Source organism: Azospirillum soli (assembly GCF_017876165.1).
Lineage (GTDB): Bacteria > Pseudomonadota > Alphaproteobacteria > Azospirillales > Azospirillaceae > Azospirillum > Azospirillum soli.
This window is the reverse complement of the sequence record NZ_JAGINQ010000008.1, coordinates 54934-170276: the sequence shown is the minus strand read 5'-3', so window position 1 is coordinate 170276 and position 115343 is coordinate 54934. Positions and strand designations below refer to the sequence as shown.

The window sequence follows — 115343 nt, the reverse complement described above, 5'->3', positions numbered from 1 at the left end:
CGTCGGCCGGATCGCCGCCGGCGCGGATCACGCTGACGCCGACCGCGCGGTAGAGCGCGCCGGTGTCCAGATGCGCGAAGCCGTAGGCGGCGGCGACGCGCTTGGACAGCGTGCCCTTGCCGCTGGCCGCCGGGCCGTCAATGGCGATCACCAGACCCATCGCGATCAAACCTCCGAAATCGCCGCGCCCAGCCCGTTCATCAGACCGACGAAGCAGGGGAAGCTGGTTTCGATGAAGGCGCCGTCGTCCACCTGAATTGGATCGGCCGACGCCATACCCAACACCAGGAAGCTCATCGCGATGCGGTGGTCCATCGCCGTGGCGACCGTGGCGCCGCCCTGCGGCGGCTTGCCGGTGCCGTGAACGGTCAGGCTGTCGTCAGCCCCGACCTCCACCTTCACGCCGCACTTGGTCAGGCCGTCGGCGACCATGGCCAGACGGTCGCTTTCCTTCACGCGCAGTTCCTTGAGGCCGAGCATGACGGTGGTGCCCTCGGCGCAGGCGGCGGCGGCGGCGAGGATCGGGTACTCGTCGATCATGCTGGGGGCGCGGTCGGCCGGAACCACGACGCCCTTGAGGGGGCCGTGCTTCACGCGCAGGTCGGCGACCGGCTCGCCCGCCTGGTCGCGGCGGTTCTCGAAGGCGATGTCGGCGCCCATTTCGATCAGCGTGTCGAACAGGCCGGTGCGGCGCGGGTTCATACCGACGTCGCGCAGGAACACCTCGGACCCCGGACGCAGCAGCGCCGCGACCGCCGGGAAGGCGGCGGAGCTGGGGTCGGCGGGGACGAAAATCTCGCGGCCGGTCAGTTCCGGCTGACCGACGACGGACACGGCCAGCGCGCCGTCGTCCATCCGTTCGGTCGTCACCGTGGCGCCGAAGTGGCGCAGCATCAGTTCGGTGTGGTCGCGGGTCGGCTCGGCCTCGATCACCGTGGTGGTGCCGGCGGTGTTCAGGCCACAGAGGATGATCGCCGATTTCACCTGGGCCGAGGCGACCGGCAGGCGGTAGGTGATCGGCACGGTCTGGTCGCTGCCGATGACGGTCAGCGGCAGGCGCCCGCCCGAGCGGCCGACGAAGCGCGCGCCCATCTGCTCCAGCGGCGCGGTCACGCGGGCCATCGGGCGCTTGTTCAGCGAGGCGTCGCCGGTGAAGACGCAATTGATCGGGTGCGACGCGACGAGGCCCATCAGCAGGCGCGCGGCCGTGCCGCTGTTGCCCATGTCGAGCACCTGCGCCGGCTCGCCCAGCCCGCCGAGGCCGACGCCGCGCACGCGCCACACGTTGTCGGCGCCGCGTTCCGCCTGCGCGCCCAGAAGGCGCATCGCGGCGGCGGTATTCAGGACGTCCTCGCCCTCCAGCAGGCCGTGGATGACGGTCTCACCCACGGCGATGGCGCCCAGCATCAGCGACCGGTGCGAAATGGACTTGTCGCCGGGCACGCGGATCGTGCCGGCAAGCGCGCCGGTGGAGGACGAGCGCAACGGCTTCGCCTGCGTCATGGGAACCAACCCTCGGATAGCTTGTGGACCGGCCGAAGTACCTAGCACAGAGGGCAAGCCGATGCGAGGGGGCGCGGCAAAAGGCGTTCCCCACCGGTCCAGAGACAAATGGACCACCAAAGAGCGGCCCGTCCCAAAAACAAATGGGCCGCCAAAGGCGGCCCGAGGTGCAGGGAGGAACCAAAATGGAGAAGTACACTGCGTGTGGGCTTTTTGTAGCCCGGTTATGGTTAACGCCGCGTAAACGCTGTTCCTGCCCGGACGGCATGCCCCTTCCTTGCCGGCGCCTCAATCACCCACGGCCACGCCTTCGCGACGGGTGTCGGCGCCGCCGGACAGGCCGTTGGCGGTGACGACGATGGCCTGGGTGCCGGAGGTCAGCTCCACCGCCTTGACCGTGTGCCCCCGGGCCTCCAGCGCAGACTTCCACGACTCGGCCTCGGTGCCCAGCTCCAGTTCGGTCGGGCCGTTGCGGCTGCCGAAGTTGGCGAGATCCACCGCCTGCTGCGGGTCGAGCCCCCAGTCGAGCAGGCCGATCAGCGTCTTGCCCACATAGTTGATGATGGCGCTGCCGCCGGGGGAGCCCACTGTGGCGACCAGGGAACCGTCGCGGTGGAAGACCAGCGTCGGCGCCATAGAGCTGCGCGGGCGCTTGCCGGGCTCGACGCGGTTGGCGACGGGCTTGTCGCCCTCGGTCGGGGTGAAGGCGAAGTCGGTCAGCTCGTTGTTCAGCAGGAAACCGCGCACCATGATGCGTGAGCCGAAGCCGTCCTCAATGGTGGTGGTCATGGCGACCGCGTTGCCCTGCCCGTCCACCACGGAGATGTGGCTTGTGCCGTGCTCCGCCGCGTCGGCGAGGCCCCAGGCGCGGGTTTCCTTGTAGGGCGGCTCGCCCGGCTGGGCCTTGCCCATGGAGGTCTCGCCGATCAGGGCGGCGCGGTTCATCAGATAGGCGCGGTCGAGCAGGCCCTTCACCGGCACCTTCACGAAGTCCGGATCGCCGAGGTAGAGCGCCCGGTCGGCGTAGGCGAGGCGCCCGGCCTCGGCGAACCAATGGACCACCTGGGCCGGGTCGTTGCGCTTGGCGCCGATGTCCTTGCGCTCCAGCATGGTCAGCATCTGCAACACCGCGACGCCGCCCGAGCTGGGCGGCCCCATGCCGCAGAGGGTGAAGACGCGGTAGCTGCCGCAGAGCGGGTCCCGCTCCTTGACCTGATAGGCCTTCAGGTCGGACTCGGTCAGGTCGCCGGGGTTGGTGGGGTGGCCGGTCACCGCCTTAGCGATGTCGGCGGCCATGGGTCCTTCGTAGAAGGCGGCCGAGCCCTTCTCCGCGATGGCGCGCAGCGTGGCGGCAAAGTCCGGGTTCTTCAGGACGTGGCCGACCGGCCAGGGCGTGCCGTCCGGCTGGTAGAAGTAGGCGCGCGCCGCCGGATCGGTCTTCAGGTGGGTTTCCTGCGCCAGCTGGCCGTTCAGGCGCGGGCTGACCGTGAAGCCGTTCTCGGCGAGGGCGATGGCGCGCTCGAACAGCTTGGGCCAGGGGAGCTTGCCATGCTGGCGGTGGGCGTGCTCCAGCAGCTTCAGCGTGCCGGGCACGCCGACCGAACGGCCGCCGACGATGGCGGCGCGGAGGTCCATCGGCTTGCCGTCGGGGCCGATGAAGCGGTCGGGCTTGGCCGCCGCCGGGGCAGTCTCGCGCCCGTCGTAGGAGGCGACCGCCTTGGTTCCCGCATCGTAATGCAGCAGGAAGGCGCCACCCCCGATGCCGGAGCTTTGCGGCTCCACGAGGTTCAGGACGAGCTGCACGGCGATGGCGGCGTCCACCGCGCTGCCGCCGGCGCGCAGGATCTCCCGCCCGGCTTCGGCGGCCAGCGGGTTGGCGGCGGCGACCATGTGCTTCGTCGCCACGTCCACGGTGCGCGTGGCGCGGCCGGTGCCCCGTTCCGGGGCGATGTCGGTGGGGGTGGCGGGGGCGGGGGTGGTGGGCGCGGTTTGCGCGGCGGCGGCCAGCGGCGACAGCGCGATCAGGCCGGCGCCCATCAGGGTGCGCCAGCGGGGGGATAGCGACAGCACGGGACCTCCCCTATCTTTATGGCCCGATCCAACGGTCGGACCGTATTCTTCGAAACCGGCGGCCGGTGATGCTGCCGGACACGCTTGAGCTTAGGAACAACGTTGAAAGCCTGCCAGGGCTGCGGCGAACTTTTTTTTGACAAGTTCACGCGGTCATGGCAAAGGGCGCGGCTTGAGATTCTTGACTGTGAATTCCCCAGGATTGTGACGGAGGACGAGGCGTGGCCAAACCCGAATGGGGCGTCAAGCGCATCTGCCCGAGCTGTGGCGCGCGCTACTACGATCTGCGCAAGGACCCGCCGGTGTGCCCGAGCTGCGGGGCGCAGTTCGATCCCGAGGCTTTGCTGAAGTCGCGCAAGGCGCGTCCGGCGCCGGTTGACGACGTCAAGAAGGCGCCCGTGGTCGCCGACACCGACGACGAGGTCGAGACCGAGGATGAGGAGGCCGCCGAACTCGACGAGGTCGAGGACGACGTCTCCGTCGAGGACATCGAGGAAGGCGACGACACCGCCGAGGACGAGGACGATGTCCTGATCGAGGACACCTCGGAACTGGGCGAAGACGACATGGACGAGGTCGTGGACGTCGAAGGCGAGGACGAGGAGGAGCGGTAATCCGCCCTTCCGGAGGAGCGGAAAAAAAGCGGTCGGGGGTCGAATTTTTCTCTTGCATCGGACCCCCGTCCTGACCAATATCCCGCTCCACCGACGCCGGCCGAAACGGCCAGCGACCCAGAGTTTCGGGGCCATAGCTCAGCTGGGAGAGCGCTACAATGGCATTGTAGAGGTCAGGAGTTCGATCCTCCTTGGCTCCACCAAAACAGACAAGGGCCTGCGCAGAGATGCGCGGGCCCTTCGTCTTTTCGGGCTTTGCCTTGGCCGGGTTTGAGTTCAGGGTTTGCATTGGCCGGGTTTGGCCATGCTTGACAGCCGTCAAGGAAGCCTCTTTGGTCGGGCCGCATCCTGCGCGCCATCACCAACTTTCTCGCTGGGATTTTTCATGAGCCTCGACCTCACCGCCGACACCAGCCTCGCCACGCTGACCGCCGGGGACCCGGCCGCGCTCGACCGGCTGACGCAGATCCATCCGGCTTTCGGTCCGGGTGTCGGCGTGCCGGATACGGCCAGCCTGGGCGACATGGCGAAGGCCACGGGCATCCCGCTGGACGTCATCCTGGCGACCGCGCGCGGCGCCATCCACGTCACCGCGCCGGCCGGCGGCTGCGGCTGCTCCTGCGGTGGCGGCGGGCACCAGCATCATTAAGTCTCGCCCATAGCCGAGTCCCACCCCACCTGTTTGGCGGAACAACGCTCGACGGGAGGGAAGCATGAGCGGACCGGCGACTCCGGACGGCTGGCTGGACGCGGTGATCGTGCCGCGCACCAGCGACATCGGCGGCTTCGAGGTGCGGCGCGCGCTGCCCTCGGCGCAAAAGCGCATGGTCGGGCCGTTCGTCTTCTTCGACCAGATGGGGCCGGCGATGCTGAAGGCCGGCAGCGGCATCGACGTGCGCCCGCACCCGCACATCGGGCTCGCCACCGTCACCTATCTGTTCGAAGGCGAGATCATGCACCGCGACAGCCTGGGCACGGAGTTGCCGATCCGGCCGGGCGAGGTGAACTGGATGACCGCCGGGCGCGGCATCGCCCATTCCGAACGCTCCGCGACCGACGAGCGCGGGCGGGACCGTTGGCTGTCCGGCATCCAATCCTGGGTCGCCCTGCCCAGGACGCATGAGGAGGTTGATCCGGCCTTCGTCCATCTGGGCGCCGACGAACTGCCGGTGGTCGAGGGCGAAGGCAAGCGCCTGCGCGTCGTCGCGGGCGCGGCGTACGGCGCGCGCTCCCCCATAAGCACGTTGTGGGAGACGCTGTACGTGGACGCCGCGCTGGCGGCCGGCTCGAAGCTGCCGGTGGATGCCGACCAGGAGGAGCGGGCGCTGTACATCGCCAGCGGCACGGTGACGGTCTTCGGCGACCGGTTCGAGGCCGGGCGGCTGCTGGTGCTGCGTCCCAGCGAGCCGGCGACGGTGGAGGCCGAGACCGACGCGCGGCTGATCCTGCTGGGCGGGGCCGCCATGGACGGGCCGCGCCACATCTGGTGGAACTTCGTCTCCAGCTCCCAGGACCGCATCGAGCAGGCCAAGGCCGACTGGAAGGCCGGGCGGTTCGACGTGGTGCCCGGCGAGACGGAGTTCATTCCGCTGCCGGAGCGGTGATCAGCGCACGAAGCCCAGCGCCTTCAGCTTTTCCCCGACCGTCCCGTCCTCCAGCGCCGCCAGGAAGCGCTGGACGGCGGGGCGGGTGCGGCGGTCGCGGGGGATGACGAAGTCGTAATGCTCCTCCTGCAAGGGCAGGAAGCCGAGGTCGTAGAGCTTCGCCACGCTGTCGATGGCCACGCCCCAGTCGGCGCGGCCCTGCGCCACGGCGGCGGCCACGGCGTTGTGCGACTTGGCCTGCGACCAGTAGCCGGCGGGGCGCGCCTCGCCCAGCAGGCGGTCGGTCAGGATGCGTGTGCCGCTGCCGGAATTGCGGTTGACCAGGATGCAGTCGGGGTCGGCGATGGCGAGCCGGGCCGCGTCCTCCACCGACTTGCCTTCGAAGCGCCGGTCGCCCTTGCGGAAGACGATGCCCTGAAGGCGGCGGTAGCCGGGCACGAGGTCGAGCGCGGGCGTCAGGAAGGGATGATTGTACTCGCCGGTCTTCGGATCCATCAGGTGGATGGCGGCGATGTCGCACTCCCCGCGCCGGGCGGCGGCGAGGCCGCCCATGGAGCCGACGTTCAGCGCCTTGACCGTCAGCCCCTCCCCGATCAGTTCGCCGAGGATGGCGTCGAGACCCACGCAATGGCTGCCGATCACGATCAGGTCGGCGGGCGCGGTGTCGCGGCCGATGCGCTGGACCGACACGGGCGTGCCGGCCTCCACCGCCTCGGCCTGCGGATCGATGGCGATGAAGCCGTCGGCGTGGCTGAAGGCGGTCACCGCGCCGGAACCCTTGGACAGCGGATAGGCCGCCAAGCCCCCATCCGAACCGCGCACCAGCGAGATCATGACGTATTCGGTGCGCCCGCGCTCCGACCCCAGCCGCAGGGGCAGCGTGGCGGGAACGGCCTCCTTCGCGGCGGGCGGCAGACCGGCCAAGGCGCGGATCACCGGGGCCACGAACTCGTGGAAGGTGAACATGGCCGAGGTCGGGAAGCCCGGCAGGATAACGACCGGCTTGCCCTGCGTGACCGCGAGGCATAGCGGCTTGCCGGGCTTCAGCGCCACGCCGTGGGCGACCACGCCGGGGTCGGTCAGGCGGCTCACGATGCGGTAGGACAGGTCCCCCGCCCCCTTCGACGTGCCGCCGGACAGCAGCAGCGCGTCGCACTCAAGCCCTTCCTCGACGAGGCGGGCGAGCGCGGCCTCGTCGTCGTGGGCGGCGCCGAGGCGGACAGGCTCCCCGCCCAATTCCTCGACAGCGGCGGCGAGGATGGCGCCGTTGGAGTCGTAGACTTGGCCGGCGCGGATCGGCTCGCCGGGGGCGACGATCTCGTCGCCGGTGGACAGGATGGCGACGCGCGGGCGGCGCACGACGGGCATCTCGGCCTTGCCGATGGCGGCCAGCACGCCGATCTCGCGCGAGGTCAGGACCTGGCCTTTGCGCAGCACCGTCTCGCCGCGCCCGATGTCGGAGCCGGCGGCGGCCACGAAGGCGCCGGGGACCACGGGTTTTCGGATTTCGACCAGCAACTCGTCGCCGGTGTCGCGGGATTCGGTGTGCTCCACCATCACCACGGCGTCGGCGCCGCGCGGGACCATGCCGCCGGTGGCGATCACCGTGGCGGTGCCGGGGGTGACGGTGATGGCGGGGGTGCGGCCGGCGGACAGCACCTCCTCGTTCAGGCGCAGGACGACGGGGGAGTCCTCGCTGGCGCCACGGGTCGCGGCGGCCAGCACGGCGAAGCCGTCCACGGAGGAGCGGTCGAAGCCCGGCACGTCCACCTCGGACAGCACGTCGGCGGCGAGCACGCGGCCGAGCGCCGCCGACAGCGGCACCGTTTCCGCCCCCTTGGGCCGCAGGTCGAGGTGGCGGCGGAAGCGCGCTTCGGCCTCGTCACGGCCGACGACCTCCAGGAACTGTTCCTGCCGCGCCGCCTGGGCGACGAATCGCCGGATGTCCTCGTTGGGCACGCCGATTGCTCCGAATGCTATGACTCTCCGGCGCGGATGGTAGCGTCAAATCCGTGCACGGTCACGGGAGAGCCGGCGGGGACGCCTTCGCTTTCCGCCGGGATCAGCACAAAGCCGTCGGCGCGCACCGCCCCCGACAAGCCGGGCACGGATGGGGAGGCCAATGGCTCCACCGTCCCGTCGTCGGTCAGGCGCACGCGGTAGAGGTCGGCGCAGCCGATCTCCGAGATCAGCTTGCGGGCGGTGACCGCCTCGCGCGTCGGGTGGGGCAGCGCCGCGTCGCGACCGGCCATGCGGCGGACGGCGCGGCCGGCCAGCAGCTCGTAGGCGGCGAGGCAGGCCATCGGTTCGCCGGGCAACAGCACGGCGAGGGCGCCCCCCGCGAAGCCAAGCCCGGCCGAATCGCCGGGCCGCATCGCCACACCGTGCACCACAAGCGAACCGGCGTCGGCCAGCGCCAGCGGCGCCACGTCGTCCTCCCCCACACCGGTGCGGCCGGCGGAGAGCAGGAGGTCGGCGCCGGGAGCGGCGTAAGCCTCGGTCAGGGCGGCGCGGTCGGCGAGCGGGCCGATCAGGTCGGGAAGGCCGCCGTCGCGGGTAACGAGGGCGGCGAGCATGGCCCCGAGCGCCTCCGGACCCGAGCGCGGGCCTCCGGCCAGGACGATGCGCACGTGCGGACGGGCAACGGCGGTGACGGTCTCGATGCCCAGCGCGGCGAGCAAGCCGATGTCCTGCGGGCGCAGGACGCGCCCGGCCGCCAGCAGCGGGGTGCCGGCGCGCACGCCCTCGCCCTGCCGCTCCACCCCTTCGCCGGGGGCGACGGAGCCCAGCGCCTCGATGAAGCCGGCGTCTTGCTGCATGGCCTCCACGGGCAGGACCGCGTCCGTACCGGGGGGCAGCGGCTCGCCGGCCGAGATCGGCATGGCGGACAGCAGCGGGATGGGGTTGTAGGAGCCGGCGCCGAAGGTGTCGGCCGAGGCCACCGCCACGCCGTCACGGGACGCGCGGTCGGCGGGCGGCCAGTCGGTATCGGCGGTGACCGCCCCGTGCAGGGTACAGCCGGCGGCCTCGGCCAGCGGAACGGGGCGCGGCTGCGGGCAAGTGGCGTGCTGGTCGATCCAGTGCTCCACGGCGTCCAGCGGGGCGCGGGTGGCGAAGCCCCGTCCGCGAACATCGGTTTTGGGGACATCGATGTTGGGTGTGCCGGGGACTGGCGGGAGGGAGCCGCTCTGCGTCATCGCGCTGCTCCCTCGGTCACGCCGGAACGTCGGCGGTGCCGCTGCACACGCGGTTGCGGCCGGCGCGCTTGGCCTCGTAAAGCAGCAGGTCGGCGGCCTGGTACAGGCTGTCGGACGGCGTTTCGGTCAACGGCCGGGCGGTGGCGGCGCCGAGGCTGATGGTGACGTGCCCGGCCACCGGCGACACGGCGTGCGGCAGGCGCTGCCGGGCGATGGCCTCGCGCAGACGTTCGGCCACAAGGAGGGCGCCCTCCCCGTCCGTTTCCGGCAGCAGGCAGACGAACTCCTCCCCGCCGTAACGGGCGACGAGGTCGCCAGGGCGCTTGGTCTGTTCGTCCAGAACGCCGGCGATGGCGCGCAGGCACTCGTCGCCGGCCTGATGACCGTAATGGTCGTTGTAGGCCTTGAAATGGTCCACATCGAGCATGACCAGCGACAGCGGCGTGTGCGACCGGGCGCAGCGCCGCCATTCGCGCAGCAGCGCTTCGTCGAAGCGGCGGCGGTTGGCGATGCCGGTCAGCCCGTCGAGAAAGGACAGCTGGCGCAGCAGGTCGGCCTGCCGCTTCAGCAGCAGATGGTTGCGCACGCGCGCCTTCACGATGGGCGGGCTGATCGGCTTGGTGATGAAGTCGATGGCGCCGACCTCCAGCCCGTGGGTCTCATCCTCCACCTCGCTTTTGGCGGAGATGAAGATGACCGGGATGTCGCGGGTGGCCGGATCGTCCTTGATGCGGGTGCACACCTCGTAGCCGTCCATGCCCGGCATCATGATGTCCAGCAGCACGAGATCCGGCAGGCGGGTCTGCACCAGCTCCAGCGCCTTGTCGCCGTCGGTCGCGAAGTAGATGTCGTAATCGTCCTTGAGGATGCGGCTCAGCACATGGACGTTGGACGGAATGTCGTCCACGACGAGGATTTTGGGGCGCGATTCGGTCATGGCGTTCACGAGGCCGGAAGGAAGAGGCCGAGATTGCGCGCAAGACGCTGCACGATCCCATAGGCCTTCGGGAAGTCGAGGCTGTCCACGGCGCCGGTCAGCGCCTTCATGGTGGCGGGGTCGATCGAGTCGCCCAGCACCGGGGCGAGGGTGGCGAACTCCTCCGCCGCCGCGAAGTTGCTGTCGCGCAACAGCTGGGCGAAGCGGTCGATCATCGGCGCCAGCCGGTCGCGGTCGATCGTCGGGGCGGGACGGGCCGGTTCCGCCGACGGCGCTTCCGACAGGCGAGAGGCAGATTCCAGCACGGCGGCCATCTCGGCGCGCAGGACGGGCAGCTGTTCCTCCGCCGCCGCCTGTTCCCCCCGGTAGGCGGCGATCTGCAGGGCGTCGGCGGCGGCCGAAAGGCGCCGCGCGCCGATGTTGCCGGCAAGGCTCTTCAGCTCATGGCCCAGCGCCTTGGCGCGCGGCAGGTCGCCCGCAGACAGCGCCACCGCGATCGATTCGGCCACCCCGGCGTAGGCGCGGGCGAAGTCGCCGACGAACTTGCGGAACAGGTCGGCGTCGCCGTCCAGCCGGCGCAGCGCGTCGTTCAGGTCGATGCCCGGCAGCTCATCCGGCAGACCGCCGGATGCGGGCACCGGGGCGGGGATGGGAAGCGGGGTGGCGGCCAGCATCGTGCGGCCGACCCAGCGGGCCAGCACCTCGAACAGCTGGTCAACGTCGATGGGCTTGGCGATGTGGTCGTCCATGCCGCCGTCCAGGCAACGCTGCTTGTCCGAGGGCAGCGCGCTGGCCGTCATGGCGATGATGGGCAGGCCACGCCCGACGGGCCGGTCGCGCAAGCGCCGCGTCGCCTCGAAGCCGTCCATCTCCGGCATCTGCACGTCCATCAGCACGGCGTCGAAGGGCGGGTCCGCCTCCTCCACCCGCGCGATGGCCTCGCGGCCGTTGCCGGCCGACGTGACGCGGGCGCCGGCACGCTCCAGGATCTCGCGCGCCACCTCCTGGCTGATGGCGTTGTCCTCGACCAGCAGCAGGCGGCGGCCCAGCAGCGGGCGGTTGGGGAGCGGCAGCGCCTTCAGCGGCAGCGGCGCGCACGGCCTGTCCCAGGGTCCCTCGCCCCCCATCGCGCGGGCGTAGGCGTCGGTCACGGCGTCGAGCAGGGCGGAGGCGGTGACCGGCTTCACCAGGAAACCGCCGAGGCCCAGATCTTCGGACAGGGCCCCCACCCGCTCGCGCCCGAAGGCGGTGACGACGATGATGACCGGCGCCTTGACCAGACCGTCGTCGCGGATGCGCCGCGTCGTCTCGATGCCGTCCATTCCCGGCATCTTCCAGTCCATCAGCACGAGGTCGTAGGCCGCGCCGGACGCCGTCGCACGTTCCAGCTCCGCAATGGCGGCGGGGCCGGAATCGCGGGTCTCCACCCGCCAGCCGAAGCTGCCGGCCAGTTCGGCCAGCACCTCCCGCGCGGTCGGGTTGTCGTCCACCACCAGCAGCGAGAGGTCGCGCGGTATCAGGCGGGTGCGCGCCGGGCGGGCCGCCGAACGGGTGCCGCGGCCGAACACGGCGGTGAAGTGGAAGTTGCTGCCCTTGCCCGGCTCGCTCTCCACGTCCATGGCGCCGCCCATCAGGGTGACCAGCCGGGTGCAGATGGCCAGCCCCAGCCCCGTGCCGCCGTAGCGCCGGGTGGTGGAGCTGTCCGCCTGGCTGAAGGCCTGGAACAGCCGCTCCCGCTGTTCGGGTTCGATGCCGATGCCGGTGTCGCGGATGGAGAAGACCAGGACGGCGCGGTCCTCCGTCACCTCCGTCGCGCGGACGGACACCACCACCTCGCCCGAGTCGGTGAACTTGATGGCGTTGCCGGCGAGGTTGATGAGCACCTGCTGAAGCCGCAGCGGATCGCCGATAAGGTCGAGCGGCACCTCCGGCCCGACCGAGAACAGCACCTCAATGTCCTTTTCCTGGGCGGCGGTGCCGACGATGACCGCGAGGTTCTGCAACAGGTCGTCGAGACGGAAGTCCACCCGCTCCAGGTCCAGCTTGCCGGCCTCGACCTTCGAGAAGTCCAGGATGTCGTTGAGGATGGCGAGCAGCGATTGCGCCGAGGTGCGGATCTTCTGCGCGTAGTCGCGCTGGCGCGTCGACAGCTCCGTCTGCTGGATGAGGTGGACGAGCCCGAGGATCGCGTTCATCGGCGTGCGGATCTCGTGGCTCATGTTGGCCAGGAACTCGCTCTTGGCGCGGCTCGCCGCCTCGGCGACGTCCATGGCCCGGCGCATCGCCTCCTCGGCGCGCTTGCGTTCGGCGATCTCGTGAAAGACGACCACCGCGCCCTCAACCCGGCCATCCTCCAGCATGGGGGAGACGGCGAACTCCACCGGAATGGCGGTGCCGTCCTTGTGCCAGTAGACGTCTTCCGCCCCGCCGCGCGCGTCGCCGGTGCGCAGCACGAAGAACACCGGGCAATCGATGATGGGATAGGGGCTGCCGTCGATGCGCGTGTGATGCAGCAGCGCGTGCAGGCTGCGGCCCAGCAGCTCCTCGTGGGAATAGCCGGTGATCGCGCAGGTGGCGGGGTTGGCGAAGGTGATGCGCCCGTCCCGGTCCACCCCGCAGATGCCGTCCGAGGCCGATTGCAGGATCAGGTTCAGCCGGCGGTTGGCCCCGGCGAAGGCGCGGTTGGCCTGTTCCAGGCTGCGCGCCGTGGCGTCGAGGTCGGCGTTGGCCTCGGCCAGCCGGCGGCGGCTGACCTCCTCCCGCGTCTGGCTGCGCGCGGCGGCCAGCGCCAGGGCGGCGCAGGCGACCACGGCCAGCAGGACCAGCAGGCCGCTGCGGACGGCGCGGTCCCGCCATTCCTCCAGGACCTCGTCCCTGGCGACGCTGACCTGCGCCACCAGAGGGAAGGAGGGCACCCGGTTGAAGGAGACGATCCGCTCCACCCCGTCGATGGCCGACACCCCCTCGAACGTGCCGGTGGGCGCCGACCGGGCGCGCTCGACCACGTCGAAGCCGTCGCTCCGGCCCGACTCGACCTCCGGGAAGCGGACCACCAGCGTGCCGTCCTCGCGGTGGAGCGCGATGGTGCCCAGCCGGCCGATGTCCAGGCTTTCGAAGATGCTGCGGAAATAGTCGATGTCCACGGCGACGTGGGTGATGCCGAGGAAATGCCCGTTCAAGGCAATTCGCCGGCTGACGGTGAAGGAGGGCCGGCCCGACAGGCGGCCCTGGATCAGTTCGCCGACGTGGAAGTCGGCGCCGTCGCGGTGGGCCTGGAAATAGGGGCGGTCGGCGGAGTTGGTCGCCGGGGCCGGGTACTGCCGGGTGCTGAGCAGGCCGGCGCCCTGCTCGTCGAGGATCCAGATGGCGCCGACCTCCGGGATGGCGTCGGTCATCTCGCGCATTTCCTGCCACAGGGCGCGGTCGCGGTTGATGCCGTCCATCCCGCGCTGCCTCACGCGGTCGAGCACCCGCTGAAGGACAAGATCGCTGGTGGCGACGGTGCGGCGGACGTGCTCCTGCAACAGGCGCGACGCGCTGCGCGTCTGTTCCTGGGCGTGGCGGAGCGTTTCCTCGCGGTCGGCCCAGGTGACCGCCCCCCAGAAGCCGATGCCGAACAGGGCGATGAAGCCGACGATGGCCAGCAGCAACGGCCGAAGCCGAGAGGGCGGGGGCGCCTGAGGCTCCGCCGCTGTCGGGATCGTGGGATCCATTGCCAATATCCGCCAGGCCCGGCACACGCCGGAGGTGAGAAAGTTCATACGCTTTCCGGATTATGAGGCTCCGGCCCCAGCAACGGCAAGTGACTTCATCGGCGCGGGCGGAACCACCCTCACGCCACCGGAATCGAGGCGCGCAGAAGATCGCCTCCTGCCGCAGCTGCCGCGATACGGTCCAGCCGCGCGTCGTCCACCGCCTCGCCCGCCCGCACCGCCGCGCACAGGGCCCGGCAGGCGGCCGACAGGTCCATCAGGCCGACGTTGCCGGCCAGCGAGACGAGGGCGTGCGCCTCGAAGGCCATGCGGGCGGCATCGCCGCGGGCGGCCAGCAGGCGTTCCACACGGCGCGGCAGTTCGTCGAGGAAGCCGCCCACGAGGTCGGCGCAGCGCTCCACCCCCAACTCGCGGGCCATGGCGTGGACGGCGGACGGGTCGAAGACCGGCGGGGCGGCCGGGCGCGCGGGTGCGGGCAAGGGTGCGGGTGCGGGCGGCGAAACGGCGGTCCGCCCGTCCAGGCTTCGGTCGATGGCGTCCAGCAGGCCCGCGCGCTCGAAGGGTTTGGGGACATGGCCGTCCATGCCGACCGCGCGGCAGCGCGCGACCTCCGCCAGCAGGGCGCTGGCGCTCATCGCCAGGATCGGGATGCGGCCGAGCGGCGGGGGCAGCGCGCGGATGGCCTCCGTCGCGGCGTGTCCGTCCATGACCGGCATCTGCACGTCCATCAGGACGAGGTCGTAGCCGCCGCGCCGGACCGCCTCCACCGCCTTCGCGCCGTTGTCCACCGTGTCCACGGCGTGGCCGGAGGCGGTCAGCATGGTGACGGCCAGCTCCCGGTTCATCGCCAGATCCTCGGCCAGCAGGATGCGCGCCGAACGCCGCGCCTTCGACCGCTCCGGGGCGCAGGGGGCGCCGTCCCGGCCGGGCGCCGCCGCTTCGGGCAGGACCAGGGAGAACCAGAAGGTGGAACCGGCGCCCGGGCGGCTGCGCACCCCGACCTCCCCGCCCATCAGCTCGACCAGACGGCGGCTGATGGCGAGGCCGAGGCCGGTGCCCCCGCGCGAGCGGTCGATCTGGCTGAAGCGCCGGAACAGCGCGCCCTGCCGTTCCGCCGGGATGCCGATGCCGGTGTCGGCGACGCTGACCGTCAGGCGCGGCCCGTGGTCCGTGTCGTCCGTCCTGGTCACGGTCAGGGAGACGCCGCCGCGTTCGGTGAACTTCACGGCGTTGCCCAGCATGTTGAGCACCACCTGCCGCAGCCGGTCCGGGTCGCCGCGCAGCCAGCCCGGCACATCCGGCGCCACGGCGATGCGGAGCGCCAGCCCCTTCGCCTCGGCGGCCAGCCGGACCACCGCCTCGCAGCTGGCGGCCAGCTCGCGGATGGAGAAATCCACGTCGTGCAGCTCCAGCCGCCCGGCCTCGATGCGCGAGAAGTCCAGAACATCGTCGATGACCGTCAGCAGCGACCGCCCGGCGTCGCGCACGTGCGTGGCCTGCCGGCGCTGTTCGGGCGTCAGATCGCCGTCGAGGAGAAGCTGCGTGAAGCCCAGGATGCCGTTCATCGGCGTGCGGATCTCGTGGCTCATGGTCGCCAGGAATTCCGCCTTGGCGCGGTCGGCCGCTTCGGCCTCGATCCGGGCCTGGATCAGCGCCTGCTCGTTCCGCTTGGTTCCGGTGATGTCGTCGAAGACCCAGACGAAGGCCTCCAGCCGGCCGTCCGCGCCGTGCACCGGGCTGACGTTCAGGTTGGCCCACAGAGGCTCGCCGCCTTTGCGGTGGCAGAGGATCTCCGCGCGCGCCGGCTGCCCGGCCGCCATCGCCTCGCGCAGGCGGGCCACGGCCTCGGCGTCGGTGTCCGGCCCCTGGAGGAAGGGCATGTCGCGGCCCAGAACCTCCGGCGGGAAATAGCCGGTGATGGCCGTGGCCGCCGGGTTGAGGAAGACGACCGGATTGCCGGCGCGCTGCGGGTCGGTGATGAGCACGCCGGCCCCCGTCGCCTCCACCGCCTTGGCGAAACGGGCGTTCAGGCGGCTGGCGCGCTCCGCCGTTTCCTTGGCCCGGTGGAGCTGCCACTCCTCCGCCTTGCGGTCGGTGATGTCGAAGATGATGCCGTCCCACACGACCTCGCCCGTGTCGCGGCGGGCGGCATGGCTGATGGCGCGAATCCAGCGCGTGGCTCCGTCGCTGAGGCGGGTGACGCGGAATTCCTGCGTCCAGGACCCCAGCGTCTCGGCCGAGGCGCGGATTGAGGCGATCAGCGCCGTCCGGTCGTCGGGGTGGATGTTGGCGCTCAACCCGTCCAGCGTGATGGGGGTCGATTCGGAAAGCCCCAGGATGCGGAAGAAACCGGGGCTGCAATAGGGGAACAGAAGGCGCCCGTCGGCCGTCAGGACGCGCTGGTACACCCCGCCCGGCGTGTTGGCGGCGACGGCCGCGAAACGGCGCTGGCTCTCGGCAAGCGCCTGGGTCAGGTCGTGCCGCTCCTCCTCCTTGTGCAGCAGCATGCCGAGGAACAGCACCCCGAAGAGGTTGCCGAGCGACATCGGCACCAGGGCCGTCTCCATCATGCGCCGGGCGAGCTCCGGCGGCAGCAGGACGAAGCCGAGCGGCGCCGCGATGGTGACCGCCACGGCCAGCGCCACCACGTAAGCGCCGCCGAAGCCCCGCCCCCGCCGGCGCGCGTGCCAGGAAAAGCCGATGCCCAGCAAAGCCGCGACGGTGATGGAGAGAACGCCCGCCGCCGCCCCGCCGCCGCCCATCCACAGGCGGTAGCCGCCGGTCACCAGCGCCGCCGTGACCGCGCCCAGCGGGCCGCCGAACGGGCCGGCGAGCGCCATCATCACGTTGCGGGCGTCCACGAACAGGCCGGGCGCCACCCGCACCGGGTCGATCATGCCGAGGATCGCGATGCCGCCGAACAGCAGGCCGACGAGGATCCGCGACAACGGGGCGGGAATGGCCGGACCGCGCCAGCGGATTTGCAGGAAGACGACGACCACCACGGCGAACAGGCCGATGTTCTGCGCGAGGTCGAGGAGGAATTCCTTGGAGAGCGTTTCCATCGTGCCACCTCCGGCGGGGGACCGCCTCTCCCTGTCTCATTATGCGGTACGCGAACGACCCGTTTCGCATCGCGCGTCGCATTTTCGGAAAAACCCGACGCACCGCACCGGCCGCGTCGGATCATGTCTCCTTCGTCGCAAGCGCCGTGCCGCGCAGGGTCGCCTGCTGGGCCTCGGCGGCGGCCAGCGCGGCGGTGCCGGCGGCCCGGTAGCGGGCGATCAGGGCGGAGGCGTCGGCGGGGCGCGGGTCGCTTGAGGCCGCCTGCATCAGCGCCCGGCTCGCCTCGGTCAGCTCCATGAAACCGAGATTGCCGCCCAGCGAGGCGGCGGTGTGCGCGTCCTTCGCCAGCCGGGTCCAGTCGGGCGTCCCCTCCCCTTCACAGACCGCCGAAGCCGCCGCGAGACGGTCCGGCAGCGCCGCCAGGAACATGTCGAGGAGGGAGCACAGCGTCTCCGGCCCCAGATCGCGGAGAAGACGCTGCATGACGGCGTCCGGCCCGGTTGGAGAAGGCGTAGCGACGGGCCCCCTTCCTCCCCCCATGCTGCGCACGGGGGCAGGTTTTATTCCCTCCCCCGCCGAAGGTGGGGGAGGGTTAGGGTGGGGGCCTGCATCCAGGATAGTCCCGCCGGGGCGCAGCCAGCGCTGCACGCAGGCCAGCAGGGCCTCGCGCTCCACCGGCTTGGCCAGATGGGCGTCCATGCCGGCGGTGCGGCAACGCTCGACCTCCGCCGGCAGGACCGTGGCGGTCAGCGCCACGATGGGAACGCGCGCCGCCTCGCCGTCCAGCGCGCGGATGGTCTCGGTCGCCCGCAGCCCGTCCATCACGGGCATCTGGAGGTCCATCAGCACGAGGTCGTAGCGCCGCCCGCGCACCGCCGCCACGGCCTCCTGCCCGTCGGAGGCGAGATCCACCGTGTGGCCGGCGTTGGTCAGCATCCTGGCGATCAGTTCCTGGTTCATGCCTAGGTCCTCGACCACCAGGATGTGGCCCCGGCGGAAAACCTCGTCCGAACAGTCGGCCGCGCCCTCCGCGTCGGCGAGGCCGGCGGGGTCGGGCACCGGCAGGGTCAGGGTGACGTAGAAGGTGCTGCCCACACCGGCGGCGCTGTGGAAGCCGATGGTGCCGCCCATCGCCTCCACCAGCCGCTTGGAGATGGCGAGGCCGAGGCCGCTGCCGCCGTACTGACGGGCGACGGTGCGGTCGATCTGGCTGAACTTCTGGAACAGCAGCGTCTGCTTGTCCTCGGGGATGCCGATGCCGGTGTCGCTGACCACGAAGTTCAGCGTCACCGCGTCCGGCCGGCGGTCCACCACCACGACCGACATGCCGACCCCGCCGCTCGGGGTGAACTTCACCGCGTTGGACAGCAGGTTCAGCAACACCTGCCGCAACCGCACCGGATCGCCGGTGACGAAGGCCGGCGCGTCCGCCGCCCGGTCCACCCGCAGGTCCAGGCGCTTTTCCCGCGCGGCCGGCTGCACCAGCGAGACGACGTGGTCGATGGCCTCGTTCAGGTTGAAGGGGATGTGGTCGATATCGACCTTCCCGGCCTCGATCTTCGACAGGTCGAGCACGTCGTTGATGATCGCCAGCAGCGACTTGCAGGCCTGCTTCAGCTGGCGCGCGTAATGGCGTTGATCGTTTTGGCGCTGCTTTTCATCCCGGACGGCGCCGTCCTGGGCCAGATCCTCCAGAAAGGTGGCATAGCCGAGGATGCCGTTCATTGGCGTGCGGATCTCGTGGCTCATGGCCGCCAGGAAGTCGGCCTTGGCGCGGGCGCCGGCCTCCGCCTGCTCCTTGGCCTCGGCGAGGGAGGCGAGGAGGCGCTCGCGGTCGGTCACGTCGCGCGCGTTGCCGAGGATGCGCGTCACCCGCCCGTCCGCGTCCATCAGCGGCACCAGCACGGTGTCCCAGTTGCGAAGCCCTTCCGCCGTTTCCAGCGTTTCCTCGAAGCGCAGGGTGGAGCGTTCGGCGACGCACCGGGCGTACAGGTCGCAAATCTTCGCGGCGAATTGCGGCGGGAACAGCGCGTCGGGCCGGATGCCCGGCCGCACGGCCGAGACGCCCAGCGCGCGCGCCGACGCCGGGTTCAGAGACTGGTAGGTGAAGCCGCCGTCCTCCCCCACGGCGACGACGAACAGGCAGTCCGTCGCCTCAGCGTAGAGGGCGCGGTAGAAGGCCTCGCTGTCGGCCACGGCCGCTTCGGCGGCACGGCGGCGCTCCTCCAAACGCAGCAGCGTGCCGAGGAAGGCCGCGCCGACCACGTTGGAGATGACCAGCGGCAGGGCCACGCGGCTCATCACCGCGACCGCCTGGTCCAGCGTCGGCAGGAGCAGAACGGACAGCAGGCTGGCCACGGCGGCGGTCAAGCCGAGCGCGCCATGGCGCAGCAGGTCGCGGCGCCACCGGCGCCAGCGCATCAGCGCCGCGAAGCCGAGCGAGGTGGCGACCACGGACGCCAGCGCGACCACCGCCGCGGGCGTGGCGGCACCACCCAGCCACACCCGATAGGCGCCGGCCATGGCCCCGGTGATGACGCCGGCCAGCGGGCCGCCATAGAGCGTCGCCAGCGCCACCATCGTCATGCGCGCGTCCACGAACACGCCGGGCAGGACCAGCACCGCGTCGAACATGGCGAGCACGGCGCCGGTGCCGAAGAAGACGCCCAGCACCGCCTGCTGCCAATGGCGCCCGAACTGCTCCATGCGCGCCCGCACGAGGCTGTAGCCGACCACGGCGATGGCGAACAGGCCGATGTGCTGGAGGATGTCGAGGACGATGCGCGCGGTGTTGCCGGTCATGAACGGGCCCCTCTGACGGGGCTCTCCGGACGAGAACCCTCGGACGGGGACCTTCGTTCAGATCCCCTCGAATGGAATGGGAGCGGATGCGGGGCCGGACCGGCCGCACCGGCTCCCGATCATCGGGGACGGCGACTCGGACCGCCTCCGCGAGACGGGGCGGCCGAGCGCATGCCTCGCTGAGGTGCCACCATAGTAGGCATATTCACCGCGAATGCCTGTGAGATTTTATCGAACCGGATATGCGCTCCGCCCCATCACCGGAAGGGGCGTTCGAGCCGGAGTAGTACGGAATTCTGGTGAGGCAAAAGCGCCCCGCGCCTCGTTCCGAACACGGTATGCCGGCGGTACCGCGCCGGCGTCGTCCGTGGATGCGTCCCTTCGCCGGCCCTTCCAGCGCCAGGAGGCATCGCCGGAGGAGGACACGAGGGGAGAGGCACATGCAGAACGCCGTTGCCGGGGGTCCACGCCTGTCCGTGGTGGTCCCCTGCTACAACGAGGCCGAGGGAATCGGCGAACTGCACCGCCGTGTGACGGCGGCCTGCCGCGTGGAGGTGGGTGCGGAGTACGAACTGGTCCTGGTGGACGACGGATCGCGCGACGAGACCTGGGCGCGCATCGCGGCGCTGGCGCAGAGCGACCCGGCGGTCACCGGCGTGCGGCTGTCGCGCAACCACGGCCACCAGCTGGCGCTGACCGCCGGCCTGCACGTCTGCCGGGGCGAGCGCATCCTGATCATCGACGCCGACCTTCAGGACCCGCCGGAGCTGCTGGGCACCATGATGGAGCTGATGGACGGCGGCGCCGACGTGGTCTACGGCACGCGCACGGCGCGCGACGGCGAAACCTGGTTCAAGAAGGGCACGGCGGCGCTGTTCTACCGCCTGCTCGACCGGCTGGTGGACATCGACATCCCCAAGGACACCGGCGATTTCCGCCTGATGAGCCGCCGCGCGCTGGAGGTGCTGAACGCCATGCCGGAGCAGCACCGCTTCATCCGGGGCATGGTCAGCTGGATCGGGCTGCGGCAGGTGCCCCTGGCCTACGACCGGCAGGCGCGGGTGGCCGGCACGACCAAGTACCCGCTGAGCAAGATGATCCGCTTCGCGCTCGACGCCATCACCAGCTTTTCCATCAAGCCGCTGCGCGCCGCGTCCTACATCGGCTTCGGCTTCGCGCTGTGCGCCCTGCTGGCGCTGGCCTACGCGCTGTACAGCTGGGCGCAGCACCACGTCGTCCCCGGCTGGACCAGCGTGATGGTCGTGACCTTGGTGCTGGGCAGCACGCAGCTGCTGATCCTGGGCGTGCTGGGCGAGTATCTCGGGCGCCTCTACATGGAGACCAAGCAGCGCCCGCTGTTCGTGGTGGACAGCATCGCGCGGCATCCGCTGGCCGAAACGGTGCAGACTCCCGCGATCACGCCCGTGCCCACGGCGGCGATTGACGATCTGGGCACCGGCCTCGGCGCGGCGGCGGGGGCCTTCTCGCGGATCGAGGCGAAATGATGCCCCCCGTCCGCAGCGCGATTCCCTGGACGGCGATCCGCTTCGCGGTGGTGGGCCTCGCCAACACGGCGCTGGATTTCCTGGTGTTCCTGACGCTGATGACGGCGTTCGGCGCGCCGGTGCTGCTCGCCAACGCGGGCGGCTATGGGGTCGGCGTGGTGTCGAGCTTCCTGCTGAACCGCAGCTGGACCTTCCGCGTCCGCCGCGACGACGCCCCGCTGGCCCGCCGCCTGCCGGTGTTCCTGGCCTTCAATCTGGTGGGACTGGGCCTTTCCACGCTGGTGGTGGCGCTGCTGGTGCCGGCGGTGCACCCGCTGGCCGCCAAGGTCGCCGCCACGGGCGCGACCTTCGTCTGGAACTACTGGTCGAGCCGCCGTTTCGTCTTCACCACCGCCCCGACCACCGCCCCCCTTGCGTGACACGGGCGTTTTGCGGCCATGTATCAAAGCCCTTCTCCCCCGTGTGGGAGAAGGGTTGGGATGAGGGGGCGGCCAAAGGCCGGACCAGCGATTCACCACAGAGACACAGAGGGCAGTCATTCTCCGTGTCTCTGTGGTGATGTTCACCCCTCACCCCAACCCCTCTCCCACAAGGGGAGAGGGGCTTTTAAACAGAGGGGCGGTTGATGGATCGGGTGGACTGTGTCGTGGTGGGGGCCGGCGTCGTCGGCCTGGCGATCGCCCGGCGGCTGGCGCGCGAAGGCCGTGAGGTGGTAATCCTGGAGGCGGCGGACGCCATCGGCACCGGCACCAGCTCCCGCAACTCCGAGGTCATCCACGCCGGCATCTACTACCCCACGGGCAGTGTGCGGGCGCGGCTGTGCGTGGCCGGGCGCGACGCGCTTTACGCCTACTGCCGGGAGCATGGGGTCGAGCACAAGCGCATCGGCAAGCTGATCGTCGCCACGGACGAGAGCCAGCTCCCCCGGCTGGACGCCATCCGGCGGCAGGCGGCGGCCAACGGGGTGGACGACCTTTATGAAATCTCCGCCGCCGAGGCGATGGCGCTGGAGCCGAACCTGCGTTGCGTCGGGGCTCTGGTGTCGCCCTCCACCGGCATCATCGACAGCCACGGGCTGATGCTGGCCCTGCAAGGCGACGCGGAGGACGCCGGCGCCGTGCTGGCGCTGCTGAGTCCGCTGGAGCGCGCCCACCGGACGGGCGACGGCTTCGAGCTGGAGGTCGGCGGGGCGGAGCCGATGCGGCTGGCCTGCTCCACGCTGGTCAACGCGGCGGGGCTGGGCGCCTGGGCGGTGGCGCGGGGGCTGGAGGGCTTTCCGGCCGACCGGATTCCGCCGCGCGTGCTGGCCAAGGGCAACTACTACGCGCTGGCGCAGGGCCGCTCGCCCTTTGCGCGGCTGGTCTACCCGGTCCCGGTGGAAGGCGGCCTCGGCGTCCATCTGACGCTCGATCTGGCCGGGCAGGCGCGCTTTGGTCCCGATGTGGAATGGCTGTCCCCGGACGATTGCGACCGCATCGACTACGCCGTCGATCCGGCGCGGGCCGACGCCTTCTACGGGGAGGTGCGGCGCTATTGGCCGGGTCTGCCGGACGGCGCGCTGGTGCCGGCCTATTCCGGCGTGCGGCCGAAGCTGAGCGGCCCCGGCCAGCCGCAGGCCGATTTCCTGATCCAGGGACATGACGCGCACGGCATCCCCGGCCTCGTCCACCTGTTCGGGATGGAGTCGCCGGGCCTGACCTCCTGCCTCGCCATCGCCGACGAGGTGGCGGCCAAGCTCACGTAATGTCCCTTTGCCGCGCCGCAGTATCTTGACCGTGGCGCGCCATCCCCCAATCTATGGGAAGGCGGCGCCGAACAACCCTCGGGCCGCCAAGCCGCCGGGCGCCGGAAACGGGCCCAATGTGCAACTCGCTCGCCTCACGAGGAGGATGCGCCGTGACGACACGCCTTTCGCTCTTCAACAGCCCGCTGCTGCTCGGGTTCGACCAGTTCGAGCGCACGCTGGACCGCATCGCCAAGAATTCCGCCGAAGGTTACCCGCCCTACAACATCGAGCAGATCGGGGACGACGGGCTGCGCATCACGCTCGCCGTGGCCGGCTTCACGTCGGACGACCTGTCGGTGCAGATCGAGGACAACCAGCTGGTGATCCGAGGCCGGCAGACCGACGACAAGTCGCGCATCTATCTGCATCGCGGCATCGCCGCGCGCCAGTTCCAGCGCAGCTTCGTCTTGGCCGAGGGCATCGAGGTGGTCGGCGCGTCGCTGGACAACGGGTTGCTGCACATCGACCTGAAGCGCCCGATGCCCGAGCCGAAGGTGCGCACCATCAAGATCGAGCAGACGATGCCCGCCGCCGGCGGGGCCGTCGGACCGCAAACCATCGACGTCGCCCCGGAACGCGCCGAAAGCTGAGCGGGCCGAAAGCTGAACACGGGAAATTCCGACCGTTTCGTTAGAAAGGTCCATCCATCATGAACGCCACGAACAACAAAGCCACGACGATCCTGCGCCAGCTGTCGCCCCAGGATTTCGCCGCCTTCGGCGTCGATCACGTCGCCTACGTCCGCCCGGTGACCGTCAACGGCGTGGACGCCTTTTCGGTGCACGCCGCCGACGGCACGCCCCTGACCGTTCTGCCGAAGCTGGACGTGGCCTTCGCCGCGATCCGCCAGAACGACATGGAGCCGCTGAGCCTGCACTGACGCGGGACTTTATCGTGCGACACGGCGCTTTTCGAAAGGCTGGCCTGCCGACGCGGGCCGGCCCTTTCTGTTCGTACCTATGACAAACGTCGCGGGAAGCCGCGTCCAGACTTGCCACCACCGCCGGAAGAATTATCTTAGGCGATATCGAAAGGATTAGCCCTCTCGGTGGTGGGGATTTGGGAGAGACAGTTGGACGGCGGTCAAGAAGCGGGCGGTGACGCGTCCAAGCGCAAGATGTGGGAGGACGAGGCTCGGGATTCGCTCCACATCCTGCCGCTGTCGACCATTCCCCTGGAAACCCCCGGCCTGCAGCACGCGCGGCTGATCAAGAACGTGCGGCTGGAAACCGTCGTCGAGATGTTCCACGACGTCCAGACCGGCAGCGGGCAGGTTCTGCCCCGGAACGTCGTCGTCTATTTCGAATCCTACAAGGAGGAGGTCGAGCGCGATCTGGTGAAGATCGAGAAGATCGCCCGCGCCTCCAGCTTCGACGTCTATTCCTCGCGCATCGAGTTGCGCCGGCTGAACATCGACGTAAACAGCGTCGAATCGCTGACCCTGTCGGAGAGGAAGAAGGCGGAGCTGACCAACTACATGCGTGTCTTCACGCGCCCGTTGATGGAATACGTCTACGGGACCGAGGACATGCAGATCCAGGACGTCACCGACATCATCTCCATGTTCGCCAACCCCAACCGGGAGGAGGCGCTGCGCAACCTGCGCATGATGGCCGACCGGCTGGACATCGGCCTGACCGACATCCCCCAGTTCCTGGAGGAATACGGCGACATCTTCCTGTCGCTGGCCTATTTCAAGAAGTGCCTGGACGACATCGTCCCGGAGGTCCAGAAGTTCCTGACCTGGATGAGCGAGATCCGCAACTCCATCGAGGTCAAGCGCGACGCCCGGCAGATGAAGATGCTGGACGAGATCAACCGCGACCTGACGGACATCTCCACCTCCATCACCGGCCGGTTCGAGAGCTTCGACAACCGCTCCAAGGACTTCTGGAGCGACATCAACGCCGAGACTTTCCGGTCGATCCGCGAGCTGATCTCCTCGCACCACGTCACCATCGGCGGCGTGCTGTGCGGTCTGGCGGTGAAGATGGACCTGTGGAAGGGCCGCTTCGCGCGCGGCGGCGGCGGCCCGAACCGCCGGCTGGAGTTCATCAAGTCGGAAATCCTGCCGGGCCTGTCGCACATCAAGGCGCTGGAACAGTCCGCCCGCACGCACGTGTAGCGGCGGCTACTCGGTCATCTCGATCACGGTCGTGACGATGCCCGTCTTGTCCACCGCGACGGCGAGCGCGTCGAAATCCGGCGGGCCGAAGGCGCCGGCCTGAGCGGCGCGGCTGAAGCCGTAGGGTTCCGTCGGGACGCCCAGCATATTGGTGCCGAGCGTCCCGTCGCCGTTCACGTCCTGAAAGGCCGACAGGCCGTAGCGCCCCGGCGGCAAGCCGGCGAAGACCACCGTCAATTCCGGCCCCGACGCGTCCACGATCTGCCCGGCGAAACGGCGGTCGGCCTTGTACGGGTCGGCACCATCGTACAGGGCGACCCACACTTTGCCCTGTTGGGGCTTGACGTTCCGGATGGTTGCGCGAAGCTCCCCGGCGTCGGCGCTCACCGCCACCGTCGTCAATGCCGCCATCAGCAACGCCGGAATCAACCACAGTGCGGTACTCATTGGTCTCTCCTGCTCGGACGGGCATCGGTTTGGCCCCCTTCCCATGCCGGGAATCGGGCACGCCGCGCCACGCCCGTTGCGGGACCGGAGGGGACCGGCTTCGCGAAATGCAGGGCCATGCTGTCCACGATGCGTGAAATGCAGGAGCAGGAACGGACCGGACAGCCCCGGACGCCGTACCTGCGGCGGCTGTTCCGCCAGCGCCTGCCGATGGTGCTGGGCTCGGTCGCGGTGCTGGCCGTGATCGGCCCCTTCGGCACCTTCCAGGAACTGACCCTGCCGCAGCGGCTGGCCTATTGGGGCGGGATGATCGGTTTCGGTTTCCTGGCCTTCGAGCTGATCTCCCAGGCGGCCATCCGCCTGTTGCGGGAGCACGCAGGGGCGTGGCGGCCGATGCTGGCCGGCGTGCTGCTGGTCGTGACCATCGTGCAGACCGTCTTCGTCGCCCTGCTGGAGCGCGCCTCACGCGGCCACGACTTCCTGAGCCCGCTGGGCCTGATGGAACTCTACGTCTACGTCACGGTCATCACCGCGCTGGTGTCCGTCGCCCCGGTGCTGCTGGAACTCAAGGACCGTGGCCTGCTCGCCCCGCCCCTTGCGCCGCCCCCCGCACCAGCCCCCGAACCGGCGGCGGTTCCGGCGGAGGCCGAAGCTCCGCCCGCCCCGCGCGAGCCGGCCTTCCTCGCCCGCATCCCGGCGAAGCTTGGCCGCGACCTGCTGGCGCTGGAGATGGAGGACCATTACGTCCGCGTCCACACGCCCGAGGGCAGCGACCTGATCCTGATGCGGATGCGCGACGCGGTGGCCGAACTGACCGGGCTGGAAGGGTTGCAGGTCCATCGCTCCTACTGGGTCGCGGCGGCGGCCGTCACTGGCGTGGAGCGCAAGCCCGACGGCAAGATGACGCTGCGCTTGAGCAACGGCCTGCGCGTGCCGGTCAGCCGGAGCTACGCGGCCGACGTGCGCGCGGCGGGGTGGCCCTTGCATCCCCAGCGATCTGAGGCAAACTCTTAAGCTCGGGCATGGAAGGGGGGCTTTATGGCCAACGCCGCGCAGCCATCGACCCAGTGACCCTGGAAGAATTCGAGGCCATGCACTTCTTTGGCGGGGAATGGCGGCTGAAAAACTTTTACGGCGACCTGTAACGGGGTCCGGGGCCGCCGGCCCCGGCCGGAGGGTGCGCGAGGGAGGCGGCGCCTCCCTCGCTTGAAACCCTTACGCGGCTAGGTTCCGCAGCACGTAGTTCAGCACGCCGCCGTGCTTGTAGTAGTCCACCTCGTCCACCGTATCGATGCGGAGCAGCAGCGGCACCTCCCGTTTTTCGCCGTTGGCGCGGGTGATGGTGAGGGTCACGTCCTTCCTCGGCCGCAAATCCTGTTCGATGCCGACGATGTCGAAGGTCTCGGACCCATCCAGCTTCAGGTCGTTGCGGGTCAGGCCGTCCTTGAACTGCAAGGGCAGGATGCCCATCCCGACGAGGTTGGAGCGGTGGATGCGCTCGAAGCTTTCGGCGATCACCGCGCGGATGCCCAGCAGCTTGGTGCCCTTGGCCGCCCAGTCGCGGCTGGAGCCGGTGCCGTATTCCTTGCCGGCGATGACGACCAGCGGGACGCCCTCCTGGGCGTAGCGCATGGCCGCCGTGTAGATCGGCAGGCGGTCGCCGGAGGGATAGTGCTTGGTCTCGCCGCCTTCCACGCAGGGGATCAGCTCGTTCCGGATGCGGATGTTGGCGAAGGTACCACGCATCATCACTTCATGGTTGCCGCGCCGCGCGCCGTAGGAGTTGAAGTCCTGCGGACGCACTTGGTAGCTCAGCAGGTACTCGCCCGCCGGGGCGGTCTTCTTGATCGAGCCGGCCGGGGAGATGTGGTCGGTGGTGATGGAATCGCCCAGCACGGCCAGAACGCGGGCGCCCTTCACGTCCGACACCGGGGCGGGCGTCTTCGGCATGTCGGTGAAGAAGGGCGGCAGCTTCACGTAGGTGGAGCCCTCCTGCCATTGGTAGGTCTGGCCCTCCGCCGTGGCGATGGAGCGCCACTGCGCCGGCCCCTCGAACACGTTGCCGTAACGGCCACGGAACATGTCCGGCGAGAGGGAGGCGTTGATGGCGTCCTGAACCTCCTGGTTGGTCGGCCAGATGTCCTTCAGATAGACGGGCTGGCCGTCCTTGCCGGTCCCCAGCGGGTCCTTGGTCAGGTCGATCTTCATGTTGCCGGCCAGCGCGTAGGCGACGCACAGCGGCGGCGAAGCCAGATAATTGGCGCGCGTGTGCGGGTTCACGCGGCCTTCGAAGTTGCGGTTGCCCGACAGCACGGCGGCGACCACCAGATCACCCTCCTCCACCGCCGAGGCGATGGCGTCGGGCAGCGGGCCGCTGTTGCCGATGCAGGTGGTGCAGCCGTAGCCGACGATGTTGAAGCCCAGCTGGTCCAGGTAGGGCTGCAAACCGGCCTTGGCGAGATAGTCGGTCACGACCTGCGATCCGGGGGCGAGCGAGGTCTTCACCCACGGCTTGCTGGTCAGGCCCTTTTCCACCGCCTTGCGCGCCAGCAGCCCGGCGGCCACCAGCACCGCCGGGTTCGACGTGTTGGTGCAGGAGGTGATGGCCGCGATGACCACCGCGCCCTGGTCCAGCGTGTGGTCGGTGCCCCTGACGGGAACGGCCTTGTTCACGTCCTGCGCCTTAAAGGCCTCGGTCAGGTCCTTGCCGAAGCTCTGGGCGGCCTGGGACAGGGGAACGCGGTCCTGCGGGCGTTTCGGGCCGGCCAGCGACGGCTCGACCGTCGTCATGTCCAGTTCCAGCGTGTCGGTGAAGACCGGGTCCTGGGTGTCGGCGTCGCGCCACATGCCCTGGGCGCGGGCGTAGGCCTCGACCAGCGCGACGCGGTCGGGGTCGCGGCCGGTGAAGGTCAGGTACTTGATGGTCTCGGCGTCGATGGGGAAGATGCCGCAGGTGGCGCCGTATTCCGGGGCCATGTTGCCGATGGTCGCGCGGTCGGCCAGCGTCAGATGGTCCAGGCCGGGGCCGTAGAACTCCACGAACTTGCCGACCACGCCCTTCTTGCGCAGCATCTGCGTGACGGTCAGCACGAGGTCGGTCGCGGTGGTGCCTTCCTTCAGCCGGCCGGTCAGCTTGAAGCCGACGACCTCCGGGATCAGCATGGAAATGGGCTGGCCGAGCATGGCCGCCTCTGCCTCAATGCCGCCCACGCCCCAGCCGAGCACGCCCAGGCCGTTGACCATGGTGGTGTGGCTGTCGGTGCCGACCAGCGTGTCGGGATAGGCGACCAGCTTGCCCGCCGGGTCAGTGTCGGTCCACACGCCCTGCGCCAGATATTCGACGTTCACCTGGTGACAGATGCCGGTGCCCGGCGGCACGACGCGGAAGTTGTCGAACGCCTTCTGGCCCCAGCGCAGGAAGGCGTAGCGTTCCAGGTTGCGCTCGAACTCAAGCTCCACGTTCTTCTCGAAGGCGGAGGGGTTGCCGAAGTAATCGACCATCACCGAATGGTCGATGACGAGGTCCACCGGCACCAGCGGGTTGATCTTCTTCGGATCGCCGCCCAGCGCCGCCATCGCCTCGCGCATCGCGGCAAGGTCGCAGACGGCGGGGACGCCGGTGAAGTCCTGCATCAGCACGCGCGCCGGGCGGTAGGCGATCTCGCGGTCCGACCGCTTGTCCTGAAGCCACTTGGCCACCGCCTTCACGTCGTCCACGGAGACCGTGCGCCCATCCTCGAAGCGCAGCAGGTTCTCCAGCAGCACCTTCATGGAGTAAGGCAGGCGGGACAGGTCGCCGAGGCCACCGTCCTCCGCGGCCTTGATGCTGAAGTAATCGTAGCTCTTGCCCCCGACCGACAGGGAACGGCGGGTCTTCAGCGTGTCCTGACCGGTGAACGTCGTCACGGCTACCCCTCCTTTGGCTTGTTCTTGGCAAACGCTTGCGGGTTGATGTGGTGCCGCGTCGGCGCTCCTTCAAAGGGCCGGGGAACGGACAGGTGCGGGCGGCGCCCCTCCTGTACTAATGTTCGCGAAACGGCCGGTTGAGGGGACCATTATGACGACACGCCTGCGCGGCCTGATGGCTTTGGGAGCGGCCCTTCTGGGGTTGGCCGCGCCCGGAGGCGCGGCGGCGCAGCCGGCCGAGGCGCAATTCTTCCCGCATCTGGTCTACCGCACCGGCCCCTACGCGCCGAACGGCATTCCCTTCGCCGATGGGGTGGCGGATTACATCACGCTGATCAACCAGCGCGACGGCGGCGTGAACGGCGTCCCCATCGCGTACGAGGAATGCGACACCGGCTACAACACCGATCGGGGCATCGAGTGCTACGAGCGGCTGAAGGCCAGGGGTGCGACCGGTGCCGCCGCCTTCCTGCCGCTGTCCACCGGCATCACCTACGCGCTGATCGAGCGTAGCTACAACGACCGCATTCCGGTCTTTTCCTCGGGCTACGGGCGGGCGGACGCGTCGGACGGGAGGGTGTTTCCCTACACCTTCAACGCGCCGGCCAGCTATTGGACGGGCATCGACGCAGCGGTGACCTACATCGCCCAGCAGATGGGCGGACCGGACAAGCTGCGCGGGCGGAAGATCGCCTACATCTACCACGACAGCGCCTTCGGCAAGGAACCGCTGCCCATGCTGGAGGCGTTGCGCGGCCTGCTGGGCTTCGAGATGCGGACCTTCCCCATCGCCCCGCCGGGGCTGGACCAGAAGTCCGCCTGGATGCGGATCGGGCGTCAGTACCGGCCGGACTACACGATCCTGTGGGGCTGGGGCGTGCAGAACTCCACCGCCATCCGCGACGCGGCGGCGGTCGGCTATCCCATGGACCGGATGATCGGCGTCTGGTGGGCGGGGTCGGAGCAGGACGTGCTGCCGGCCGGCGAGGCGTCCAAGGGCTACAAGGCCATCGCCTTCCACGCGCCGGGGGCCGACTACCGCGTCATCCGCGACATCAAGGCCCATGTCCACGCCAAGGGGCTGGGCGCCGGCGATCCCGGCCAGATCGGAACGGTTCTCTACAACCGGGGCGTCTTCAACGCCGCCGTTCTGGTCGAGGCGATCCGCACCGCGCAGGAGAAGCACGGCCGCAAGCCCCTGACCGGTGAGCAGGTGGCCTGGGGCTTCGACCATCTGGACCTGACGGCCGACCGGCTGGCCGCGCTGGGGCTGGAGGGCTTCATGCAGCCCTTCCGCACCACCTGCGCGGATCACGAGGGCATGACGCCGGTGCGCGTGCAGCAGTGGGACGGCAAGCGCTGGGTGTTCGTGTCCGACTGGATCGAGCCCCGGCGCCAACTGATTCGGAAGATGGTCGAGGATTCCGCCCGCAAGTTCGCCACGGAACGGAAGATCAAGGCGCGGACCTGCTCGTAACCGCCGTTCTCACGCCACCGCGCGCTGTTCCGGGAACAGGCCCAGCAGGCCGTCGCGCGTGGCCGGGCAGACGCCACGCTCGGTCACCAGCCCCGTAACCAGACGCGCCGGGGTCACGTCGAAGCCGTAGTTGGCGGCCGGGCTGCCCGCCGGGGTGACGCGGATCGTCTCGATCCGGCCGTCCGCCGTGATGCCCGTCAGGTCGGTCACCTCGCGGCCGTCGCGCTCCTCAATCGGGATTTCCTTCACGCCGTCGGCCATGCCCCAGTCGATGGTCGGGGACGGCAGCGCGACATAGAAGGGCACGTTGTTGTCGTGGGCGGCCAGCGCCTTCAGGTAGGTGCCGATCTTGTTGCAGACGTCTCCGGTCGCGGTGGTGCGGTCGGTGCCGACGATGCACAGGTCCACCATGCCGTGCTGCATCAGGTGGCCGCCAACGTTGTCCACGATGACCGTGTGCGGCACGCCGTGGTGGTTCAGCTCCCACGCGGTCAGGCTGGCGCCCTGGTTGCGCGGGCGCGTCTCGTCCACCCAGACGTGGAGCTTGATGCCCTCCTCGAAGGCCACGTAGATCGGGGCCAGAGCCGTGCCCCAGTCCACGGTGGCGAGCCAGCCGGCGTTGCAATGGGTCAGGACGTTGACCGGCTCGCCGGGCTTCTTCGTCTTGGCGGCCTGACGGATCAGCGCGGCGCCGTGTTCACCGATGGCGCGGTTGATGGCGACGTCCTCGTCGCAGATCGCGGCGGCCTCGGCGTAGGCGGCGGCGACGCGCTGGCCCGACGGCAGAGCGGACAGGTGGCGGCGCATGCGCTCCAGCGCCCAGCGCAGGTTCACGGCGGTCGGGCGGGTGGCGAGCAGGACCGTGCAAGCCTTCTCCAGCGCCGCGTCGGAGGCATCCGCGCGCAGGGCCAGCGCCACGCCGTAGGCCGCCGTGGCGCCGATCAGCGGGGCGCCGCGCACCAGCATGGCGCGGATGGCATGGGCGGCCTCATCCAGGTCGGTCAGGCGCGCGACGGCGAAGTCGTGCGGCATCTTGGTCTGATCGATGATCTCAACCGACCAGCCGTCCTTCGCCAACCAGATGGTCCGATAGGCAACGCCGTCGATCTTCATAAGCCCTCTCCTCGCGCCCGATGTCCTTCTCGCCTGCGCGACAATAGGAGGTGGCGCGCCCTGGTTCAACGGGCGTACCCACGGAACCTTGCCGAACGGAAGGGTGTTGGCTCCGCCGGACCGTGTCCTATCATGGCGGCCCCATGCCCTTGCGCGCGCTGCGTTCCCACCCTTCCCCGCTCTACCGGCTGCCGGGCACGGCGCTGGTGCTGATCGCCTGCATTCTGGCGATGCTGCTGACCATCGGGCTGTCGTCCATCTTCGCGTGGCGCGACCGCGAGGCGACCTTCCGCCACGCCACGGACATCGCCGGCAACGTCGGCCTGCTGGTGGCCGAGCACGCCGCCCGGCTGGTGGAGACGAGCGACCTGATCCTGCGGCAGACGATCCAGCTGGCCGGACCGCCGGACGCCCCGCTGCCGACCGACCGCGCGACGTGGGAGCGCATCACGGCGCTGATCCCCACCACGCCCTATCTAACGTCGGTCTGGCTGATCGGCCCGGACGGCGGCGTGGCGATGAGCACGCGCCAGTTCCCGCCGCCAAACATCAACGTCGCCGACCGCGACTATTTCCAGGCGATCAAGGTCGGAGAGGAACGGGTCATCAGCGCGGTGGACGACAACCGCTACAGCGGCGGCCCGCTGATCGTGCTGCTGCGGCCGCTGCCCGCCCCGTCCGGCCAGTTCCGGGGAGCGGCGGCGGTGGCGGTCTCGCCGCGCTACGTCCGCGACATCTACCAGTCCTTCGACATCGGCTACGCCCGTTCCATCACCCTGCGCAAGGCCGACGGCACGATCCTGCTGCGCGAGACGGAAGGGACGGCCGGGGCCTCGGCGGACCGGGGGGACGGGACGGCCATCGCCGTGCAATGGCCGGTGGACGACACTGGCCTGTCGGCCGAGGTGGCGATCCCCAGGGCCAGCATCGTCGAGCACTGGCGGAAGCGGCTGTGGGCCTACGCCTCCTACAGCTTGGCGGCGGTGGCCATGGTGACCGTGATCGGCGCGCTGGCCATCCAGCGCGCGCGCCGCGAACGCGAGGCGGAGGACGCCCTTCAGCACGCCTACGACACGCTGGAGGAACGGGTGCACCGGCGCACCGCAGAATTGGAGCGGACGAACGCCCAGCTGGAGGCGGCGCTGACCGACAAAGAAGTGCTGCTGAAGGAGGTTCAGCACCGGGTGAAGAACAACCTTCAGGTCATCAGCAGCCTGCTGCGCCTGCAAGCCGCCCGCATCGACGAGAAGGCCCGGCGCGGATTCGACGAGAGCCTGCGCCGCATCCAGTCGATGAGCCTGCTGCACGAATTGCTCTACCGCTCCGACCAGCCGGCGCGCATCGACTTCGCGACCTACCTGCGCCAGCTCTGCGACGGGCTGGTGCGGTCGGGCAACCCGACCGGGGCGCGGCTGACCATCGAGACCCAGCCCTGGACGGTGGACGTGGATCAGGCGACCCCGCTGGCCCTGATCGCGAGCGAGCTGGTGTCCAATGCCCTGCTGCACGCCTTTCCGAACGGCCATCCGGGCACCGTGTCGGTGGAGCTGCTTCCGGACGCGGAGGGCATGCGCATGACCGTTCGGGACGACGGCGTCGGCCTGCCCCCCGGCGTGCCGAGCCCGCAGCGGCGCAGCGGCGGTCTGGGGCTGGTGCTGGTCCAGGCGCTGACCCAGCAGGCCGGCGCGACGCTGCACATCGATCGAGGAAGTGGGGAGCGTGGGAACGGCACGGCCTTCACCGTGAGCATCCCCGCGAACGGCGCGCGCCATTCCAAGGCGGCGTAGGCGCGATCACAATCCCGGCGGGTCGAGGCGCAGATACACCATCGCGGCGGCCAGCGCGTTGGCGTAGGCGTCGCCGCCCGCGCGCACCGGCAGGTCGAGGTCGCGCACGATGCTGTCCAGCCGCAGATCGACCGCGTTCTTGCCGGGGATCTTGGTCTTGCGGTCGTAGTAGAGGCTGGACACCTCGATCCGCTCGTTCGGCAGCGGAATGCCGATCATCGGCTGAACCACGCGGTCGATCATCGCCACCGTGAAGTCCAGGTAATAGCCGATCAGCGGCCGGTTGCCGATGTAGTGCAGCAGCCGCCCAATGGCCGGTTCCGCCGGCTCCGTCGGCCAGAAGGACAGGACGAGGTGCTGGCTGGTCAGGATGCGAGAGCCCCGGATGCGCACGGCGGCCACGGTGCGCAGATCGGCCTTGGACTGGTCGTAGGAGGTCGCCTCGCAATGGATCGCCACCCGCTCGCCCGTGTCCTCGTCGGACAGCAGGAAAGCGTAATCGGGATCGGTGAGCGCGTTACCCTTGATCGGCATCTCGTCGGCGCCTCAGTGGTTCAGGTGGAAGTGATAGGCGATGAACTCCTTGAACTTCTTGACCAGCGACAGGCAGTCCTTGAACTGGTCGCGGTCGAGCTTGCCCATCTCCTCCGACCGGACGAGGTTGTCGATCTGCGTGCCGGCGGTCGTGGTGTCCACCCGCGCCTTCAGCCGCAGCGTGGACAGGAAGGTGAAGGCCTCCGCCAGTTCGCCCGCGAAGGCGCGGTCCAGCACGCCCTTGTCGGCCAGCGCCCAGATGCGCTCGGTCGTGTTGGTCTCCGCCATGTGCTTTTCAAGCGCCAGGGCGCGGATGCCGTGCACGATGGGGAAGATGCCGGCCTTCTTGATGTCCACGGGCTCGCTGCGCTTGCGCTCGAACAGGCCGCCGAACAGGCTGGACGGCGTGTCGAAGGCCAGCGCCGGGCGGGCGAAGGCGGTGAAGAACATCTGGTTGTCCTGCAACCGGCCCAGCAGGTAGCCCTTCGCCTCCTCCAGCAACGACGGGTCGCCGGCCACCGCCGCCGCGTCGTAGAAGATGGCGAGGTTCATCTGCGCCGCCTCGTCCGGGCGGTGGATCCAGTGGAAGATCGCGTCCTTGTACGCGCTGAGCGGGCGCGTCCAGTCCGGGTTGGACACCATGATGTTGCCGGGGCACGGCGGGTAGCCGAAGTCCACCAGGGTGCGGGTGAAGGCGTCGGTCACTTGCCCCAGCGTCGGGCATTCGTAGCCGTCGCGCAGGATCAGGCCGTTGTCCTGGTCGGTCTTCAACAGCTGTTCGCCGCGCCCCTCGCTGCCCATGACGATCAGGCAGGAGTTCTCCACCAAGTCCGGCGGGGCCAGCAGTTCGAACAGCTTGCGGAAGATCTTGCGGTTCAGTTCGGTCACGAGGTCGGCGATGAAGGGCACCTTCACGCCCGTGCCGTGCAGCGTGCGGATCAGCCCGACGATGTCGTGGCTGGCCGATCGCAGATCCTCCGGAGCGGTGGCGCGGTCCACCTGAAGCGCGATCACCTGGGAATGGTTGGACAGAACGGCCAGCAGATCGATCTGCTCCAGCACGCCGACGACGGCCCCCTGCTCCTTAACCACCACGCGGCGGACGGAATGCTTGGTCATCATGATGAGCGCGTTGAACAGCAGGTCGTCCCGGTCGAGCGACAGCAGCTCGTAGCGGGCCAGCGGGCCGACCGGCGATTCGACCGGACGGCCGTCCAGCACGACGAGGTCGCGCAGATCCGTGCCGGTCAGGATGCCGATGCACCCGCCCCGCGCCGGATCGCCGTCACGGACGAGCACGCTGCTCGCTTGGTTCTGCTTCATCGCCGCCGCCGCGTCGCGCAAGGAGGCGGAGGCGTCCACGAAGACCGGCGGGTGCAGGTAGGCCTGCCGGATGCGCGCCATGGTCAGGGCGGCCATCTCGCGGTTCGACCGTTCGCTGGCCAGCGTGCGGAGCTTTTCCGCGAAGTCCTGATAGACGAATTCCCCGAAGGCCGGGTTGTCGCGGGCCAGCTCCGTCAGGATCTGGCGCGGGATCAGATGGCAGATGGTGTCCTCCGCCGCGACGAAGCTGCGCCCCTGCCGGTGTTGCTGGGCGACCCCGCCGAACAGCGCCTTCATGTCGAAGCTGTCGCGAGCGCCGTGGACCGCCGCCACGTCGCCCCCCTGCCGTTCGTGCACCAGCCCTTGCAGCACGACGAACAGGCAGTCGGCCGGTTCGTCCCGGTTCAGGATGACGCTGTCCTTGGCGTAGACGCCGATGTCCAGCGCCTGTTCAAGCCGCTGCTGTTCGGCCGGGGTCAGACGGTCGAAGGGGGGGATCGCGAAATCGAAGGCGTCGGACAAGGACCGCTCCGCTGGAACGAAAGACAAAGAAAAAGGCGCCCCAAGACAGAAGTCCTGGAGCGCCTGAAGATTACACCAGCTCCGCTAGGCGCGGAAGGCGGGTGCGACCATTCGCTTTGGTGGCCGCCTTAGTGAGCGGAGGCACCCTCGGCGCCGAGGCCGGTCTGCGAACGGATGTACTGGGCCTCGAACGAGCGGCGCTCGTCCTGGGCGGTCTGGCTGTTGTCGGTGATCGAGAAGAACCAGATCGCGATGAACGACAGCGGGATCGTGAAGGCGCCCGGGTTGTCGTACGGGAAGATGGCGGCCGGGTTGCCCAGCACCGACTTCCACACGGTCGGGCCCAGCACCAGCAGGGTGACCGACGAGATCAGGCCCAGCCAACCGCCCATGACAGCGCCACGGGTGGTCATCTTGCCCCAGAACATCGACATCAGCAGGATCGGGAAGTTCGCCGAGGCCGCGATGACGAAGGCGAGGCCGACCATGAAGGCCACGTTCTGGTTCTCGAACGCGATGCCGAGGAAGATCGAGACGATGCCGATGATCACGGTGGTGATCTTCGACACGCGGATCTCGTCACGCTCGGAAGCGCGGCCCTTGGCGATGACCGAGGCGTACAGGTCGTGCGACACGGCCGACGCGCCGGCCAGGGTCAGACCGGCGACCACCGCCAGAATGGTGGCGAAGGCCACGGCCGAGATGAAGCCGTAGAACAGGTTGCCGCCCACCGCGTGCGCGGTGTGGATGGCCGCCATATTCGAACCGCCGATGATGGTGGCCGGGTTGGCCAGCGCACCGGCCGCCGGAGCGGTCGTGAGGAACGGATAGGCGCCGGTGGCGTCCGGAGCCAGCAGGAGGACGATAGCGCCGAAGCCGATGATGAAGGTCAGGATGTAGAAGTAGCCGATGAAGCCGGTCGCGTAGAACACGGACTTGCGGGCTTCCTTGGCGTCCGACACCGTGAAGAAGCGCATCAGGATGTGCGGCAGGCCGGCGGTGCCGAACATCAGGGCCATGCCCAGCGAAATCGCCGAGATCGGGTCGCTGATGAGAGCGCCCGGAGCCATGATGGCCGTGGCCTTGGGGTGGACCGAGACGGCCTTGGAGAACATCGCCTCGGGGCTGAAGCCGAACTTGGCGAGCACGGCGAAGGCCATGAAAGACGCGCCCGACAGCAGCAGAACCGCCTTGATGATCTGCACCCAGGTGGTGGCGAGCATGCCGCCGAAGGTCACGTAGGCGATCATCAGCACGCCGACGATCACGACCGCCCACAGGTAGTCCATGCCGAACAGCAGCTGGATCAGCTTGCCGGCGCCGACCATCTGGGCGATCAGGTAGAAGGTCACCGTGGCCAGCGAGCCGCAGGCGGCCAGCGTGCGGATCGGGGTCTGCTGGAAGCGGTAGGACGCCACGTCGGCGAAGGTGTACTTGCCGAGGTTGCGCAGACGCTCCGCGATCAGGAACAGGATGATCGGCCAGCCGACCAGCCAGCCCACCGAGAAGATCAGGCCGTCGAAGCCCGACATGTACACCAGACCGGCGATACCCAGGAACGACGCGGCCGACATGTAGTCGCCGGCGATCGCGAGGCCGTTCTGGAAGCCGGTGATGCCACCGCCGGCAGCGTAGAAGTCCTTGGCCGACTTCGTGCGGCGGGCGGCCCAGAAGGTGATGCCCAGCGTCGCGAGCACGAAGATCATGAACATCACGATGGCTTCGATGTTCGTCGCCTGCTTCTGCACCGCGCCTTCGACGGCGGCGGCGTAGACGGAAGCCGGGACGAGCGCGCCGGCCGCGGCGGCAGCCGCGGAGAAACGGGTGACCAGCGAACGCATCACTTCGACTCCTCCATGATCTGGCGGTTCAGCTCATCGAACTCGCCATTCGCCCGCTGCACGTAGATGCCGGTCAGGATGAAGGCCGAGATGATGGTGAAGAGGCCGACAGGGATACCCCAGGTGGTCACGCCGGAACCGATCGGGGTGCCGAGGAACCCTTTGCCGAACGCGACGAGCAGGATGAAGCCGAAGTAGATGACGAGCATGGCGACCGAGAGCGTCCACGCGAACGCGCTGCGCTTTTGCACCAGCTCCTGAAATTTGGGATTCGCCAGAATCCTCTGAGCGTTTTCTTTCATAGTGCGTCCCCTCGCGAGTGCCGAGCGATTTTTGAAGGGTCATATTAGACACTCTGACCCTATGGTCTTTGTAACGTCCTGTCGCGTCAACATCTTTGATGCGGGCCGGGCGCTAAAAAGCGGCTTGACGAAACTCGGGGGAGTTGTTCCGAAGCTGTATACAAACAGTAGGACGCGCAGCAACCGCGTGGGGCTTTGGAAATTCCGTAACTCTTGCCCTCAAGAGTTCGTGCGTGGCAACCAAGGGATGCGATGAAAAGTCACACCCTCTTCGTGCAGTTCCTCCACGTCGGAAGCGGAAGCTTCACCATAGATTCCGCGTGGATCGGTCTCGCCATAATGGATCCGCCGCGCTTCCTCGGCGAAACGGTCGCCGACGTAGTCGCAGTTTTCCTCGACCGTGCGGCGCAGTTCGGTCAGATGGCGCATCATCTCGGCGGCAATGCGCTGGCGCGCCTCGTCGGACAATCCATGGGCCTGACCGGCAGCCGGAGCGGGCGTCATGGCGTGGGTGGCGGGGGCCTCCTCCTGCGCCGGAGCGGCGGGAGGGGCGACGTCCTTGCCAAGGCCCTTGGAGATGCGGGGCGCCATGGGGGCCTTCCCGATCCGGGTGTCGCCGCAGACCGGGCAGGAGATGGAGTGCGCGGCGGCCTGAGCCTCATAGGCGTCGCCGTTGCGGAACCAGACCTCGAATCGATGGTCGGCCGTGCATTTCAGAACGAAGAGGATCATGTCCCCGTCGAAGGCTCCAGGGTGTTGAAGGGCAATATGGTTGCCGCTAATTCAGCACGACAGGCCGCCACCGTCAAACATCCTGCCTCTTTTCGGGAGAGCCCCTCCGTGAACAGCGATACGCCGCACGCCGCCCTGCAAGCGCCCTCGCCCTGGGTAGCGCGGTTCGCCCCCCTGGTGCCGTCGGGGGGAACGGTCCTCGACCTCGCCTGCGGGTCGGGCCGGCATCTGCGCCTGTTCCACGCCATGGGACATCCGGTGGTCGGGCTCGACCGCGATCTGCGCGGGGTGGCCGACCTTGCCGGGATTGCTGGGGTGGAACTGGTCGAGACCGACCTGGAAAACGGCGAGCCCGAGCCGGCTCTGGGTGACAGACGGTTCGCCGCCATCGTCGTGACGAACTACCTGCACCGGCCGTTGTTTCCCGCCCTGATCGACGCTCTGGCGCCGGGCGGTGTGCTGATTTACGAGACCTTCGCGGTGGGCAACGCGCGCTTCGGCCGTCCGGCCTCCCCGGCCTTCCTGCTGCGCAGCGGCGAACTGCTGGAGGTGGCGCGGGGCCGCTTGCAGGTCGTCGCCTATGAACATGGCGAGGTCGCCTCGCCCAAGGCGGCGGTGGTCCAGCGGATCTGCGCGGTCAAGGATCTGGCAGCGGGCGAGGGCCTGGACGGCGATCCGGAACCTCGCCCGCTGCCGCGCTCATAACATTCCTCAGAAGCCTTCCCGGACGACCTCGAAGGCGCGGTCGTGGGTCAGGGCGGGAACCATGCGGCGGGCTTCCTCGACGCGCGCCATGTCCACATCGGCGATGCAGAAGCCGACCTCCTCACCCGCGTCCGCCAGCACCTCGCCCCAGGGCGCGATGATGAGGGAGTGCCCGTAGGTCTGGCGCCCTTCGTCGTGGGTGCCGACCTGCGCCGGAGCGATGACGAAGCAGCCCGTCTCGACGGCGCGGGCGCGCAGCAGCAGGTGCCAGTGGGCGCGTCCCGTCGGCACGGTGAAGGCCGCCGGCACGGTGATGATCTTCGCCCCCGCCTGGGCCAGCGCCCGGTGCAGGTAGGCGAAGCGCACGTCGTAGCAGACGGTCATCCCCAGCCCGCCCCACGGCGTGTTGGCGACGACGGCGCGCTCGCCCGGACGGAAGGTCGCGGATTCGCGGTAGCTCTCGCCGTCCTTCAGGTCCACGTCGAACATGTGGATCTTGTCGTAATGAGCGACGGCGCGGCCCTGGTCGTCGAACAGATAGCTGCGGTTCGCCACCCGCTTCTCATCCAGCAGGATGCCCAGCGTGCCGGCCAGCAGCCAAGCCCCCGTCTCCCGCGCCAGATCGGCGAAGAAGGGGACGCCCGGATGCTCGGATTCGGGCTTCACCCGCTCCATCACCTTGGCCCGGCCCTGGACGATCATGCTGACGTTCTCGGGCATGGCGATGAAGTCCGCCCCGGCGTCGCGCGCCCGGCGGACGAGGTCGCCCGCCGCCTGAAGGTTGGGGAGGATTTCCGTGCCCGCGTTCACCTGCACGCAGGCGGCCTTAAAGGTGGTGCTCATCCGGCGATTCCCAGCATGGGGTTCAGCTTGCCCGCGCGGTCCAGCGCGTGAATGTCATCGGAACCGCCGACCGGCGTGCCGTCAATGAAGATCTGCGGCACGGTCATGCGCCCCTCGGCCCGCTGCACCATCTCCTCGCGGCGGCCCGGCTGCATGTAGAGGTCGATTTCCTCATACGTCACGCCCTTGCTGTCCAAAAGCCGCTTGGCGCGGGAGCAATAGGGGCAAAAAGGCGTGGTGTAGATCACGACGTCGGCCATGCGGGGCTCCTCGGCTGTCTGGAACGGTTATAAGATCAACGGCTGAACCGCGCCAACCGTTACATCCTCACGACGCTCATGTCTTTACAACGCGGGCCAGGGTCAAGACGTCCACGCGCATGGCTCCCGCGCGCAGAAGCACCCGCGCGCATTCCGCCAGCGTCGCCCCGGTGGTCAGCACGTCGTCCACCAGAACGATGCGCTTGTCCTTCACCCGGCCGGCCGTGCCCTTTTTCAGCAGGAACGCGCCTTTGACGTTGCGCCGCCTCCCGCCACGGTCCAGCCCGCCCTGGCTGGGCGTGGCGCGGCGGCGGACCAGCAGGTCCGGCACCACCGGCACCTTGGCGCGCCGGCCCGCCGCCTGGGCCAGCAGGGCCGCCTGGTTGTAGCGGCGCTTGAACAGGCGCCAGCGGTGCAGCGGCACGGGGACCAGCAGGTCGGCCTCGGCCAGCAGGTCGGAACCGGCGCGCGCCAGCCATGCGCCGTAGGCGTCGGCGGCGTGGATGCGGTCGCCGTGCTTGAATCCCAACACCAGCGGCCGGCTGCCGTCGTCGTAGACCAGCACGGCGCGGGCGCGGGCGAAGGGCGGCGGTTCCGCCATGCAGGCGCCGCACAACACGTCGCCGGACGCGCCGAACCCGTTGGGGGCGAACTCGAAAGGCATGCCGCAACAGGCGCACAGCGGCGGAGCGATGAAGGTCAGCCCGCCCCAGCAGGCCGGGCACAGGCCGCCCTGCCGGTCCACCGACGCGCCGCAGGCCAGACAGCGCGGCGGCAGCAGAGCGTCCAAGATGGTCGTCGCGATGCGGGCCAGGGCGCTCACGTCACGATCCCTAATTCAGGGAGCCGATTCGCTCGAAGATGACCAGCGTGTAGTCACGCAACGCGATGTAGATCGCTGGTCCGGTGACGAACAGCACCGCCAGCGTCGCGAAGATCTTCAAATCCTGCTGCAACGTCTGCTCGTTGATCTGGGTCACCTGCTGGAAGATGGTCAGGATGAGACCCAGCACGGTGGTGATGACCAGCGCCGGCATGGTGATCTTGATGATGACGATCAGCGCCTCGTAACTGACGGCGATGGCTTCCTCGATGCCCATCCGATAGGCTCCCGCGACGTTTCGCGAAGCTTAGCACAAAGCACCGCCATTCGCCGACGGTTGTAGCCCCTCCGGGCTGGGCTATATTGCGGACATGACGACCTCCGACAGCATGACCGTTTTTGACCGCGCGCTCGTCCGCCGCCGCCGCGACCGCGCCGTCCCCGCCTTCGCCGAACACGCCTTCCTGTTCGAGGAGGTGGCCGACCGCCTCGCCGATCGGCTGGAGGACGTGGTCCGCCCCTTTCCCATGGCGCTCGACCTCGGCAGCCACGACGGCGTCATGGGGCGCATCCTGAAGGGCCGAAAGGGGATCGAGCGGTTGATCGCCTGCGACCTGTCGCCGGCCTTCGCCCGCCAAGCCGGCTCGCTGGCCGTCGCGGCGGACGAGGAATTCCTGCCCTTCGCGCCGGAGACCTTCGATCTGGTGGTCAGCAACCTCAGCCTCCACTGGGTCAACGATCTGCCGGGCGCGCTGGTGCAGGTGCGTCAGGCGCTGAAGCCGGACGGTTTCTTCTGCGCGGCCATGCTGGGCGGCGAGACGCTGCTGGAGCTGCGCCGCTGCCTGTACGAGGCGGAGATGGAGGTGTCCGGCGGCGTGTCGCCGCGCGTCTCGCCCTTCGCGGAGATCCGCGACATCGGCGGGCTGATGCAGCGCGCCGGCTTCGCCCTGCCGGTGGTGGACAGCGACGTGCTGACCGTCACCTATTCCGACGCCTTCAAGCTGATGCGCGACCTACGCGGCATGGGGGAGACGAACGCCGTGCTGGCCCGCCGCAAGGTACCGGCCACCCGCGCCCTGCTGTTCGAGGCGGCGCGCCGCTACGCCGAGCAGTACGCCGAGCCGGACGGGCGCATCCACGCCACCTTCCAGGTGCTGTATCTGGCCGGCTGGTCGCCGCACGAAAGCCAGCAGCAGCCGCTGAAGCCCGGCTGCGGTCAGATTCCGCTGGGCGAGGCCTTAAAGAGCGTCAAGTAACGATCATCCGCCACGCCATCCAGCCGAGCACCCCGGCGTTCACCACCATGATGGCCGGGGCTGCCCGCGCCACCGCCGTCCGCCACGTGCGGCCGGCAAGGTGGCCGGCGATGCCGACCGCCAGCAGGCTGGGGATGGTGCCCAGCGTGAAAGCCAACATGCCGAGCGCGCCGGTCAGCGCACTGCCGCTGGCCGCCGCCACCGCGACGGCGCCGTACAGCAGCCCGCAGGGAATGAAACCGAGCGCGAGACCGAGGCCGTAGCCGCGCCAGCCCGTGGGGTTGCCGAACAGCGGCCTCGCCCAGCGGGACACGCGCTCGCCCCACCAGCGCTGGAAGGCACCGTCAAATTTGGGCAGCCACGCCGACACGCCCTTGACCGCGTAGGCCAGGAAGAACAGCGCCGCGAAGGCCAGCAGCGCCACCGACACCCACTTCAACCCCGGCAGCGCCCCGACATGACCGGCCACCGACGCCGCGACCGCGCCGATCAGCGCGTAGGTCGTGCCGCGCCCGAGATGGTAGGGCAGCACGGCCGCCCCGGCGAGGCGATGAAACTCGCTCATCCGCGAGGCGGGGACCTGCTCAAGGCGCGCGGTGACCTGGGCCAGCACGAAGGGGCCGCACATCCCCGCGCAATGGGTGGTGCCGCCGACCAGCCCCGCCGTCAGCAGGGCCAACAGCAGCCCGCCGTCGCGGTCGATGACCACGGCGCACTGGTTCAGACCGGCTTCAAGCAGCGACAGGGCCGAATGGGCGTCCAAGGCGGCACTCCGGATGGAAGACCGCCCGTATATAGGACACCGCCGGGGATTCGCCTATGACCTGAGTCAAAGGGTGGGTCAAAGGGCCTTTCAGCCTCCGGACCCCGTCTGCTGCACCTCATGCACCTTGACCGGCTGGGCGGCGTGGCGGTTCATGATCTCCTGCGCCAGACGCTCGCGCTCGGCATCGGCGAGGTTCACCCACAGCAGAATGCCGCCCTTGTCCAGGTGCTGGAGCATCGGCTCGTTGCGCTTGTCGGTCAGCCATTGCGACATGACCGAGCCAAGGGCGCCGCCGCCCGCACCGGCCGCCGCGGCCGCCGCAGCAGCCGCCAGCGCGGTGCCTCCGGTCGCCAGCACGGCGCCGGTTGCCAGGATCGCGCCGACATAGGCGGGGAAACCGGCCGCCACGCCCTTGATGCTGCCCGTATCCTCCGGCGAGACGTAGGACTGGCGCGGCGCGTTGGGGTCGTGCGCCACATCCTCCACATTGTCCGGAACGTGGCCCAGATGCTCCTGAATGGTCTGGTCGTTGGCCAGAACGCTCAGCTCGTGCCGCTGGAAGCCGGCCAAGGACAGCTCGTCGATGGCCTTTTGCAGGGCGTCGCGGCTGGCGAAGATGCCCACGGCCTCGCGGACGGTGCCGCGCGTGGCGTTGGACGTGGTGTTGGAACGGGTACGGTTCACATCGCTTTCGAATGACATGTCGCTCTCCCCTGTTGCGGGGAGTAACCGCGAACGGCCAGGGGAGGTTCCGCTGACGCTTACGGGCGCGCGGTGGCGGCCGGCGTGGACGGAACGGCGCCGCGCGGTTCCGGCATGGCGCCGAAGAACCACCACAGGCCAAGCGCGATCAGCGCGAACTTCACGGCCAGGAACAGCGCGATGTGACGGGCGAGCGGGTTGCGGAACATGGGACGGGCTCCTTCGCCCGCTTTGTCGCGCCGCCTTCCTGCGGTTGCAAGAACCGTTTGCAGGCCCGACTGGTCAAGCCTATCCACTTCTGGCTAGTATCCCGCGCAAACCGTGAATGATGCGGAAGGAATCCCGAGCCATGAAACGGCTGTTGCTTTTGGGCCTGCTGGCCCTGGGCCTGAACGTGACCGCGCACGCCCCCGCGCAGGCCCAGGTCAGCCTGTTCGACAATCCGTCCATGCTGAAGGCCGTCACGTCGAACGACGCGAAGACCCTGCGCATGCTGCTGCTGAAGGGCGAGAACCCGAACCAGACGGACATCAACGGCAAGACCGCACTGCTGCTCGCCATCGGCGCCGGCAACTCGGAAATGGCCAGGATGCTGCTGGACAGCGGGGCCAACGTCAACCGCACCGACAAGGCGGGCAATACCCCGCTGCACTATGCCGTCGATGCGAACGACCCCGGCATGCTGGACCTACTGCTGAGCAAGGGCGCCAAGGTGGACCAGGACAACCGCGAGGGCATCACCCCGCTGATGTCGGCGGCGCGCGGCGGCCGTCCCGATCTGGTGGACCGGCTGCTGAAGGCCGGGGCCAAGCCCGACCGTTCCGACTTCACCGGCCGCACCGCGCTGAGCTGGGCGCAGGACGGCCGCAACGCCCGCGTCGTCGCCCTGCTGCGTCAGGCCGGGGCTCGCTGAGGCAACGACCATGGTCGGCACGGCGCTCGGCGGTCAGACGTTCAACGAGCTGGGGCCCCTGTTCCTCCTGCTGCTGGCGCTGGTCATCGACGCCGCCGTCGGCGACTGGATCGCCCGCGCCCTGCCCGACCCGGCGGCGCTGGCGCAGCGCGCCTGCGCCTGGGCCGACAAGCGTCTGAACCGCGTCGAGCGCGGCAAGACGGCGCGGCTGCTGCGCGGCGCGCTGGTTGTCCTGGCCCTGCTGCTGGCGGCCGTGCTGGTCGGTCTGCTGGTGGAATGGATTGGCGGGCAGAGCCGGGGCTGGGTTGTCGAGCTTATCGTGCTGCTCGCCACCCTGCGCGGCCGGGCGGCCTGGATGCGGGTGCGCGCGGTGCGCCGGGCGCTGGAAAAGGGCGGCGCGTCGGCGGGGCAGGAGGCCGTCGTCCCCCTCACCCGCCGGCACGCCTTCAGTCTGGATGAGCACGGTGTGGCCCGCGCCGCCATCGAGGCCGCCGCGAAGTCCTTCGCCCGCAAGGTCGTCGCCCCGGTGTTCGCCTACGCGCTGCTCGGCGTGCCGGGCCTTCTGGCCTGGGCGGTGGTCGCGGGGGCCGACGCGGCGCTGGGCAACCCCGGCGTCCGGCACGAGCGCTTCGGCCTGACCGCCGCGCGGCTCGACGACGCGCTGAACGCCATTCCCGTGCGGCTGGCCGGTCTGCTGCTGGCGCTGGCCGCCCCCTTCGCGGGCGCGAGCCTGGGCGGGGCCGCCAGGACGATGCTGCGCGACGGCGGCAAGTCCGCTTCCTTCAACATGGGCTGGCCGGTCGCCGCGATGGCCGGCGCGCTGGGCCTGTCGCTGGGCGGCCCGCACCGCGACGGCGGGGTGGTCATCACCGAACCCTGGATCGGCGACGGCCGCGCCCGCGCGGTGCCGGCCGACATCGCGAAGGCGTTGGCAGTCTACGCCGTGGCCGGGCTGATGCTGATCGGGCTGGTGGCGCTGCTGATGTGGGGGATCGCGGCGGTTTAACCTTGGGGAGGCGGTAGCCTTGTCTGGGGCAACGATTCACACGGATTTTCGCGGATTTAATCACGGATTGCACGGATTTTTGATCCCGACCCGGCGTCGGCTTGCCACACAAGCCAAGAACTGGACGGGCAGACATCCGTGAAATCCGTGTTTAATCCGGGTTCATCCGTGTCAACTCTTGCCCGACAACGCTCCGACCACTCCAAGAAAAAAGGCGCGGCCCCGAGGGACCGCGCCTTTTTCATTCCATCAACCCAAGCTTACCACTTGGACGCCCGCGCGTGCGCCGGCTTGCCGCCGTGGGACTCGCGGCGGGCGTGGTCGGGACGGTTGGCCGGACGAGCCTGGGCCGGGCGGCCCTGACCGGCCGGCTTGCCCTCGCCATGGCCGTGACCGCCGTGGCCGTGACCACCGTGACCATGGCCGCCGTTGGCGTTGCGGGTCCACGGCTTCTTGTTGAAGCCGCCACCGCCACCCGGACGGCCCGAGCGGCCCTGCGGACGGCCGCCGCCGGACTGGAGCGGACGCTGCGGCTCCAGGCCGGGGATGACGTGGACGTTCAGCTTCTCGCCGGTGTAGCGCTCGATGCGGAACAGCGTGTCGCGGTCCGGGCGCGCGGCGAAGGAGATCGCCACGCCCGAGGCGCCCGCGCGGCCCGTGCGGCCGATGCGGTGGACGTAGTCCTCGGCCGAGCGCGGCAGGTCGAAGTTGATGACGTGGGTGATGTCGCGCACGTCGATGCCTCGCGCCGCCACGTCGGTCGCCACCAGCAGACGCACCTGGCCGGTGCGCAGGCGCTGGAGCGTGCGGTTGCGCTTGGACTGGTCCATGTCGCCGTGCAGGGCGGCGGCGGCGTGGCCGGCGTCGCTCAGCTCTTCGGCCAGCGTGTCGGCGTCGCGCTTGGTCGCGGCGAAGATGATCGCCTTGCCGACCTCCGGCTGGGCCGCGATGTGCTGCAGCAGGCGGCGCTTGTGGTCCAGGTCGTCGGCGTGGTGCAGGCGCTGCTCGACGTTCACCGAGGCGACGGTGCTCTCCACCGCGACGCGCTCCGGATTGCGCAGCAGCTTGCCGGCCAGTTGCGCCATGCGGCGGTCCAGCGTGGCGGTGAACAGCAGCGTCTGGCGCGTGGCCGGGCAGCACTTGGCGATCAGCTCGACGTCGTCGAGGAAGCCCATGTCCAGCATGCGGTCGGCCTCGTCGAGGATCAGGACCTCGACGGTGGACAGGTCGATGCGGTTGCGCGACACGTGGTCGAGCAGACGGCCGGGGGTGGCGACCATCACGTCCACGGCGCGCGACAGCAGGCGCATCTGGTCGCGGTAGGGCATGCCGCCGACCACGTCCACGATGTTCATCTTCATGAACTTCGCGTACTTGCGAGCGGCGTCGGTGACCTGCTTGGCCAGTTCGCGCGTCGGGGCCAGCACCAGGATGCGCGGGGCGGCGACGCCCAAGCGCGGCAGCTCGGCGATGCGGGTCAGCGACGGCAGCATGAAGGCGGCGGTCTTGCCGGTGCCGGTCTCGGCGGTGGCGAGGATGTCGCGGCCGGTCAGCGAAACCGGAATGGCTTCGGCCTGGACCGGGGTCGGGGTGTTGTATTCGAAGGCTTCCAGCGCCTTCAGGACGAGCGGATGCAGACCGAGGTCGGCAAAGGTCACGCCGCCCGCGGTTTCGGTCGCGGCGGCTTCGGTCACGGTGGTATCGGTCGAGGCGCTCTCGACGGCAGCGGTATCGGTAACGGTGGTCTCAAGCATTTCGGTGGACGACAAGGAGTAAACCTTTCCTCAGGACCATGACACGGCGCACGGCCGCTGCACCCGGATGGTGAGCGGTGGAACGCCGGCGTTTTCGCCGGGAGGAGGTCGGTAGAGGGAGAGGCGTCTATCCGAAGCAAGGGGCGACCGGTCCTTGGAGGTGCCGCCCCGCAATATCAAAGCGCGTCTCGCTCAAGAGACGCGCGAGCCTCCAGCGATCAAGGCGCCCTACATAAGGGGTCGCGTCGCGCAATCCAAGAAGAATCTTTCACTCGGCCAGATTCGGGGGGCGCCGCTCGCGCAGCGCGTCGCGGATTTCCTCCAGCAGCACCTCCTGCCGGGGCGGCGGCTTGGGTTTGGTGCTTTGCAGGAAATGGAGGCGGTTGACCTGCCGGACGATGACGAACAGCGCCGCCGACACGATCGCGAAATTGATGACGTTGTTCAGAAAGCGGCCGTAGTTGATGGTCGCCGCCCCAGCCGCCTCCGCCGCCGCGAGGCTGTCGTAACGCCCGCCGGACAGGTTGATGAAGTAGTTGGAAAAGTCGATCCCGCCCATGATCCAGCCGATGGGCGGCATCAGCATGTCCTTGACCAGGGAATTGACGATCCCGGTGAAGGCCGCGCCGATGATGATGCCGACGGCAAGATCCACGACATTGCCGCGCGAAATGAAGGTCTTGAATTCCTGAAGCATGCCACGCTCCCGTTTTTTGGTGGAAAAACGGGTAAAGCGCGGATGTGATCCCGAAAGCCCCTGCAAAGGGCCCCCATCCCGACCTTCCCCCATGCTGCGCACGGGGGAAGGGGCTTGAATTCCCTCCCCCGTGCGCAGCATGGGGGAGGGTTAGGGTGGGGGCTCGTGAGCCGGCGCTTACGCCACCTTACCGTGGCAGTGCTTGAACTTCTGGCCCGAGCCGCAGGGGCACGGGGCGTTGCGCGGGGTGTTGGCCCAGGCCTCGATCCCACCCGCGACGGCCCCACCCGCGACGGCGGCACCGGCCGCCGCGCTGCGGACCATGCCCTCGGGCAGCGGCGCGCCCTCCGGCGGGTAGCCGGCGCCGGCTTCCGCCATGGCGAGCGCCGGATCGTCGCGGCCCTCGTGCATCTCCTGCGGGGCGCGGGCGAACATCTCCTCCGGCTGCGGGGCGATGCGGATCTCGACGTGCATCAGGACGGAGGTGACCTCCTCGCGCAACGTCGTCAGCATCGTCTCGAACAGCTCGAAAGCCTCGCGCTTGTACTCGTTCAGCGGGTCCTTCTGCGCGTAGGCCCGCAGGCTCACGCCCTGGCGCAGGTGGTCGAGCTGGAGCAGATGCTCCTTCCACTCCTGGTCCAGGATTTGGAGAAGCAGGCTCTTCTCCACGTGCCGCATGGTCTCGGGGCCGTAGTTCGCCACCTTTTCCGCATACTTGCGGTCGGCGGCCTCGCGCACGCGCTCCTCGATCTCCGGCTCGGCGATGCCCTCTTCCTTGGCCCACTCGTGCACCGGCAGGTCCATGCCCAGCAGGCGGCTGGCCGACTGGTGCAGGCCGTCGATGTCCCACGCCTCGGAATAGGAGTTCGCCGGAATGGCCGTGGCAACCATGTTGGCAATCACCTGATGGCGCATCTCCTTGACGGTCTCGGAGATGTCCTCAGTGTCCATGATCTCGCGGCGCTGCTCGTAAACGACCTTGCGCTGGTCGTTCATGACGTTGTCGAACTTGAGCAGGTTCTTGCGGATCTCGAAGTGGTGGGCTTCGACCTTCTGCTGCGCCTTTTCCAGCGCCTTGTTGATCCAGGGGTGGATGATCGCCTCCCCTTCCTTCAGGCCGAGGCGCTGGAGCATGCTGTCCATGCGCTCCGACCCGAAGATGCGCATCAGGTCGTCTTCCAGCGACAGGAAGAACTTCGACGCGCCCGGATCGCCCTGACGGCCCGAACGGCCGCGCAGCTGGTTGTCGATGCGGCGGCTCTCGTGCCGTTCCGTGCCGACGACGTAGAGGCCGCCGGCCTGCTTGACCTTCTCGCGCGCCTCGGCGACCTCGGCCTCGATCTGCTGGATGCGGGCCTCGCGCTCCGGACCGTCCGGCACGTCGGCCAGCTCGGTCTTCACGCGCATGTCCACGTTGCCGCCCAGCTGGATGTCGGTGCCGCGACCGGCCATGTTGGTGGCGACCGTCACGGCGCCGGCCCGGCCGGCCTGGGCGACGATGTAGGCTTCCTGCTCGTGGTGGCGGGCGTTCAGCACGTTATGCGGGATGCCGCGCTTCTTCAGCAGGTCGGAGATCAGCTCCGACTTCTCGATGGAGGTCGTGCCGACCAGCACCGGCTGGCCGCGCTTGCGCGCGTCCTCGATCAGATCGACGATAGCGTTGTACTTCTCCGACGCCTTCCGATAGACCTCGTCGTCAGCGTCCTTGCGCTGCACCGGGACGTTGGTCGGCATCTCGACCACTTCCAGGCCGTAGATCTCCGCGAACTCCGCCGCCTCGGTCATCGCCGTGCCGGTCATGCCGGCCAGCTTCGGGTAGATGCGGAAGTAATTCTGGAAGGTGATGGAGGCCAGCGTCTGGTTCTCGCGCTGGATGGTCACCCGCTCCTTCGCTTCCAGCGCCTGGTGCAGGCCCTCCGAATAGCGGCGGCCTTCCATCATGCGGCCGGTGAACTCGTCGATGATGACGACCTTGTCGTCCTTGACGATGTAGTCCTTGTCGCGCTGGAACAGCGTGTGGGCGCGCAGCGCCTGCTGGGCATGGTGGACCAGCGCCACGTTCTGGATGTCGTACAGGCCGCCGGTCTTCAGCAAGCCCGCCTCGGTCAGCAGCTGCTCCATATGCTCCTGCCCGGCCTCGGACAGGCTGACGGTGCGGTTCTTCTCGTCCAGCTCGTAATCGTCGCGCGTCAGCTGCGGGATCAGACGGTCAACCTGGACGTACATTTCCGACGAGTCGGTGGACGGACCGGAGATGATGAGCGGGGTGCGCGCCTCGTCGATCAGGATCGAGTCCACCTCGTCCACGATGGCGAAGTTGAAGGCCCGCTGGACCATGTCCTCCAGCCGGAACTTCATGTTGTCGCGCAGGTAGTCGAAGCCGAATTCGTTGTTCGTGCCGTAGGTGATGTCGGCGGCGTAGGCGGCGCGGCGCTCGTCGTCGTCCAACCCATGAACGATGCAGCCGGTGGTCAGGCCCAGGAACCCGTAGATGCGGCTCATCCAATCGCTGTCGCGCTTGGCGAGGTAGTCGTTCACGGTCACGACGTGGACGCCCTTGCCCTCCAGCGCGTTCAGGTAGACGGCCAGCGTGGCCACCAGCGTCTTGCCTTCACCCGTGCGCATCTCGGCAATCTTGCCCTGATGCAGCACGACGCCGCCCATCAGCTGCACGTCGAAGTGCCGCTGGTGAAGAACGCGCTTGCCGGCCTCGCGCACGGTGGCGAAGGCGTCGGGCAGGATGTCGTCCAGCGTCTCGCCCTGCTTCAATCGGCCGCGCAGCCAGTCGGTGCGGGCGCGCAGCTCGTCGTCGGAAAGCTTCTGAACCTCGGGCTCCAGCGCGTTGATCTGCTGGACGGTCTTGTGCAGCGCCTTGACGACGCGCGAATTGGCGGTGCCGAAAATCTTGCGGGCGAGAGCACCGAACATGAAAACCTCGGGGATGGGGCGGAACGTGGGCCGACTTTTTGACCGGTCTCACATAGGCCCACAGCAAGTTTCTGTCAACGAGACCAGCCCCTTTGAACGGCTCTTCCATCGTCCCGATGGCGGTTCCCCATGGCGGTGGCGGATGCGGCCCGCGCCACGGTTCTTCCACCGTTCCGCCGCCATCTCGCCCATCGCATGGTTGAAAGAGGGTGTGACGACCGCTTGCCCCGCGCGCCGAACCCATGCTTAATCCACGCGGATTCGGGCGCGGGGCGGCGGATGGCCTCCATGCGGCCGACACGACAGAAAACAAACGCCTTGAGACAGAACCATCCGCCGGAAGGAAAGACTCCATGGTGAATCGCGCGTTCCGCACCGCCCTCCTGTCCATGGCCGCCTGCGGCTTGGCCCTGACGGCCCCTCTGTCCGTACAGGCCCAGAGCCCCGCCCCGGCCGCGAGCACGCCGGCCCCCGCTGCGGCGCCGGCCGCGACTTCGGCCGACCCAGTGGTGGCGCGCGTCAACGGTGAGGACATCCACCGCTCCGACGTGCAGCGCATGGTCAGCCAGCTGCCGCCGCAGGTGCAGCAGATGCCGCTGGAGATGATCTTCCCGGCCGTCGTGGAGCAGCTGGTCAATTCCAAGCTGGTGGCCGCCGCCGGCTACAAGGCGAACCTTGCCGGCACGCCCGAGGTCAAGGAAGAGATCAAACGCGCCGAGGAGCGTGCGGTGCAGCGCGCCTACATCCAGAAGGAAGTGGCCGCCCGCATCACCCCGGCGAAGCTGGACGAGGCCTACAAGGAGTTCCTGAAGCAGAACCCGCCGCAGGAAGAGGTGAAGGCCAGCCACATCCTGGTCGAGAAGGAAGACGAGGCCAAGGCCGTCATTGCCGAGCTGAACAAGGGCGGCGACTTCGCCAAGATTGCCAAGGAGAAGTCGAAGGACCCGGTGGCCGCCGCGCAGGGTGGCGATCTCGGCTACTTCTCCAAGGACACGATGGTGGAGCCCTTCGCCAACGCCGCCTTCGCTATGAACAAGGGCGAGATCAGCAAGACCCCGGTGCAGACGCAGTTCGGCTGGCACGTCATCAAGGTCGAGGACAAGCGCACCCAGCCGCAGCCGACGCTCGACGAGGTGAAGCCGCAGCTGGAGCAGCAGCTGTCCAAGGACATCGTCACCGCCGTGGTGGACGACCTGCGCAACGCCGCGAAGGTCGAGACCTTCCAGATCGACGGCTCGCCCCTGCCGAAGGAAGAGCCGAAGGCCGAGCAGCCGAAGGCCGACGCCCCGAAGGCTGAGCAGCCGAAGAAGTAAGGTACGGGACACGAGCCCCCACCCTTCCCACGGCTTCGCCGTGGGAAGGGTGGGGGCAACACCCCTTCACATTTAAGACCACCCGCACGGACATCGCACCGACCATGGCCACGACCGTCTCCCCCTTGGCTCCCGCTGGTTTCCCGACGCTCCCGCCCGTGGCGGGCGTGCGCATCGCCACGACGAACAGCGGCATCCGATACAAGGGCCGCGACGACCTGATGCTGGCCGTGCTCGATCCGGGCACCACGGTCGCCGGCGTGCTGACTCGCTCGCTGACCTGCTCGGCCCCGGTGATCTGGTGCCGCGACAGCCTTCCCAAGGGCTCGGCCCGCGCCGTGGTGGTCAACGCCGGCAACGCCAACGCCTTCACCGGCAAGGCCGGTGACGCGACCGTGCAGGCGACCGTCCAGGCCGCCGCCGCCATCGCCGGCTGCGCCCCGGATGAGGTCTATGTCGCCTCCACCGGCGTGATCGGCATCCCGCTCGCCCCCGACGCCATCGCCAAGGCGCTGCCCGGCATGACCGGCGCGCTGAAGGAGGATTCGGCGGCGCTGGAGGCCGGTGCGCGCGCCATCATGACCACCGACACCTTCCCGAAGGGTTCGACCCGGACGGTGACGATCGGCGGCGCGACGGTGACGATCAGCGGCTTCGCCAAGGGCTCCGGCATGATCGCGCCGGACATGGCGACGATGCTGGGCTTCCTCTTCACCGACGCCGCCATCGCCGCCCCCGCGCTGCAAGCCCTGCTGTCGGAGTTCACGGAGCGCACCTTCAACGCCATCACCGTGGACGGCGACACCTCGACCAGCGACACGCTGCTGCTGTTCGCCACCGGCAAGGCCGGCAACGCCCCGGTGACCAGCGCCGACGCGCCGGAACTGGCCGCGTTCCGCAAGGCGCTGGAGGAGGTCATGCTCGACCTCGCGCTCCAGATCGTCCGCGACGGCGAGGGGGCGACCAAGTTCGTCTCCATCACCCTGGTGGGCGCCGACAACGACGCGGCGGCCAAGCGCATCGCGCTGACCGTCGCCAACTCGCCCCTGGTGAAGACCGCCATCGCCGGCGAGGACGCCAACTGGGGCCGCATCGTAGCCGCCATCGGCCGCGCGGGCGAGCGCGCCGACCGCGACCTGATCAAGATCACCATCGGCGGCACGCTGATCTGCGCCGAGGGCATGGAGGTCCCAGGTTACGACGAGGCGCCGGTCACCGCCCACATGAAGGGCAAGGAGATCGACGTCCACATTGACCTCGGCCTCGGCACCGGCAAGGCCCGCGTCTGGACCTGCGACCTGACCCACGGCTACATCGACATCAACGGCTCCTATCGCAGCTGATGGGGCCACTCCCCGAATGCATCCAAACAGCGCGGCTGACGCTCCGCAGCTTCCGCGAGGAGGATGTGGAGCGTTTCGTCCCGCTGATCGGCGAGTGGGAGGTGGCGCGCTGGCTCGCCCGCGTGCCGCACCCCTACGGCCTTGAGGACGGGCGGTGGTGGGTCGCCCGCACCGCCGAGAACCGCGCCCGGCGCGCCACGCTCGACCTGCTGGCGGTGCGCCGCGCGGACGGGCAGCCGGTCGGCGGCATCGGCCTGAATTTGGACGACGGGGAGGTCGGCTACTGGCTCGGCTGGCCCCACCAAGGGGTCGGCTACGGCACGGAGATGCTGCGGGCGATGCTGCGCGTTGCCTTCGAGGATCTTCATCTCCCCCGCCTGTGGGCCGCCATCGCGCCGGACAACGACCGCTCCCGCCGGGTGCTGGAAAAGACCGGCTTTGTCACCACCACCCCCGATCAATACGAACTGACCGCCGAACGCTGGCGGACCATCCCTCAGGAGAGCGCCCGATGACGGCCTGCTTCGATCCCAATTCCACGCCGCCCCCCGGCACGTTGCCGACGCTGCTGGTCGTCGCCGTGGCTCTGGTGGACGCTGATGGGCGGGTCCTGCTCGCCCAGCGCCCGCCCGGCAAATCGCTGGCCGGCCTGTGGGAGTTCCCCGGCGGCAAGGTCCACACCGACGAGACGCCGGAAGCGGCCCTGGTCCGCGAATTGAAAGAGGAACTGGGCATCGACACGGCGGCCAGCTGCCTCGCCCCCTTCACCTTCGCCTCCCACTCCTATGAAAAGTTCCACCTACTGATGCCGCTTTACGTGTGCCGGGTCTGGGAAGGCACGGTGGTGGCGCAGGAAGGGCAGAAACTCGCCTGGGTCTATCCGAACCGCATGGGCGAGTATCCCATGCCGCCGGCCGACGTGCCGTTGGTGGCGATGCTGCGCGATCTGCTGTAGCCGTCGGGGGACAAACTACGCTTGTCCCCCACCTTTTCCGGATTGCGTCTTCCCGAATCGGGCAATCTGTGCCACATCATAGGCGTTGAGTTCGGATTCAACTTCCGGCCACCAGATCTAGAATCGCCCGTTCTTGAACAGCACCAGCGTGGACTCGCTCTTTTCCTTCAAGGCATCCGATCCGGCCTCCGCGCAAGACCCGGCGCTGGAGGTGCTGCGGTCGGTCTTCGGCTATTCCGCGTTTCGCGGGCAACAGGCGGACATCATCGCCCACGTCATCCGTGGCGGCGACGCGCTGGTGCTCATGCCCACGGGCGGCGGCAAGTCGCTGTGCTACCAAGTGCCGGCGCTGGTGCGCGAGGGCGTCACGGTCGTCGTCTCCCCGCTGATCGCGCTGATGCGCGACCAGGTGACGGCGTTGCGCGAACTCGGCGTGCGCGCGGCCTTCCTGAACTCCTCCCTCGACGCGGCGGAAGCGCGCGAGGTGGAGCGCGCCATGGTCCGGGGCGAGATCGACCTCGTCTACGTCGCCCCCGAACGGCTGGTCACGCCGCGCTTCCTCGTCCTGCTGGACCGCACAAAGCTGGCCCTCTTCGCGCTGGACGAGGCGCATTGCGTCAGCCAGTGGGGCCACGACTTCCGCCCGGAATATCTTCAGCTTTCCATCCTGCACGAACGCCACCCGACGGTGCCGCGCGTCGCGCTGACCGCGACCGCCGATGCGCAGACCCGCGCCGAGATCAAGGAGAAGCTGGGCCTGACCGAGGCCCGCGTCTTCCTGTCCAGTTTCGACCGGCCGAACATCACCTACCGCGTCGTCCCGAAGAAGAGCGAGCGGCAGCAGATGCTGGCCTTCCTGCGGGAGAACCACCCCGAGGACGCCGGCATCATCTACTGCATGTCGCGGGCGAAGGTGGAGGAGATATCCTCCTGGCTGAATCAGCAGGGTCGCGAAGCCCTGCCCTACCACGCCGGCCTGCCGCCGGAGGTGCGCGAGGCCAACCAGGATCTGTTCATCAAGGGCGAAGGCATCGTCATGGTGGCGACGGTCGCCTTCGGCATGGGCATCGACAAGCCGAACGTGCGCTTCGTCTGCCACCTCGACCCGCCCAAGAGCCTGGAAGCCTATTATCAGGAAACCGGCCGCGCCGGGCGCGACGGCCTGCCGGCCAACGCCTGGATGAGCTACGGCATGTCCGACGTGGTGAGCCTGCGCCAGATGCTGGAGCAGTCGGAGGCCGGCGAGACGCACCGTCGCGTCGAGCGCGGCAAGCTGGAGGCTCTGCTGGGCTTCTGCGAAACGCCTACTTGCCGCCGCCAGGTGCTGCTGAACTATTTCGGCGAGAGCCTAGGCGAGCCCTGCGGCAACTGCGACACCTGCCTGGAGCCGGTGGAGACCTGGGACGGCACCATCGCCGCGCAGAAGGCGCTGTCGGCCGTCTACCGCACCGGCCAGCGCTACGGCGCCGGGCACCTGATCGACGTGCTGCTGGGCAACGCCACGGACAAGGTGCAGCAGCAGGCGCACGACACGCTGAAGACCTTCGGCGTCGGCAAGGACCTGTCCAAGGCCGAATGGCAGTCTGTGTACCGCCAGCTGGTTGCAGCCGGCTACCTGACCGTGGACCTGGAAGGCTACGGCGGCTTCCGCCTGACCGACGCGGGCATCCCGGTCATTAAGGGCCAGCAGACCGTCCGCCTGCGCAAGGACCCGATCATCGAGAAGCGGCGCGGCGTCCACGACGCGCTGCGCCGCCACGTCTCGCGCGGCGGCAGCGCGCCCGGCGGCCTATCGGGCGAAGGCGTGTCGCGCTCCGGTGCGCGGGGCACCCTGTCGCCCGCCGACGATGCGCTGTGGCACGCGCTGAAGGATTGCCGCACCGAATTGGCCCGCGCGCAGGGCGTGCCGCCCTACGTCATCTTCCACGACAGCACGCTGCTGGAGATGGTCGCCCTGCGCCCGCGCGACCGCCACGCCTTCGCCCGCCTGCCCGGCGTCGGCGCCAGGAAACTGGACCGTTACGCCGACGCCTTCCTCGACGTGATCGCCCAGCACGGATAATCGTACAAAAACGAAAAAAGTCCTCTTGCATGGTGCGGGGCATGCGGTTATGTTCCGCGCCCACGACGACGCCGCAGTAGCTCAGGGGTAGAGCAACTGATTCGTAATCAGTAGGTCCGGGGTTCAAATCCCTGCTGCGGCACCACTCTAAGGCCCTGGAAGGTAACGCCTTCCGGGGCCTTTCCATGTCTGGCCCCAGGGTGCTGTCAGAGTTCGGCCGGCCGTTTGTTCCCGGTCTGGCTACTGGACAAAGCGTCGGTATGCACCGACTTTTGGCCGAAAAGCCTTCCCTCCCCTCGAAATGCGATCCGCTTTTGCACGCGGACGAAAGAACGGCCGCCTTACGGCCCAAATCGTTTCTACACCATCAATCTTTGAGAGACTTGGGTCGGTTTGCCGCATTCCTGGGTTTGATTATCTATGCATTATGATAATCCAAAGAGGCAAGCAAAAGCGCTTAAGCAACCACTAGGACGGCAGAGCACGCGCGCAGTGTTCTCCGGGGTTTGGAGCATCGTGGTCGAAGGTGTGGCGGACATCGTCCTTCAGCACCGGCGACCCCGCCTTTTCCCCGCGCCGTGCGCCCCGACGGGCGCAAGCCCCGACACTGCTCCCAGGCATTCGATGGCGGCGGCGTTGCCCCGCGATCGTGAACCAGACTTTGAAAGCTCATTGAGGGGATCAATGCCCATGCGTTCCTTTCTCGCTTCCTTCACCAGCGCCGCCGTGCTCGCCCTCCTGTCCTCGACCGCCCAGGCCGAGCCATTGCGCGTCGCCGTCATCGAGAGCCTGTCGGGCGCCCAGGCATCGACCGGCCGGCCATACGTGTTCGCCGCCCGCTACGTGTTCGACGCGCTGAACGCCCGCGGTGGCTTCAACGGCGAGAAGGTCGTCGTCACCGAATACAATTCCGGCGGCCGGCCGGCCGGCGCCTCGGAAAAGTTCCAGCAGGCCTTGGCCGAGGGCGTCCATGTGGTGATCCAGGCATCGTCCTCGGCAATCGCTTCCCAGCTTTCGGACGATATCCGCCAACACAACGAAAAGAATCCGGGCAAGGAGGTCATCTACCTCAACGTCGGCGCCGAGGCGATGGAGCTGACCGGCGAGAAATGCCACTTCCATGCCTTCCGCTTCACCACCACCGCGCCGATGCGCGTCGGCGCCCTGGTGAAGGTCATGAAAGGGGACGGCTCCCTCGGCAAGCGCGTCTACTCCATCAACCAGAACTATTCCTGGGGCAAGGACATGGAGGCCGCCACCAAGGCCAACGCCCCGGCCGGCGGCTACGAGGTGGTGGAGGCCGTGCTGCACGACGTCGCGCGCATCCAGGATTTCACCCCCTTCGTCGCCAAGATCCAGGCGGCGACGCCCGACACAGTCATCACCGGCAACTGGTCGAACGACCTGCTGCTGTTGATGAAGGCGGCCGGCGACGCCGGCCTGAAGACTCGCTTCGGCACCGCCTTCCTCGACCAGGTCGGCAACATCAGCAACGCCGGCGATGTCGCGCTCGGCCACTACATCGCCCACCCTTACAACATTGAGCTGTCGGACGGCACCTTCGCCAAGGAGTACGAGGCGGCGACCGGCCATTTCCCGGTCTATGTCGAACCGAACGCCGTCAACGCGCTGAAGATGTTCACCAAGGCGCTGGAAACCGTCAACTTCGGCGGTGGCCCGGTCAAGGCGACCCAGATCGCCCAGGCGCTGGAGGGCACCACCTACAAGACGGACATCGGCGACCTGTCGGTCCGCAAGGAAGACCATCAGGTGGTCATGCCGGTCGTGGTGTCGCGCGTCGAGAAGGGCGTGAAGTACCCGGTCGACGGCACGGACCTGGGGTTCAAGCCCGTCAAGGTGGTCGCGGCCGACGAGGTCATCTACCCGGTGCAGGCGAGCTGCGCGATGCAGCGCCCCTGATCCCTTGCCCGGCGGAGGCCGGTTCGCCGGCCCCGCCGCGCTTTTCCAGACATCGCCTGCCGACCGGCATGGAACCGCGTCGGGACGGGAAAGGATAGCCGCCATGGTGGGCCGACTTCTTAACGGCGCGAAGAGCCTCACGGGGAAACTCATCCTCTACGCCGTCGTCATGCTCACGATCATCTTCGCCGGCGGGATCGCCCTGCTGTCGAACGCGAGCAACGCCGTCATCAGCGATCTGGCGCTGCGTCACAGCAGCGAGGTCGGCGAGCATTACGCCGCGGAGATCCGGGGAGAACTCAATCGCGGGATGGCGACCGTCGAGGCGTTGGCCAACGCCTTCGGCATGATGCGCCGCAGTTGGGTCACGGACCGGACGGCCTACAACGACGTCATGCGCGCTCTGTTCGAAAGCGACCCCGAGCTGTTCAGCCTGTGGGCCGCCTTCGAGCCGAACGCGCTGGGTCCCGACACCGAGAGCCGCGACGAGGTCGGCAGCAACGAGAAGGGCCGCTTCCTGCCCCAATGGTACCGCGAGGACAAGCAGATCAAGGTGCGCGCCTTCGAGGAGCCGCAGGAGAACGGGCCGGGCGCCGAGTTCTATGTGCGGGCGAAGACCTCGCGCAAGCCGGTGATCACCGAACCCTACACGGCCAAAGTGGGCGAGAAGACCGTCGAGATGGTCGCTCTGGTGGCGCCGGTCATCGTGGACCGCCGCGTCGTCGGCGTCGTCGGCAGCAGCCTGCCGCTCGAACGCATCTCCGAACGGCTGGACAAGGTCCGTCCATTCGAGACCGGGCGGATCTCGCTCATCTCCCACCGCGGGGCCTGGGCGGCGTTCCACGAACGCAGCGTGCTCGGCAAGCCGGTGGCCGCGGTGGACAGCCAGCTCGCCCCCATCGTCGAGGACATCAAGGGCGGAGCCCGCCGCGAGTTCGAAAGCCGGGATATGTCCGGCGGGGGGATGGTCCAGAACTTTCTCATCCCCATCGCCATCGGCACGACGGGCACCCCGTGGGGCATGCTGACCAGCATTCCGCTGGACAAGGTCAACGAGCCGTCGCTGATGATCCAGAAATGGACGCTGGCCGGCGGCATCGCGACGCTGGCCGTTCTCGCCGGTCTTCTCAGCGTCGTCGGGGTCATCGTCGTCCGCCGGCCGCTGGCCGCGACCGTCACAGCCATCGAGCGGCTCGCCACCGGCGACTATTCGATGACCATCGCCGGCACCGAGCGGAGCGACGAGATCGGGCAGGTCAACCGGGCGCTCCAGGTCTTCCAGAGGAGCCTCGCCCACGTCACCGAGCTGGAGCAGGAAAAGCACCAGCAGGAGCTGCGGGCGGTCGCGCAGCGCCACGAGGAGATGGAGCGCCTCGCCGACTCCTTTGAAACCGCGCTGTCGGGCATCGCCTCGGCCGTTTCGACCGGGGCGGCGCAGCTGGAGGCCAGCGCCTGCTCCCTGACCGGCATCGCAGAGGAGACCAGCCGGCAGTCCATGGCCGTCGCGGCGGCGTCCGAACAGGCGACGACCAACGTGCAGAACGTGGCCCACGCCGCCGACGGTCTGGTGTCCTCGATCAACGAGATCACCCGTCAGATCAACGTGTCGGCGGAAACCGCCAGCGCCGCCGCGTCCCAGGTCTCGCGCACCAACGAGACGGTCGAATGCCTCGTCGCCGCCGCCCAGCGCATCGGCGACGTCACTGGCTTCATCCAGCAGATCGCCAGCCAGACCAACCTTTTGGCACTCAACGCCACCATCGAGGCGGCGCGCGCCGGGGAAGCCGGCAAGGGCTTCGCGGTGGTGGCGTCGGAGGTGAAGAATCTGGCCGACCAGACCGCCAAGGCGACGGACGACATCCGCCTTCAGATCCAGCAGATGCAGGAGGTGACGGGGCAGGCGGTGGAGGCCATCCGCGACATCGGGCGGATGATCACCTCAATCAACGGGAACGTGACCGCGGTGATCGCCACCGCCAACGAGCAGGGAAGCGTCACCACCGAGATCTCGCGCAATATCCAGCAGGCCGCCGCGGGAACGCGCGACGTCGCCGCCAACATCACGGGCGTGACCCAGGCGTCCGGCGAGACCGGCCACATGGCGCAAGACGTGCTGCAAGCCTCCCGGACCCTGTCGGAGCAGGCGGAGCATCTGCGCAACGAGGTGCAGTCTTTCATCGAGCGCATCCGGGTCGCCTGACGCGGCGTCCCCGGCCGGCCTGAAGCCCCGGACGGCGATGCCGTCCGGGGTCTGTCCATATGCAAGGCGCGGGCGCCGTCAACCGGTTTATCGTGGTGCCCCTCCAAACTCCCGGCTTGCGTTGGCGGGAATGCCCTTCCAATAATCCGCCCTCTTCGGCTGGGCCCCCTTGGGGCCGCGGCAGCGTTTCGTATTTTCTGAACGAGGACCATTCCATGCGCGCCTTCGACGGCCAGCATTCCGACAACGTCGCCATCAAGCGCACGCGGGAGCAGAAGCAACTCCAGCTCCAGCAGCTGAAGGACCAGCTCGCGACCCTGAAGGCCCACGCGGCTCCGGCGATCCGCGAGGCGCTGGTCAAGCGCATCGGCGAGTTGGAAGCGGAAATGCGCCAGCCTCCGAAGCCGCCCCGCGAAGGCCGTGGCGAGCGTGGTGAGCGCGGCGACGGCCCGCGTGGTCCGCGCCGTGATGGGTTTCGGGGCGAGGGCGCTCGCGGTGAGGGCGCTCGCGGCGACGACCAGGGCCGTCCGGCCTTCGCCTCCCCGCGTCGGCGCGGCTGACCGTCCATGAGCGGGAACGCCACCGCACCCGCGGGGCGCCGCCTGTTCGACCAGGCGTGGCTCCTGATGATGTTGCCGCCCCTCTTCTGGGCCAGCAACGCCGTCCTGGGCCGCGCCGTGGCCGGCCAAGTGCCGCCGGTTGGCCTCGCCTTCTGGCGCTGGACGCTGGGCGCGCTGCTGGTCCTGCCCTTCGCGTGGCGGCACCTGCGCGTCGATGCGCCCGTCCTGAAGCGGCAGTGGAAGATCGTCCTGCTGCTAACGGTGCTGGGCATCGGCGTCTTCAACACCTTCCTCTACATCGGGCTGAACACCACCACGGCGCTGAACGCGGTGATGATGCAGTCCTCCATGCCCGTGCTGATCGTTCTGATGAGCCTCGCGCTGTTCGGCGACCGCGTCTCCGCTCTTCAGGCCGTGGGCATCGCCATCTCGCTGGCCGGCGCCACGACGCTGATCGCGCGCGGCGATCCGGCGGTGCTGCTGGGGCTGCAACTGAACGCGGGCGATCTGTGGATCTTCGCGGCGGTGCTCTGCTACGCCGCCTACACGGCGCTGCTGCGCCGCCGGCCCAACGTGCACGGCCTCAGTTTCATCGTCGCCACCTTCGCGGCGGGCGCGCTGATGCTGCTGCCCTTCTATGTGTGGGAGACGGTGGGCGGGCGGCCCATGCCGCTCACCCCCACCGCGCTTGGCGCCATCGTCTATGTGGCGCTGTTCCCGTCGATCCTGGCCTACCTGTGCTTCAACCGCTCGGTGGCGCTGGTGGGGGCCAACACGGCGGGGCTGGCCATCCACCTGATCCCGGTGTTCGGGAGCCTGCTCGCCATCCTGTTCCTCGGCGAGCAGCCCCACCTCTATCACGGCATCGGCATCGCGCTGATCGCCGTGGGTATTGTTCTGGCGACCCGCCGGCGGGGTTAGCACCACTCTGCCGCTGTCAAAGAGAGGTCGGTTCTGGCGTAAAGCCCTTCTCCCCGACCTCTCGCGCAAGCAGAACTTGCGTTGACGGCGACAGGCGGCCTGTGGCCGCCGAGAGCCGGGAGGAGGGTTGGGATGAGGGGTATGCGGCAAAGCCGCACATGCGATTGAGCCTCTTTTCCCGTCCTGCCGGACGACATGCCCCCTCACCCCAACCCCTCTCCCACGAGGGGAGAGGGGCAGCATGCAGCCGCTAAGCCTGTCTCGGCAGATGGGAGTGGCAGAGTGGTGCTAGAGATACCCCAGCCGGCGCGGCAGCCAGAGCGACAGCTCGGGAATGAAGGTCACCAGCACCAGCGCGCCCAGCATCGCCAGCACCATCCACAGCACCCACTTCACGGTCGATTCCATGGCGATGCCGGCCACGCGCGTGGTCACCATCAGGTTGACGGCCATGGGCGGGGTGAACTGGCCGATGGCGAGATTCATGGTCAGCATGACGCCGAACCACACCGGGTCCCACTTGAACGCCGTCATGATCGGCGTCAGCAGCGGCAGCAGGATCAGGAAGATCGACACCGCGTCCAGCAGCATGCCCAGCCCCAGCAGCGCCACGTTCAGCAGGAGCAGCACCAGGATCTCGCTGCCCGTCGCCTGAATCGCCATGGCGGCGACCTTGTCGAAGGCGCCCAGCGTGCTGCCCGCCCAGGCGAAGACGCTGGACAGGGCGATGATCAGCAGCACCACCGCCGACATCTCCGCCGCCTCGGCCAGCACCTCGTACATGCCGCGCCAGGTCAGCGTGCGGTAGACGAAGACGCCCACGGCCAGCCCGTAGAACACGGCGACCACCGCCGCCTCGGTCGGGGTGAAGGCGCCGGTGCGCAGGCCGCCCAGGATGATGACCGGGGCGAGCAGGCCCCAGATCGCCTGCCGGAAGCTGCGCCAGAAGGGTGGGCGCGGTCCGGCGTCGAGCATGCCGAAGCCGTGCTTGCGCGACAGCCAGATGGTCGGGGCCAGCAGCGACAGGCCGGCCAGAAGGCCGGGGATCAGCCCCGCCGCGAACAGCGCCGGGACGGAGGCCTGCGGCACCAGCACGCTGTAGATGATGAAGGCGACCGAGGGCGGGATCAGGATGGCCGTCGCGGCGGCGGCGGCGATCACGCTGGCCGAAAAGGCCTTCGGGTAGCCGGCCTTGTGCATGGACGGAAGCATCACCGTGGCGACCGCCGCCGCGTCGGCGGGGCCGGAACCGGAGATGCCGCCCATCACCATGCAGACCAGGATCGCCACCACGGCCAAGCCGCCGTTCTTCGCCCCCACGATGGAGGAGGCGAAGGTGACCAGCTGCTTCGCCACGCCCGCCCGTTCGAAAATCAGGCCGGCCAGGATGAAGACGGGGATCGCCAGCAGCGGGTACTTGGCGATGCCGGCGTAGACGTTGGTCGGCACCGACAGGATGCCGAGCTGCGCGTCCAGAATGGCGAGCGTCCCGGCCAGCCCCAGCGCCACCGCCAGCGGCGCGCCGATCAGCATCAGCAGCAGGAAGCCGGCGAACAGAATCGTCATCGCCATCAGGCGTTTCCCCGCGCGATGCGGATGATCCGCCCGACGACGCGCAGCGCCACCACCAAGGACAGCAGCGGCAGCCACACCGTGTAGATCCATTGCGGGTTGCCGAGCCCCGGCGAGGTCTCCTCGAACCGCCACTGGTCGTAGGTCAGCCGCCCGCCGTACCAGACCAGGAAGCCGAACATCACCAGCGCGGCGGACCACGCCACCAGCTCGGTCACCCGCCGGACGGGCGGCGACAGCTTGTCGGCCAGGAAGGTGATGCGGATGTGCCGGTCGGCGGCCGCCGCTACGGAGGACCCCAGCAGCGTCATCACGACCAGGAGGAAGATCGAATACTCCTCCGTGAAGGCCAGCGACACGTCGGTCAGGTAGCGCGCCACGACGTTGGCGAAGGTGATGACGCACAGCGCCGCCATGGACAGGGCGGCCAGCGCGCGTTCCAGCGTCACCGGCACCTTGGTTTCCGGCGGCGCCGTTTCGAGGCCGGCTTCGAGGAGGTCAGTGCTCATGGAGAAATCTCTAAGGGGAACATGTTTGCCCCCACCTTTGCGGGGTGGGGGCAACACCGGTCGTCGCTTACTTGCGGTTCGCGATGGACGTCTCGGCCGCCTTCACGAGGTCGGGGCCGATCTGCTTGGCCCACTTGTCGTAGACGGCCTGCGTGGCCTTCTGGAACGCCTTCTGCTGGTCGGGGGTCAGCTGCACGACCTCGACGCCCTGGGCGGCGATGTCCTTCAGCAGGCTGTTGTCCTCGGCCGTGATGCCCTTGCGGGCGATGGCGACCTCCTCGGCGGCGGCCTGGACGGCGGCGGCGCGCACGGCCTCCTGATCCTCCTTGGACCAGCTGTTCCAGACCTCCTTGTTGACCACGAAGATCAGCGGGTCGGCGACGTAGCCCCACAGCGTCAGGTGCTTCTGGCCGAGCGTCGGCAGCTTGCCGGCGACGAAGACGCCCACCGGGTTCTCCTGCCCGTCCACGGCGCCGGTGGACAGCGCCGGCTGCGCGTCGGCCCAGCTCATTTGCGTCGGGTTGGCGCCTAGCGCGGTGAAGGTGTCGAGATACAGCGGCGAACCGACGACGCGGATCTTCAGGCCCTTCAGATCGTCCGGCGTGCGGATCGGGCGCTTGGAGTTGGAAACCTCGCGGAAGCCGTTCTCGCCCCAGGCCAGCGGCACCACGTCCTTGGTGGACAGCAGGTCGAACAGCTGCTTACCGACCGGACCCTGGGTCAGCGCGTCCATGGCCTTGTGGTCGGGCATCAGGAAGGGCAGCGAGAAGAGGTTCAGCTCCTTCACCTGCGGCGACCAGTTGATGGTCGAGCCGACCGCCATGTCGATGACGCCCTGGCGCAGAGCCGTGAATTCCTTGGTCTGGTCGCCGTTCACCAGCGCCGAGCCCGGATACATTTTCACATTGATCCGGCCGTTGGTCTTTTCCTTCACCAGCTCCGCCCAGCGGTCGCCGCCGATGCCCCAGGGGAACGGCTTGCCCAGCACGGTGGAGAGCTTGTATTCGGCCTTGTAGTCGGCAGCCGCCGCAACACCGGGCAGAACCATGGCCGCGAGCGCCAGACCGGCCAGCAGTGCCTTCATCGTCTTCATACTTCTTTCCTCCCAGATGCCCCGTACGAAAGTTCGGGAACGGGATCGTACAGAGGCACGCACGACTGTTCCACGCGGAATTTGACGGGACCCGCGGGAGCTTGGACAATGCCGCCATGCGATACGGAAAGACCTTGGGCGGATTGGGGATGTTGGCGGGTTTGGCGCTGACGGGCCCGGCGCTCGCCCAGACCACCCCTCTCGGCCCCAATCCCAGCGAATGCGAAATCCAGGCGGCCCTGCTGGGCACCGCCGGACCGGATTGCCCGCCAGTGTCGATGAAGCGCGCCGCCCCGGCGACGGTTGCGCCACCCGTACCGCAGCCTTCCGTACCGCCGCCCGTGCAGGCCCCGGCGCGGGTGCCCGTCCCGACCCCGCCCGCCCCGGTCGCGGCTCCGACGGTCGAGCTGCGCGCGGCCTTCCGGATCAATTTCGACTTCAACTCCGCCCGCATCCGGCCGGAATCGCGCGCGGTGCTCGACCGTGTCGGCGCGGTGATGACGGCCAAGGAGGCGGGCGACACGCGCTTCCGCATCGTCGGCCACACGGATTCGGTCGGCGGCGACGCGGTGAACCTCGCCCTGTCGCAGCGCCGGGCCAAGGCGGTGGTGGACTATCTGACGGAAAAGCACGGCATCCGGCGCGACCGGCTGGACGCGTCGGGCATGGGCGCGCGGGAGCCGCTGATCCCCGACGATCCCAAGGCGGCGGAGAACCGCCGCGTGGAGATCGTGAACCTCGGCGGCTGAGGCTACGCGCTGATCGGCAACAGCCGGCGGCGCCTCGGCGGATTGCCGCCCTTGCAGGGCGTGTAGCCGTCCGGCGTCAGTTGCCCGAAGGTGATCCCCGTCGCCTCGGCGATGTCGGACAGTTGCTCCAGCCCCAGGGTTCGCGCGGCGGCCAGCGCGATGCGCCCGCAGGCCTCGGCGTCGCTGCCCGCCCGGTGGTGGTCGAGCGCGATGCCCAGGAACTCCGCCAGATAGTTCAGCTTGTGCGCGGCAAGGTTCGGCCACGCCCGCCGGGCCAGCACCACCGTGCACAGGTAGGAGCAGACCGGCCACGCCAGCCCATAGTCGCCCAGCGTGTGCCGCAGAACGCTGAGGTCGAAGGACGCGTTGTGGGCCAGCACCAGCCGCCCGTCCACCCGCTCGCGGATGCGTGCCCAAACTTCCGGAAACTCCGGCGCGTCGGCCACGTCCTCGGGCCGGATGCCGTGGACAGCGGTGTTGAAGGGGTTGAAGCGCATCTCGCGCGGGCGGATCAGATGCTCTTCGGTGGCGACCACCCGCCCGCCCTCGATCCAGGCGACGCCGATGGAGCACGCGCTGGTGCGCGTCTCGTTGGCGGTTTCGAAGTCGATAGCGACCGCGTGCGTAGGGGCGTGCATGGGTGCGTGCATCAGCCCAGAATCAGCTTGGTGACGTCTTCGGGCAACTCGCCCTCCAGGGCCATCAGGCGGACCTTCAGCAGGCTGGCGACCGCGATGGCGTCGGTTATGTCGCCGCGCATCGCCATGGCGTAGGCCTCGGCGAAGGGAACGCGGCGCAGTTGCAGTTCCTCGGTTTCCTCCGGTTCCGCCTCGCCATGCTCCAGCCCCCAGGCGAGATAGCAGTAGGCGGTCTCGTCGGTGATGCTGTTGGACAGGTGCAGGGTCAGGATGGGCAGCCAGTGGCGGGCGGTCTGACCCGTTTCCTCAAGCAATTCCCGCTGCACCGAGACCAGCGGATCGACGCCCTTCTTGCCGCCGCCTTCCGGAATCTCCCAGCTGTACTGGCCCAGCGGAAAGCGATACTGCCCGACCAGGGTGATGCAGCCGTCGTCGTCGATGGGCACCACGCCGGTGGCGAGGTGCTGCGCGTGCATCACGCCGTAGATGCCGGGGTTGCCCTTGGGGTTCAGCACGTCGTGCTCGACCACCTTCATCCAAGGGTTCTCGTAGATCGGCTTGGTGGTCAGGATGGTCCAGGGATTGCCGGTCTTGTGCGGCACGCCGAAGCTCCTCAAGGGGTGGTTCGCCAACGGACTATAGGGAGTGGACGCCGATGCCGCAACGCGGCCGGCCCAATGGCGTCCGGCCGCCTCCATCCGGTCACGGCCTGTAGGAAAGCCCGTAAAATTTTCCCGATATCCAAGGAAATATAATGAAAGCTGGTTAAAGAAGAGTTTCTTGACAATGATTGCGCTGAAGACTACTCCTATATTGCAAGATCAAAATAGTTTTGTTCGGACTGTAATGGAATTTGCTTAAAAAGCATTCTTTGTAGCTGTGGGGAGAGCCCTCTTGGACCTGCGGGAGCAAGATCGCTGGCGCAATCCGGATTGGCGGACGAAGTTCGTCGCCTGGTGGGAAGGTTATGACCTTTCCAACCTGGCGCGCACGCCGCGCCCGGCTTTCGTCGCGCGACGCCCGCTACGCGGTCCGGTGGACAGCTTCGGTGCCGCGCCGGCCGCCGTGGCGCCGGCGGCGCTGGCCGCGCCCGAGACGCTCCCCAATCCCAACGCTGACCTGGAGCGGCTTGAGGCCCTGCAACTGGACCGGCATGGCGAGCCCGTCTGGTCGGTGGCGCGCACGGAAGGCGCCCAGATGCTGTGGGGTGACGATTGCGTCGGCCCCGGCGATCCGCAATGGATGGTGGACGCCGTCCGCTCCTTCGGCCTGAACCCGGCCAAAAGCGTGCTGGATCTGTCGGTCGGGCTCGGCGGGCCGGCGCGGGCCATCGTCAACAGCTATGACACCTGGGTGACGGGGCTGGATCCCTCGCCGCTGCTGGCGAAGATGGGCATGGACCGGTCCAAGGCGCTGGGCGTGTCCAAGAAGGCGCCCATCGCCCATTACGACCCGGACCATTTCAACCAAGCCGGCGCCTTCGACCTCGTGCTGGCCGACCGCATCGTGCACCGGGTCCGCGACAAGGAAGTGTTCCTCGACCGCATCTGCGATTGCGTCAAGCCGAAGGGCGGAGTGCTGCTGTTCGACTACGTCATCGAGGGCACGCCCAGCTCCTGGGACAACTGGAACGGCTGGCGCGACGAGGAGCCGATGGAGGTCTATCCCTGGTCCGGCACCCGCATGTCGGACGAGCTGACCCAGCGCAACCTGGACGTCCGCATCGTCGAGGACTTGACGCAACAGCACCGCCGCCAAGTGGTCGACCGCGTGCGTCACCTCGCCGAGATGCTGAAGAACGCCGTGCCCGACGGCCGCGTCCTGAAGGCGCTGGCCCGCGAGCTGCAACTGTGGTGGGCGCGGCTGTGCGTGCTGGGCAGCGGGCTGCGCTTCCAGCGCTACGTGGCGATGCGCCCGGCCTGACGAGCCCCCCGACTACCCCTCCAAATCCTCCCAGCCCCAGCGCGTCCAGGCGCCGTCGAGGAAGGCGGCCAGCCGCGCGCCGCCGGGCATTCCCGAACAGGTCAGCAGCGACGGCGCGACGCGCCCACCGCCCCGGCTCCACCACAGGCTGGCGGCGTCGGGCAAGGGGCCGACCAGCCCTTTCACCACCTCGCCCGTTTCCGATCTGTCAATTTCCGGACGGCTGAGGATCGCCATGCGGGCGGGCAGGCCCTCCACGTCCGCCCCGGCGCGGCAGGCGTCGGCCGCAACCGCTTCGGCGCGGGCGAACCAGCCGGCGCAGGCCACCGGCACCGACGCGATGTCGGTCACGCCGGGCAGGGTCGCCGCCACGGTGAAGGGGTACAGCCGCCCGACCCGGTCGGCGCTGGGCATCAGCACGCCAACCAAGGGCGCCTCCCCGCATAGCCCGGCCGACAGGGCGAAGCGCCAGACCGGGGCTGCCGGGAACAGCCGCTCCCACGACGCGCCGAGCCGCCGTCCCGCCTCCCCCAGCGCGCCGGACAGCCACGCGTCCCACGGCCCCAGCACCGCGCGCGGCAGGCCGTGGCCGACGAAATCGCCGCGCGCCGGCACCTTGCCGTGGAAGCCGACCGCGAAGCCGGGGCTCATAAATCGGGCCGGGGAGAAGGTAAGGACGGCTGGTTCAGCACCTCGACCACGCGGGCGACCAACGCCTCGTCCACCGGGATCGGCGCGAAGCCCACCTCGAACAGCGCGGCCAGATGGTCGCCCAAGGCCCGCCGCCGCCCCTCATGCGCGGGGCCGGGAAGCGTGCGCTGCCAGTCGGCGGCCAGCCATTCCGCCAGGAAGGCTGGGTCCAGGGCCTCCTGCCCGCCGACCATCCGGTAGGCGCGCAGGGACAGCTTCAGCAGGTCCGGCCGCGCCCAGCCGGTGCGCAACTGCTCCTCCAGCCGCAGCACGATGCGCGACAGGAAGACGCTGCGCAGCGCCCGCTGGTACACGTCCACCGCTGGCCGGCCGATCCGTTCACCCTGGTACAGCCCGCCGGTCATGGACAGGGGCGCCCAGCCCTCGCGCTCCAGCCAGCCGCCGGGCAGCGCGCGCAAGGCGTCCAGCGCCGGCAGCACGGCGGCGAAGTCGGTGTCGTCCACCCGCGTCAGCGAGCGCGGCGGGGTGTCCAGCGCCCTGATCTCCCGCTCCGCCTCAAGGACGGCGGCCTCGGCGCGGGCGATCAGCGCGTCGTTCGCGCGGTGGCTGTTCAGCCAGAACAGGCCCAGCGCCAGACCGGCCGCCAGAGCACCACCAACCGCCCAGGCGCTGCGGCGGCGCCGCGCCCGCTCCAGCGCGCGATCCACGCCGACGAGGTTCGCTTCGGGGAACACCACGTCGGGCAGCAGCCGTTCCAGGAAATAGGTCTGCGCCGGAGCCTCCACCGACGCCCCGCCCTGGGTGGCGCTGGTGAAGTAGACGCCGCGCAGCAGGGGCGCCTCCTCCTCCGCCTCCGAGGTGAAGGCGGTGTCCACCAGATCGGACAGGGCGGCCTCGAACTCCGCCATCTGCAAGGGGAAGGCAAAGGCCGAACTGCGCCTCTGGATGTCCGGTTCCTGGTGCAGCCGTTCCAGCAGCCGTTCGTCCAGCCGGCGCAGCAGCGCCGCGAACTGCGTGTGGAAGGGCCCGAGCGGGCCTTGCGCGCCCTCCTCCACCGGGAAGGTCATGCCCCAGATCTGCGCCCGCTCCGCCCGGTCCAGCGGGTCGAAGTAGGTGGCGAAGCCCTCCACCAGATCGGCCTTGGTGCACAGCAGATAGACCGGCACCCGCAGGCCCAGATGCCCGCGCAGTTCGCCCAGCCGCTGCCGGATGGTGATGGCGTGGCCGTGCCGCTCCTCCGCGCTCCAGTCCGCGAGATCGGCAAGGCTGATGGTGACCAGCACGCCGTTCACCGGCTGGCGCGGCCGATGCTCCTTCAGCAGGTCGAGCAGCCCCGACCACACCCGGCCGTCCACGGCGCGGCGGCTGTCCTGCGTGGTGTAGCGCCCGGCCGTGTCGATCAGCACCGCGTCGTCGGTGAACCACCAGTCGCAGTTGCGCGTGCCGCCCAGATTCTGCACCGGCATGCCGTCCACGCCGCCGCCCAGCGCCGCGCCCAGCCGCGCGTTGGCCAGCGCCGTCGTCTTGCCCGAACCCGGCGCGCCGATCACCAGATACCAAGGCAGCTGGTAGAGATAGCGCCCGCCCCAGCGCGCGCCGAAGCGCTGCGTCTTCAGCCGGCCGAGCACGGCGTCCAGCCGCTCCCGCACCGTGCTCAGTTCTTCCAGGGAGGCCTTCAACTCCGGATCGCGGGCGGCGGCCAGCGCTTCGACCAGCCGGGCGTTGGCGGCGCGCTCCCGTCCGTCCTCGCGGCGGTTCAGCAGCAGCCATGCGGCCAGCGCCAGCAGCATGGGCATGGAGCGAAGCCCCGCCCCCTCCGCCCCGGCCAGCGGCGTCAGCACCCACCCGGCCAGCCCCACCGCCAGGGCGGCCGCCAGCGTCGCGCCCCAGCGCAGGCGCGGCGTGACGGCCAAATCAGCCTTAGGCAGGCTTGTCTTCGGAGAGGGGCGACGCGCGCGCATGGACACCGGCCTATTGCGGGTAGAGCCGGACATCGATGCGCCGATTGGCGCCCCGGTTGGCCGGCGTGCTGTTGGGGGCGAGCGGCTCGCTGTCGCCGCGCCCTTCCGACGACAGGCGCGCCGGGCCGACGGTGCGCTCCAGAATTTTGCGCACGGCCAGCGCCCGCGCCTCGGTCAGCGCCTGCGGGTTGGAGAGCGGGCCGGTGCGCGGCGTCTGGTCGTCGGTGTGGCCGACCACCACCACATGCCCCGCCTCCGGACCCAGCGCCTGCCCGACGCGGTCCACCACGGCGCGGTAGCGCGCCTTGATGGCGTCGCTGCCGCTGGCGAACATGCCCGCCCCCTCGATGCGGATGACCAGCGCGCCGTCGTCGCCGGCCAGGATCGCCACGGCACCCGACCGGATCTCCGGCTGCAACAGGCTGGTGACGCGGGTGGCCAGCGCCGGCCCGGCGGCGGGCGGGGGCGGCGGGGCGAGGCGGGAAATCTCGATGGGCCGGTCGGGCAGCAGATCGCCCAGCCGTGCCACCACCGGCGCCGCCCGCTCGTTCAGGGAGGCCGACAGCTGCACGAACAGCACGGCCAGCAGCGCCGCCGCGACCACCCCCACGGTCCAGGGCGGCACCACGAGGCCTAGTGGACGGAAACTCTCGGCGATGCCGCGCCAGTTCGGGGACAGCGCCCGTTCCCGCTCCCCGCGCACCCGGCGCAGCACGCGGTACAGCTCGTCCCGCAGGTGAGCGAGGTCGTGCGCGCCGCGCGGGCGGTCGCGGAACTTGCCCTCGAAGCCCAGCGACAGGCAGGCGTAGAACAGCTCCAACTCCCGCCGGTGCAGGCGCGGATCGCTCAGCATGGTATCGAGCAGATCGAAAAACTGGTCCGGCCCGCTGGCGTCGGGGTCGATGGTCGCGACCAGCCCCTCGCGCACCCAGCGGCAGCGCGCCCCCCAGGGCGTTGCCCGGATCACGTCGTCCAGCGTGGCGCACAGCGCGAAACGGGCGACGCGCACCTCCTCCCCCGGGAGGCTGGCGCTGGCCGCCTCGGCCTCGAACCGGCGCAGGTCGGCGAGGATGACGTTGCGCAACCCCTCCGGATCCTCGTGCGTGACCCGGTCGCGCAGCCGCGAGGCGAGGTCGAGCAGCGGCCCCGCCGCGCCAAGCAGCGGGTTCACCGCCCCGCGCAGCCGGGCAACTGGCAGGTCGGCAATAGGCAAACCGGCAACAGGAAAACCGGCGGTGGGCAGGTGTGTGCGCGGCTCCGCCCGCGACGCCGGACCGGCCGCCAGATAGGCGGGCACGGCGCGCAAGCCCGCCGGCACGCCCATCGGGATGCGCGCGGGTGTTCCACCGTCCTGCACGGCCGTCTCGCCGAAGCGCTCGTCCGTTCCCATAGCCCCTACCGCCGCTCTGCACCGTGAATGACCTTTTGCGGGTGCAGGTATAGCAGGCCCAGAAATCGGTCGTCACCGCCGATCCGCATTGCCACATTTTCCGTGCAGCACCATGACGAGCGCATAGAACCATGCAGATCGACGAGGAATCGCGCGGCGGCGTCCTCATCCTCCGCCCCACCGGCCGCATCGACAGCGCCACCGCCCGCGCTTTCGAAAACCGCCTGATCGCCGCCGTGGAACCCGGCCCGGCGGTGGTGGTCGTGGATTGCGGCGGGCTGACGCTGCTGACCTCGGCGGGCCTGCGCTCCCTTCTGAAGGCGGCCAGGCGCGCCAAGCCGGCCCGCAGCCGCATCCTGCTGGCCGCCATCCCCGCCCCGGTCCGCCCCGTGTTCGAAATAAGCGGCTTTTCCTCGCTGTTCGAGACGCACGCCAGCGCCGATGCCGCCCTGGCCGCGCTGGGTTAGAGGCCTTTCGCATCTGCAGTAAAGGGTTTCGAAAGGGATTCCATCGTATAAGGCTTTCTTCCGGCAGGGCACACCCGAAGGTGACGGGAGAAACGGGGAGCATGGTCGAGTCCACACGGCAGTCCCCGTGGAGCGGCGACGGCGTCCTCGCGCCGGACCGCGCGCAAGACGCGTTGCTTCAGGCGCTCGCCGGCATCCGCACGGGCATCGCCGTGTTCGACGCCGGGGCACGTCTCCAAGTCGCCACGCCCCGTTACGCTGAATTGTTCGCGGCCGACGCCGCCCTGCTGGCCCCCGGCACACTCTACCGCGACATCCTCGCGCACCACGCCGCCGCCGTGCTCGACCCGCTGGAAGCCTCAAGGATCGAGGCGCTGGCCGCCCGCCCCGCCCCGGCGGACGCGCCGCTGGCCGCGCCGCAGCTGTTCCAAAGCCGGGCCGGCGGTTGGCTGGAGCTGGAGGAGCGCGTCGGCCAGGACGGCAGCCTCATCTGCCTGTGGACCGACGTCACCCGCCGCCTGACGGCGGAGACGGAGGTGATCCGCCTCCAGGGCCGGCTGCGCGACGCCATCCAGTCGCTGCCCGACGGTTTCGCCCTGTTCGACGCCGACGACCGGCTCGACCTGCACAACACCGCCTTTCTCGACCGTTATGGGCTGGAGCCGGACCTGTCCCTGGTCGGCGTCCCCTACCCCGACCTGCTGCGCCGTGCACTGAGTCGCGGTCTGGTCGATCCGGGCTTTGCGGACGAGGAGGCGCGCGAGTCCTGGGTTCGCCTGACCACCGCCGCGCACCGCAATCCGCAAGGCCCAAGCGAGGTGCAACTGAGCGACGGGCGCTGGATCCGCGTGTCGGAAACGCGCACCGAGGACGGCGGCGTGGTCGGCATCCACAGCGACATCACCGCGCTGAAGCAGCGCGAGGCGGAGCTGGCCCGGCGCACCGCCATGCTCGACGCCGTGACCCAGGCGGCCACCCGCATCATCGGCCATGGCGATTGGCAGGACGGGACGGAGGAGCTTCTTCGCCGCCTCGGCCGCGCGCTGGAGGTGACGCACGCCGCCCTGTTCCAGGTGCACACCGTCAGTGATGACGGCGTGATGCAGGCCTGCCTCGCCGAATGGTCGGCCGATCCCGCCGCCGCCGGCGACCCGTCGCGGCTGGTGGCCCGGCTGGGCGAGGCGGACGGGGTCGGATTGCTGCGCGACGGCTTCCCGGTGCACGGGCCGGCCGGCCGGCTCGCCGTGCCGATCCTGGTGGACGAGGTCTGGTGGGGCCACATCGCCTTCGACGGCGACGCCGGCCGCCACTGGAGCCCGCGCGAGGTGGAGGTTCTGAAGACCGCCGCCGCCCTGCTTGCCGGCGCCATCCAGCGCGCCCGGCTCGACGCCGAACTGCGCAAGAGCGAGGCGCGCAAGCAGGCCATCGTGGAATCGGCACTCGACTGCGTGGTGACCATAGACGCGTCGGGCCTGCTGGTGGAGTTCAATCCGGCCGCCGAGGCGACCTTCGGCTGGCAGCGAGGCGAGGCGGTGGGCCAGCGGATGGAGGATCTGCTGATCCCGCCCGACCTGCGCGCCGGCCACCAGAACGGTTTCGCCCGCTTCCTGGCCGGCGACGGCGGCGGCATGGTCGGCCGCCGTGTCGAGGTCACGGCCATGCGCCGCGACGGCACGACCTTCCCGGCCGAAATGTCCATTGCCCCGGCCCGCGTCGGGGACGAGCTGTTCTTCACCGCCTACCTGCGCGACATCACCGACCGCCGGGACGCCGAACGCGCGCTGATGGAAGCCAAGACCAGGGCCGAAGCGGCGGCCGAGGCCAAGAGCGCCTTCCTCGGCAACATGAGCCATGAGCTGCGCACGCCGCTGAACGCGATCATCGGCTTCTCGGAAATCCTGAAGGATCAGCTGCTCGGCCCCTTGGGCGAGCCGAAATACGCGGAGTTCGCCGCCGACATCCACGAGGGCGGCGCCCATCTGCTGGGCATCATCAACGACGTGCTGGACATGGCCCGCATCGAGGCGGGCGAGCACCATCTGATGCGGGAGACCATCGACCTCGGTACGGTGGTCCGTTCCTGCCTGCAAATGCTGCGCGACCGCGCCGCCAAGGGCGAGGTGGCGCTGATCGACGACACCGGCCCCCTGCCGGTCGGCCTGTACGCCGACCGCCGCGCGGTGATGAAGATTCTGCTGAACCTGCTGTCCAACGCCGTGAAGTTCACCCCGCCCGGCGGCCGGGCGCGGGTGACGGTCGGCCCGGACGAAACCGGCGCGGTGGTGCTGCGCGTCGAGGACACTGGCGTCGGCATCCCGTCCGATGCGCTCTCCCGCGTGTTCGAGCCGTTCCAGCAGGCCGACATGAACCTGAACCGCCAGCACGAGGGCGCCGGCCTCGGCCTGACCATCACCCGCGCGCTGGTCGAACTGCACGGCGGCAGCATCGCGCTGGCCAGCACCCAGGGCCACGGCACCACCGTGACGGTGCGTTTCCCGCCGGCCTGACGGGTTGACTAAGCAGGTTGGTCAACCCCTCGCAGCCCATCGGCTGGGCGATTGCATCCCCGCGCAGGCGCGGGACCGTCCGGGAAATAAGTCGCTATGTCGCGTGAGCTTCCCTCGGGAGAACCACTGAATCGGGAAAAGGCCTGAACCTGTCTCCCCCTTACACCGGCACCGTGCTGATGCGCTGGAACACCGGCTTCCACCGGCCAAACACTCCTTAATTCATGCGCCAAACGCATACCTCAGAAGATCATAAGCACACAAATCGTTGTGCAGCCGCCGACAACGGACGCGCACCAACATTTGTCCGCAAATTTATGGCGTCATTCGGAAGAACACCGCTTTCCGCCATTCCGCATCTTTGAGAATCGGCGAAATCCGCACGACGACGCACAATCCTTGATATGCGCGTGACGCATAGCTTCCCAACTCAACCAGCCCCGCATCGCCGGGTTGCTCCGAGGCCGCCCACCGAGTCACAATGGGCGGCTTCTCCGAAGGGTTACCACCATGGCCAGGACTCCCGGCATCGGCACGCGCGGCCGCGCATCGGCACTGAAGGCGACCGCTCTGCGGCTGGCCTTGGCCGTGGCCACGCTGTGGTTCTCGCCCGGTGTTTACGCGCAAAGCCCCGTCGCCATCGGGGCCCCGCTGACCGGCGAGGTGGTGCTGAACCGCGACGTGGAGGTGCGCATCGGCCCCAGCGAGGGCTCCCGCATCATTATGACGCTGACGCGGGGCAAGGCGCTGAACGCACTGGGCACGCCGCGTGGCACGGCCTGGACGGAGGTCGCCATCGGCGGCCAGCCCATCGGCTACGTCCCGGCCGACTCGCTCGACCCCGCGCTGATGGTGGCGCGGCCGGTGACCAGGAACACCGCGCCGAAACCCGCCAAGTCCGGTGAGCAGACGGCCCCCCACCGCAACGCCGCCGTGGTGCCCCGCGCCTCGTGGGAGATCGCCGCCCAGATGCCGGCCCAGGGCTACGTCGTCGTCACCCAGAACATTCCCGCTACCGAAATCCTCGACAACAAGAAGCGAAAGAGCTTCACGCTGCGCAAGGGCGACGTGGTCGGCATCATCGACACCGCGAACGGCCGCGCCACGCTGGCGATGCCCGGCCGCTCCAAGGCGGTGGCGACGGTGGAGGGGCTGGCCGGCGTGGTCGCGCCCTATCCGCTGCCCGGCATGCCGCCGATCGAGCCGGGGCCGCTCTACGCCGCCAAGCTCGGCGAGTACGTCAGCCACGCCGAGGGCCTGCGCGCCTGGAAGGAGTTCACGGCCGGGGCCGGCGCCGCCTACCGCGACCTGCCGCCCATGGTCTGGCCGGTGTTCCGGGGCACCCGGACGATATACGAGATGGGGATCGGCCCCTTCTCCCGCACCCAGGTGGACAACGCCTGCGGCGTGCTGGCCCAGCGCGGGCGCGACTGCTGGGTAATCGAACTGGACACCTTCTGATCCCATAAAATTTTTCCAAGACGATCACGCAGCTGCGACGTGCTAAGCTCTTGCCTTCCGCTTCCCGCCGGTTCGCAACGGGCTTTCGCCATGACCAACGCCGAAGTGACCAACGCCGAAGACGAGTTCCTCTTCCTCGACGACCAGGAGAACGACGGCGAGTCCGCATCGTCGGCGCCGGCGAACCGCTGGAAGATGATGATCGTGGACGACGAGCCGGAGGTGCACTCCATCACCAAGCTCGTCCTGGCCGACTTCGCCTACAAAGGCCGCCCGGCGCACTTCATCTCCGCCTATTCGGCGGCGGAGGCACGCGAGATCCTGGCCCGCGAGGACGACATCGCCATCATCCTGCTGGACGTGGTGATGGAAACCGACGACGCCGGCCTGAAACTCGTCCACCACATCCGCGAGGAGCTGAAGAACCGCCACGTCCGCATCATCCTGCGCACCGGCCAGCCGGGGCAGGCGCCGGAACGCGCGGTCATCCTCGACTACGACATCAACGACTACAAGGCGAAGACGCAGCTCACCGCCCAGCAGCTGTTCACCACCACGGTCGCGGCACTCCGGTCCTACGAGGACATCATGGCGATCGAGATGAACCGGCGCGGGCTGGAGAAGATCATCGAGGCATCCTCGTCCCTGTTCCAGGCCCGTTCGATGAAGCTGTTCGCGGCCGGCGTGCTGACCCAGCTGTCCGGCATTCTCGGCGTCGGGCCGGACGCCATCCTGTGCGTGCAGCGCGGCCCCGTGATGGGCGGCGCCAAGGACGGGCTCTACGTGCTGGCCGGCTCCGGCCGCTACGAGGCGCTGATCAACGAGCCGGCATCCGAGCATGTGGATCCGCAGGTTCTGGCCGCCGTCCAGCGCTGCCTGGAGACGCGGTCGAACCAGTACGATTCCGACCACTGCACGCTCTACATCCGCACGCCGAACGACCGGGAGAACGTGGTTTATCTGCGTTCCGACCGCCCCTTGTCGGAGCTGGACCGCAACCTGATCGAGGTATTCTGCCGCAAGATCTCGGTCGGCTTCGACAACCTGCACCTCCACGAGCAGCTGCGCCGCGCCCAGGAAAGCACGCTGATCGCCATGGCCGATCTGGCCGAATTGCGGGCCGAGCCGTACGCCGAGCCCGAAGCGGCCGAGCCGTCCCTGCGGATCGCCTCCCTGGCCGAACGGACCGCCCGCCGCCTTCATGACGAGAACCGCTTCCGCGAGACCATCGACGAACCCTTCTTGGAGATGGTCGGGCTGGCAGCCATCCTGCACGACGTCGGCAACGCCACCGTCGATCCCGCCATCCTCGGCAAGGCCGGCCCCCTGACCCCGGAGGAACGGGCGGCCATGCAGGCCCACACCGTCAAGGGCGGGGACCTGCTGCACCGCGCCAGCCGCTACGCCGAAAGCCGCACCTACCTTCATCTCGGCGCGGAGATCGCCCGCAGCCATCACGAGAACTGGGACGGCACCGGCTATCCCGACCGCCTTCGGGGCGACGCCATCCCGCTCAGCGCCCGCATCGTCGCGGTGGCCGACAGCTTCGACGCCATGACCCGCGACCGCCCCTACCGCAAGGCGCTCGGCATCGAGACCGCCGCCGCCGAAATCCGCCGCCTGTCCGGAACCCGCTTCGACCCGGCGGTGGTTGAGGCCTTTCTCGCCGTGGTCGGCCCCTAACCCCTGATGCGCCGCTCCTACAGCTACGAAGTCACGGTCGAGGTCCAGGGCAAGGCCCAGATCGACGGCACCTATGAGAGCGAGGCCGACGCCCGCGCCCGCGCCGACTATCTGCTGAGCCTCGCCAAGTTCACCGCCGTCCGGGTGATCAAGGTGGACGCTCGCGGTGCCTCCACCGTGCTGTTCGAGAAGGCCTACCAGGGCGGCGGCAAGGTGGTGACCGTCGGCAGCCTGGACGAGGCCCCGCTCTGCGAGGATGTCTTCGCCCTCTACCGCTACCCGGCCCGGCGGGCTCTGGTCCGCGTCATGCGCCCCTGGTGCGACGAGCAAGGGCTGATCCCGCTGGAGGTCCTGCACCGCCCGTTGCTGCTGCGCCAGATCGAGCGGGAAGACCTGCTGTTCAATCAGGCGGTCAGCCGCATCGCCACCGTCCAGGCCCGCGCCAGCCGTACCACCCCCGACGCGCGCGGCGACGAGCTGCGCCGCCTGTTCCGGGAGCTGCTGGAGCGCGCCAAGCACACCGAAGCCCTGGCCTCCTGGCCGCAGCACCTGCGCAAGCACGGGCTCGCCCACCTGCTGGACCACGCCCGCGCCACCCTGCCGGCGGGCGAGGCGCAGCGCGCCGCCACCTTCGCCCTGGCCGACTGGCTGGAGGTCGCCCGCGACTGGCCCGACAAGCTGGGCGCCCTGTGCGAGCTGTTCGGCGCCGCGCCCGACCCGGCCACCATCGCGTTCCTGGACGAGGCCATCGCCGAGACCCTGGACGGGCCGCAGCCGATCCGCGCCGTGCTGGGTTACGCCCCCGATCTGGCGCGGGCCATGGTCTCGCTGGCTCATCTGGCGCGCGGCACGCTGGACGACCGGCACTGCCACACCCCGGCGCTCGACCGGCTCAACGCGACGATCAATCGCTGGAGCCTGCCGCTGACCCGCGAGGTGCTGCTGACCCGCATCGCCCGCGCGCTGGACGGCACAACGCCGCTGACTCGACAGGGCCGCGTGGCGGACGGCCGCGCCTTCACCGAACTGCTGCCCCTGCTGGTCGAGGTCGGCGGCTTTCAGGGCGGCGGGCCGATGTGCGTCGCCGTCACCCGCCGCGCCCAGACCGCCTTCGGCGTGGAGGGCGAGGATTTGCCGGTGGAGGAGGCGGTCGGCCGCGTTCTCGACCTGCTGCCCGATCCGGGGACGCGCATCGGCTATCTGCTGGACCTGCTGGCGGCGGAGTTCGGCCGCAAGCGGGCGACCATGCTGACCGCGCGGCTGGCCGGCGTGCTGACCCGCGTGACCAGCCTGCGCGACTTCTTCGCCGGCAACGAGCGGGCCTGGAGCGCCGACACGATCCGCGAGGGCTTCCGCAAGCGCCTGTACGCCGGCGGCATCCGCGCCGACATCGCCGACCTGTTCATGCGGCGGCTGGAACATCTGGCCCTCAACCCGGAACCGGCCCAGCCGACCCCTGCGTCAAGCGCTCCGTCGCCGGAACCGCAGACGGTCGATCCCGTGGACGTGCAGACGATCTGCATGCAACTCCAGGTCCTGGCCGAGCCCCGGACCGTCAAGGGGCCGCATCTGGTGCTGTATTACGAAGGCCGGGAGTATGTGTGCGACCAGAAGACGGCGGAGTTCGTGCTGGGCCGTGCCTCGTCCTGCGACATGACCGTGGGCGCCAAGACCGCGTCGCGCCAGCACGCCGTCATCCGCAACCGGCAGGGGGAATTCCTGCTGTTCGACCGCAGCCGCAACGGCACCTATGTGCGGCTGGGTGTGCAGAAGCCGCTGGTGGTGAAGAATTCCAGCGTCTCGCTGGCCGGCATGGGCACCATCTACCTCGGCGCCGACCCCAACGGGGCCGATGGCGACAAGCGCCACCTGATCCTGTTCCAGCAATTCTCGGGCAAATAAAGCGGATTCTGATCCGCTTTGGACCGTGACCGCGGTCCCGGACGCTCGTGCGTCCGAAGCCCGGCTGGCGAATGAAGCCATATGAGTCTAAAGCGAACGGAAGTTCGCTTTGGGCGTCAGGCTCCACCGGCCATCAGGCTGTCCACCGTGTCCTTCAGCGGACCGATCTGCACCGGCTTGTGCAGCAGGCGGCAGCCCAGCGCGGCGGCTTCGGCCTGGCGTTCCGGGGTGGTGTCGCCGGTCAGGATCAGGGCGGGGACCGAAGCACCAACATGCTTGCGGACCATCTCGACGGCCTGGGCGCCGGTGCCGCCGGCCGGCAGGAAGTGGTCGGCCAGAACGAGGCCCGGACGCCCCGTCGCCGTCGGCAGGTTCCGCGCCAGCTCGTCCAGCGAGAGCGCGGTCAGCACCTCGTACCCCCAGCCTTCGAGCAGCAGAGCCAGCCCTTCCACAATGGAACGGTCGTCGTCCACCACCACGATTAGCCGGCTGCTGCCGCCATTCGGCGCGCCCTGCCCGTCCCCCTGACTGCCGGCCGAACCGCTTCCGCCGCCCGGAACGCCGGCGTCGGAGACGACCGTCAGGGCCGGTATCACCCCCAGGAAAGCGGGTTGGGCTCCGTCCGTCTCAATCAATACACGCGACATGATAGTTTCCACCAGCGATCCACAACTTCGTTTTCATTCACGCACAAACAAGAATCGTCTAAAATTCGAAAATTACCGCAGCGGGGCATGACCTGATCTGCACCTATTTCAAAAGGGAAACATTTTGACTTTTGAAATTTCGTGAGCCTGCAATTTAATTTTTTGCCGGATGCGGCGGAATACGATCTTGTGTCGTTTATTCGCTCTATCTGATTGAGCCGGGGGGCTCAACTCTGCAAAAACGCATATGAGCTACTGTACAATGTAGAGGCGTGGCGCGTCCACTCCACCACCATACGCCCCGGTGCCGGAACAATCCTTAGGGGCGGTAAGGATTCTCCCACGCGGGACTTGGAGCGCCAACAAAGCAAAAGGGGCTTCCCACCTTTCGGTGGGAGCCCCCTTTCGTCTCAGACTGTGACCGCGGTGCGACGCCGGATCAGGCGCGCAGACTGCCGCCCGTGGCCTTGGCGACCGCGGCGACGATCTTCTGGCCAATGGCCTCGATGTCCTCCTCGGTCAGGGTGCGGTCGGTCGGCTGAAGCGTGACGGAAACCGCCACGGACTTCTTGCCCTCTTCCACGCCCGGTCCCTGGTAGACGTCGAAGACCGCCACGTCCTTGACCAGCGCCTTGTCGGCGCCCTTGGCGGCACGGACGATCTTGTCGGCCTCCACGTCCTTGCCCACGGCGAAGGCGAAGTCGCGCTCCACCGGCTGGAAGGGCGAGAGTTGAACCAGCGGCTTGGCCGTGCCGCCCTTCTTCTTGGGCAGCGGGATGGCGTCGAGGAACACCTCGAACCCGACAACCGGCCCCTTCACGCCCAGCGTGTCGAGCACCAGCGGGTGGATCTCGCCAAAGCGGGCCATCACCGTGGGGCCGAGGCGCAGAACGCCCGAACGGCCGGGATGGTACCAGTTCGGCGCGTCGGTGGTGACCTGAAGGTTCGCGGTCGGCGCGCCGGCCGCCTCCAGCACCGCCAGCGCGTCGGCCTTGGCATCAAAAGCGTCCACGCCGCGCGCCTTCACCGCCCAGTGGCGCGGCACGGCGTTGCCGGCGCGGATACCCGCCGCAACAATGTCCTGCCCGTCCGGCGTCGGCTTGCGGAAGGCCGGGCCGACCTCGAACAGGCCGATGTCGGCGAGGCCACGGTCGGCGTTGCGGCCGGCGGCCTGGATCAGGTTGCCCAGGATCGACGGGCGCATGACGTCGAGGTCGGCGCTGATCGGGTTAAGCAGCTTCAGCCCCGCGTCCACGCCGCCGAACAGCTCCGCCACCGGAGCGGACATGAAGGACCAGGTCACCGCCTCCGACAGGCCACGGACGGCCAGCGTGCGCTTGGCGAGGCCGACGCGGCGCTGCTTGGTGGACAGGGCCGGGCGGGTCAGCACGGAGTCGCGCGGCAGCGGCGTCGCCGGGATGGCGTCGAAGCCGTGGACGCGCAGCACCTCCTCGACGAGGTCGGCCTCGCCGTGGATGTCGGCGCGCCAGGACGGCGGGACGATGCGCAGCGTGCCGTCCACGTCCTCGCGCTCGATGGTGCAGCCGAGATCCATCAGGATGCGGACCTGTTCGTCGCGCGGCAGATCGACGCCGCCCAGGCTCGCCACGCGGCCCGGACGCAGGGGAAGCGTGCGGTGCCACTCCGGCTCCTGCCCGGCGACGACCAGTTCCGACGCCTCGCCGCCGCAGATCTCCAGGATCAGGCGCGTGGCGCGCTCCATGCCCTGGACGACGGCGGCCGGATCCACGCCACGCTCGAAGCGGTAGCGCGCGTCGGACTCGGCACCCAGGCGGCGGCCGGTCTGCGCGGTGCGCACCGGATCGAACAAGGCGGCCTCGACGAAGACGTTGACCGTTGCGTCGGTGCAGCCCGTGTCCTCGCCGCCGACGATGCCGGCCAGCGATTCGGCGCGCTCGTGGTCGGCGACCACGGTCATCTCGCCGTCCAGCTCGTATTCCTTGCCGTTCAAGGCCTTGAGCGTTTCGCCGGGACGGCCCATGCGCACGAGGATGCCGCCCTTCACCTTGTCGGCGTCGAAGACGTGCAGCGGGCGGGCGCTGTCAAAGGTCAGATAGTTGGTGATGTCCACCAGGGCCGAGATCGGGCGCAGGCCGATGGCCGTCAGCTTGTCGCGCAGCCACTTCGGCGACGGCCCGTTCTTCACGCCGCGAATGGTGCGGCCGACGAACATCGGGCAGGCGTCCGGACGCTCGATGGACACGCCGAGCGGGCTGGGGAACGAACCCTTGACCGGCTCCGCATTCAGCGGGCCGTCCATCAGCGGCTTCAGCCGGCCCAGCCCCGCCGCCGCGAGGTCGCGGGCGATGCCGCGCACGCCGGCGCAGTCGGCGCGGTCGGGCGTCAAGCTGATGTCGATCACCGGGTCGCCGAGACCGGCATACTCCGCGAAGGGCACGCCCACCGGCGCGTCGTCCGGCAGTTCGATGATGCCGTTGTGCTCCTCGGACAGCTTCAGCTCGCGTTCCGAGCACATCATGCCGTTGGACTCGACGCCGCGGATGACGCCCTTCTTCAGCGTGATGTCGGAGCCGGGAACGTAGGTCCCCTCCGGCGCGAAGACGCCCTTCAGGCCGACGCGCGCGTTCGGCGCGCCGCAGACGACCTGAAGCTTCTCGGTGCCGGTATCGACCACCAGCACGCGCAGCTTGTCGGCGTCCGGGTGCTTCTCGGCGGAGACGACGTGGGCGACGCGGAAGGGCGCCAGCTCCTTGGAGCGGTCCTCGACGCTCTCGACCTCAAGGCCAAGGGCGGTCAGCTTCTCCACGATCTGGTCGAGCGTGGCGTCGGTTTCCAGGTGGTCCTTCAGCCAGGACAGCGTGAACTTCATGGGTCCGGCTCCTTTAGCGCGTCAGGCCCTGGGCCATGCTGGGAACGTCGAGGGGGACGAAGCCGTAATGCTTCAGCCAGCGCAGATCGGCTTCGAAGAAGGTGCGCAGGTCGGGGATGCCGTACTTCAGCATCGCCACGCGCTCGATCCCCATGCCGAAGGCGAAGCCCTGGTATTTGGTGCTGTCGATGCCGCAGGCTTCCAGCACGTTCGGGTGCACCATGCCGCAGCCCAGGATCTCCAGCCAGTCGCCGTAGTTGCCGAGCTTCAGCTCGCCGCCCTTGCGCGAGCAGCCGATGTCCACCTCGGCCGACGGTTCGGTGAAGGGGAAGAAGCTGGGCCGGAAGCGCAGCGGCAGGTCGTCCACGTCGAAGAAGGCGCGGCAGAACTCGATCAGGCAGCCCTTCAGGTGCCCCATGTTCGTCGCCTCGTCGATGACCAGCCCCTCGATCTGGTGGAACATGGGGGTGTGGGTCATGTCGTAGTCGGACCGGTAGGTGCGGCCCGGCGCGATGATGCGGATCGGCGGCTTCTTGTTCAGCATGGTGCGCACCTGCACGGGGCTGGTGTGCGTGCGCAGCAGCATCTTCTTATCGCCCGCGTCGGGGAGATAGAAGGTGTCGTGCATGTCGCGGGCGGGATGGCCCGGCGGGAAGTTCAGGGCGGTGAAGTTGTGGAAGTCGTCCTCGACGTCCGGGCCTTCCGCGACGCTGAAGCCCATCTCCGCGAAGATGGCGACCATCTCGTCGATGGTCTGGCTGATCGGGTGGATGCGCCCTTCCGTCTCCGGACGGGTCGGCAGGGTGACGTCGATGCGCTCCGCCGCGAGGCGCGCTTCCAGATGGGCGCGGGCGAGGTCGGCCTTGCGCGCGTCGATGGCGGTGGCGATCTCGTCCTTCAGCGCGTTCAGCTGCTGGCCGCGTTCGCGGCGTTCATCGGGGGACAGCCCGCCCAGCTCCTTCATAAAGCCGGTGATGCGCCCCTTCTTGCCGAGCGCGGTCACCCGCACCTCTTCGAGCGCCGCGAGGTCGCTTGCGGCGTTGACCTGCGACAGCAGTTCGTCTTTCAGCGCATCGAGCATGTCGTGTCCCGCTAACCGTATGAAACGCTGGGCATAAAGAAAAAGGGAGCCGGACCCAGCGGCCCGGCTCCCTTCATTCTGGTCTGGCGCCGTACCAGGCTCCGCGAAACGCGGATGCCTTAAGCGGCGGCCTTGGAGCCGAGAGCGGCCTGGGCCTTGTCGACCAGCACCTTAAAGGCTTCCGGCTCGCGCGCGGCCAGATCGGAGAGGACCTTGCGGTCGATCTCGATGCCGGCGAGCTTGATGCCGTTGATGAAGCGCGAGTAGGTCAGGCCGTACTGACGGACACCGGCGTTGATGCGCTGGATCCACAGGCCGCGGAAATCGCGCTTCTTGTTGCGACGGTCGCGGTAGGCGTAGCGAAGCGCCTTTTCGACCTTCTCGATCGCAATGCGGAAGTTCGTGGAGTTGCGGCCGCGGTAGCCCTTGGCCAGCTTGAGAATCTTGCGGTGACGGGCGTGCGTCGTGACGCCCCGCTTAACACGAGCCATGAGTCAGATCCTTATCGATTAGGCGTTGCGCAGCCAGTTCTTCAGCACGATGCGCTGGTCCGGCTCGGCCAGGGTCATCATGCCGCGCGCGTTGCGCTTCATCTTCGAGCTCTTGTTCTCAAGGCAGTGGCGCTTGAAGGCCGCCTGGGCGCGGACCTTGCCGGACGCGGTCACCTTAAAGCGCTTCTTGGCGCCGCTCTTCGTCTTCAGCTTGGGCATTTTCAATCCTTGCGTTGGATGTTCCGAACTTGGCGGTTGGGCATGCCCTGGGCTTTCGGCCCGGCCTCGCCGCCCGTTGGAGGGCAGGGTTATACGCGCCGCCACGCCCCAACGCAAGGGGGTGCGGCGGCGCAACCTGCGCGATTCCCGGATATCTGGCTTACCGATACTCCTTGAACCGCTCCGTCGCCTGGACCAGCGCGGCGCGGATGCCGGGCTCCATGGCCGAATGGCCGGCGTCGGGGACAACGCGGTAGTCGGCCTCCGGCCAGGCCCGGCGCAACTCGTCGGCGGTGGCGATCGGGCACACGATGTCGTAGCGGCCCTGGATGATCATGCCCGGCAGGTGGCGGATGCGGTGCACGTCGCGCAGCAGCCTGTCCTCGGGCGTGAAGCGGTTGGCGCGGAAGTAGTGCGCCTCGATCCGGGCGAGGCCGATGGCGTGGTTGTCCTCGGCACTCGCCGCGACCAGCTCCGGCGAGGGCAGAAGGGAGGAGCAGGCGCCCTCGTACATGCTCCAGGCCCGCGCGGCGGCCATGCGGGTGAAGGCGTCGGGCGCGTCGAGGCGCTTCCAGTAGGCTTCCAGCAGGTCGCCGCGCTCGGCCTCCGGGATGTGGCTGACGAAGGCGGTCCAGGCTTCGGGGAAGATGGTCCGCATCGAATAGAGGAACCAGTCGATCTCCGCCTTGCGCATCAGGAAGATGCCACGAAGGATCAGGCCCAGGCAGCGCTCCGGGTGCGTCTGGGCGTAGGTCAGCGCCAGGGTGGAACCCCAGGAGCCGCCGAACAGCAGCCAGCGCTCGATGCCCAGATGCATGCGCAGCCGTTCGGCGTCCTGCACCAGAAGGTCGGTGGTGTTGCGCCGCACCTCGCCCAGCGGAGTCGAGCGGCCGGCCCCGCGCTGGTCCACGACCACGATCCGGTAATAGCTCGGATCGAAGAAGCGTCGGTGCGTCGGCGACGCCCCCGCCCCCGGACCGCCGTGCAGGAAGAGGACCGGCACCCCACGCGGGTTGCCCGACTGCTCCCAATAGAGCGTGTGGATTTCGTCGACGGGAAGGAAACCGGTCTGGAAGGGATCGATGGGCGGAAAAAGCTCGCTGCGGGGCATGGGTGGGTCCTGTGGTGCCGGCCTAGGGATTGTAGGGCGCACCGCCACATTTCGCCACAGCGCCGCACGGCCTATGACGCGTCATTCCGTCTCCTCGTCGGGCTCTTCTTCTCTTGGGGGAAGGGAACGGGGCTTGAGCGGAGCATCGTCCAAGCGCTCGATCTGCTCCGGATGGGTGGCTTCGATCATCGGGCCGCTGCGCAGGCCGACCCAGCCGCGCACGCGGACCACGCGCCCCTCGTAGGACAGCGGGTCGATGCGCGCCTTGGCGAAGTCGCGCAGGGCGGCGCGGCCGATATGGACGGTCACGTCGGTCCGCCAGTCGTCGCCGAAGTCCAGATAGGCGTCGCTGGACCATTTGGTGACCCGCAGCACGCGCCCTTCCACGACCTGGAAGCTGTCGCGGTCGCGGCGCAGGGTTTCGGGATCGGCCGGGCGGACGGCGTAGACGCGGCTGCGCCAGACGCCGCGCTCCGCCTTGCGAGCGGCGGACTCGGCGGCCAGCATCTCCCGAGCCAGGGCGCGGGCGTCCGGCTGGGTGTGCACGCGGGCATGGCCGCGCGCCAGCAACTCGCCCTGAAGCCACAGGCCGTCCTCCCGCACCAGCTGGGCGACGAGGCGCCCGTGGCGGTCGGTCGCGGCCTCTCCCTTGACGGTCAGGGTGTGGCCGAGGGCCAGTTCCTTCAGGGCGGCGGTCGCGGCCTCGGCGAGCGGCCAGCGCCGGTCGCCTTCGGTGTTGGCCGGTGGCTTGGCGGCCTCGATCCCGGCCAGCCGGACGCGGCGGCCGTCCTCAAGCTCCAGCGTGTCGCCGTCGATCACGGCGGTGACGCGCAACCGGTCCAGCGGCGCGGCGGCCAGGAGAAGGCCCGCCAGGAGGATGAGCACTATGCTTTGGGTCCTATGCAAGGGAACCACCCGCCCGCCGCCGAGTTTGAGTTTTGCACGCTCCCCTCGGGTATGACGGCCATGACGCATCAATGCAACAGACTGCGCCGGATCGCCGCCGCGCTGATGGCGGTCCTCCTGTTCACCTCCGCCTGCACGACGGCGAGCGCCCAGCTGCTGGGCGGCAACGACGAGGCGCTGGGCGCCCAGGAGCACCCCAAGATCCTCGCGCAGTTCGGCGGCGAGTACCGCGACCCGAAGCTGCAAAACTACATCAACCGCATCGGGCAGAAACTGGCGGCGCAGACGCCCCGGCAGGGACCCTGGACCTTCACCGTTCTGGACAGCGAGGTGGTCAACGCCTTCGCCCTGCCCGGCGGCTATGTCTACATCACGCGCGGCCTGATCGCCCTGGCCAAGGACGAGGCCGAGGTGGCAAGCGTGATGGGCCACGAGATCGGCCACGTCATCGCCAACCACTCGCGCGAACGGCAGACCGGGCAGACCATCGCCGGCCTGCTGGCGGCCGGCGTCGGCATCTTTCTGGGCAGCCCGGAGCTGGCCGAACTGGCCAACGTCGGGGGCAGCGCGGTGCTTGCCAAATACTCGCGCGGGCAGGAGTCGGAGGCCGACCGGCTGGGCATCGAGTATCTGGAGGGCGCCGGCTACGACCCCTTCGCCATGGCGACCTTCCTGGAGACCATGCGGCGTGAAAGCCAGTACGAGAGCCTGCGCGCCGGCAAGGGCGCCGGGGAGAGCGGCTTCGACTTCTTCGCCACCCACCCGCGCACCGAGAACCGCGTCGAGGAAGCCGCCGAAATCGCCCGCAAGCGTCCGCAGGGCGGTGCCCGTCCGGTGGAGCCCTATATGGCCGCCATCGACGGCGCGGTGTGGGGCGACAGCCCGGAGAACGGGTTTGTGCGCGGCCGGACCTTCGCGCACCCCGGCCTGGGCATCGCCTTCCAAGTGCCGCAGGGATTCAGCCTGCTGAACGGGGCGCAACAGGTCATCGCCAAGGGTCAGAACGGCGGCGCCATCGTCTTCGACGGCGGGCCGGCGAGCGGCCTTCCCGACCCGGTCGATTACCTGACGCGCGGTTGGGCCCAGGGCGCCCGGCTGCAAGGCGTGCAGTCCTTCTCCGCCAACGGCCTGCCGGCCGCCACCGCCGTGACGCGCGGCGAGACCGAAAGCGGGGCGGTGGACGTGCGGCTGGTGGCGATCCGCGCCGACAACGACACCATGTACCGATTCACCTTCGTGGCGCCGAGCGGGACGCTCGGCCGGCTCGACCCGGCCTTTCAGCAGACCGCCGCCAGCTTCCACCGGCTGAGCCGGCAGGAGGCCGCGCAGCTTCAGCCCCGGCGGGTGCGGGTGGTGACGGCAAGGCCCGGCGACACGGCAGAGAGCTTCGTCCGGCAGATGCCGCAGGAGCCCTACGCCGAGGAACTGTTCCGAATTATCAACGACCTGCCGCCCGGCGCGCCCATCCAGCCCGGCCAAAAGGTGAAGATCATCACCGGCTGACAACCCTGTAAAGCATTCGTTAACCAGAGTGATCGTTGAGGGACGCGGCGCGTTGGCCGATTGCCCATGCCCGCGTGCGTCTGTACCCTCCCCGGCATGGCTGCTACCCCGTCCGCGCGATCACTGAAGAAAGCCAAGCTGCTCGCCACCCGGCGCGCGCGCCTGCGCCTGCCGATCGCGGCGGTGCTGGTGGCCGGCTTCGGCACGCTGATGCTGCTGGCGGTGGCGAGCGTGCTGGTGCTGGGGCTGGTCAGCGCCAGCCGGAACACCTTCACCCTGCTGAACGACCGGGCCGACCTGGCGCTGGCCGGGGTCGAGGTCCGGGTGCGCAACCAGCTGAACCCCGCCCGCGACATGGCCCGCTTCATCGCCGGGCTGGTCGAGCGCGGAGAGCTGGACCCCAGCGATTCGAAAAGCCTTCAGGACACCCTGCGCGGCGCGCTGGCCGCCGCCCCGGACGTGACCGGGATCGCCTTCTTCCGCCCCGACCGCACGGGGCTGCGCGCCGACCGCCAAGGCAGCGCGCTGCACGTCGGCCCCGAGGATCTGCGCGGCGAGAAGGAGGTGGCGCCGGAGCTGCTGAACGGCGCCGACCGCAACACCGCCGTCTGGGCCGACCCGCTGTGGTCGAAAGAGGCGGGCACCAGCTTCGTCACCCTGTTCCAGCCGGTGCGGCGCAACGGCCACTACCTGGGTCAGGTGGTGGTCGGCGTGTCGCTGGGCGACCTGTCGCGCTTCCTGTCCACCCTGTATGTCGAGCAGGGGCTGAACGCCTTCGTCCTGTTCGACAAGCAGCACGTGCTGGCGCACCCGTCGCTGGCCGGCATGAAGTTCGATTTCTCCAACAAGCCCGACGGCCCGCCCCTGCCCCGCATCGATCAGGTGGCCGACCCGGCGCTGGCCGCGCTGTGGACCTCCGGCAAGCCGATGCAGGCGCTAAAGAAGCGCGTGGAGGGCAAGAGCGTCAGCGTGCTGGACGAGGACTATCTGTTCCTCATGCGCTCCATGGCCGGCTACGGCCGGCAGGACTGGATCATCGGCATCGGCTTCCGCGAGGACGAGGCCGGGACCGAGATCCGCCGCCTCTACACCACGGCGCTCGCCGGCTTTGGCATCCTGCTGATCTCGGTCGCGGTCGCCCTGCTCGTCGGCCGCAGCATCAGCGCCCAGGTGGCGCGTCTGGCTGAGGCCGCCGACCGCGTCCGCTCCTTCGAGTTCCGGGGCATTCCGGAGCTGCCGGACTCCCGACTGCGCGAGCTGGCCCACGCGGCGACCGCCTTCAACGCCATGGTCGCCGGCCTGCGCTGGTTCGAGACCTACGTGCCCAAGGCCCTGGTGCTGCGCCTGATGCACCGGCGCGGCGCCGAGGCCAGCTTCAGCTCCGAGGAGCGGGAGGTGACGGTGATGTTCACCGACATCCGCGGCTTCTCGCAGATGGCCGAGCATCTGGGGGCCGCCGACACCGCCGCCCTGCTGAACGAGCATTTCACGCAACTCGCCGCCTGCATCGAGGCGGAGGGCGGCACCGTGGACAAGTTCATCGGTGACGCCATCATGGCCTTCTGGGGCGCGCCCGAGGAGCAGCCGGACCACGCCGCCCGCGCGCTGCGCGCCGCTCACGCCATTGCCCGCACGGTCCACGCCGACAACCGCCGCCGCGAGGCTGAGGGGCTGCCGCCGATCCGCGTGCGCATCGGCCTGCATTCCGGTCCGGTGGTGGTCGGCAACATCGGCTCGGAAAGCCGCATCAACTACACCATCGTCGGCGACACGGTGAACGTCGCCGCCCGCATCGAGGAGCTGGCCTCCAGCCTTCAGGGCGACGCCGAGGTCATCGTGCTGTCGAGCGCCGCCACAGCCTTCCAGGGCGACGGCGCCGCGCCGCTGGACTGCGTCGGCGGCAAGCCCCTGCGCGGCCGGACCGGCACCACCGAGGTCTGGCGGGTGTCGCTGGACGAGGATGTGTCGGACACGGGTGAACGTGTGGTGCCGGAGACCCAGGGGGCGTGAAGCCCGTTGTGTATCGTTGTGCAGGTTTCGGCGATTTTCGAAAAGCATGCACGACCGCGATAGCATTTTTGGGACACTGCCAATCCACGACCAGACTTAGTCCGATGACTTAGTCAACCTGCGGCAACGGCACCCCATCCCGGAAGCGGCGACTCCGCTCACACGGCCCCGCCCAGCCTTGTGCCTTCCAGGATCGCCCCGTCGAGGTCGGCTCCGTTGCGGTCGCAGCCGGTCAGGTCGGCCAGCGTCAGGTCGCACCCCTTCATGTTGGTCGCGGCCAGCGAAGCACCGGCCAGCCGCGCGCGCACCAGCGAGGCGCGCATGATCTTCGCCCCTGCGCTGATCAGCAGCGTGCCGAGGTTCGCCCCGTCCAGACAGCCGTCGATCAGGATGGCGCGGTCGAGCTTGGCCCCGCGCAGGTCGGCCCCGCGCAGGTCGGCGGAACGCAGGTCGGCCCCGTCGAACTGCGCCGCCTGGAGCTGCGCGCCGTTCAGCCGTGCGTGACGCAGGCGCACGCCGGAGCCCTTGGCCAGCGTCAGGATCTTGCCCGACAGATCGACCCCATCCAAATTCAGCCCGGACAGGTCGAGCTGCTGTCCCTGCTTCCCGCTGGTGCCCAGCCACAGCAGATGCTGCTTCAGCCGCGCCTCGATCTCGTTCGTCGGCACGGCCGGCAGGGCGGGGGCGTCCTCCGGCTCCCCATCGTCGATGACCGGCGGCGCGGTGGCCGCGGCTTCCGCCTCCTCGTCCGTGCGGATCGACATGGCCAGATCCAGATCCGACACCATGGCGCCGTCGAGGATGGCCCCGCGCAGATCGGCGCCGTTCAGGTCGGCCCCCTGAAGGTCAGCGCCGGAGAAGTTGCAGTCGCGCAGGTCCGTGCGCTGCAACCGCGCGCCTTGCAGGCGGGAGTTGGTGAAGTCCGCCGCCCGCGCGAAGCTGCCCGACAGCTTGGCCCGCGCCATGTCGGCGTTGGTCAGCTTGGCCGAGCCCATGTCCGCCGGCCCCGGTTCGAAGCCCACCACCTTCAGCTCGCCCGCGCTGTTGCGGTTGGCGACGCTGCCGTCGCGCAGGTCCACCTCCACCATCACGGCGCCATCCAGCATGGCGCCGCGCACGTTGGCGCCGCGCATGTCGGTGCGGTACAGCCGCGCCTCCGTCAGGTCGGCCCCGCGCAGATCGGCGCCGTAGAGGTCGGCGTGGTCGAGGGTGGTGCCCCGCAGCTTGGCGTCACGCAGGATCGCGCCCGACAGATGCGCGCCGGTCAGGTTGCGGCCGGACAGGTCCAGCCCCGCCAAGTCGAAGAAGGGCAGGTTGGCGCGCGCGCCGTTCGGCCGCCCCTCCATGAAGCGGACGTGCCGTTCGCACACCCGGTCCAGCTGATCCTGCGTCAGCCGTATCCTGGATTTTATGGAACCGTCGTTCGCCATGGGGCCTCAGGCGAACAGCGCGTCGATGTCGGACTGGGAAATCGCCTCACCCCCGCCGGAGGACGGCGGAGGAGGCGGCGGAGCGGCCGGTTTCGGCGCGGGTTTCGGGGGCGGTTTGGGGGTCGGGTTTGGTTGGGGGGGCGGGGCGGGTTGCGCCTCCGCCGGTTCGGCGCGTTCCATCACCTGCGGCAGCTGGCTCGCCAGCCCGTCGAACAGCGCGTCGATGTCGTTCTGGCTGACGCTCGGGCCGCCCAGCTGCGGTCCGTTCAGCAGATGCGCGTCGGGCCGCGTGTCGCCCAGCTTGCGGTGGGAGGTGGTGTCGTCCGGCACGGGAACGGCGGCGGCACGGTCCACGCCCCAGATCTCGATCATCGTGTTCACGCGCTGCTCGATGTAGCGCAGCGTGTTGACGACCTTGGTGGTGCGCTGGCCGGTGATGTCCTGGAAGGAGCAGGCGGTCAGGATTTCGATGCACCACGCCTCGATGGCGTCGGCCATCTCCGCCACGTCCTCGTTGTCGCGCGGGATGGACTGGGTGATTTCCTGAATCTTCTCGGTGGCGTTCAGGATGTCGGTGGTGGCGCGCTCGGTCGCGGCGACGATCTCGTCCAGCTCGCCGGTCGCCGCCTCGATGCGGTTGGCGCCGGTGTCGGCGGGCTTCAGCGCCGCGATGTCGCTGCGCGTCTCGCGCACGACCTGGGTGATCGCCGTCAATTCCTGCTGGAGCAGCGGCAGCCCCTCGCCCGACACGCGTGCCATGGCGCCAGGCTCCACCCCGCGCAGGCGGTTGACCTGCTGTTCGAGCGAGCCGACCAGCCGCTGGAATTCGTCCACGGCGACGACGCGGGACCGGCGGTCGCGCATGCGCAGGAAGGCGCGACCGCGCGCCGTCTGCGACAGCGCCTCCTCCATCTGAAGGTAGTCCTGCTCGGTCAATTCGAGCATGGGAACGTCGCTCATGTCCAAACCCTGCCGGCAAGACCCGGCCGAAAGTGATAAAGGACACTACTCCCGGGCGGGGCTCCGGTAAAGCCGGTGCGCTTTTGGGACGCAGTTACCCACAAAAAGCTATAACGGCGTCTCCGCAAGCAGAATACATCTAGCCGTATGGAGAGGATCCCGCCCCTGCCCGGCCTGACGGCCGACCGTGCCCTGGCCGCGCGGGCCATGCCCCTGCGCTGGCACTTGGCCGTTCTGACGGTGGCCGTGCTGGCCCCGATGCTGGTGCTGTCGCTTCTGCTGATCGTCTGGAACGCCGGCAGCCAGCGCCGCGAGGCGGAGAACGACCTGCGCGAGATGGCGCGGGCTCTGGCCTTCACGGTCGATCAGGACATCACGGCCATCACCGGCACGCTGGAGGCGGTGGCCATCGGCGGCGGTTTCCCCAGCAACAATCCCGTCGGCTTTCACACCACGGCGGCCATGCTCCAGGAAGGGCATCCGAACTGGTATTCGGTGTTCCTCGCCAGCGCCTACGGCCAGATCGTCATGGACACGGCCTTCGGCGCTCCGGGACCGGAATCGGCGCCCTACGCCGCCACCATCCGCAAGGCCATCGTCACCGGGCGCCCGGCCGTTTCCGCCCTGCTGCCCGCCGACAACGCACGGCCGCCACTGGTCGCGGTGGCGGTGCCGTTGCGCCGCCATGGGCTCGTGGAAACGGTGATCGGGGTCACCGTCCGCGCCGACCGGTGGAACGGCATGCTGCGGGACCAGAATTTCTCCGGCGATCTGGTGGCGGTCATCGTGGATGAGGACGGGCGCATTCTGGCCCGCGCTCCGGAACCCGAACGCTATGTCGGCCGCACCGTGCCGGACTGGTACCGCGACGGCGCCGCCGACGCCGTCGATGGCGTGGTCAGTGGCTTCAGCCTGATCGGCAGCGACCTCACCATGGGATTCCGCCACCTGAACGGGGCCGGATGGACAGTCGGACTGGGCGTGCCGAACGACAAGCTGCAAGCCTCCGTGCGACGCAGCCTGTGGGCGATGACCGGCCTCGGCGCGGCGCTGATCGCGCTCGCCGCCTTCGGCGCCATCCGCTACGGCCGGCGCATCGCCGCGCCGATCCGGCGGCTGAGCGAGGCCGCCGCCGCGCTGGAGGACGGGCGCCCGGTGCCGGCACCGAAGCCGGGCGTGGTCAGCGAGTTGAACGACCTCGCCACCGTGCTGGCCCTGGCCGGAGAACGGCTGCACGCCGCGACCGCCGAGCGCGAGCATCTGCTGATCGAGGAGGCGCGCGGCCGGCGCGAGGCCGAGCTGGCCAACGGCGCCAAGGCCCGCTTCCTGGCGGCGGCGAGCCACGACCTGCGCCAGCCCTTCCAGGCCATGCGGCTATACCATTATCTGCTGAACGAAGGCCTCACCGACGAGCGCGCCCGCGACAACCTCGCCCGCCTGGGCCGCGCCATGGAATCGGGCGAGGCGTTGCTGAACGCGCTGCTCGACGTGTCCACGCTGGAGGCCGGGACCATCCGCCCACGGGTGACCGACGTGCCGCTGTGCGACATCCTCGACGCCAAGCTGGGGGAAGTGCGCGGCCTTGCCCTGGAGAAGGGGCTGGAGATCCGCTTCCGCCCCTGCCACGAGACGGTGCGCAGCGACCCGCTTCTGCTGGGCCGCATCGTCGGCAACCTGCTGGCCAACGCGGTGCGCTACACCAACGCGGGCGGCATCCTGCTGGCCTGCCGCCGCCGGCGCGGGCAACTGCGCATCGAGGTGTGGGACACCGGCATCGGCATTCCGGCCGACAAGCTGGCCGCCGTGTTCGAGGATTTCGTCCAGCTCGACAACTCGGCGCGCGACCACCGCCATGGGCTGGGCCTCGGCCTGTCGGTGGTGCAGCGGACCGCCCATCTGCTGGGCCATCCGCTGACGGTGCGGTCAAGGCCGGGGCGGGGGTCGCTGTTCGCGGTAACGGTGCCGCTGACCGCCAGCGACGGCGCCCGCTCCGCCCCCTGCCGGCCGATCCCGCAACGGCTGGGCTATGGCCGGTCCCTGCGCATCCTGCTGGTGGAGGACCACGCCGACCAGCGCGCGGCGCTCCGCCGCATTCTGGAGGACGCCGGGCACCGCGTCACCTCGGCCGCCGACGGCCCGAGCGCGCTGGCGGCGGTCGAGAAGCTCGACGAGCGGCTGGACGTGGTGGTCAGCGACTACCGCCTGCCGGGCCCCCACAACGGGGCGGAACTGGTGGCGCTGGTCGCCCAGCGGGTTGGCGGCCAGGGGGTTAGCAGGCGGTTGTCGGGGATCATCGTCACCGGCGACACCGACCCCGAACGCCTGCGCGACGCGGCGCGGAGCGGCTGCATCCTTCTGCACAAACCCATCGTGCCCGCCGACCTGCAGGAGGTGGTGGCCGCCGCCGCCATGGAATCCGAAACGGGGCTTCCCGTGCCGCTACCGGCGTGATTCCTCGACGGTCGCCGTGCTGCCGGCGACACCGCCATGCGGATCCGCCGAGGACGACGCCATCATCGCCAGCACCCACAGCGGCGGCGCCCAGAAGAAGGGCGAGCTGGCGGCCATCCACGCCACCGGCCAGCAGATCGCCATGGTGTGGCTGGCGTCGGCCAGCAGGCGCAGGCCGGTGATCGGCAAGACCATCGGATTCGCCATCATCAAGGCCGCGTCAGCCGGCAATCCCCTGCTTTCGGTCCTGGACGCGGATTTCACGGTTATTCTGGGGGGCATCCGTTCTTCGGTCCTCTGCCGTGTTCGCGTATAGAGTAAACAGAAGCACGAGCCGAAGGGTACCAGCTCCCGCAATAGGCTTGAACCGATTGCGGTTTTCTCCCAAATCTCCCCCGCCGGCATAAGGCCAATGGCTCGGGGCCAAAACGGGTTGGAGGGGTTGCGCGATGAGGAAGACGGTGCGGTTCGCGGCGGCTTGCGTGGCTGGACTTTTGGGCACTGGGCTTTTGGGCGCGGGCCTTATGGCGGGTCCGGCGCCGGCGGCGCTTCCGGCCGGGATCAGCGGGGCGGGCACCATCGCGCCGATGCTGCAGCAGGTGACCCCCGCCGTGGTGAACATCGCCGTTCTGTCGCGCGCGCCGCAGGCGGAAAACCCGCTGCTGCGTGACCCGTTCTTCCGCCGCTTCTTCAACATCCCCGAACAGCAGGCCCGCCCGCAGGTCAGCGCCGGGTCCGGCGTGATCGTGGACGCGCGGCGCGGCTACGTCGTCACCAACGCCCACGTCGTGGAGAACGCGCAGGAGATCGCGGTCACGCTGAAGGACCGCCGCCGCCTGCGCGCCACGCTGGTCGGGCGCGACGCGGCGACCGACATCGCGCTTTTGAAAATCCAGGCGGACAATCTCGTGGCGCTGCCATGGGGCGATTCGGACCGGTTGCAGGTCGGCGATTTCGTGGTCGCCATCGGCAACCCGTTCGGTCTGGGGCAGACGGTGACCTCCGGCATCGTCTCGGCGCTCGGCCGCAGCGGGCTGAAGGTCGAGGGGTACGAGGACTTCATCCAGACCGACGCGTCGATCAACCCCGGCAATTCCGGCGGCGCGCTGGTGAACTTCAACGGGGAGCTGGTCGGCATCAACACCGCCATCATCGGCCCGGCCGGCGGTTCGGTCGGCATCGGCTTCGCCGTTCCGGTCAGCATCGTGCGTTCGGTCATGGAGCAGCTGGTCGAGTATGGCGAGGTGCGGCGCGGCCGGCTGGGCGTGGCGATCCAGGACCTGACCCCCGATCTGGCCGACAGCATGAACCTGACCGGCGACGCCGGCGCGGTGATCGCCAAGGTCGAGCCGGGCTCCCCCGCCGACAGCGCCGGCCTGCGCAGCGGCGACGTGGTGGTGGCGGTGGAAGGACGCCCGGTGCGCAGCGCCACCGACTTCCGCAACCGCGTCGGGCTGGTGCGCGTCGGCACGCCGATGCAGGTGACCGTCCTGCGCGGCGGCAGCCAGCGCAACCTGACGCTCCGCACGGCCAAGTAAGCAAGGACGGGATGATCGGCCGCCCCCCTCCCCCGCGACGCCAAGCCCCCGCCGCGCCCATGGTCAGCGCAGCGCAGCGCCAGCGCGAAGTCGCCAAGCTGCTGATGCAGCTCGACGCCATGCTGAAGAAGGCGGGCGAGCTGGCGGCGGCGGCGCGCGAGCGCGTCTCGGTCGGCGGGATGGGGCGTTACCGCAAGTTCACCCGCAAGGTGCGCGACTTCTTCGCGCTGGCCGCCGTCACGCAGGAGCGGCTGGACGCCGCCCCGTCGGAGATGGAGGAGCTGATCGGCCCGATGACCACCGCGCTGGAGCGTCTGCACGCCCGCATGGTGGTCTTGTTCGTCGAGGAGAGCGCCGCCTTCTTCGCGACCTTCGTGCGGGTCAAGGCGCTGCCCATCGGCACGCACGAGGTCTGCGGGGTGGAGCTGCGCGGTCTGATCGAGATCCGCAAGTTCCTGGACGACCCGCTCTACGACGGCGAACGCGGGCAGCATCTGCGCGCCCAGACGGACCGCATCGCCCAGTTGATCCGCATGGTGATGGACCGCATCCCGCCGCTGCCGGACTTCGGCGATGCCCCCAGCATCGGGCCGAGGGGCGCGGTGAACAAACCGGTCCGCGCGCCGGCCCGCCGTCCTGCGGTGCAGGGGCCGGCGGTGCAGGGGCAGCCTCCGGCAAGGCCAGCCGCCCCGCCACCGGCCCCACCTCATGTTCAGGATCCGCGCCTGGAAGTCCGTCCGCTGACGTTGGATTCTCTCGGCGAGGATGACGAGAGGTGAATTCCCCTCTCCCCGCTCTGTACAAAGGTGGGGGAGAGGGAATGGACGGATTTACCGCCGCTTGCCGCTGTCGGACGTCAGGGCGCCCACGGCCGCGCCGGCCGCACCGCCGATGACGCCGCCCATGACGGCGCTGCCGCCGGTCAGGGCACCGATGGCGGCACCACCCGCCGCGCCGATCGCACCGCCGCTCAGCGTGCGCTGTTCGCGGTGGTTGAGGTTCGAGCAGCCGGCAAGCACGAGCGCACCGAACAGAATCACTGTAATTTTCTTCAACATGTTCCTACCCGTATTTCTTACCCGTATCCTGGGCGCGGCCGGTTGCACAGCCAACGGCCACGCTCATGATTTACGGATCGAACACTCTTTTGCGTGTGACTATTCCGAGGTATGAAAAAGGGCGGCCAACCCGTGGCCGCCCCGACACGCCTATGCGTTCAACCGGTTGAAATCTTAAAGCCGTCAGCCCTTCAGCTGCGGATCCTCGCCCTTGGCGTGGCTCTTGCCCTTTTCCTCGGCGCGGCGCAGTTCGTCGCCCTCGGGACCGTCAATGGCATCGCGGGCACGCTTGGCATCGCCTTCGACGTCATGGTGCTGGACATGCTCCTGAACACCCTGGCGGTACTGCTTGTCGGCGGTGCGGTTGCCTTCGCCTTCGTTCCGGGGGGCGTCGTTCCGGTTTTCATTGTTCTGGTTGTTTGGGGCCATCTCTTCCTCCTGCTGAGTTCATCGGCGCTCCGCCCCCCTCAACCCAATGGTCGCGCCAAAGTTTCGGCTGCGAACACTCCATCCAATGGTAGTACCACCGAGACGATTGCCCGATTTCATAAAATTGTATTTAATCTTTCTTTATATTCCCCTTGGCTATTCAAATTTTGGTAATGATTAATAAGAGTAAATATCGAATTTTCCTCTTTACTCTGATCGATCGTCCATGGAAGTTTAGGGACGTAACGACCTGCCAAAAACCAAACGAGCAGGCGGATTGGAATCGCCCAGGATTGCACGCCATGAGCTTCATCGGACGACCGCAACTCACCATTGCCACCCCGTCGCACCGCCCCAGCGACCGCCGCGAACGGCGCCCGCTTCAACCGGTCAGTGGCTATCCCGACATTCCGTTCTTCGACCGGACGGAATCCAAGTCCAGCCCCGTGACCACCGCCCGACCGGACACCTCGTCCGCGCCCCGTCTGGCGCAGGTGGTCCACATGGCCACGACCGGCGTGTGGGTGGTGCGGCTGAACGGCCGTCTGGCGGAGATCAACGGGCGCGCCCACTGGGAAAACCAGCGGGACCTCGCCGCCGACGCCAAGCGCGCGGGCATCGCCCTGTCGGATCTGGTCGTCCGCACCGGCGCGGACGACTGAGATCGCGTCAGGCTTCCATGCTCAGCGTCTTGATGGTCTCGACGCGGATTTCCTCGGTCAGCCGTTCCTTGTAGGCGGCGAAGGCCGGCGTCGTCTTGATCTTGTAGGATCGCGGGTGCGGCAGGTCGATGGCGATGTCGCATTTGATGCGGCCGGGACGGGCCGACATCACCACGACGCGGCTGGCCATGAAGATGGCCTCGTCGATGTCGTGGGTGACGAACAGCACCGTCTTTCGGTCGGCCTCCCAGATCCCCAGCAGCAGTTCCTGCATCAGCTCCCGCGTCTGGTGGTCGAGCGCGCCGAACGGCTCGTCCAGCAGCAGGATCTTCGGATCGTTGGCCAGCGCGCGGGCCAGCGCCGTGCGCTGCTGCATGCCGCCAGACAGCTGGGCCGGAAAGTGGTTTTCGAAGCCCTTCAGCCCGACCTGGGCCAGGAAGCGGTCGGCGATCGCCAACTGCTCGGCCCGCGCCATGCCGCGCTCGCGCAGGCCGAAGCAGACATTGTCGCGCACGGACAGCCAGGGGAACAGCGTGTAGGACTGGAACACCATGCCCCGGTCGGGGCCGGGTCCGGCAACACCCTGCCCGTCCAGCAGAACCTCCCCGCCGCTGGGCGTCTCCAGCCCGGCGACGACGCGCAGCAACGTGGATTTCCCGCAGCCGGACGGCCCCAGGATGGTGATGAAGTCGTTGTCGGCGACCTCCAGGCTGGTCGGCTCCAACGCGCGGGTGGCGGCCGTGCCGCGCCGGGCGGGAAAGGTCTTTTCCACACCCCGAATGGACAGCTTGCTCATCGCGATCTCGCCCAAGGAAAGAGCCGGGCGTTGACCGCCTGGAACAGGAAATCGGTGATCAGCCCGATCAGGCCGATGACGAAGATGCCGAAGATCATCTGCCCGGTGTCGAGGAAGCGCTGCGCGTCGATGATCATGTGCCCGATCCCGCGCGAGGCGCCGACCAGCTCCGCCACGATCACGTAGGTCCAGGCCCAGCCGAGCACGAGGCGCAGCGCCTCGAAGATCTGCGGGGCCGACGCCGGCAGCAGCACGCGCAGCACCACCCCCTTGCGCTTGGCGCCGAGCGTGTAGGCGGCCTCCACCAGATCAGTGCGGATGCCCGCCACGATCACCGCCACCATGATGATGAGCTGGAAGACGGAGCCGATGAAGATCACCAGGATCTTCTGGAACTCCCCCACCCCCGCCCACAGGATCAGCAGCGGGATGAAGGCGGATGCCGGCAGATAGCGCGCGAAGGACACGAAGCCTTCAAAGAACGCCTCCACCGGCTTGAACGCCCCCATCAGGATGCCGAGCGGCACCGCGACCGCCGCAGCCATGGCGAAGCCCGCGAACACCCGCCACACCGTGACGGCGATGTCCTCGGCAAAGCCGAACTCCCGGAACAGCGCCACGCCGGCGACGAGCGTGTCGCCGGGGGAGGCGAGGAACAGCGGCTTGACGAAGCCGCCGTAAGTCGCCACCCCCCAGCCCAGGAAGAACAGCGCGAAGCACGCGACCGCCAGCACCGTGCGCAGGGTCGGCGCCACCGGCTTCAACGGTGTGAAAAGCGACGGCATCGGCAAGTCACTTCACGAAGGACGGATCCATCATCGCCTCCAGGTTTGGTGGCGCCTTGCGGATCAGCTTCGCCTCCAGCATCACGTCCTGCACCTCCTTCATGAAGCCGGGCAAGGTCTTGGCGAAATAGTCCCGGTTGCCGTCCTTGTCGTACCAGCGCACGAACTTGGCCGAGGCGGCGAACTGCTCGGGCGTCTGGTTGACGTCCTTGCCCATGATCTCGAAGGCCTTCTGCTGGTCGGCCTTGATCATCTCCAGCGCCTCGAACCAGCTGTCCACGAAGGCCTGGACGACCTTGGGGTTCTTCTTGATGTAATCCGGCTGGAAGGCCAGCGTGTCGATGATGACGCCCGGCGTCTGGTCGGAGGTGACGATGATCTTGCCCTTCGCCTCGCGCACCTTGGACAGGTAGGGCTCGTAGGTCACGGCGGCGTCGAACTGGCCGGCGACGAAGGCGTTGGCGGCGTCGGACGGTTGCAGGTTCGTCGCCTGCACGTCGTTGATCGACAGCCCGTTCTTCTTCATCACATAGGCCAGCCAGAACTGCGGCACGCCGCCGAACTGCACCGCCACCTGCTTGCCCTTCAGGTCGGCGACGCCGTTGATCCCCTCGCGCACCGCGATGCCGTCGCCGCCGTGCGAGCTGTCGAGCACCAGAACCTGCGTCACGTCCACGCCGGAGGAGGCATAGAGGATGTGCGTGTCCACCGTGGTGGTGATCGCCTGCACCTCGCCCGCCGCCATGGCCTGATGGCGGTTGGAGGTGGGCATCTTCTTGATCTCCACCTCGATCCCGTTCTTGCGGAAGATGCCGGTTTCCTTCGCCAGCGTCACCGGCGCGAAGCCGGTCCAGCCGCTCATCGCGACGGTGACCTTCGGCAGCTGCTGCGCCGAAGCCGCCGCCGTCCACAATCCAACCAAACCGGCCGCCAGAGTCCCGACCAACCACGAAGACTTGTTCATGGTCTCCCCTCCTCTGTTCTTGTCCCGTCCATTGTGCACGCGCACAGCGCGGGTGGGAAGGGAGGGGGTGCGGATTGTTTTTTACCCTGCCTTTCGGCACGGGTGCGGCCAAAAGCCTCTCCGGCGAATGACATATTGCCGCACCGGATTATCCCCATTATATACCAAGCTATTGAGAAAAATATAATGTAAGCCGCTGCTGCGGGCACCATAGCATGGGTATCGGCACGATGCGGGTAATGGAAGACATCGACCGCCAAAGGACGCTGGAGTATTTCGAACGGCTGGGCAAGGACAGGGTGCGGCTCTACGCTGCCGTCGATTGCGACCGTTTCCTCGGCAACTGGCAGGTGCGCGAACTGGCCGACCAATGGCTTGCCGAAAAGGATGCGGAGGCACAGACAACGCCGCTGTGGCGACGGCTGATGGGCAAGCGCTGAGACCAGCCTGCCCGTTCAGTACTGATTGTTCACGGATTGCACGGATGTTGCCACGGATTACACGGATTTAGAAAGGCTTGCGAAGCGCAAGCCCTTCAGCAGGTGCGCGCTTCGCAAGCCATAAACAATCCGCGTAATCCGTGTTCAAATCGGTGCAATCCGTGAAGATTGAGCACATCCCCGGAAATCTTACGCCGCCCCGGCGCTGGCCATCATCCGGCGCAGCTCGTTCGGGAAGACCGGCTTGTGCAGGATCTGGAAGCCGTTGCGCTGGGCTTCCTGCAACCGTTCCGGTGCGGTGTCGCCGGTCAGGATGATGCCCGGCACCTCCCCGCCCAGCATGCCCTGCACGGCGGCCAGCGCTTCCGGCCCGGTCCGGCCCTGCTGGAGCTGGTAGTCGGCCAGCACGATCTGCGGGCGGCGGCCGTCGGCGCGCAGCCGCTCCAAAGCCTGATCCCCCGACCCGGCGGTCAGCACGCTGTAGCCCCAGCCCTCCAGCATCGCCTTCAGGCCCAGCAGGATGATCGCCTCGTCGTCGATGACCAGCACCATGCCCTTGGTCGCGCTGTCGTTGGCCGGCTGGCGCACGGCGACGGAGGACGGGCGGCACTTGGCGACGACAACGCGCGGCAACTCCACCGAGAAGGCCGAGCCCAGCCCCTCCTTCGACCGCACGCCCACCTTGTGGCCGAGCAGGCCGGACAGCCGCTTCACGATGGCGAGGCCCAGCCCCAGGCCACGGTCGCCGGTGGCGCTCAACTGGGTGAACTCCTCGAAGATCTCGTCCAGACGGTCGGCGGGGATGCCGATGCCGGTGTCGCAGACCTCCACCCGCACGCCGTCCTTGGTGCGGCGGCAGCCGATCAGGATGCGGCCGCTACGGGTGTAGCGCAGGGCGTTCTCGATCAGGTTGCGCAGGATGCGTTCCAAATGGGCCGGATCGGTGCGCACCCAGGCCCGCGTCGGCACGCCGCGCAGCTCCAGCCCCTTCTGCGCGGCGCGCGGGGCGTATTCGGCGATCAGGCGGCCGAGCAGCTGGCCCAGCCGCACGTCGGTCGGCGTGACCTGGATCTTGCCGGATTCCAGCCGCGACATGTCCAGCAGGCCGTCCAGCAGCCCCTTCAGCGTGTCCAGCGACTGGCGCATGTTGTCCAGCAGCGGCAGGCTGGGATTGCCCTGCAGCCGGTCGGCCAGCGCGGCGGAGAAGAGATAGAGCGACTGGACCGGCTGGCGCAGGTCGTGGCTGGCGGCGGCCAGGAACTTGGACTTGCCGGCGGCGGCCTGCTCGGCCTCCTCCCGCGCGCGTTGCAGGTCGGCCTCGGCCTGCTTGCGGCCGGTCACGTCAATTCCGGCGCAGGTCACGCCGATGACTGAACCGTCCGGCCCCAGCAGCGGATCAACCGTCAGGTCGAAGTAGTAGACCTTGCTCTTGTGGTGGACGCAGACCTCCTCGCAGGCACCCTCGCCGGTCTCCAGCACACGGCGCTTGATGGCGATCAGGGCCTCGGCGTCCCGCGGATCCTCGAAGATGTCGCGGTCGGTCTTGCCGACGACATGTTCGGCCGTGAGGCCCAGAGCCGGGTTGTGCATCCAGGTGTAGCGCAGGTCGCGGTCCTGGTTGAACACCACCACGCCGGAGTTGCGCAGCGCCGTGCGGAACCGCTCGCTGGCGACGCGCAGCGCCTCCTCGGTGCTCTTGCGCTCGGTGATGTCGATGCCGGACGCGATCAGGTGCGTGACCTTGCCCGTGGCGTCCAGCATCGGCGTCAGGCTGACGTCCACGATGGCCGACCGCCCGCCGGCCACCCGGATCACCGCGTCGAAGCGCGTGGACCGGCCCTGAGCGGTTTGGGCGATGGCGTCGCGCAGTCGGGCGCGCGCGGCCGGGTCGAACGCCCACCAGCAGGCCTCGTCGAAGGGGCGGCCGACGATCTGCTCCGCCGGCTGGCCGGCGGCGTCGATGGCGGCGCGGTTGACGTTGAGGACCACTCCCTCCGGCGTCAGCGCGCCCACGAAGGACGGCAGGGAGTCGAGCACCGCGCGCAGATGCTCCTCAGACCCGCGCAGCGCGCGCTCGCGCGCTTCCAGCGTTTCGGCCATGGCGTCGAAGGCGCGACCGAGCTGGCCGATTTCCGAGGTGCGGTCCACCAGACCGGCGCGGGCGGTGGAGTTGCCCTCGCGCCAGCCCTGCACGGCGAGGATCAGCGCCTCCACCGGCCGGCGGATGAACAGGGTGCCGCCGATCCAGGCGGCGGCGATGGCCACCAGCAGCCCGGCCAGCGTCATCATCAGGCCCTGGTGCGTGGCGCGGTCGATGTTGCCCATGACGGCGCGGTGGTCGATGCCGACGCTGATGAACAGGTCGCGAATTCCGTGGCTGGCGGGCGAATAGGCCAGCACGCGCGTCACCCCGTCCAGCCCCGGCAGGGTCACCACCCCGCCGCGCTCGTCATCCACCAGCCCCATGTAGGGCTCCGGCACGCGCTCGCCGCGCTGGGCGATGCCGTTGGGCAGCTTGACCAGGATGGCGCCCTTGCGGTCGGTCACCGTCAGGCTGGCGTTGTCGGGCAGCGGGCGCGCCGCGAAGTTGGCCGACAGCCAGGGCAGATCCAGCCCCAGCGCGACCGCCCCGGCCACCGCCCCGGCATCGTTGCGGAAGGGGACGGCGAAGGGCAGAACGGCCCCACCGCCAATCGTCGGGGTCCATTCGCCGACCACGAACCGCCCTTCCTCCATGGCGCGGCGGACGTGCGGCACCTCTGCGTACGACGTCTCCGCCGTTTCCGGCGACCCGCTGCACAGCAGCTTGCCGCTGCGGTCCACCACGGTCAGGTTGCGGTATTCCGGGGTGCGGCGGGCCAGACGCCCCAGATGCCCCTGGCAGCGTTCGAAGTCGCCCGTGCGCAAGGAGGAGGATTCCGCGATGCTGGTGACCATCAGCCGCGCACCATCCACGATGCGCGCCTGTTCACCCTCGACGAGATGCAAAAGACGCTCCGCCTGGGCGGCCACCTCCTCCTCACGCTCGGCGCGCAGCTGGAACACGCTGTAGGCCTGGATGCCGATGGCCGGCAGCACGGCGAGCAGGACCAGCAGGAAAAGGCGGGCCAGAAGGGTCATGGCGTCTCACAGGCTCCCTGAGCGGACAACCGGCTGAAGCCAGAAAGCCTCACCGCGCCGCCGAGACCATGGATACCCCCATCATGGTTAAATCACAGTTAATTGCAGCGGCATAATCCAAGGGCTACTTTGGATACACAAAGCGATATCAGCTCATGCGAGGTAAGACATCGTCGTATTTCTGGTCTTTTGATTTTTTGTTTTTCTAAAATTCTATGCTTTTGGTCATTCGAAAGAGGTAGTGACGATGAAAACGCTTACGCATCTTGGCACCCGGATGCCGGCCCTGGGCCTCGGCACATGGCAGCTGGCGGGATCGACCTGCGCCCGGGTGGTGCGCGGCGCGCTCGACCTTGGCTACCGGCACATCGACACGGCGCAGGCCTATGGCAACGAGGCGGAGGTCGGCGCCGCCATCGCTGAATCCGGCGTGGACCGCGAACAGCTGTTCCTCACCACCAAGCTGTGGATGGACCGGCTGGCCCGCGCCGACGTGCTGCGTTCGGCCGAGGAAAGCCTGCGCCGCCTGCGCACCGACTGGCTGGACCTGCTGCTGATCCACTGGCCGAACCCGCGCGTGCCGCTGGCCGAGACGCTTGAGGCGATGGCGGAGTTGCGCGAGGCCGGAAAGCTGCGCCACATCGGCGTCAGCAACTTCCCCGTCGCCTTGCTTCAGCAGGCGGTCGAGGAGGTCGGGGCCGAAATCTTCTGCGATCAGGTCGAGTATCACCCACTTTTGTCACAGCGGCCGGTTCTGGACTATCTGCGCCCGCGCGGCATGCCGCTGGTCGCCTACAGCCCCTTGGCGCATGGCAAGGTTCTGACCCATCCGGAGGTGCGCCGCATCGCGTCCAAGCACGGCGCCACCCCCGCCCAGGTGTCGCTGGCCTGGCTGCTGGGCCAGGACGGCGTGGCCGCGATTCCCAAGGCGAGCGGCATGGAGCATCTGCGCGACAACCTCGCCGCGCTCGACCTCGATCTCGACCCCGCCGACCGCGCGGCGCTGGACAAGCTGCAAGGCCACACCCGCACCGTCGCGCCGAGCTGGGCTCCGAACTGGGACACCTGAGCGGATCACTCCGGGAGGAGTGCGCCGCGACCCACCCGAAACCCCGATACACGCACCATCGGTTGCGTGCTAGAGTGCCCCATCGCCACTCCCCGGGATCCGTGCGCGCGTTCATGAGATATCACCGCCCGCTCATTCTCCTGGTGCTGGCCGCCCTGCTTCCGTTGGTGGTTCTTTCGGCGGTGCTCGGCGTGGCGTGGCTGCGCCAGCAGCAGTCCGCCATGGAGCGCAACGCCGTGCAGCAGGTGCACCGGCTGTCCGCGCTGATCGAGCACGAGCTGAACGCGCAAATCGACATCCTGCGCACGCTGGCGCAATCGCCGCTGCTCGACGGCGTGCCCGACGAGGCCACCTTCTTCGACTACGCGGAACGGGTGCAGGGCGAGCTTCCCCTGTGGACCACCATCGTGCTGAGCGACACGGAGGGCAACCGGCTGGTCGATTCCCCCAAGCTCGTCGCCGGCGCGCCGGGCAAGGTCGTCGACATGCCCAGCCTGACCCGTGCCGTGGAGACGCGCGCGCCGGCCATCGGAAGCATCCTGCGCGGGCCGCGCGGCCGGGCCGCCTTCGCCATCCGCGTGCCGGTGGTCCGGAACGGGGCCGTGATCTCCGTCGTGTCGGCCGTCATCATGCCGCAGGCTTTCCGCAATCTTCTTCTGGACGGCGCCCTTCCGGTGGGCTGGATCGGCGCCGTCGTCGATTCCGAAGGTCGCCTCGTGGCGCGCAGCAGCGGTTCCTCCGATCTGATCGGCCAGCCGGCCAGCGACAGCGCGCTGGCGGCGCGGGCGCGCGGCGGCGGCGGGGTCTACGAGGGCGCCAGCCTGGAAGGCACGCCGACCGTGACGGCCTATCAGGTCCTGCCCGAACACGGCTGGTCGGTGCACGTCGCCATCCCGCGAACGCTCTACATCGCCCCCCTGCGGGACGCGCTGTGGCTGGTGGGGGCCGGCGTGCTGCTCAGCCTGACGCTGGCCGGCACCTTCCTCTGGCTGCTGATCCGCGAGCTGCGCCTGCGCCGCCTTGAGGAGGCCGCCCGCGAGGAAAGCATCCGGCTGGAGGCGCTGGGCCGGATGACCGGCGGCGTCGCGCACGACTTCAACAACCTGCTCGGCATCGTCATGAGCGGCGCGGAGATCATCAAGCGCAAGCCGCAGGACCAGGAACGGGTCGTCCGCTACGCCGAAGCGATCCTGACCGCCGTCACGCGCGGGCAGTCGCTGACGCGCCAGCTCGCCGCCTTCGGCCGGCGCAGCGCGCACGAACCGGTCCGCTTCCGCCTTCAGGACCGCGCCGCTGATCTGGCCGCCCTGCTGAAGCGGACGACCGACAGCAACATCGACATCAGCCTGACCGTCCCCGACAGCCTGTGGCCCATCCACGCCGATCCCAACGCCATGGAGATCGCGCTCATCAACCTCGCCGTGAACGCGCGCGACGCGATGCCGGAAGGCGGCAGCCTGTCGATCACGGCCGAGAACCGGTCGCTGCTTGAACGGCGCGGCGACGGCATCGGGCTGACCGGCGATTATGTGGCGCTGGTCGTCCGCGACACCGGCACCGGCATCCCGGCGGAGCATCTGGGCCACATCTTCGAGCCCTTCTACACCACCAAGCCGGCGGACAAGGGAACCGGCCTCGGCCTCAGCCAGGTCTTCGGCTTCGCCAAGCAGTCGGGCGGCACCCTGACGGTGACCAGCACGGTGGGCGTCGGCACGACCTTCACCCTTTACCTGCCTCGCGCCACTGGGCATCTGGGAACGGCCGGCCGGCAGGACGGCGATGCAAAGACCGCGGCGGCAGAAGCGTGATTCCTAAAGTCGCTCCGCCCGTGGTGAATTGACAGGAAGGCACGGCGACACCACAATCAAGGCACGGGAGACGACGGCTGGTACCCGCCGCCTCCGCGCCCGGCCTAGTTCAGAAGGTCAAGCAGCCGCCTGACAATTTCCAGAACCAGGACCAGAAGGGTGAGGATCTCTTTCATCCTCCATCTCCTTCCAGAGTGTGGGCGGGCGGCGGCCGTTCCGCCGCCCCGCTCCACATCGCGAATGTAACAGTCTGCCACCCCCGCTCAACAACTCGCTCCGATGCACTCTGCCGCAGGCGGGTTGCGCGCTGATGCATTGCGGAACCGCCGCACCGTCAGCGGTGTTGAACGGGCGCCATGGACACGCCCTTTCTGATGCCCCCGCACCGCACCACCCCCGACGGTTCGCCGCGCCGCGTCGGCGTCGAGGTGGAGTTCGCCGATCTCGACGCCCCGTCCGCCGCGGCGGCGGTGCGGGACCTCTACGGCGGCACGCTGGAGCTGGAGAACCCCCACCGGTGCCGCGTGCGCGGAACCCGGCTGGGCGACTTCACGGTGGAACTGGACATGCGCTCCGCCCACCCCGAACCGAAGGACGGCGAGGGCGAACCCAGCAAGCTCGACTTGGTCGTGGAGAAGCTGCGCCCCCTGTGGGGCAACATCGGCAGCCTCGTCATGCCGTTCGAGATCGCCGCCCCGCCCATCCCCTTCGACCGGTTGAGCGAGCTGGAGGCCCTGTTCACCACCCTGCGGGAACGCGGCGCGTCCGGCACGGAGGCGAGCCCGCTGTTCGCCTTCGGCCTGCACCTCAACCCGCAGGTGGCGCGCACCGACGCGGACCATATACTCGACCATCTGAAGGCGTTCCTGATCCTGTCGCCCTGGCTGCGCAGCGAGATCCGTGTCGATCCGACGCGCCGGCTGACCGGCTTCATCGCCGCCTTCCCCACCGACTACGCCGCCAAGGTCGTCGATCCCGCCTACCGGCCGGACATGGACCAGCTGATCGCCGACTATCTGGAATCCAACCCGACCCGCAACCGGGAGCTGGACCTGTTCCCCCTCTTCGCGCACCTCGACCCCGACACGCTGTTCGCCAAGGTCAAGGACCCGCACGTCCGCCCGCGCCCGACCTTCCACTACCGCCTGCCCAACGCCCGGCTGGGCGATCCCGACTGGCGGCTGGCCCAGGACTGGAACCGCTGGGTGGCGGTGGAGCAACTGGCCGCCGACCGCGAACGGCTCGACCGGCTGGGCGCTGATTACCGCGATTTCGCCGCGCGCAAGGCACTGGACGACTGGGCCGCCGAAGCCGGGCGGCGGCTCGCCGGCTGAGGCTGGCCGGATGCCCGCCCTGCTTCCCAGCGGATTCCCCAATGGACGGCCGCTGATCGGCGTCACCGCCTCGGTGCACGGCAGCCGCATCGCCTGGTGGGCGAACCGCTTGGCGCTGCGCCGGGCGGGAGCGCGGGCGGTGCGCATCACCGCGCGGGATCCCTTCCCCATCGACCGGCTGGACGGGCTGGTGGTCGGCGGCGGCGACGACATCGACGCGGCCCTCTACGGCGAGACCGCGCGCCCGCACATCCGCATCGACCCCCAGCGCGACAAGCTGGAGCTGAACGCGCTGGACTGCGCCGCCCAGCGGAACATGCCGGTTCTGGGCATCTGCCGGGGCTCGCAGATGATCAACGTGCACCGGGGCGGCTCGCTGCACATCGACATCCACGAGGTCTACGAGGAAGCGCCGCAACTGCGCACCGTGCTGCCGCGCAAGCGCATCCGGATCGAGCCGGACAGCCGCCTCTACCGCATCGTCGGCATCGCCGAATGCCGGGTGAACGCGCTGCACCATCAGGCGGTGGACCGGCTGGGCGACGGCCTGCGCGTGGTGGCGCGGGAATATGCCGGCGTCGTCCAGGGGATCGAGGCGGCGGCCCATCCCTTCCTGATCGGCGTGCAGTGGCACCCGGAATACCTGATCGCCGACAACCGCCAGCAGGCGCTGTTCCGCACCCTGGTCGCCGCCGCCGCCGGTGACGCGGCCGCCCTGAAGCCCGCCACGGCATAGACACCAGCCGGCTCTCGGCACGGCCACCATTTGCAAGGCGAACGGAAGCGGCTATCGTCGGCTGCGGGTTGTGCATGGGCCGGGAGCGGGTGCGTGAATCGGGAACAGGCGGGAATGCCGTTCGATCCCTCCTCCCGGCCGGGAATCCCGGCGCGGCAGGGGGCGCGGCAGGGCGGCGGTCGGCTGCGCCTGCACACCGTCACCCTGCTGACCGCGCTGGCCACGGGCGTGCTGATGGTCGGGCTGGTGCTCACGGTCGGCGGGGCCTTCCTGAACGTCCGGGATCTCGCCGGGGAAGCCCAAACCGCCATCGTCCCGCGCATCACCAGACAGCAGGAATACGCCATCTTCGCCGCGCGCATGGGGCAGCTTGCCGAGGCCGTGCTGCGTTCCCGCGCCCCGGAGGAGCGGATGCGCGCCCTGGCCGAGGCGGAACGCGTCGCGGGCCGCTTCGTCGCCGAGGACATCGAACCGATCATCCTCAGCCGTGTGGAGCAGGCGCTCCAGGCCGCGCGCCGCACCGCCGAGCGCGCCGACGGCATCAGCGCCAAGGCCGCCCGAGTCACCCATCTGCGGGCGCAGGGGGACGAGGCGTTCCTTCTGCTGATGCAGGCGGACGCGCCGCTGTCGGTGCGCGAGCCCTTCTTCCGCGCGCTGGAGGCGCTGACCGGGGCGGTCATCGCCACCGATCCCGTGCTGCTCGACGATCTCGACACCCGCTTCCAGGGCTACGCCACGGCGGCGCTGAACGCGCTGCTGCCGCTGGAACCCGGCGTGCAGGCGCCGCTGGCCCGGATCGCGCGCGACCTCGACGACCTGCGCGGCCTGTTCGCGCTGCGCCGGGACATGCTGGCCGAAGAATCCCTGATGGGGCTGGAGACGGAAATCGCTCACGGCGTCCTCAACGACCTCAGCGAGAGCCTGACCGCCGACGCCGCCTCAGGAACCCAGCGGATCGCCGCCACGCTCACCGTCTACGCCGACAAGGGCCTGCTGATCGTCGGGCTTGGGCTGGGCACGGCGGCGCTGGTCCAGCTGATCCTGTATGGGCTGCTGCGCCTTCATGTGGTGCGGCCGATCCTGAACGCCTCGGCGGCCCTGTCCCAGGTCCAGCGGGAGCGGCGGACGGTGCGGCTGAAGCCCGCCCTGTTCACCGAATTGCAGGCCATCTCCACCAGCGTCGAGCGCTTCGGCGCAGCGCTGGTCGAAACCCACGAATACGCTCAGGCGCTGAAGGCGGGGGAGGAGCGGATGCGCGCCATCCTCGCCGCCTCGCCCTTCCCCATCGTCATCACGCGGGTGTTCGACGGTTCGGTCCTGTTCTTCAACCCGCAGGCGGAAACGCTGTTCGACACGCGGGGGGAGAGGCTGACGCTGACGCGCGACGGCCGCTTCTTCATTGACCCGGCCGACGCCGACCGGCTGACGCTGCGGATCGCGGAACATGGCGCCGTGCACGATTTGGAACTGCGCATGCGCACCGCCGCCGGCCGCCCCTTCTGGGCGACGCTCTCCGCCGTGGAGATCCGGGACGCGGACGAGCCGGCCATCCTCGTCGCCGTCAATGACATCACCCCGCGCAAGCTGTCCGAGCAGGAGCGCGAGGCCGCCAAGCAGCGCGCCGAACGCGCCCTGGCCGACCTGCGCGACACCCAAGAAAACCTGATCCAGGCGGAGAAGATGGCCTCGCTCGGCGCGCTGGTGGCCGGCGTTGCGCACGAGGTGAACACGCCCGTGGGCATCGCACTGACCGGCATCACGCATCTGGCCGACAGCACGCGCCAGATCGCCCGGCGGGTCGAGGACAACACGCTGCGCCGCAGCGACTTCACCGGCTATCTCGGCATGGCGGCCGAGGCCTGCGGCCTGATCGAGACCAACCTGAACCGCGCGGTGGACCTGATCCAGAGCTTCAAGCAGACCGCCGTGGACCAGACCAGCGAGGAGCGGCGCAGCGTCGATCTGAAGGGCTATCTGGAGGACGTGCTGACCAGCCTGCACCCCCGTCTGAAGCAGACCCGCCACCGCGTCGTGGTGGACTGCCCGGAGGGAATCGTGCTGGACAGCTACCCCGGCGCGCTGTTCCAGGTGCTGACCAACCTGACCATGAACGCGGTCACCCACGCCTATCCCGACGGGCGCGCCGGCACGCTGACCGTCACGGTCACCCGCCCGGCGGCGGGCGAGGTGGAACTGCGCTTCGCCGACGACGGCTGCGGCATTCCGCCCGCGCACCGCTCCCGCGTCTTCGACCCCTTCTTCACCACCCGGCGCGGTAAGGGCGGCAGCGGGCTCGGCCTGCACATCGTCTACAACATCGTGACCAACCGCCTGCGCGGCGCCATCCGGGTGGAGAGCGAGGAAGGGCGCGGCACCAGCTTTGTCCTGCGCTTCCCCACGGAAATCCCGGCGGAGCGTGCCGTGGACGCGGTCGGCTAAACGCAGATAGGGGCGCGCCGGCTGCCCGGCGCGCCCCCATCGCAGTCAACCACCCGCGTCAGCGATTGGCGGCGTTAAACGACTGGCGGCGTTACTGGCCGCTGCCGCCGGAGTCCGGCTTGCAGTTCGGCGTGCCCGGCGGGCAGAGCGTGCCGGTCGCCCGCTGGTTGTCGGCGGCCGGGCTGCTGCTGGTCGCGCTGCCGAGGCCGGACGGAGCGGTCGTCTGGCCCGACCAGCCCGAGGAACCGGGCGTCATGGTGGAACCGGAGGAGCCCGGCGCCGTGGTGCTCAGGCCGGTCGCCGGCGACGTGGTGGACGGCGACACGGTGGACGGTGCCGTGGGCGACATGCCAGTGGACGGCGCGGTCATGGTCGGGGACGTCGTTGACTTCGACGGAACATCGGCATTCTGAGCCAGGGCCGACCCGGCCATCAGCGCGAGCGCCGAAACGGCGCCGATCATCAGGTTACGCATCCTCTCACTCTCCATGTGGTGGCGGCGCCATCGTCGGGCGCTCGTTCCTTGTTTCGCCAACCACAACAGGAAAGCCGCGCAATCGTTGCAGCCCAGGCGACGTTTCCCCGCCGTTATGCCACCCGCGCGCTCGTGCCCGCGATCCTGCGGTCCACGATCCTGCGGCCCACAATCCTGCACAGGTCGGCGTTCACGTCGGACAGGCGCGCCAGCCCCCGGCCGACCTCGTCCAGTTCGCGGCGCAGGCCGTCCGGCACGCCGACCGCGCCGGCCACTCCCGACACCGCCCCGGCGAGCGACGCGCCCAGCCGGTCAAGCTCCCCCACCAGACGCCGCTCGTGCCCGGCCAGATCCTGCCGCCCGGCGCCGAGTTCCTGGAGACGGTCGGCCAGCGCGGTCAGCAGTTGATGCTCCGCCTCGACCTTCTGCTGCGCGTCCTGGCCGGCAAGCTGCTGGGCGATGGCCTGCTGCATGCGGTCGATGCCCTTCTGGATCACCTGGATCGCCTCGTTCGACTGGCGGGCCAGATCGCGCACCTCGTTTGCCACCACGCGGAAGCCGTGGCCGAATTCACCGGCGCGCGTCGCCTCGATGGCGGCGTTCAGGGCCAGCATGTTGGTCGCCGACATGATGCGGGTGATGGAACTGACCGATTCCTCCAGCGCGCGGGACTCGGCGACGATCTGCTCGA

The 115343-nt window shown here is 69.0% G+C and carries 97 protein-coding genes and 2 tRNA genes (2 of these 99 only partly in view); 47 read left to right on the top strand and 52 right to left on the bottom strand.

What is annotated here, in order from left to right:
- The 3 genes from cmk to ggt form a co-directional block, all read right to left on the bottom strand.
- Positions 1-160: the start of a (d)CMP kinase gene (gene cmk, locus J2852_RS14920; protein WP_209876790.1), read on the bottom strand. It extends 503 nt beyond the left edge of the window; only the first 160 of its 663 coding nucleotides appear in the window; it begins with the start codon at positions 158-160; its stop codon lies beyond the left edge, outside the window.
- Between the two features lie 5 nt (positions 161-165).
- Positions 166-1503 carry a 3-phosphoshikimate 1-carboxyvinyltransferase gene (gene aroA, locus J2852_RS14915; protein ID WP_209876788.1) on the bottom strand — a complete coding sequence of 446 codons (1338 nt, stop codon included), beginning with the start codon at positions 1501-1503 and terminating at the stop codon, positions 166-168.
- Positions 1504-1791: 288 nt separating this feature from the next.
- Complete coding sequence (ggt, locus tag J2852_RS14910; protein WP_343206748.1) at positions 1792-3573, bottom strand: gamma-glutamyltransferase; 1782 nt, start codon at positions 3571-3573, stop codon at positions 1792-1794.
- Positions 3574-3794: 221 nt separating this feature from the next.
- Here ggt and J2852_RS14905 point away from each other — a divergent pair, with 221 nt between their 5' ends.
- The 4 genes from J2852_RS14905 (at position 3795) to J2852_RS14890 (ending at position 5791) form a co-directional block, all read left to right on the top strand.
- Positions 3795-4187 carry a TIGR02300 family protein gene (locus J2852_RS14905; RefSeq protein WP_209876786.1) on the top strand — a complete coding sequence of 131 codons (393 nt, stop codon included), beginning with the start codon at positions 3795-3797 and terminating at the stop codon, positions 4185-4187.
- 127 nt (positions 4188-4314) lie between these two features.
- Positions 4315-4390: transfer RNA gene (locus tag J2852_RS14900), tRNA-Ala, on the top strand.
- A 182-nt stretch (positions 4391-4572) separates the two neighbouring features.
- Positions 4573-4836, top strand: coding sequence for a hypothetical protein (locus J2852_RS14895; RefSeq protein ID WP_209876784.1), 264 nt, complete (start codon positions 4573-4575; stop codon positions 4834-4836).
- Positions 4837-4900: 64 nt separating this feature from the next.
- Positions 4901-5791, top strand: coding sequence for a pirin family protein (locus J2852_RS14890; RefSeq protein WP_209876782.1), 891 nt, complete (start codon positions 4901-4903; stop codon positions 5789-5791).
- Here J2852_RS14890 and J2852_RS14885 read toward each other — a convergent pair whose 3' ends face one another.
- The 6 genes from J2852_RS14885 to J2852_RS14860 all read right to left on the bottom strand — a co-directional run bounded on the left by J2852_RS14885 (position 5792) and on the right by J2852_RS14860 (position 19506).
- Positions 5792-7750: a molybdopterin biosynthesis protein gene (locus tag J2852_RS14885; protein ID WP_209876780.1), complete on the bottom strand. Its 1959-nt coding sequence runs from the start codon at positions 7748-7750 to the stop codon at positions 5792-5794. It abuts the gene before it with no gap.
- 17 nt (positions 7751-7767) lie between these two features.
- Positions 7768-8988 (bottom strand): molybdopterin molybdotransferase MoeA, encoded by a 1221-nt coding sequence (locus J2852_RS14880; RefSeq protein ID WP_209876778.1) that lies wholly within the window; start codon positions 8986-8988, stop codon positions 7768-7770.
- Positions 8989-9004: 16 nt separating this feature from the next.
- The gene (locus tag J2852_RS14875; RefSeq protein WP_209876776.1) at positions 9005-9925 is read right to left on the bottom strand and encodes a diguanylate cyclase; all 921 of its coding nucleotides are present in this window, start codon (positions 9923-9925) and stop codon (positions 9005-9007) included.
- 5 nt (positions 9926-9930) lie between these two features.
- Entirely contained in the window at positions 9931-13638 is a 3708-nt protein-coding gene (locus J2852_RS14870) for a response regulator (protein WP_209876774.1), read from the bottom strand.
- A gap of 119 nt (positions 13639-13757) precedes the next feature.
- Complete coding sequence (locus tag J2852_RS14865; RefSeq protein ID WP_209876771.1) at positions 13758-16703, bottom strand: ATP-binding protein; 2946 nt, start codon at positions 16701-16703, stop codon at positions 13758-13760.
- Positions 16704-16824: 121 nt separating this feature from the next.
- Positions 16825-19506, bottom strand: a complete 2682-nt coding sequence (locus J2852_RS14860; RefSeq protein WP_209876769.1) for an ATP-binding protein — start codon at positions 19504-19506, stop codon at positions 16825-16827.
- Positions 19507-19946: 440 nt separating this feature from the next.
- Here J2852_RS14860 and J2852_RS14855 point away from each other — a divergent pair, with 440 nt between their 5' ends.
- The 6 genes from J2852_RS14855 (at position 19947) to J2852_RS14830 (ending at position 24922) form a co-directional block, all read left to right on the top strand.
- Positions 19947-21011: a glycosyltransferase family 2 protein gene (locus J2852_RS14855; protein WP_209876767.1), complete on the top strand. Its 1065-nt coding sequence runs from the start codon at positions 19947-19949 to the stop codon at positions 21009-21011.
- Positions 21008-21430 (top strand): GtrA family protein, encoded by a 423-nt coding sequence (locus J2852_RS14850; protein WP_209876765.1) that lies wholly within the window; start codon positions 21008-21010, stop codon positions 21428-21430. Before J2852_RS14855 ends, J2852_RS14850 begins: the two co-directional genes overlap by 4 nt.
- Before the next feature lie 206 nt (positions 21431-21636).
- On the top strand, positions 21637-22755 hold the full coding sequence (locus tag J2852_RS14845; RefSeq protein WP_209876763.1) for an NAD(P)/FAD-dependent oxidoreductase: 1119 nt from the start codon (positions 21637-21639) through the stop codon (positions 22753-22755).
- Between the two features lie 152 nt (positions 22756-22907).
- Positions 22908-23387: an Hsp20 family protein gene (locus tag J2852_RS14840; protein ID WP_209876761.1), complete on the top strand. Its 480-nt coding sequence runs from the start codon at positions 22908-22910 to the stop codon at positions 23385-23387.
- Positions 23388-23446: 59 nt separating this feature from the next.
- Positions 23447-23677 carry a DUF1150 family protein gene (locus tag J2852_RS14835; RefSeq protein ID WP_209876759.1) on the top strand — a complete coding sequence of 77 codons (231 nt, stop codon included), beginning with the start codon at positions 23447-23449 and terminating at the stop codon, positions 23675-23677.
- Positions 23678-23914: 237 nt separating this feature from the next.
- Entirely contained in the window at positions 23915-24922 is a 1008-nt protein-coding gene (locus J2852_RS14830; RefSeq protein ID WP_209876993.1) for a hypothetical protein, read from the top strand.
- A 6-nt stretch (positions 24923-24928) separates the two neighbouring features.
- On the opposite strand, the gene J2852_RS14825 is transcribed toward J2852_RS14830, so the two are convergent.
- Complete coding sequence (locus J2852_RS14825) at positions 24929-25369, bottom strand: DUF2141 domain-containing protein (protein WP_209876757.1); 441 nt, start codon at positions 25367-25369, stop codon at positions 24929-24931.
- A gap of 117 nt (positions 25370-25486) precedes the next feature.
- On the opposite strand from J2852_RS14825, the gene J2852_RS14820 reads away from it, so the two are divergent.
- Positions 25487-26383: a LytTR family DNA-binding domain-containing protein gene (locus tag J2852_RS14820; RefSeq protein ID WP_246499666.1), complete on the top strand. Its 897-nt coding sequence runs from the start codon at positions 25487-25489 to the stop codon at positions 26381-26383.
- Positions 26384-26584: 201 nt separating this feature from the next.
- Here J2852_RS14820 and acnA read toward each other — a convergent pair whose 3' ends face one another.
- A complete protein-coding gene (gene acnA / locus J2852_RS14815) occupies positions 26585-29275 on the bottom strand; it encodes an aconitate hydratase AcnA (protein ID WP_209876755.1) in 2691 nt (896 codons plus the stop codon).
- Between the two features lie 151 nt (positions 29276-29426).
- Here acnA and J2852_RS14810 point away from each other — a divergent pair, with 151 nt between their 5' ends.
- A complete protein-coding gene (locus J2852_RS14810; RefSeq protein WP_209876753.1) occupies positions 29427-30752 on the top strand; it encodes an ABC transporter substrate-binding protein in 1326 nt (441 codons plus the stop codon).
- Between the two features lie 9 nt (positions 30753-30761).
- On the opposite strand, the gene mtnA is transcribed toward J2852_RS14810, so the two are convergent.
- Positions 30762-31865: an S-methyl-5-thioribose-1-phosphate isomerase gene (gene mtnA, locus J2852_RS14805; RefSeq protein ID WP_209876751.1), complete on the bottom strand. Its 1104-nt coding sequence runs from the start codon at positions 31863-31865 to the stop codon at positions 30762-30764.
- A gap of 143 nt (positions 31866-32008) precedes the next feature.
- Between mtnA and J2852_RS14800 the strand changes: the two genes are divergently transcribed.
- On the top strand, positions 32009-33652 hold the full coding sequence (locus J2852_RS14800) for a sensor histidine kinase (protein ID WP_209876749.1): 1644 nt from the start codon (positions 32009-32011) through the stop codon (positions 33650-33652).
- A gap of 6 nt (positions 33653-33658) precedes the next feature.
- Here the strand turns inward: J2852_RS14800 and J2852_RS14795 are convergent, their stop codons facing one another.
- The 5 genes from J2852_RS14795 to J2852_RS14775 all read right to left on the bottom strand — a co-directional run bounded on the left by J2852_RS14795 (position 33659) and on the right by J2852_RS14775 (position 38906).
- On the bottom strand, positions 33659-34186 hold the full coding sequence (locus J2852_RS14795) for a 3'-5' exonuclease family protein (RefSeq protein WP_246499663.1): 528 nt from the start codon (positions 34184-34186) through the stop codon (positions 33659-33661).
- A gap of 12 nt (positions 34187-34198) precedes the next feature.
- Positions 34199-36031 carry a putative nucleotidyltransferase substrate binding domain-containing protein gene (locus J2852_RS14790; RefSeq protein ID WP_246499662.1) on the bottom strand — a complete coding sequence of 611 codons (1833 nt, stop codon included), beginning with the start codon at positions 36029-36031 and terminating at the stop codon, positions 34199-34201.
- Between the two features lie 128 nt (positions 36032-36159).
- On the bottom strand, positions 36160-37872 hold the full coding sequence (locus J2852_RS14785) for a cation acetate symporter (protein ID WP_209876745.1): 1713 nt from the start codon (positions 37870-37872) through the stop codon (positions 36160-36162).
- Positions 37872-38174: a DUF485 domain-containing protein gene (locus tag J2852_RS14780; RefSeq protein WP_209876743.1), complete on the bottom strand. Its 303-nt coding sequence runs from the start codon at positions 38172-38174 to the stop codon at positions 37872-37874. Before J2852_RS14780 ends, J2852_RS14785 begins: the two co-directional genes overlap by 1 nt.
- Before the next feature lie 219 nt (positions 38175-38393).
- Entirely contained in the window at positions 38394-38906 is a 513-nt protein-coding gene (locus J2852_RS14775) for a DUF1178 family protein (protein WP_209876741.1), read from the bottom strand.
- A 108-nt stretch (positions 38907-39014) separates the two neighbouring features.
- Here J2852_RS14775 and J2852_RS14770 point away from each other — a divergent pair, with 108 nt between their 5' ends.
- Positions 39015-39611 carry a class I SAM-dependent methyltransferase gene (locus tag J2852_RS14770; protein WP_343206747.1) on the top strand — a complete coding sequence of 199 codons (597 nt, stop codon included), beginning with the start codon at positions 39015-39017 and terminating at the stop codon, positions 39609-39611.
- A gap of 6 nt (positions 39612-39617) precedes the next feature.
- On the opposite strand, the gene J2852_RS14765 is transcribed toward J2852_RS14770, so the two are convergent.
- The 4 genes from J2852_RS14765 to J2852_RS14750 all read right to left on the bottom strand — a co-directional run bounded on the left by J2852_RS14765 (position 39618) and on the right by J2852_RS14750 (position 41814).
- Positions 39618-40454 carry a carbon-nitrogen hydrolase family protein gene (locus J2852_RS14765; protein WP_209876737.1) on the bottom strand — a complete coding sequence of 279 codons (837 nt, stop codon included), beginning with the start codon at positions 40452-40454 and terminating at the stop codon, positions 39618-39620.
- Positions 40451-40714: a glutaredoxin 3 gene (gene grxC / locus J2852_RS14760; RefSeq protein WP_209876735.1), complete on the bottom strand. Its 264-nt coding sequence runs from the start codon at positions 40712-40714 to the stop codon at positions 40451-40453. The genes J2852_RS14765 and grxC overlap by 4 nt, the downstream gene beginning before the upstream one ends.
- 76 nt (positions 40715-40790) lie before the next feature.
- The gene (locus J2852_RS14755; protein ID WP_209876733.1) at positions 40791-41537 is read right to left on the bottom strand and encodes a ComF family protein; all 747 of its coding nucleotides are present in this window, start codon (positions 41535-41537) and stop codon (positions 40791-40793) included.
- Between the two features lie 10 nt (positions 41538-41547).
- Positions 41548-41814 (bottom strand): flagellar biosynthetic protein FliQ, encoded by a 267-nt coding sequence (locus J2852_RS14750; RefSeq protein WP_209876731.1) that lies wholly within the window; start codon positions 41812-41814, stop codon positions 41548-41550.
- A 94-nt stretch (positions 41815-41908) separates the two neighbouring features.
- Between J2852_RS14750 and J2852_RS14745 the strand changes: the two genes are divergently transcribed.
- The gene (locus tag J2852_RS14745) at positions 41909-42793 is read left to right on the top strand and encodes a methyltransferase domain-containing protein (RefSeq protein WP_209876729.1); all 885 of its coding nucleotides are present in this window, start codon (positions 41909-41911) and stop codon (positions 42791-42793) included.
- Here the strand turns inward: J2852_RS14745 and J2852_RS14740 are convergent.
- From J2852_RS14740 to J2852_RS14730, 3 genes are all read right to left on the bottom strand, one after another.
- Positions 42786-43556, bottom strand: coding sequence for a sulfite exporter TauE/SafE family protein (locus J2852_RS14740; protein WP_209876727.1), 771 nt, complete (start codon positions 43554-43556; stop codon positions 42786-42788). The two genes, J2852_RS14745 and J2852_RS14740, sit on opposite strands and share 8 nt — an antisense overlap.
- Positions 43557-43646: 90 nt before the next feature.
- A complete protein-coding gene (locus J2852_RS14735) occupies positions 43647-44261 on the bottom strand; it encodes a general stress protein (protein ID WP_209876725.1) in 615 nt (204 codons plus the stop codon).
- Positions 44262-44320: 59 nt separating this feature from the next.
- Entirely contained in the window at positions 44321-44470 is a 150-nt protein-coding gene (locus tag J2852_RS14730; RefSeq protein WP_209876723.1) for a hypothetical protein, read from the bottom strand.
- A gap of 140 nt (positions 44471-44610) precedes the next feature.
- Between J2852_RS14730 and J2852_RS14725 the strand changes: the two genes are divergently transcribed.
- On the top strand, positions 44611-45174 hold the full coding sequence (locus tag J2852_RS14725; RefSeq protein ID WP_209876721.1) for an ankyrin repeat domain-containing protein: 564 nt from the start codon (positions 44611-44613) through the stop codon (positions 45172-45174).
- Positions 45175-45184: 10 nt separating this feature from the next.
- Positions 45185-46180 (top strand): cobalamin biosynthesis protein CobD/CbiB, encoded by a 996-nt coding sequence (locus tag J2852_RS14720; protein WP_209876719.1) that lies wholly within the window; start codon positions 45185-45187, stop codon positions 46178-46180.
- Between the two features lie 260 nt (positions 46181-46440).
- Here J2852_RS14720 and J2852_RS14715 read toward each other — a convergent pair whose 3' ends face one another.
- The 3 genes from J2852_RS14715 to secA form a co-directional block, all read right to left on the bottom strand.
- Positions 46441-47949 carry a DEAD/DEAH box helicase gene (locus J2852_RS14715; protein WP_246499660.1) on the bottom strand — a complete coding sequence of 503 codons (1509 nt, stop codon included), beginning with the start codon at positions 47947-47949 and terminating at the stop codon, positions 46441-46443.
- A gap of 253 nt (positions 47950-48202) precedes the next feature.
- Positions 48203-48631, bottom strand: coding sequence for a large conductance mechanosensitive channel protein MscL (mscL, locus tag J2852_RS14710; RefSeq protein ID WP_209876717.1), 429 nt, complete (start codon positions 48629-48631; stop codon positions 48203-48205).
- A gap of 177 nt (positions 48632-48808) precedes the next feature.
- Positions 48809-51559: a preprotein translocase subunit SecA gene (gene secA / locus J2852_RS14705; protein ID WP_209876715.1), complete on the bottom strand. Its 2751-nt coding sequence runs from the start codon at positions 51557-51559 to the stop codon at positions 48809-48811.
- A 353-nt stretch (positions 51560-51912) separates the two neighbouring features.
- Here secA and J2852_RS14700 point away from each other — a divergent pair, with 353 nt between their 5' ends.
- From J2852_RS14700 to J2852_RS14655, 10 genes are all read left to right on the top strand, one after another.
- On the top strand, positions 51913-52872 hold the full coding sequence (locus tag J2852_RS14700) for a peptidylprolyl isomerase (protein WP_209876713.1): 960 nt from the start codon (positions 51913-51915) through the stop codon (positions 52870-52872).
- A gap of 104 nt (positions 52873-52976) precedes the next feature.
- Positions 52977-54215, top strand: coding sequence for a bifunctional glutamate N-acetyltransferase/amino-acid acetyltransferase ArgJ (gene argJ / locus J2852_RS14695; protein WP_209876711.1), 1239 nt, complete (start codon positions 52977-52979; stop codon positions 54213-54215).
- On the top strand, positions 54215-54730 hold the full coding sequence (locus tag J2852_RS14690) for a GNAT family N-acetyltransferase (RefSeq protein WP_209876709.1): 516 nt from the start codon (positions 54215-54217) through the stop codon (positions 54728-54730). Before argJ ends, J2852_RS14690 begins: the two co-directional genes overlap by 1 nt.
- Positions 54727-55170 (top strand): (deoxy)nucleoside triphosphate pyrophosphohydrolase, encoded by a 444-nt coding sequence (locus J2852_RS14685; RefSeq protein WP_209876707.1) that lies wholly within the window; start codon positions 54727-54729, stop codon positions 55168-55170. The genes J2852_RS14690 and J2852_RS14685 overlap by 4 nt, the downstream gene beginning before the upstream one ends.
- A gap of 148 nt (positions 55171-55318) precedes the next feature.
- Complete coding sequence (gene recQ, locus J2852_RS14680) at positions 55319-57232, top strand: DNA helicase RecQ (RefSeq protein ID WP_209876986.1); 1914 nt, start codon at positions 55319-55321, stop codon at positions 57230-57232.
- A gap of 70 nt (positions 57233-57302) precedes the next feature.
- Positions 57303-57377 (top strand) — tRNA-Thr (locus J2852_RS14675).
- Positions 57378-57922: 545 nt separating this feature from the next.
- Positions 57923-59152: a branched-chain amino acid ABC transporter substrate-binding protein gene (locus J2852_RS14670; protein WP_209876705.1), complete on the top strand. Its 1230-nt coding sequence runs from the start codon at positions 57923-57925 to the stop codon at positions 59150-59152.
- A gap of 103 nt (positions 59153-59255) precedes the next feature.
- The gene (locus J2852_RS14665; RefSeq protein ID WP_209876703.1) at positions 59256-61352 is read left to right on the top strand and encodes a methyl-accepting chemotaxis protein; all 2097 of its coding nucleotides are present in this window, start codon (positions 59256-59258) and stop codon (positions 61350-61352) included.
- A gap of 215 nt (positions 61353-61567) precedes the next feature.
- Positions 61568-61912: a hypothetical protein gene (locus tag J2852_RS14660; RefSeq protein WP_209876701.1), complete on the top strand. Its 345-nt coding sequence runs from the start codon at positions 61568-61570 to the stop codon at positions 61910-61912.
- Between the two features lie 6 nt (positions 61913-61918).
- Positions 61919-62833, top strand: a complete 915-nt coding sequence (locus J2852_RS14655) for a DMT family transporter (protein ID WP_209876699.1) — start codon at positions 61919-61921, stop codon at positions 62831-62833.
- Between the two features lie 288 nt (positions 62834-63121).
- Here the strand turns inward: J2852_RS14655 and J2852_RS14650 are convergent, their stop codons facing one another.
- The 3 genes from J2852_RS14650 to J2852_RS14640 form a co-directional block, all read right to left on the bottom strand.
- Positions 63122-64405 (bottom strand): TRAP transporter large permease, encoded by a 1284-nt coding sequence (locus J2852_RS14650; RefSeq protein WP_209876697.1) that lies wholly within the window; start codon positions 64403-64405, stop codon positions 63122-63124.
- Positions 64405-64914 carry a TRAP transporter small permease gene (locus J2852_RS14645; RefSeq protein WP_209876695.1) on the bottom strand — a complete coding sequence of 170 codons (510 nt, stop codon included), beginning with the start codon at positions 64912-64914 and terminating at the stop codon, positions 64405-64407. The genes J2852_RS14650 and J2852_RS14645 overlap by 1 nt, the downstream gene beginning before the upstream one ends.
- 67 nt (positions 64915-64981) lie before the next feature.
- Positions 64982-66007, bottom strand: a complete 1026-nt coding sequence (locus tag J2852_RS14640; RefSeq protein WP_209876693.1) for a DctP family TRAP transporter solute-binding subunit — start codon at positions 66005-66007, stop codon at positions 64982-64984.
- Between the two features lie 161 nt (positions 66008-66168).
- Here J2852_RS14640 and J2852_RS14635 point away from each other — a divergent pair, with 161 nt between their 5' ends.
- The gene (locus J2852_RS14635; protein ID WP_246499656.1) at positions 66169-66756 is read left to right on the top strand and encodes an OmpA family protein; all 588 of its coding nucleotides are present in this window, start codon (positions 66169-66171) and stop codon (positions 66754-66756) included.
- A gap of 2 nt (positions 66757-66758) precedes the next feature.
- On the opposite strand, the gene J2852_RS14630 is transcribed toward J2852_RS14635, so the two are convergent.
- Both J2852_RS14630 and J2852_RS14625 read right to left on the bottom strand, forming a co-directional pair.
- Positions 66759-67394 (bottom strand): 3'-5' exonuclease, encoded by a 636-nt coding sequence (locus tag J2852_RS14630; RefSeq protein WP_209876689.1) that lies wholly within the window; start codon positions 67392-67394, stop codon positions 66759-66761.
- Positions 67395-67405: 11 nt separating this feature from the next.
- The gene (locus J2852_RS14625) at positions 67406-67996 is read right to left on the bottom strand and encodes an NUDIX domain-containing protein (RefSeq protein ID WP_343206746.1); all 591 of its coding nucleotides are present in this window, start codon (positions 67994-67996) and stop codon (positions 67406-67408) included.
- 292 nt (positions 67997-68288) lie between these two features.
- On the opposite strand from J2852_RS14625, the gene J2852_RS14620 reads away from it, so the two are divergent.
- The gene (locus J2852_RS14620) at positions 68289-69317 is read left to right on the top strand and encodes an SAM-dependent methyltransferase (RefSeq protein WP_209876685.1); all 1029 of its coding nucleotides are present in this window, start codon (positions 68289-68291) and stop codon (positions 69315-69317) included.
- A 12-nt stretch (positions 69318-69329) separates the two neighbouring features.
- Here J2852_RS14620 and tagF read toward each other — a convergent pair whose 3' ends face one another.
- Genes tagF through icmH form a run of 3 tightly spaced genes read right to left on the bottom strand, consistent with a single transcriptional unit; the run spans position 69330 to position 73319 of the window.
- Positions 69330-69968, bottom strand: coding sequence for a type VI secretion system-associated protein TagF (gene tagF / locus J2852_RS14615; protein WP_209876683.1), 639 nt, complete (start codon positions 69966-69968; stop codon positions 69330-69332).
- Positions 69965-71929: a type VI secretion system membrane subunit TssM gene (gene tssM, locus J2852_RS14610; protein WP_246499653.1), complete on the bottom strand. Its 1965-nt coding sequence runs from the start codon at positions 71927-71929 to the stop codon at positions 69965-69967. The genes tagF and tssM overlap by 4 nt, the downstream gene beginning before the upstream one ends.
- 10 nt (positions 71930-71939) lie before the next feature.
- A complete protein-coding gene (gene icmH / locus J2852_RS14605; protein ID WP_246499651.1) occupies positions 71940-73319 on the bottom strand; it encodes a type IVB secretion system protein IcmH/DotU in 1380 nt (459 codons plus the stop codon).
- 131 nt (positions 73320-73450) lie between these two features.
- On the opposite strand from icmH, the gene J2852_RS14600 reads away from it, so the two are divergent.
- The 5 genes from J2852_RS14600 to J2852_RS14580 all read left to right on the top strand — a co-directional run bounded on the left by J2852_RS14600 (position 73451) and on the right by J2852_RS14580 (position 81339).
- Positions 73451-73786, top strand: a complete 336-nt coding sequence (locus J2852_RS14600) for an STAS domain-containing protein (protein ID WP_209876679.1) — start codon at positions 73451-73453, stop codon at positions 73784-73786.
- A gap of 101 nt (positions 73787-73887) precedes the next feature.
- Positions 73888-76293, top strand: a complete 2406-nt coding sequence (locus J2852_RS14595; protein ID WP_209876677.1) for a PAS-domain containing protein — start codon at positions 73888-73890, stop codon at positions 76291-76293.
- A gap of 510 nt (positions 76294-76803) precedes the next feature.
- Positions 76804-77754: an SH3 domain-containing protein gene (locus tag J2852_RS14590; RefSeq protein WP_209876675.1), complete on the top strand. Its 951-nt coding sequence runs from the start codon at positions 76804-76806 to the stop codon at positions 77752-77754.
- 90 nt (positions 77755-77844) lie between these two features.
- Positions 77845-79437 carry a DUF3369 domain-containing protein gene (locus J2852_RS14585; RefSeq protein ID WP_209876673.1) on the top strand — a complete coding sequence of 531 codons (1593 nt, stop codon included), beginning with the start codon at positions 77845-77847 and terminating at the stop codon, positions 79435-79437.
- Between the two features lie 6 nt (positions 79438-79443).
- Positions 79444-81339, top strand: a complete 1896-nt coding sequence (locus J2852_RS14580) for an FHA domain-containing protein (RefSeq protein WP_209876671.1) — start codon at positions 79444-79446, stop codon at positions 81337-81339.
- A gap of 116 nt (positions 81340-81455) precedes the next feature.
- On the opposite strand, the gene J2852_RS14575 is transcribed toward J2852_RS14580, so the two are convergent.
- The 7 genes from J2852_RS14575 to J2852_RS14545 form a co-directional block, all read right to left on the bottom strand.
- Positions 81456-81986 (bottom strand): response regulator, encoded by a 531-nt coding sequence (locus tag J2852_RS14575; RefSeq protein WP_209876669.1) that lies wholly within the window; start codon positions 81984-81986, stop codon positions 81456-81458.
- 439 nt (positions 81987-82425) lie between these two features.
- Entirely contained in the window at positions 82426-84837 is a 2412-nt protein-coding gene (pheT, locus tag J2852_RS14570; protein ID WP_209876667.1) for a phenylalanine--tRNA ligase subunit beta, read from the bottom strand.
- 13 nt (positions 84838-84850) lie between these two features.
- Positions 84851-85918 (bottom strand): phenylalanine--tRNA ligase subunit alpha, encoded by a 1068-nt coding sequence (pheS, locus tag J2852_RS14565; RefSeq protein ID WP_209876665.1) that lies wholly within the window; start codon positions 85916-85918, stop codon positions 84851-84853.
- Positions 85919-86037: 119 nt separating this feature from the next.
- Complete coding sequence (gene rplT / locus J2852_RS14560) at positions 86038-86409, bottom strand: 50S ribosomal protein L20 (protein WP_209876663.1); 372 nt, start codon at positions 86407-86409, stop codon at positions 86038-86040.
- 18 nt (positions 86410-86427) lie between these two features.
- The gene (gene rpmI, locus J2852_RS14555; protein WP_209876661.1) at positions 86428-86628 is read right to left on the bottom strand and encodes a 50S ribosomal protein L35; all 201 of its coding nucleotides are present in this window, start codon (positions 86626-86628) and stop codon (positions 86428-86430) included.
- A 160-nt stretch (positions 86629-86788) separates the two neighbouring features.
- Entirely contained in the window at positions 86789-87739 is a 951-nt protein-coding gene (gene pip / locus J2852_RS14550) for a prolyl aminopeptidase (protein ID WP_209876659.1), read from the bottom strand.
- 81 nt (positions 87740-87820) lie between these two features.
- Positions 87821-88624: a thermonuclease family protein gene (locus tag J2852_RS14545; RefSeq protein WP_343206743.1), complete on the bottom strand. Its 804-nt coding sequence runs from the start codon at positions 88622-88624 to the stop codon at positions 87821-87823.
- Between the two features lie 81 nt (positions 88625-88705).
- On the opposite strand from J2852_RS14545, the gene J2852_RS14540 reads away from it, so the two are divergent.
- Together J2852_RS14540 and J2852_RS14535 are read left to right on the top strand one after the other, a co-directional pair.
- Positions 88706-90148 carry a M48 family metalloprotease gene (locus tag J2852_RS14540; RefSeq protein ID WP_246499649.1) on the top strand — a complete coding sequence of 481 codons (1443 nt, stop codon included), beginning with the start codon at positions 88706-88708 and terminating at the stop codon, positions 90146-90148.
- A 96-nt stretch (positions 90149-90244) separates the two neighbouring features.
- Positions 90245-92158, top strand: a complete 1914-nt coding sequence (locus J2852_RS14535; RefSeq protein ID WP_246499647.1) for an adenylate/guanylate cyclase domain-containing protein — start codon at positions 90245-90247, stop codon at positions 92156-92158.
- A gap of 158 nt (positions 92159-92316) precedes the next feature.
- Here J2852_RS14535 and J2852_RS14530 read toward each other — a convergent pair whose 3' ends face one another.
- A complete protein-coding gene (locus tag J2852_RS14530) occupies positions 92317-93588 on the bottom strand; it encodes a pentapeptide repeat-containing protein (RefSeq protein ID WP_209876651.1) in 1272 nt (423 codons plus the stop codon).
- 6 nt (positions 93589-93594) lie between these two features.
- Entirely contained in the window at positions 93595-94548 is a 954-nt protein-coding gene (locus tag J2852_RS14525) for a protein phosphatase CheZ (RefSeq protein WP_209876649.1), read from the bottom strand.
- A gap of 147 nt (positions 94549-94695) precedes the next feature.
- Between J2852_RS14525 and J2852_RS14520 the strand changes: the two genes are divergently transcribed.
- On the top strand, positions 94696-96999 hold the full coding sequence (locus J2852_RS14520) for a hybrid sensor histidine kinase/response regulator (RefSeq protein WP_209876647.1): 2304 nt from the start codon (positions 94696-94698) through the stop codon (positions 96997-96999).
- Here the strand turns inward: J2852_RS14520 and J2852_RS14515 are convergent.
- Complete coding sequence (locus tag J2852_RS14515; RefSeq protein ID WP_209876645.1) at positions 96988-97194, bottom strand: hypothetical protein; 207 nt, start codon at positions 97192-97194, stop codon at positions 96988-96990. The two genes, J2852_RS14520 and J2852_RS14515, sit on opposite strands and share 12 nt — an antisense overlap.
- A gap of 254 nt (positions 97195-97448) precedes the next feature.
- On the opposite strand from J2852_RS14515, the gene J2852_RS14510 reads away from it, so the two are divergent.
- Both J2852_RS14510 and J2852_RS14505 read left to right on the top strand, forming a co-directional pair.
- A complete protein-coding gene (locus J2852_RS14510; RefSeq protein ID WP_209876643.1) occupies positions 97449-98537 on the top strand; it encodes a Do family serine endopeptidase in 1089 nt (362 codons plus the stop codon).
- Between the two features lie 11 nt (positions 98538-98548).
- Positions 98549-99316, top strand: a complete 768-nt coding sequence (locus J2852_RS14505; RefSeq protein ID WP_246499645.1) for a hypothetical protein — start codon at positions 98549-98551, stop codon at positions 99314-99316.
- 51 nt (positions 99317-99367) lie between these two features.
- Here J2852_RS14505 and J2852_RS14500 read toward each other — a convergent pair whose 3' ends face one another.
- Together J2852_RS14500 and J2852_RS14495 are read right to left on the bottom strand one after the other, a co-directional pair.
- Positions 99368-99595 carry a YMGG-like glycine zipper-containing protein gene (locus J2852_RS14500; RefSeq protein ID WP_209876641.1) on the bottom strand — a complete coding sequence of 76 codons (228 nt, stop codon included), beginning with the start codon at positions 99593-99595 and terminating at the stop codon, positions 99368-99370.
- A 183-nt stretch (positions 99596-99778) separates the two neighbouring features.
- Positions 99779-100024 carry a hypothetical protein gene (locus tag J2852_RS14495; RefSeq protein WP_209876639.1) on the bottom strand — a complete coding sequence of 82 codons (246 nt, stop codon included), beginning with the start codon at positions 100022-100024 and terminating at the stop codon, positions 99779-99781.
- Between the two features lie 302 nt (positions 100025-100326).
- On the opposite strand from J2852_RS14495, the gene J2852_RS14490 reads away from it, so the two are divergent.
- Positions 100327-100686, top strand: a complete 360-nt coding sequence (locus tag J2852_RS14490; protein WP_209876637.1) for a hypothetical protein — start codon at positions 100327-100329, stop codon at positions 100684-100686.
- Positions 100687-100693: 7 nt separating this feature from the next.
- Here the strand turns inward: J2852_RS14490 and J2852_RS14485 are convergent, their stop codons facing one another.
- From J2852_RS14485 to J2852_RS14475, 3 genes are read right to left on the bottom strand one after another with little or no spacing between them, the layout of a single operon-like run.
- The gene (locus J2852_RS14485; protein ID WP_209876635.1) at positions 100694-101482 is read right to left on the bottom strand and encodes an ABC transporter ATP-binding protein; all 789 of its coding nucleotides are present in this window, start codon (positions 101480-101482) and stop codon (positions 100694-100696) included.
- Complete coding sequence (locus J2852_RS14480; protein WP_209876634.1) at positions 101479-102267, bottom strand: ABC transporter permease; 789 nt, start codon at positions 102265-102267, stop codon at positions 101479-101481. The genes J2852_RS14485 and J2852_RS14480 overlap by 4 nt, the downstream gene beginning before the upstream one ends.
- Before the next feature lie 7 nt (positions 102268-102274).
- Positions 102275-103231 carry an ABC transporter substrate-binding protein gene (locus tag J2852_RS14475; RefSeq protein WP_209876632.1) on the bottom strand — a complete coding sequence of 319 codons (957 nt, stop codon included), beginning with the start codon at positions 103229-103231 and terminating at the stop codon, positions 102275-102277.
- A 239-nt stretch (positions 103232-103470) separates the two neighbouring features.
- Between J2852_RS14475 and J2852_RS14470 the strand changes: the two genes are divergently transcribed.
- Complete coding sequence (locus J2852_RS14470; RefSeq protein WP_209876630.1) at positions 103471-103671, top strand: hypothetical protein; 201 nt, start codon at positions 103471-103473, stop codon at positions 103669-103671.
- Positions 103672-103860: 189 nt separating this feature from the next.
- Here the strand turns inward: J2852_RS14470 and J2852_RS14465 are convergent, their stop codons facing one another.
- Positions 103861-106791: a PAS domain-containing protein gene (locus J2852_RS14465; RefSeq protein ID WP_209876628.1), complete on the bottom strand. Its 2931-nt coding sequence runs from the start codon at positions 106789-106791 to the stop codon at positions 103861-103863.
- 247 nt (positions 106792-107038) lie between these two features.
- Here J2852_RS14465 and J2852_RS14460 point away from each other — a divergent pair, with 247 nt between their 5' ends.
- The 6 genes from J2852_RS14460 (at position 107039) to J2852_RS14435 (ending at position 114590) form a co-directional block, all read left to right on the top strand.
- The gene (locus tag J2852_RS14460) at positions 107039-107860 is read left to right on the top strand and encodes an aldo/keto reductase (protein ID WP_209876626.1); all 822 of its coding nucleotides are present in this window, start codon (positions 107039-107041) and stop codon (positions 107858-107860) included.
- Between the two features lie 113 nt (positions 107861-107973).
- Positions 107974-109668, top strand: a complete 1695-nt coding sequence (locus tag J2852_RS14455) for a sensor histidine kinase (RefSeq protein WP_209876624.1) — start codon at positions 107974-107976, stop codon at positions 109666-109668.
- 356 nt (positions 109669-110024) lie between these two features.
- Positions 110025-111002 (top strand): amidoligase family protein, encoded by a 978-nt coding sequence (locus tag J2852_RS14450; RefSeq protein WP_209876622.1) that lies wholly within the window; start codon positions 110025-110027, stop codon positions 111000-111002.
- Positions 111003-111012: 10 nt separating this feature from the next.
- On the top strand, positions 111013-111738 hold the full coding sequence (locus J2852_RS14445; protein WP_209876619.1) for a gamma-glutamyl-gamma-aminobutyrate hydrolase family protein: 726 nt from the start codon (positions 111013-111015) through the stop codon (positions 111736-111738).
- 114 nt (positions 111739-111852) lie between these two features.
- Complete coding sequence (locus tag J2852_RS14440) at positions 111853-114177, top strand: sensor histidine kinase (protein ID WP_209876617.1); 2325 nt, start codon at positions 111853-111855, stop codon at positions 114175-114177.
- A 65-nt stretch (positions 114178-114242) separates the two neighbouring features.
- On the top strand, positions 114243-114590 hold the full coding sequence (locus J2852_RS14435; RefSeq protein ID WP_209876615.1) for a hypothetical protein: 348 nt from the start codon (positions 114243-114245) through the stop codon (positions 114588-114590).
- A gap of 175 nt (positions 114591-114765) precedes the next feature.
- Here the strand turns inward: J2852_RS14435 and J2852_RS14430 are convergent, their stop codons facing one another.
- Positions 114766-115343, bottom strand: the end of a protein-coding gene (locus J2852_RS14430; protein WP_209876613.1) for a methyl-accepting chemotaxis protein. It continues 760 nt past the right edge of the window; 578 of the gene's 1338 nt are visible here — the last part of the coding sequence; the start codon falls outside the window, past its right edge; it ends in the stop codon at positions 114766-114768.

Coding starts and splice junctions, on each gene's coding strand:
- rplT (WP_209876663.1), bottom strand. CDS start 86,409: ATGGCTCGTGTTAAGCGGGGCGTCACGACGCACGCCCGTCACCGCAAG.
- J2852_RS14720 (WP_209876719.1), top strand. CDS start 45,185: ATGGTCGGCACGGCGCTCGGCGGTCAGACGTTCAACGAGCTGGGGCCC.
- J2852_RS14665 (WP_209876703.1), top strand. CDS start 59,256: ATGGTGGGCCGACTTCTTAACGGCGCGAAGAGCCTCACGGGGAAACTC.
- aroA (WP_209876788.1), bottom strand. CDS start 1,503: ATGACGCAGGCGAAGCCGTTGCGCTCGTCCTCCACCGGCGCGCTTGCC.
- tssM (WP_246499653.1), bottom strand. CDS start 71,929: ATGCGCGCGCGTCGCCCCTCTCCGAAGACAAGCCTGCCTAAGGCTGAT.
- J2852_RS14480 (WP_209876634.1), bottom strand. CDS start 102,267: ATGCCGTCGCTTTTCACACCGTTGAAGCCGGTGGCGCCGACCCTGCGC.
- J2852_RS14830 (WP_209876993.1), top strand. CDS start 23,915: ATGTGGGAGGACGAGGCTCGGGATTCGCTCCACATCCTGCCGCTGTCG.
- J2852_RS14595 (WP_209876677.1), top strand. CDS start 73,888: ATGGTCGAGTCCACACGGCAGTCCCCGTGGAGCGGCGACGGCGTCCTC.
- J2852_RS14810 (WP_209876753.1), top strand. CDS start 29,427: ATGACGACACGCCTGCGCGGCCTGATGGCTTTGGGAGCGGCCCTTCTG.
- tagF (WP_209876683.1), bottom strand. CDS start 69,968: ATGAGCCCCGGCTTCGCGGTCGGCTTCCACGGCAAGGTGCCGGCGCGC.
- J2852_RS14775 (WP_209876741.1), bottom strand. CDS start 38,906: ATGATCCTCTTCGTTCTGAAATGCACGGCCGACCATCGATTCGAGGTC.
- J2852_RS14725 (WP_209876721.1), top strand. CDS start 44,611: ATGAAACGGCTGTTGCTTTTGGGCCTGCTGGCCCTGGGCCTGAACGTG.
- J2852_RS14825 (WP_209876757.1), bottom strand. CDS start 25,369: ATGAGTACCGCACTGTGGTTGATTCCGGCGTTGCTGATGGCGGCATTG.
- J2852_RS14645 (WP_209876695.1), bottom strand. CDS start 64,914: ATGAGCACTGACCTCCTCGAAGCCGGCCTCGAAACGGCGCCGCCGGAA.
- J2852_RS14495 (WP_209876639.1), bottom strand. CDS start 100,024: ATGGCCCCAAACAACCAGAACAATGAAAACCGGAACGACGCCCCCCGG.
- J2852_RS14450 (WP_209876622.1), top strand. CDS start 110,025: ATGGACACGCCCTTTCTGATGCCCCCGCACCGCACCACCCCCGACGGT.
- J2852_RS14475 (WP_209876632.1), bottom strand. CDS start 103,231: ATGAACAAGTCTTCGTGGTTGGTCGGGACTCTGGCGGCCGGTTTGGTT.
- J2852_RS14655 (WP_209876699.1), top strand. CDS start 61,919: ATGAGCGGGAACGCCACCGCACCCGCGGGGCGCCGCCTGTTCGACCAG.
- J2852_RS14650 (WP_209876697.1), bottom strand. CDS start 64,405: ATGGCGATGACGATTCTGTTCGCCGGCTTCCTGCTGCTGATGCTGATC.
- J2852_RS14500 (WP_209876641.1), bottom strand. CDS start 99,595: ATGTTGAAGAAAATTACAGTGATTCTGTTCGGTGCGCTCGTGCTTGCC.
- J2852_RS14685 (WP_209876707.1), top strand. CDS start 54,727: ATGACGGCCTGCTTCGATCCCAATTCCACGCCGCCCCCCGGCACGTTG.
- secA (WP_209876715.1), bottom strand. CDS start 51,559: ATGTTCGGTGCTCTCGCCCGCAAGATTTTCGGCACCGCCAATTCGCGC.
- J2852_RS14530 (WP_209876651.1), bottom strand. CDS start 93,588: ATGGCGAACGACGGTTCCATAAAATCCAGGATACGGCTGACGCAGGAT.
- J2852_RS14880 (WP_209876778.1), bottom strand. CDS start 8,988: ATGACGCAGAGCGGCTCCCTCCCGCCAGTCCCCGGCACACCCAACATC.
- J2852_RS14640 (WP_209876693.1), bottom strand. CDS start 66,007: ATGAAGACGATGAAGGCACTGCTGGCCGGTCTGGCGCTCGCGGCCATG.
- J2852_RS14800 (WP_209876749.1), top strand. CDS start 32,009: ATGCCCTTGCGCGCGCTGCGTTCCCACCCTTCCCCGCTCTACCGGCTG.
- J2852_RS14575 (WP_209876669.1), bottom strand. CDS start 81,986: ATGTCGCGTGTATTGATTGAGACGGACGGAGCCCAACCCGCTTTCCTG.
- J2852_RS14750 (WP_209876731.1), bottom strand. CDS start 41,814: ATGGGCATCGAGGAAGCCATCGCCGTCAGTTACGAGGCGCTGATCGTC.
- J2852_RS14600 (WP_209876679.1), top strand. CDS start 73,451: ATGCAGATCGACGAGGAATCGCGCGGCGGCGTCCTCATCCTCCGCCCC.
- J2852_RS14865 (WP_209876771.1), bottom strand. CDS start 16,703: ATGGAAACGCTCTCCAAGGAATTCCTCCTCGACCTCGCGCAGAACATC.
- J2852_RS14870 (WP_209876774.1), bottom strand. CDS start 13,638: ATGGATCCCACGATCCCGACAGCGGCGGAGCCTCAGGCGCCCCCGCCC.
- J2852_RS14580 (WP_209876671.1), top strand. CDS start 79,444: ATGCGCCGCTCCTACAGCTACGAAGTCACGGTCGAGGTCCAGGGCAAG.
- mtnA (WP_209876751.1), bottom strand. CDS start 31,865: ATGAAGATCGACGGCGTTGCCTATCGGACCATCTGGTTGGCGAAGGAC.
- J2852_RS14465 (WP_209876628.1), bottom strand. CDS start 106,791: ATGACCCTTCTGGCCCGCCTTTTCCTGCTGGTCCTGCTCGCCGTGCTG.
- J2852_RS14845 (WP_209876763.1), top strand. CDS start 21,637: ATGGATCGGGTGGACTGTGTCGTGGTGGGGGCCGGCGTCGTCGGCCTG.
- J2852_RS14895 (WP_209876784.1), top strand. CDS start 4,573: ATGAGCCTCGACCTCACCGCCGACACCAGCCTCGCCACGCTGACCGCC.
- pheT (WP_209876667.1), bottom strand. CDS start 84,837: ATGAAGTTCACGCTGTCCTGGCTGAAGGACCACCTGGAAACCGACGCC.
- mscL (WP_209876717.1), bottom strand. CDS start 48,631: ATGCTTCAGGAATTCAAGACCTTCATTTCGCGCGGCAATGTCGTGGAT.
- J2852_RS14440 (WP_209876617.1), top strand. CDS start 111,853: ATGCCGTTCGATCCCTCCTCCCGGCCGGGAATCCCGGCGCGGCAGGGG.
- icmH (WP_246499651.1), bottom strand. CDS start 73,319: ATGGGAACGGACGAGCGCTTCGGCGAGACGGCCGTGCAGGACGGTGGA.
- J2852_RS14520 (WP_209876647.1), top strand. CDS start 94,696: ATGGAGAGGATCCCGCCCCTGCCCGGCCTGACGGCCGACCGTGCCCTG.
- J2852_RS14510 (WP_209876643.1), top strand. CDS start 97,449: ATGAGGAAGACGGTGCGGTTCGCGGCGGCTTGCGTGGCTGGACTTTTG.
- J2852_RS14875 (WP_209876776.1), bottom strand. CDS start 9,925: ATGACCGAATCGCGCCCCAAAATCCTCGTCGTGGACGACATTCCGTCC.
- argJ (WP_209876711.1), top strand. CDS start 52,977: ATGGCCACGACCGTCTCCCCCTTGGCTCCCGCTGGTTTCCCGACGCTC.
- J2852_RS14455 (WP_209876624.1), top strand. CDS start 107,974: ATGAGATATCACCGCCCGCTCATTCTCCTGGTGCTGGCCGCCCTGCTT.
- J2852_RS14700 (WP_209876713.1), top strand. CDS start 51,913: ATGGTGAATCGCGCGTTCCGCACCGCCCTCCTGTCCATGGCCGCCTGC.
- J2852_RS14630 (WP_209876689.1), bottom strand. CDS start 67,394: ATGCACGCCCCTACGCACGCGGTCGCTATCGACTTCGAAACCGCCAAC.
- rpmI (WP_209876661.1), bottom strand. CDS start 86,628: ATGCCCAAGCTGAAGACGAAGAGCGGCGCCAAGAAGCGCTTTAAGGTG.
- J2852_RS14505 (WP_246499645.1), top strand. CDS start 98,549: ATGATCGGCCGCCCCCCTCCCCCGCGACGCCAAGCCCCCGCCGCGCCC.
- J2852_RS14820 (WP_246499666.1), top strand. CDS start 25,487: ATGCTGTCCACGATGCGTGAAATGCAGGAGCAGGAACGGACCGGACAG.
- J2852_RS14515 (WP_209876645.1), bottom strand. CDS start 97,194: ATGGTCTTGCCGATCACCGGCCTGCGCCTGCTGGCCGACGCCAGCCAC.
- J2852_RS14785 (WP_209876745.1), bottom strand. CDS start 37,872: ATGCGTTCGCTGGTCACCCGTTTCTCCGCGGCTGCCGCCGCGGCCGGC.
- J2852_RS14585 (WP_209876673.1), top strand. CDS start 77,845: ATGACCAACGCCGAAGTGACCAACGCCGAAGACGAGTTCCTCTTCCTC.
- J2852_RS14490 (WP_209876637.1), top strand. CDS start 100,327: ATGAGCTTCATCGGACGACCGCAACTCACCATTGCCACCCCGTCGCAC.
- J2852_RS14855 (WP_209876767.1), top strand. CDS start 19,947: ATGCAGAACGCCGTTGCCGGGGGTCCACGCCTGTCCGTGGTGGTCCCC.
- J2852_RS14470 (WP_209876630.1), top strand. CDS start 103,471: ATGGAAGACATCGACCGCCAAAGGACGCTGGAGTATTTCGAACGGCTG.
- J2852_RS14670 (WP_209876705.1), top strand. CDS start 57,923: ATGCGTTCCTTTCTCGCTTCCTTCACCAGCGCCGCCGTGCTCGCCCTC.
- pip (WP_209876659.1), bottom strand. CDS start 87,739: ATGCCCCGCAGCGAGCTTTTTCCGCCCATCGATCCCTTCCAGACCGGT.
- J2852_RS14690 (WP_209876709.1), top strand. CDS start 54,215: ATGGGGCCACTCCCCGAATGCATCCAAACAGCGCGGCTGACGCTCCGC.
- J2852_RS14535 (WP_246499647.1), top strand. CDS start 90,245: ATGGCTGCTACCCCGTCCGCGCGATCACTGAAGAAAGCCAAGCTGCTC.
- J2852_RS14525 (WP_209876649.1), bottom strand. CDS start 94,548: ATGAGCGACGTTCCCATGCTCGAATTGACCGAGCAGGACTACCTTCAG.
- J2852_RS14735 (WP_209876725.1), bottom strand. CDS start 44,261: ATGTCATTCGAAAGCGATGTGAACCGTACCCGTTCCAACACCACGTCC.
- J2852_RS14445 (WP_209876619.1), top strand. CDS start 111,013: ATGCCCGCCCTGCTTCCCAGCGGATTCCCCAATGGACGGCCGCTGATC.
- J2852_RS14835 (WP_209876759.1), top strand. CDS start 23,447: ATGAACGCCACGAACAACAAAGCCACGACGATCCTGCGCCAGCTGTCG.
- J2852_RS14890 (WP_209876782.1), top strand. CDS start 4,901: ATGAGCGGACCGGCGACTCCGGACGGCTGGCTGGACGCGGTGATCGTG.
- J2852_RS14540 (WP_246499649.1), top strand. CDS start 88,706: ATGACGCATCAATGCAACAGACTGCGCCGGATCGCCGCCGCGCTGATG.
- J2852_RS14485 (WP_209876635.1), bottom strand. CDS start 101,482: ATGAGCAAGCTGTCCATTCGGGGTGTGGAAAAGACCTTTCCCGCCCGG.
- J2852_RS14795 (WP_246499663.1), bottom strand. CDS start 34,186: ATGCCGATCAAGGGTAACGCGCTCACCGATCCCGATTACGCTTTCCTG.
- J2852_RS14745 (WP_209876729.1), top strand. CDS start 41,909: ATGACGACCTCCGACAGCATGACCGTTTTTGACCGCGCGCTCGTCCGC.
- J2852_RS14850 (WP_209876765.1), top strand. CDS start 21,008: ATGATGCCCCCCGTCCGCAGCGCGATTCCCTGGACGGCGATCCGCTTC.
- J2852_RS14660 (WP_209876701.1), top strand. CDS start 61,568: ATGCGCGCCTTCGACGGCCAGCATTCCGACAACGTCGCCATCAAGCGC.
- grxC (WP_209876735.1), bottom strand. CDS start 40,714: ATGGCCGACGTCGTGATCTACACCACGCCTTTTTGCCCCTATTGCTCC.
- J2852_RS14860 (WP_209876769.1), bottom strand. CDS start 19,506: ATGACCGGCAACACCGCGCGCATCGTCCTCGACATCCTCCAGCACATC.
- J2852_RS14765 (WP_209876737.1), bottom strand. CDS start 40,454: ATGAGCACCACCTTTAAGGCCGCCTGCGTGCAGGTGAACGCGGGCACG.
- J2852_RS14780 (WP_209876743.1), bottom strand. CDS start 38,174: ATGAAAGAAAACGCTCAGAGGATTCTGGCGAATCCCAAATTTCAGGAG.
- J2852_RS14730 (WP_209876723.1), bottom strand. CDS start 44,470: ATGTTCCGCAACCCGCTCGCCCGTCACATCGCGCTGTTCCTGGCCGTG.
- J2852_RS14590 (WP_209876675.1), top strand. CDS start 76,804: ATGGCCAGGACTCCCGGCATCGGCACGCGCGGCCGCGCATCGGCACTG.
- pheS (WP_209876665.1), bottom strand. CDS start 85,918: ATGCTCGATGCGCTGAAAGACGAACTGCTGTCGCAGGTCAACGCCGCA.
- J2852_RS14460 (WP_209876626.1), top strand. CDS start 107,039: ATGAAAACGCTTACGCATCTTGGCACCCGGATGCCGGCCCTGGGCCTC.